Origin of the sequence: Primorskyibacter flagellatus, from assembly GCF_014638275.1 — a bacterium.
Taxonomy (GTDB): Bacteria; Pseudomonadota; Alphaproteobacteria; order Rhodobacterales; family Rhodobacteraceae; genus Pseudooceanicola; species Pseudooceanicola flagellatus_A.
In genome coordinates, this window is the sequence record NZ_BMFJ01000001.1 from 2,765,338 (window position 1) to 2,873,536 (window position 108,199).

The following is a 108,199-nucleotide window of genomic DNA, read 5'->3' on the forward strand; positions in this document are numbered from 1 at the left end:
GCGACGGGATCTGCACGTCCAGCACCAGCCAGATCAGCAGATGCCCCAGTATATAGAAGAAAGCGAGAAGCCCGATCGCCCGGCGGTATTTCAGCAGCCGGATCCCGGCGAACCGCTGCAGCGGCGTGATGCAGAGACCCGCGATGATGAGCCAGAGCGACCACTCGCCCATCTGATGCTCCATCGCCTTGACCGGATCGACGCCCAACTGACCAGTCAGGCCGGCGACAAAGATCCAGACCGGGGGAACCGCTCCTATTATATAGAGAGGCCAGGCCGGGACCTTCCGGGTCGCGTCGTTTACAGTCCGGGTGACCCGGTCCCATGGGCCGGGGGATGTGGTGGTCGCCATGGCGCTGCCCTCCGGGTCAGTAGAACTTCTTCAGGTCCATGCCCGCGTAGAGCGACGCGACCTCATCGGCGTAACCGTTGAACATTTCCGTCTCGCGCCGCGATCCGAACAGCCCCGCGCCGATCACCCGCTCGGTGGCCTGGGACCAGCGGGGGTGATTCACCTCGGGGTTCACGTTCGAATAAAAGCCGTACTCCCGCCCGTTCGCATCGGACCAGGAGGTGAAGGGTTCCTCATCCTGCACGGTGATGCGCACGATCGACTTGATCCCCTTGAAGCCGTACTTCCACGGAACGACCAGCCGCAGCGGCGCGCCGTTCTGGTTCGGCAGGTCCTTCCCGTAGAGCCCGGTGGCGAGGATGGTGAGCGGATGCATCGCCTCGTCCATCCGCAGCCCCTCACGGTAGGGCCAGTTCAGGACCGGATAGCGCAGGCCCGGCATCTCCTCCGGACGGGCAACGGTTTCGAAGGCGACGTACTTCGCGCCGGACTGCACCCCGGCGCGCTCCAGCAGGCTGGCGAGGGTGAAACCGTTCCAGGGAATGACCATCGACCAGGCCTCGACACAGCGGAGGCGGTAGATCCGCTCCTCGATCTGCGCATTCGCGATGATGTCCTCAAGCTGATAGTCGCCCGGCTTGTCGACCTTGCCGTCGATCTTCACCGTCCAGGGCTGCGTGGTCAGCGCGCCGGCGTTTTCGGCCGGGTCGGTCTTGCCGGTACCGAACTCATAGTAGTTATTGTAGTTGGTGATGTCCTCGATCGGGTTCGGCTCAAGCCCCTCGGGCGCGGCGAAAGCGGGCCCGGCAATGGACCCCAGACCCAGCCCCGCGGCCCCCGCCATGATCTGCCGGCGCGAGAGATACAGCCCCTCGTCGGTCACGTCGTGGTCCTTGAACTTGCTCTTCCAGATGCGGCTCATATCGGGGCTCCGTTTGCTGCCTTCCCTATGCAGTACGAACGGGAAGGGCAAAAAGTTACACCTTGCAGTGTGACCTCACCCGATTGGCATTGCCTGTAACATTCCCGTCAGCGGCCTGCGGGCTCAGACATGGGCCTTGGTGACGTCGCCCGCATCTACGTTTGGACGCAGTTTCGACAGCAGGACGGAATCGCCGTTCGCCTGAACCACCCGGACATGGCTGCGGCGCATCCGGCGGGGTTCGTTGACGCCGACGGAATGGGCGATGGTCTCGACCTCGTGGATCACCTGCTTGGCGTAGTTCGCCACCTTCTCGTATTTCTGTTCGACGACGAGACCGCGCTGCAGGTGTTTCTGATGCGTGGTGATCCCGGTCGGGCAGGTGTTCTTGTTGCACTTCAGCGCCTGAATGCAGCCGAGCGAGAACATGAAGCCCCGCGCCGAGGTCACGAAATCCGCCCCGGCACAGAGGGCCCAGGCCACGTCGGACGGATTCACCAGCTTGCCCGAGGCGATGATGCGGATCCGGTCGTGCAGGCCGAAACGGTCGCGCATGTCGGTGATGCGCAGCAGGGCCTCGCGCAGGGGCATGCCGACCAGATCGATCAGCGGCATAGGCGCGGCGCCGGTCCCGCCTTCGCCGCCGTCGATGGTGATGAAGTCCGGCGCATGAATCGCCCCGCGTTCGAGGATCTGCTGGAACAGGCCTTCATAGCTATCCGAGGATCCGATGACCGTCTTGAACCCGACCGGCTTGCCGGTGACGCGGCGGATATGGGCCACCTGATCAAGGAGGTCACCGAATGACCGGATCTCGGGGTGGCGGTTCGGAGAGATCGAATCCATGCCGACCGGGATCCCGCGGATGGCGGAAACCTCCGCGTTCACCTTCTCACCGGGCAGGATGCCGCCCTTGCCGGGCTTGGCGCCCTGGGCGAGCTTCAGTTCGAACATCTTCACTTCGGGGCGCGCGGCCAGCTCTTGCAGCTTGGCATCGCTCAGGTTGCCGTTCTCGTCCCGGCAGCCGTATTTCGCGGTGCCGATCTGGAAGACAATGTCGCAGCCGCCGGTCAGGTGATAGGGCGACAGCCCCCCTTCCCCGGTGTTCATCCAGATGCCCGCCTTCTTCGCGCCCCGGCTCAGCGCCTCCACCGCGGGACGAGAGATCGCGCCGTAGGACATGCCCGAGATATTGAAGATCGACGGCGCGTTGTAGGGCGTCTTGCAATAGGGCCCGATGACCAGCGGCTTGGTCACGGCGAACTGGTCGTCCAGCGGCGGAAAGGCGGAGTTCACGAAGATCGAGGTGCCGGGGATCGACAGGTTGCGCGTCGACCCGAAGGCCACCGTGTTCCCCTTGCCGGTGGAAGAATGATAGACCCAGTCCCGCTGTGCGCGGTTGAACGGCATCTCCTCCCGGTCCATGGCGAAGAAGTACTGGCGGAAGAATTCCCCCAAGGTGGAGAAGAGATAGCGGAACCGCCCGATCACCGGGTAGTTGCGGCGGATGGCGTCATTGGTCTGAAACCGGTCAAGGAAAAAGAGGACGATGGCGACCAATGCGATGGTGCCGAGCACGACCAGAAAGACCAGCGCCAGATATTCGACTGCCGTACCGACAAAACCCATCTGCATACTCCCCTGCCGCCCTGCACCGGTTACGGCGCACAATCGCAATATAGTGTGTAAGCGGCAAGACAGACCTGCTTCGGCGCCCCAGACGCAGATTTCGCCTGCCGGCGAGAGTATTTCAAAGCAAGATGAAGACAGGCTCCTTCATCTTGCCGCAAGTACTCCGGGGGGAGGCGCGGAACGCGACGGGGGGCAGCGCCCCCCTGCCCCGGTCAGAGCCCCTTGGTGAGGTCGTCGATGGCCGCGAGGCCTTTCAGCAGCTTCGTCAGCCCGTCCACCTGAACCATGTTCGGCCCGTCGGAGGGCGCGTTGTCCGGGTCCTCGTGCGTCTCGATGAAGACCGCCGCGGTGCCGACGGCCATGGCGGCGCGGGCGAGCGGTTCGACGAATTCGCGTTGGCCACCCGAGGAACTGCCCTTGCCGCCGGGAAGCTGGACGGAATGGGTTGCGTCGAAAACCACCGGATAGCCGGTCTTGGCCATGATCGGCAGGGATCGCATGTCCGACACCAGCATATTGTAGCCGAAGGACGCGCCGCGTTCGCAGAGCAGGATGTCGTCGTTGCCGGTCGAGGCGACCTTGGCGGCGACATTCTCCATGTCCCACGGCGCGAGGAACTGGCCCTTCTTGATGTTGATGACGCGCCCGGTCTCTCCGGCAGCCAGCAGCAGGTCGGTCTGGCGGGACAGGAAGGCAGGGATCTGGAGGATGTCGCAGACCTCGGCCGCCGGAGCACAGTGAGAGATTTCGTGCACGTCGGTCAGGACGGGACAGCCGAATTCGCGCTTGATGTCGCCGAGGATCTGCAACCCCTTCTCCATCCCGAGACCCCGCTTGCCGGAGAGAGAGGAGCGGTTGGCCTTGTCGTAGCTCGCTTTGAACACGAAGGGGCGGTTGGCGGCCCCGGCGGCGGCGGCGATCTTTTCGGCCAGCATGCGGGCGTGATCGAGGCTCTCCATCTGGCAGGGGCCGGCGATCAGCATATAGGGGAGCGTGTTGGAGACCTCGAAGCCTCCGACTTTCACGGATTTCATGTGATGCCCTCCTTCTTGAGCACGGATTCGATGCGGGCGACGTCTACGGGATTGTTCAGTTCCCAGAACACGCGGCCCCGGCCTTCGACCGCCACGCAGTCCACCGGCCAGCCGTTTTCGAGGAAGCGCAGCTGTTCCAGCCCTTCCGCCTTTTCCAGCGGACCTTCGGACCAGCCGGCGTAGGCGGTCAGGGCCGAGGGGCGGTAGGCGTAACAGCCGACATGATGCCAGACCTGCGGCGGGGATTCGAGCGATCCGACATGGGGCAGCACTTCCTTGGAGAAGTAGATCGCCGTGCCGTCGCCGCGCATCACCGCCGTGGTGCCGCCGACCCGGCCTTCCTTCCGGTCGGTGACGAAATTGGCGAGGGTTTCCGCGTCGGTCAGCAGCACGGGGGTGGCCATCTGCGCCTCCGGCCGGGCCTTCATATGCGCGACGAGATCGGCGACGAACCAGGCGGGGGTCAGGGGCGCGTCGCCCTGCAGGTTCACCACGATGTCGGGCTGCTCGGCCAGTTTCGCCACGCCCTCGGCGCAGCGTTCCGTGCCGTTGCGCGCGGCCGTCGACGTCATGATGACCTCTGCGCCAAAGCGTTCGGCGGCGTCGCGGATCCGGTCATCGTCGGTCAGGACGTAGACGGCGTCGATACCCTCGACCGCCATGGCGGCGTCCCAGCTGCGGCGGATCAGGCTCTTCTTCTCTCCGGTCGCGCCGGTCAGTTCGACCAGCGGTTTGCCGGGATAGCGGGAGGAAGCGTAGCGGGCGGGGATGAAGACGACGGTTTTCATGCGGTTTCCTTGGCGGGGCTCACTTCACGCCGACGCGCAGGGCGTCGTGGATATGGACCAGACCCTCCAGACGTCCCTCCTCATCCACCGCGAAAAGCGCGGAGATCCGGTTGTCGTTCATGATGCCGAGTGCGTCGACCAGCAGGATGTCGGCAGAGATGGTGCGCGGCTTCGGGTTGGCGACGTCACCCGCCTGCCGGTCGAGCAGGCCCTTGAGGTTCCGGCGAAGGTCGCCGTCGGTGATGATGCCCGATAGGCTGTCGCCCTCGGTCACCGCCACCACGCCGAAGCCCTTGGCGGACATCTCGAGCAGGGTGTCGCCCATGCCGGTGGCGGGCGCGACGACCGGCAGCGCCGTACCCGTGTGCATCACCGCGCGCACTGTCAGCAGCTGTGCGCCAAGCGTGCCGCCGGGGTGGAAGGTGTGGAAATCGGTCTGGTCGAAGCCCCGCGATTCCATCAGCGCGACGGCCAATGCGTCGCCGAGCGCCATGGTCATGGTGGTGGAGGTCGTCGGCGCCATGCCGATCGAGCAGGCCTCCGGCGCGTCGGCCAGCAGGAGCAGGTGGTCGGACTGCTGCGCCAGAGTGCTGCCCGGTTTCTTGGTGATCGCCACCAGCGGTATGTCGAACCGGCGGGTGTGGGCGATGATGTCGGCCAGTTCCTTCGTCTCTCCGGAGTTGGAAATCAGGATGCAGGCGTCATTGCGGGTGATCATGCCGAGGTCACCGTGGCTCGCCTCGCCCGGATGCACAAACTGCGCCGGGGTACCGGTTGATGCGAAGGTGGCGGCGATCTTGGCCGCGACATGGCCCGACTTGCCCATGCCCGACACGATGACCCGGCCCGGCACCTGCAACAGGGCGGCGACCACCGCGTCGAATTCCTGCGTCAGCTCCTCGGCCAGCTGCGCCAGCGCGCGGCTTTCCGAGGTCAGCACCGCGCGGGCGGTGTCCAGGGCGGAAACGGGACCAGGTTTGGAGGCGGAGACGGGCATGACAGGGCTTTCGGTATCCGGCATGGGCTGCTGATAGCGCCCTTCGCCGTCCCTGTCCAATCTCCGCGTCAGACCGCGTCGCAGTTGATGTAGCGCAGCGGGCCGGGCGTGTCGGACCCCTCGTAGTCCCTGCGGATCAGCACCATGCCCGCGTCCTGCGCGTCCAGCGACATCTGCACCGTCCAGGTCTGGCCTTCGCCGGTGAAGTTGAAAGTCCCCTCGATCCGGCTCGGACCGACGGAACTGACCGGCCCGAGCGCGGCGCGGGATTCATAGAAGGTGAGTGTATCGGCGGTGACGACCATCAGCCCCTTGCGCGGGTCGAAGTCCGGATTGCAGTCGTTTTCGGTCAGGCCCCAGTTGCCCTGCACGGCTTCGGGGATCGCATTGGCGGGCGTTTCGCCTCCGGTCAGCGGCTGGCAGGCGGCGAGCGCGAGGGCGGTCGCGGCGAGGACGGCAGGTCTGGTGGCGTGTGTCATGGGGCGGGCTCCCGTCTTCGTTCGCGATGCGGGTCAACGTTTGCATGGTAACATCGTTCCACGCCCGTATTCGCACCTTTTGGTCGCGCAGGGCTGGTCATGTGGACGTACTGGATTACCTCCTGCCCGATCGGCCCGTGAACGTCCTTTGCCGTGGCGCCGACAGATGCAAGAATGCCCGAGCCAACGCCCGTCAACCCGTTCCACACGCAGGTCCATTGTCCGTCGCCGCCCCACATCCCCGCCAGCAGGACCGCCTTCGGGCGCTGCACAGCTATGAAATCCTGGACAGCGACCGAGAGGTCGAATTCGACGAGATCGTGAAACTGGCCGCCGCCACCTGTGGCACCGCCATTTCCGTCGTCAACTTCATCGACGCCGAACGGCAGTGGTTCAAGGCCGAAACCGGCCTTGGCGTGCGTGAAACCCCGCTCGCGACCTCGATCTGTTCGCACGTCATCCTGGACTCGGATTTCGTCGAAATCCGGGACACGCTGACAGACCCGCGCATGGCCGACAACCCGCTGTGCTGCGGCGATCCCGGCCTGCGCTTCTACGCCGGGGCACTGCTGAAGACGGCCGAGGGATTGCCGCTCGGCACACTCTGTGTGCTCGACTACGAACCAAAGGTGCTGACGCCGTTGCAGCGCGACACCATCCGCGTTCTGGCCAGCCAGGTCATGGCACGGCTGGAGCTTCGGAAATCGCTGCGTCACGCCGCTGTTCTGCGTCAGGAAGTCGACCACCGGGTGAAGAATTCGCTGCAATCACTGGCCTCTCTGGTGCGCATCATGAGCCAGGCCTCGGACAACGCCGACTCGGCGCGCACGCTCACCACGGTGCAGTCACGAATCGAGGCCGTTTCCCGCATGCACGAGGTCCTGTACCGGACCGATGCCGGACCGGTGATCGATCTGGGGGACTATGCCCGCAACCTGGGGCACCAGTTCCACCTGCTCGCGCCCGAAAACGTCACGGTCAAGGTCGACTTCCCGGCCATCTCCGTCACCTCGGCCGAAGCGGTGGCGGTCGGAACGCTGATGAACGAATTCGTCGCCAACGCATTCAAGCACGCCTTTCCCGATGGCCGTGCGGGGCAGGTGCGTGTCATGGCCGACGCGCCTGCTGCCGACGGCAGCATCGTCGTGACCTGCGCGGACGACGGGGTCGGGGTCGTTTCCGATACCGCGATCGGTCAGCAGGGACTTGGGATGAAGATCGCGGAGATCCTGTCGGCGGAACTGCGCGGCACGCTCGAGACGGTGCCGGCGGAGGTCGGTCTGACCCTCCGCCTCACATTCCGCAGTGCGGTTGGACAAAGCCACCCCGCCTGATCGCGCAGGCGGCGCACCGGTTCGAATGCGCCGCCTGTGCGCAACATCAGTGCACCGTCGCCTCGTCCGGCTTGCCCCGGCCTGAGGAGCCGACTCGGTTGCCGATCAGCAGGCCGTCGCTTCCGGCGCTGACCGGGACCGTGTCGCCGTCCTTGACGTCTCCGGCCAGCAGCGCTTCGGCCAGCGGGTCCTGCAGCGCCTTCTGGATTACGCGCTTCAGCGGACGGGCGCCGAAGACCGGGTCATAGCCCTCGTCGGCCAGCCACTTCTTCGCCCCGCCGTCCAGTTCCAGCCGGATGTTGCGTCCGGCCAGCCGTTTCAGCAGCCGCGCCATCTGGATCTCCACGATGCCGCCCATGTCGGCGCGTCCCAGACGGTCGAAGACGATGATCTCGTCCAGACGGTTCAGGAATTCCGGCCGGAAATGGGCCTTCACCGCGTCCATCACGTCGCGCTTCGCGTCAGAGGCATCCGCGCCCTCGGGCAACTGGCTCAGCGCCTGCGCCCCGAGGTTGGAGGTCAGCACGATCAGCGTCTGCTTGAAGTCCACGGTGCGGCCCTGACCATCGGTCAGCACGCCGTCATCCAGCACCTGAAGCAGCACGTTGAACACATCCGGATGCGCCTTCTCGACCTCGTCGAACAGCACGACCTGGTAGGGCCGGCGCCGCACGGCTTCGGTCAGCACGCCGCCCTCGTCATAGCCGACATAGCCCGGAGGGGCGCCGATCAGACGGGCGACGGAGTGCTTCTCCATGAATTCCGACATGTCGATGCGGACCATGGCGCTGTCGTCGTCGAACAGGAACTCTGCCACGGCCTTGGTCAGTTCCGTCTTCCCGACGCCAGTGGGCCCGAGGAAGAGGAACGAGCCGAGCGGCCGGTTCTCGTCGTTCAGGCCGGCGCGGGCGCGGCGGACGGCGTTGGCCACGGCACGGACGGCCGCGTTCTGGCCGATGACGCGCTTGTGCAGCCCGTCCTCCATCGCCAGCAGCTTCTCCCGCTCGCCTTCCAGCATCTTGGTCGTCGGAATGCCGGTCCAGCGTTCTACCACCTGGGCGATCTGTTCGGGGCGCACGGCCTCCTCGACCATGACACCGTCGGCTTCCTGCTGCTCCGCTTCGCCAAGCTGCTTCTCCAGCGACGGGATGGTGGAATACTGGATCTCACCGGCGCGGGCGTAGTCGCCGTTCCGCTTGGCGATCTCCAGATCGGCACGGGCCTTGTCCAGCTGCTCCTTCACGTCGCGCGCGGTGGCCAGCTTGTCGCGTTCCGCCTGCCACTTCGCCGTCATCTCGGCAGAGCGTTCCTGCAGGTCGGCCAGCGCCTTCTCCTGCTTTTCCAGCCGCGCCTTGGAGGCATCGTCATCCTCGCGCTTCAGCGCCTCCACCTCGATCTGCATCTGCAGGATCTGCCGGTCGAGCGCATCCAGCTCCTCGGGCTTGGAATCCACCTCCATCCGCAGACGGCTGGCGGCCTCGTCCACGAGGTCGATCGCCTTGTCGGGCAGGAACCGGTCGGTGATGTAGCGGTTGGACAGCGTCGCCGCGGCCACCAGCGCGGAGTCGCTGATCCGCACCCCATGGTGCAGTTCGTACTTCTCCTTGATGCCCCGCAGAATGGAGATCGTGTCCTCCACCGTCGGTTCCTCCACCATCACGGGCTGGAAGCGGCGGGCCAGGGCGGCGTCCTTCTCGACATACTTGCGGTATTCGTCGAGCGTCGTCGCGCCGATACAGTGCAGCTCTCCGCGGGCGAGCGCCGGCTTGATCAGGTTCGCGGCATCCATCGCGCCGTCGGTCTTCCCGGCTCCGACAAGTGTGTGCATCTCGTCGATGAACAGGATGATCTCGCCGGCGGCGGTCTCGATCTCTTTCAGGATCACCTTCAGACGCTCTTCGAACTCACCACGGTACTTCGCGCCCGCGATCAGCGCGCCCATGTCGAGCGCGAGCAGCTTCTTGTTCTTAAGGCTCTCGGGCACGTCGCCGTTCACGATGCGCAGGGCCATGCCCTCTGCAATCGCGGTCTTCCCGACGCCCGGCTCCCCGATCAGAACCGGGTTGTTCTTGGTCCGGCGGGACAGCACCTGCATCGACCGGCGGATTTCGTCGTCGCGCCCGATGATCGGGTCGATCTTGCCTTCCTCGGCGGCCCTGGTCAGGTCGCGGGCGTATTTCTCAAGCGCCTCGAAGGTGTCTTCGGCATTGGCGCTATCTGCGGTCCGTCCCTTGCGCACGTCGTTGATCGCCTCGTTCAGCTTCTGCGCGGACACGCCGCCCGCCTCCAGCGCATCCTTGGCCGCCGACTTCACCAGCGCAAGCGCGGTGAGCAGCCGTTCGACCGGCACGAAGGCATCCTTAGCCTTCTCCGCCACCTTCTCGGCCTCGGAGATCACGCGCACCGTGGCATTGTCCATATAGACCTGCCCCGCGTCGCCGGTGACGGCGGGGATCTTGGCCAGCGCGGTGTCGACGGCCTCCTTCACGGCCTTCGGTTTCCCCCCCGCCTTGGCGATGAGGTTGCTGGCCAGTCCTTCGGGATCATCCAGCAGCGCCTTCAGGATGTGCTCGGGCACGAGACGCTGGTGATTTTCGCGGATCGCGATGGTCTGGGCGGCCTGGATGAAACCGCGCGACCGTTCCGTGAACTTGCTCAAGTCCATGGGTCATCTCCTTTTCATAAGCGTTCCTCTTGGCGGCACCCTCATAGGCATGCATCCGCGGAACCTTGCCCTCTATCTGGGAACCGCGCTCGGCAGGTTCAAGCCGATGTGAAGCGCCGTACCGGAACTTTTCGCCCAGATCAGGGGTTTTTCGCGCATGGCACCCCCATATGGGGGATATCGTAGCAGGAAGGAGGGTCCAATGACGACCACCCGCATCCAGAACATCACGTACAACCCCGCCACGCGGGCCTTCGAGGCGCGCGTCACCCTGCGGCACGCGGACGAGGATTACACCTATCCCTGTGCCCTGCGCGCCCCGATCGACACCGACAGCGGCATCGTCGCCCGCCGGCTGATCGAAATGGCCGAACGGCGCCACGCCCGCGACGCCTCCGAAATGCGCTCGCGCCGGCCCGCCAATCTTCTTTCGCACGTCCCGGCCGAAATCGCCTCCGCCACCGACATGCTATGGCAGCGGATGCTTGGCCACGCGGCCTGACCCGTTTCCGGTCGCCCCTGCCTGTCCCTGACGGGCGACCGGCGCCGCGCCCCTGTTCCTGGGCGTCGGCCACTGCCGGGAAGGGTCACAGCGGTCTGCCCGACGCGCTGACCCTTCCCGGCGCTCCACCTTTGTCTTGACCAACGGCCCTGCCGCGGTGACAAGGCGCGAACCCCTCGCATAACCGGGAGTCCGCCCATGACCGCCGATACAGACCGCCTGATCGTCGCGCTTGACGTGCCCGACGCCCTCTCCGGGTTGAAACTGGCTGAACAGATCGGCGACGCGGCCAGCTTCTACAAGATCGGCCTCGGCATGCTGACGGGCGGCGGTCTGGCCCTAGCGAACGAGCTCAAGCAGGAACATGGCAAACGCATCTTCCTCGACATGAAGCTGTTCGACATCGGCGCGACGGTCGAAGCGGCGGTACGCGGTATCGCGCAGTTCGACCTCGATTTCCTTACCGTGCACGGCGACCCCCATGTGGTGCGCGCCGCGAAAGAGGGCGCCGCGGGATCCGGCATGAAGATCCTCGCCGTGACGATCCTCACCTCCCTCGACCGCGGCGACCTGGACGAAAGCCTGATCCTGCCGGGAACTCCGCGCGACATCGTCATCGAACGCGCCGGCCGCGCTTTCGAGGCCGGGTCCGACGGCATCATCTGTTCCCCGCAGGAGGCCGCGGCCATACGCGACCTGCCCGAAGCCGACGGCCGCCTGATCGTGACGCCCGGCGTCCGCCCCTCCGGCGCCTCCCTCGGCGACCAGAAACGCGTGGCGACCCCGGCGGTGGCGATCAAGGACGGGGCCGATCATATTGTGGTCGGCCGTCCGGTTTGGCGGGCCGACGATCCCCGCGCGGCGGCCCTGGCAATCCAGCACGAGATCGCGAACGCCTGGCAGAGCAACGAAAGTTTCGGCTGAAGTGGCGCTGCCCCTCGGCGTGCTTCCGGCAAGATGATGCCCCGCCCCCGCTTCATCTTGCCGGAAATACTCTCGCCGGCAGGCGAAATCCGCGTCCGGGGGCGCAGTCCCGGTTTCCTTGACAGGCTGGGCGCAAGCCCCTAAACGCCCCCTCAACACCCGGAGTCTATCGTGATTCCGGTCCCCGCCGCTGCAGCGGGGATCGCCACCAGTCAGCGCGATGCGCCCACTGGTGCGCTTGTCGTTTGAACCGCTCCCGCCCACATCGGGGGCATGTCGTGGAAAAGGTCGCTGGAGGGCCGGGCATGTTTGAAAATCTATCCGAACGCCTGTCCGGCGTATTCGACCGGCTCACCAAGCAGGGCGCGCTGTCCGAAGAGGACGTGAAGACCGCCCTGCGCGAGGTGCGTGTCGCCCTGCTCGAGGCCGACGTGTCGCTGCCGGTGGCGCGGGACTTCGTCAAGGCCGTGCAGGACAAGGCGACCGGGCAGGCGGTGACGAAGTCGATCACCCCGGGCCAGCAGGTCGTCAAGATCGTGCATGACGAACTGGTGCATGTGCTGGCCGGCGATGGCGAGGCGGGGGCCCTGCGCATCGACAACCCGCCCGCGCCGATCCTGATGGTCGGCCTGCAGGGCGGCGGCAAGACCACCACCACCGCAAAGCTCGCCAAGCGGCTGAAGGAGCGGGAGGGCAAGCGGGTGCTCATGGCCTCGCTCGACGTGAACCGCCCGGCGGCGATGGAGCAGCTGCAGATCCTCGGCACCCAGATCGGCGTGGACACGCTGCCTATCGTGAAGGGCGAGGATCCGGTCACCATAGCGAAGCGCGCCAAGACGCAGGCGGCGCTAGGCGGGTATGACGTCTACATGCTCGACACTGCGGGCCGCCTGTCGATCGACGAGGAACTGATGGCGCAGGTCGCCGCGGTCCGCGATGTCGCCAACCCGCGGGAAACCCTGCTGGTCGTCGACGGCCTGACCGGGCAGGACGCCGTGCACACGGCCGAGAATTTCGACGACCGCATCGGCATCACCGGTGTCGTGCTGACCCGGATGGACGGCGACGGGCGCGGCGGCGCGGCTCTGTCCATGCGCGCGGTGACCGGCAAGCCGATCCGCTTCGTCGGCCTGGGCGAGAAGATGGACGCGCTCGAAACCTTCGAGCCGGATCGCGTGGCGGGCCGGATCCTCGGCATGGGCGACATCGTCGCGCTGGTGGAAAAGGCGCAGGCCACGATCGAGGCCGAGCAGGCCGAAAAGATGACGAAGCGGTTCCAGAAGGGCCGTTTCAACATGAACGACCTGAAGATGCAGCTCGACCAGATGCTGAAGATGGGCGGCATGGAAGGCATCATGGGCATGATGCCGGGCATGGGCAAACTGGCGGGTCAGGCGAAGGAGGCCGGGTTCGACGACCGGGTCATCAAGCGCCAGATCGCCATGATCCAGTCGATGACCAAGAAGGAACGCGCCAATCCCGACCTGCTCCAGGCCAGCCGCAAGAAGCGGATCGCGGCCGGATCGGGGATGGAGGTGTCGGACCTCAACAAGCTGCTCAAGATGCATCGGCAGATGTCGGACATGATGAAGAAGATGGGCAAGGGCGGCATGCTGAAACAGGCCATGAAGGGCATGTTCGGCAAGGGCGGCGACGTGCCCGAAGGCTTCGACCCGTCGAAGATGGACAGCCGCGCCATCGAACAGGCCGCCAAGCAGATGCAGAAATCCGGCCAGATGGGCAAGATGCCCGGCCTGCCCGGCGGTCTGCCGGGTCTGGGCGGCGGTGCGCTGCCGCCGGGCCTGTCGGGATTCGGCAAGAAGAAATGATCGTCGCGGCGCCCTCCTTCCCGGTGATCGAGACCGAGCGGCTGCGGCTGGTGTCCCCCGCGGGCCCCGATTTCGACGCGCAGGAAACCTTCCTGATGCCCGGCGCGCCGCAGTTCCTCGACCACCACCCGGACGAGGAGGCGACCTGGTGGTCCATTGCGACCATCATCGGCCACTGGCACCTGCGCGGCTACGGGCTGTTCGCCGTTCTCGACCGGCGTAGCGGAGAGGCGTACGGGCTGGTCGGTCCGTGGTTCCCGAAAGGCTGGCCGGAACCGGAACTGTCCTGGAACCTGGTGGAGGGCGCCGAAGGCATGGGCGTCGCCGAGGAAGCCGCGCGCGCGGTGCTGGCCTGGCTGTTCACGGATCGAAAGTGGCCGTCGGTGATCTCTCTGGTCGATCCGGGCAACGAGGGCTCCGTCCGGCTGGTCGAAAAGCTGGGCGCGCGGGCCGAGGGCACCTTCGCGCATGACATGGCCGGAGAGTTCCGCATCTGGCGGCATGTCCCGCGCACCATGGCGGGCAAGAAACTGATCGAGGGGCTGGCATGATTCCCGTCCTGACCACGGATCGCCTGAGGCTCTGCGCCCCCCGGATCGAGGATTTCGAACACTGGGCGGCGTTCTTCGCCTCGGAGCGTGCGATCTACGAACGCGGAATGATGTCGCGGGCCGACGCCTGGCGGATCTGGGCTTCGGATGTCGCCGGCTGGACACTGCGGGGATACGGCCCGTTCCGGGTGGAAACGCTGGCCGGAGAGTATGTGGGCGAGGTCGGACTCTACGAGCCCGACGGCTACGAGGGACCGGAGCTTGGCTGGTTCGTCATCCCCGAGGCGGAGGGCAAGGGCTTTGCCGCGGAGGCGGCGCGCGCGGTCATGACCTGGGCGCGGGGCCGCTTCGGCTGGGACCGGCTGGCCAACATCATCGACCCGCGCAACGACCGTTCGGTCGCGCTTGGCCTCCGGCTTGGCGGGGTGATCGACCCCGACGGCAAGGGAGAGGACCCGGGCGACATCGTGATCGTCCACGATCTGAAAGGGGTGGCCGCATGATCCCCGTGCTGACCAGTGACCGTCTGACCCTGCGCGGACCGGATGCGCGCGACATCGCGGCGCTCGGGGCCTTCTACGGCTCTGACCGGTCGCGGTTCGTCGGCGGGCCGAAGGACGCCGAGATGGCCTGGCGGCAGCTTGCCACCGAAATCGGACACTGGACGCTCTGCGGTTACGGGCGGTGGATGGTCGATGTGACGGAGACCGGCGAAACCGTCGGCATGGCCGGACTGTGGAACCCCGCGGGCTGGCCGGAGCCGGAGATCGGCTGGGACCTGTTCGACGGGTTCGAGGGCAAGGGCTATGCGACAGAGGCCGGGGCGATGGCCCGCAGCTACGCCTATGACGTGCTGGGCTGGGACACGGCGATCAGCCTGGTGGCCCCGGCGAACACCGGCTCTGCCCGCGTGGCCGAACGGCTTGGCGCGGTAATGGAGCGGACCTTTACCCACGTGCGTTTCGGCGAGGTCCTGATCTATCGCCACCCGGCGCCCGGCGCCCTGTCCGACGGCGGTGCGGAGGCCTACGCATGACCTTCCCGCGCGACATCCCCGTGCATACCATCCCCGTCCCCCGGCTGGAGACGGAGCGGCTGCTGCTGCGCGGACCGGAGGCGCGGGATTTCCCGGCCATCGCGGCCTATGCGATGGATGCGGAGCGGACGAAATACGTCGGCGGTCCGCGCGAGTCGGAGTTTGCGGTCTGGGGCAGTTTCATCGCCACCATCGGGCACTGGATCTGGCACGGCTACGGCTTCTGGACGCTCGAGGAGAAGGCGACCGGGCAGGCTGTGGGGCGCATCGGCATCGTGCATCACGTCGGCTGGCCGGAACCCGAACTCGGCTGGCACGTCTTTGCCGCCGGCGAGGGGCGCGGGCTGGCGCACGAGGCCGCGCTGGCCATCCGCGACCACGCCGGGCGCCAGATGGGGCTCGACCGGCTCATCAGCCAGATCCACCCCGACAACCGCCGCTCTCGCGCGCTGGCCGAACGGCTTGGCGCGGTGCAGGAGCGGGAGACAAACCTGCTTGGCGTTCCCTGCCTGATCTACCGCCACCCGAGCGTTCTGGAGGACATGGTTCCATGACGACTGAAAAGACCCTGCCCGAATTCTACTCCGACCGGCTGCATTTCCGGATCGGCGTGCTGGAAGACCTGGACGAGCTGGACGCCTTCTTCTCGTCGGATGCCTCGCGCTATGTGGGCGGGCCGCGTCCGCGCGGGGAAACCTGGGATGCGCTCTGCTCCGGCGTGGGTCACTGGCATCTCCGCGGGTTCGGGCTGTGGATCGTCACCAGCCTGGAAGACGGGAAGATGGTCGGTGTCGCAGGTCTCCAGCAGCCCGAGGGCTGGCCGGAGCCGGAACTGATCTGGGTGATCTTCAGCCAGTATTCCGGCAGCGGTTATGCAACCGAAGCGGTGCAGGCGATCCGGCCGTTCATCGCGCGGGAATTCGGCGTCACGCAGCCGATGAGCCTGATCTACCCGGAATACAAGGCAGTGGTCAGCATGGCCGAAAAACTGGGCGCGCGGCGGATCGAGGATGTGGAAATTCCCGATGGCGCCGTGCCCGCCTGGCGCTTTCCCGCCCCGACCGGGGGGACCGATGCCTGAGGCGCTCGCCCTCTTCCTGACGACGCTGTTTCCCCGCGCGGTCCCGCGCCGGGGCAAGGGGGGCGTGCGATGATCGCCCCGACCCTGTCCAACGCCACCGTCACCCTGCGCCCGCATCGGGTCGAGGATATGGAGCCCTACTGGGCTTTCTTCTGCTCTCCCCGCGCGGCGCTGATGGACCGGCCCTCCTCGCCCACGCACCTGTGGTATGGCTTCGCGTCCGAGGTCGGAAGCTGGGTCCTGCAGGGTCAGGGAGGCTGGGCGGTCGAGACGCCGGACGGGCGGCTTGCCGGTCAGATCGCGGTCAGCCAGCCGCCGCATTTCCCCGAACGGGAAATCGGGTGGTTCCTGCTGGACGGGTTCGAAGGGATGGGGCTGGCCCATGCCGCCGCCACGCTGGCACGGGACTGGGCCTTTGACGCGCTGAAGGCCGACAGTCTCGTCAGCTATATCCATCGGGACAACGCGCGGTCGATCCGCCTGGCCGAACGGCTTGGCGCGGTGCGTGACGACGCGGCGGACCGGCATGACGACACGGACGTCGTCTACCGCCACCGGAGGGTGCACTGATGCCCTACCGCATTCCCGTGATCGAAACCGAACGGCTGATCCTGCGCGGACCCGAGCCCGAGGATTACCCGAACTTCAAGCACACCTTCTCGTCCTACCGTTCACGGTTCATGGGCGGGCCGCTGAACGGCTACGAGACCTGGATGCTCTACGCCGCCGAAATCGGCCACTGGCAGATCCGGGGATACGGGATGTGGATGATCCACGACCGCGCCTCCGACCGGACGCTCGGCATGGCGGGCGGCTGGAAGCCTGCGCAATGGCCCGAGGCGGAAATCGCCTGGATCATCTGGCCGGACACGGCCGGGCGTGGCTATGCGCTCGAGGCGACCCATGCGGCGCGCGGCTATTTCTACGACCGGCTCGGCTGGCCCGGGGCGGTCAGCTACCTCGACCCGAAGAACCTCGACTCCATCCGCCTCGCCGAGCGGCTTGGCGCGCGCCCGGATCCGGAGGCCGCGACGGTGGACGGCAACGACGTCTGCTACCGCCACCCCTCTCCCCGGCAGCTGTCCAACAGCCAGCTGGCCGACGGAATCGAGCTGGAGATCCGCTCCTACCAGAACCCGCTGTTCAAGCCGAAAGGATACGCCATTGACTGACATGACCGACGATGTCGTCGCCCGCGCGGCCGAACTGCTGAAGGATCACCGCGCCAGCATCGACCGGCTGGACGCAATCCTGATCTATACCCTGGGCGAACGCTTCAAGCACACCCAGGCCGTCGGGAAACTGAAGGCGGAACATGACCTTCCGCCCTCGGACCCGACCCGTGAGTCCGCGCAGATCGCGCGGCTCGAAGAGCTTGCGATCCAGGCCGATCTCGACCCGGATTTTGCAAAGAAGTTCCTGAATTTCATCATTCAGGAAGTCATCCGGCACCACCGCCAGCACCAATCATAGGCCGGGCTGCGGCCCGCCTGACCCAAGCCATTCAAAGGAGAAAACACAATGGCCATGAAACTTCGTCTCGCCCGCGGCGGCTCCAAGAAGCGCCCCTTCTATCGCATCGTGGCCGCGGATTCCCGCATGCCCCGCGACGGCCGCTTCATCGAAAAGCTCGGGACCTACAACCCGCTGCTGCCGAAGGATTCCGAAGACCGCGTGAAGATCGACATCGACCGCTGCAAGCACTGGCTCGACCAGGGCGCACAGCCGACCGACCGGGTCGCGCGTTTCCTCGAAGCCGCCGGTGTGGTCGAGAAGAAAGAGCGTTCGAACCCCAAGAAGGGTGAGCCGGGCAAAGCCGCCAAGGACCGCGCCGAAGCCAAGGCCGCCAAGGAAGCCGCCGCTGCCGAAGCAGCTGCCGCCCCCGCCGAGGCACCGGCAGAGGAAGCCGCAGCGGAAGAAACCGCAGAGTGATGCAGGCACCGGCCCCCGCCCGTTTCGCGGGGGCCGTCCGGTGACGTCAGATGCTGTTCCGCCCTGTCCGGCTCATGATCCTGCTGGCCGTCGCCTTTGGCGCGGGCATGCTGTACGAGCGTGAGCGGCGGGCGGAGGAGTGTCTCCAGAACGCGGGTGTCCTGCGCGACATCCTGTGCGAATAGGAAACAGCATGGCCGATCAGGTCTGTGTCGGGGCAATTGCCGGGGCCTTCGGGGTCCGCGGCGAGGTGCGGCTGAAAAGCTTCTGCGCCGATCCGGAGTCGATTGCCGATTACAGCCCCCTGACCGGCGACAACGGCGTCTCCTATTCCGTCACCCTCTCCCGTCCGATTTCCAACGGCTTCGCGGCCTGGCTCGGCGGGGTGGAGACCAAGGAACAGGCGGATGCGCTCAAGGGGGTGCAGCTGTTCGCCCCGCGCGACCGCCTGCCCGTCCCCGAGGACGAGGAATATTACCACGCCGACCTGATCGGCCTGCGGGTCGTCGACACCGGCGGGACCGAGATCGGCGTGATCCGCGCGGTGCATGACCACGGCGCGGGCGACCTGCTCGAAATCATGGGGCCGGGGCTGAAAGCCACCGTGCTGCTGCCGTTCACGCGCGTCTGCGTCCCGACCGTGGACCTCGCCGGCGGCAAGGTCGTCGCGGACCCGCCCGAGGGGCTGTTCTGAATGCCCCCGGAACGTTCCCACGGCCGCAAGTCCATCCGCCCGACCCTGAAGCCGCGCGCCCTGATGGAAGAGCCGGAGGTTCTGGCCAATGTCTGGACCGCCCGCATCATCACCCTGTTTCCGCAGGCTTTTCCCGGTGTGCTTGGCGAAAGCCTGACGGGACGGGCGCTGAAGGACGGGCTCTGGCAGCTTGAAACCATCGACCTGCGGCAGTTCGGCGACGGCAAGCACCGCAACGTCGATGACACGCCTGCGGGCGGCGGCGCGGGCATGGTGCTGCGCGCCGACGTCATGGGGCAGGCCGTGCAGATGGCGATGCAGGGGGTGCGGGGCGGCTGGCCGCTCGTCTATCTCTCCCCGCGCGGGCCGCGCTTCGATCAGGCGATGGCGCGGCGGCTGGCGACGGCGGACGGCGTGACGATGATCTGCGGCCGGTTCGAAGGGCTGGACCAGCGGGTGATCGACCATTTCGGCATTCAGGAGGTCTCTCTCGGCGACTTCGTCCTGACCGGCGGCGAACTGGCCGCACAGGCGGTGATCGACGCCACGGTGCGCCTGCTGCCCGGCGTTCTGGGCAACGCGGTGTCGACCGAGGAGGAGAGCTTCTCTCACGGCCTTCTGGAACATCCGCAGTACACCCGGCCCGCGGAATGGGCCGGGCGGGCGATTCCCGATGTGCTGATGTCCGGAAACCATGGCGAGATCGCGAAGTGGCGGCAGGCCGAAGCGGAGCGGATCACCAAGGAACGGCGGCCCGATCTCTGGGCGGCCTACGAGAAGGCGAAGGGCTAGGCGGAAGGGAGGACCATCGCCCGTCCGCCGGGCGGGCGGCACCGAATGTGGTCGCCGTTTTATCCCGTCGTGGAAGCACTCAGATCGATCCGCGCGCAAACGGTGACGCATCGCCCGCCCGAGGGGGCGGACGGGCGATGGTCCGGCGGCCCTGCGGGCCTTGTTCCGGACCGGGCACCTGTTTCAGGATTGCTCCGATGCAATGTCCTGCCGGGCTGCGCGGCCCGTCTCGCGACCGCAGACCAAAAGCACCCGTCATCCCCGGACTTGATCCGAGGATCCCCCCGACCCGCAGCGCCCGCGCGCCGGACGCCCTTTCCCTCTTGATCCAAACGCGAATCCGCCTTATACGCCGCCCGTCCGGGGCCATCGGCCCGCCGGACCGTCCGCCTGTTCCCTGCCCCGGTGTCTTCGCCGGATCCGCACGGGGCGGCGGCGCAGCAAAGAAGACAGTGACCTGACCCTCCGGCGGGCGCCACGGCGGACCCGACCAGAAGACCGGAGTTCTGAGGGAACACCCACATCGCGGGAAAACCGCGGAATAGTAGGAGACCTGCGATGGACCTGATCGCACAGCTCGAGGCGGAACAGATTGCCGCCCTGGGGAAAGACATCCCCGACTTCAAGGCGGGTGACACCATCCGTGTCGGTTACAAGGTGACCGAAGGCACGCGGACCCGCGTGCAGGCCTACGAAGGCGTCTGCATCTCGCGCAAGAACGGCAGCGGCATCGCCGCCTCCTTCACCGTGCGCAAGATCTCCTTCGGTGAGGGTGTGGAACGCGTGTTCCCCCTCTACTCGACCAACATCGACAGCATCGAAGTCGTGCGCCGCGGCAAGGTCCGCCGTGCGAAGCTGTACTACCTCCGCTCGCGCCGCGGGAAATCCGCGCGGATCGCAGAGGTGTCCAACTACAAGCCCAAAGCGGGCGCGGAAGCGTAAGGATCGGCACGATGAAAAAAGACATTCACCCGGACTACCACTTCATCGACGTCAAGATGACCGACGGCACCGTGGTCAAGATGCGCTCCACCTGGGGCAAGGAAGGCGAGACGCTGTCGCTCGACATCGACCCCTCCGTGCACCCGGCCTGGACCGGCGGGTCCTCGCGCCTGCTGGACGCGGGTGGCCGTGTGTCCAAGTTCAAGAACAAGTACGCCGGCCTCGGCTTCTGAGCCAGCCGCGCCTGACGATACGGACGCCGCCCCCCGGGGCGGCGTTCTGCTTTTCCGGCGCCCCGTGGCGCCCGGGAACGCCACGGCGCTTCGCCGCGAATTGACCGCCCCGGCAATTGCTTTCGCGCGGAAGGTGTGGGAAGCAGCGGGACCAGAGCCACATGGACGGACAGATGTCGACCAGCCCGAAGCCGGATACAGCGACCCTTTCAGCGACATCCGACCGCGAGGTCGACATTGCCAACCTGATCGCCACGATCTGGCGCGGCAAGCTGATCGTCATCGGCGTCGCCCTTCTGGCGCTGATCGTGGGCTTCGTCTACGCCTATTTCATTGCGGTTCCGGTCTATACCGCGCATGCCACCATCGCGCTGGAAAGCCGGCAGGAACAGATCGTCGACATCGAAAGCGTGGTCACGGGGCTGTCCAGCGAACAGTCCTCCCTCAATACCGAGGTGGAGGTGCTGCGTTCCCGTGGCCTGATCGGTGACCTCGTCGACGACCTGAACCTGACCGAGGATCCCGAATTCAACCCGGCGCTGATCCCGCCGCCGCGGTTCTCCCTGTCCAGGCTGGTCGCGCTGATCCGCCCCGGCGACGGGGACGAGCCCGATGCAGAGGCGGTCCGCGACGACGTCGTCGACAACGTGACCGAGGTGATCTCGGCCTCCAACGTGCGCCAGACCTTCGTGTTCCGCATCTCCGTCGTGACCCGGGACCGCCGGAAGTCGGCGCAGATGGCGAACCGGCTGGCGGAGCTTTACATCGACGATCAGGTCGACGTGAAATTCCAGCGCACCGAAAAGGCGACGGAGTGGCTGAGCGACCGGGTGAGCGAACTGCGCATCCAGCTCGAGGATGCGGAAACCGCGCTCAAGTCCTTCTCCACCAGCACCGACCTGATCAGCCCCGAGGGGTTGTTCGCGATGAACCGCCAGATCAAGGAACTGCGGGACCGGCGGTCCGGGCTGGAGGAGACGCTCGCCACGTCCGAAGCCGCCGCCGCGCGGCTGGAGGCGAACAGCGGGGCGGAGTTCGAGATCCGCGCGCGCGAGGCCGAGGACACGCTGCTGGTGAACCTGCTGCCGGATGCCTCTGCCGGGGATCCGCGGGCGCAGGACCGGTTCAACGACCGTTACGAGGACCTCCGCCTGCGCGCGCAGCAGGAGGCAATCCGCGCGAAGCAGCAGCTTGCCGTGCTCGACCGGTCGATCATCGAACTGGACAAGCGCATCGAACGCCAGTCGACAGAGCTTGTCCGGCTCCAGCAATACCAGCGCGAGGCCGAGGCGAACCGGCTGATCTACGAACATTTCCTCGGCCGTCTCAAGGAGATGAGCGTGCAGGAGGGAATCCAGCAGGCCGACAGCCGGGTGCTGTCCCATGCGGTCGTGCCCTCCGGCCCCTCCGCGCCGCGCAAGACGGTCATCATGGCGATGGCGCTGGTGCTCGGCACCTTCGGCGGGGCCGGTCTGGTGCTGCTGCGCGAGGCGGCGCAGAACACGTTCCGCGCGCCCGAGGCGCTGGAGAAACTGGCCGGGATCGCGGTCATCGGGCAGATCCCGCTGATCGCATCGCGGCGCCGGAAGAACGTGCTCAAGTACTTGGCGGAAAAACCGAATTCGGCGGCGGCAGAGGCGGTGCGCAACCTCAGGACCTCTATCCTGCTGGCGGATATCGACAACCCGCCCAAGGTCATCATGTCCACCTCCTCCATCCCCGGAGAGGGCAAGACCACGCAGTCGCTCGCCATGGCGCAGAACCTCGCCGGGCTGGGAAAGAACGTGCTTCTGATCGAAGGCGACATCCGCAAGCGCGTCTTCCGTGAATATTTCGAACTGGACACCGACAAGGGGCTGATCGCCGTGCTCTCGGGCGAGGTCCCGCTCTCGCTCGCCGTGCGGCATGTGGAGGCTTTGAACTGCGACGTCCTGATCGGCGAGCAGAGCAAGGTGAACGCCGCGGACCTCTTCTCCTCCGAACGGTTCCAGGCGTTTCTGGACGACTGCCGCCAGCACTATGACTACGTCGTGGTCGACACGCCCCCGGTTCTGCCGGTGCCGGACGCGCGGGTGATCGGGCAATTCGTCGACGCCATCATGTACGCGGTCAGATGGGACCACACGACCCGGCGGCAGGTGGCAGAGGGGCTGCGGTCGCTCGCCAATGTCGGGGTGAAGGTGTCCGGGCTGGTTCTGACCCAGATCGACGGCAAGGGCATGAAGCGCTACGGCTACGGCGACTACAAGGCGTACGACAGCTACTACTCCGAATAGCAGGGGCTACAGAGACCCAGGCGCCGCTCCGCCTTCCTTCCGGGCCTGCGACGAGAGGCGGGTCATTGCGACTGATGTGCCGGCAGCCCGGTTCAGGCCATTCCAGGTTCTGAAGGGCTCCGTCGCTGGTCTGACCCGAACGACAGGCAAAGGGAGTGCACGATCGTACCGATCCGATTGGTTTGCACCGGCCGACGATCTGAACGACCGCCACATTCTGCCTGTGCCGGTTTCTCCTCCGCCTCCGGTCGGGCACTTTTGCGGCCGTCGCCACTCCGCCCGACGTGTTACGTGCCCTGAGCCTCGATCCTTTCCGCTTTTCAGTGCCCACAAGTTTCCCGTCTGTCTCAACTCCTCTTTCGTCTGTCCCGTCTCCTCTTCGTCTCACTCTTATCTTTGCAGACAATCCTTACCTTTCGCCTAACTCGTCTTCCGGCGGGCTGTCCGGCGTCGGGAAACCCTGGTCGCCATCGCCGCAGCCTGTGCACCGCGCTGCCGTTTGCGGGTCTCCCCGCCGCGCCAAACGGGGCCTGAACTCCAGCCCGACATGGCGGCCCTGAGCCGCGACGGGCGGTGCACTTGTCCTCTCGGTCTGGCCATAACTGCACCCCGAAGCACAGGCGCGATGCGGGCGGACTGCCAGGCTGCAAGCCGCAAGCAGGGGCACCGCGCGGTGGTGCAGGGATTTGGTAACCACATTGGCGGAGTGTGCCGGGACGTCACAGCCCCGGAGTCCTTCATGTCCGATCGGTCCGCCAACCTGTCGCTGCCCTTTATCCAGCCGTCGCAGGCCCAAAAACACGTCACCCATAACGAGGCGCTGGAGCGTCTGGACGCGCTGGTCCAGCTCTCCGTCCTGAGCGCGACGGAAGATGAACCGCCCGCGCAGCCCGAAGAGGGCGACCGCTATCTCCTGCCCGCCGGAGCCTCCGGCGCGTGGAGCGGGCGGGACGGTGATCTCGCCGTTCTTGCCAATGGCGCCTGGCTCTTTCTGGAACCGCAGGCAGGCTGGCTGGCCTGGGTGCGCGACCAGTCCAACGCGCTGCGCCACGACGGCACGACCTGGGTTCCCGCTCAGGGCGATCTCCAGAACCTGCCGTGGATCGGCGTCAACGCCACTGCGAATTCGACCAACCGCCTGTCCCTCTCAGCTCAGGCGAGCCTGTTCAGCCATGACGGCGCGGGTCATCGGCTCAAGGTGAACAAGGCCGGGTCCGCAAATACCGCCAGCCTGCTGTTTCAGACCGGGTTTTCCGGCCGGGCCGAGATGGGGACCATGGGCAGCGACGGATTCTCCGTCAAGGTGAGCAGCGACGGTGCGTCCTTCCAGACCGCGCTGATTGCCGACCCCGCCACGGGCACCGTGACTTTTCCCAACGGCGTCAGTGGTCTGACCGATCCCGCTTTCGGGGCCGAGGACCTTGTGACACGCGCTTACCTGACCGCCGGCCATGACCTTGTGACCAACGGGATGGACAGCCTTGGCACCGGCTACAACTACCCCTCCGCCCTGACCCGTGACCCCGCCATCACGCCGCACCTTCCCGCCGCGTTCTCTTATGCCGGGTATCACGCCGGGCCGGTCGAAATGGTCGAAACGATCGCCGTGGACCCCAACCTCTGCTACCGCCTGCAGGCCTATCTTCGTCAGGAAAGTCTGCCCGGCGACTGGTCCGCCCATGCGGAGGAGGACCGGCACGAGCAGTCCGTCGGCATCCAGTGCATTGACCCGGACGGGCTGGTGATCGAGCCGCGCCACCACGTCCGGTTTCATGACGGCGGGACCGACAGCCTGACCGTCCTTGCCGCACCGCTTTCGCCGGGCGACACGGAGATCCACCTCGCCGATGCAAGCGGCTGGAACGACAGCGACAACGACGCGGAGGCGCGGGGCGTCCTGATCTTCGGCTACATCTCGGCGGGCGGGCGACGGCACGACCATTACAGCCGCATCGTCGGGCATGACCTGTTTGCCATCGCGGGGGTGAACAAGACGACTCATGTCGTCACGCTCTCCTCCCCCCTGCCCGCGTTGCTCGGCAACCCCGGCGACGGCGGCGGCACGTGGCCCGCAGGCACGGCGATTGCCAATACCGCGCCCGGCACCGGCGCCAAGCGCAGCTTCGCGGACCGGGTTCACCTTGCCGAAACCGATCGCTGGTATCAGCTCAGCGCGCATGTCGGCGGCATCGACCTCTCCGGCACCGACGCGGCGGGGAATTTTGCGCCCGGTACGGTCGGGATCCGGGTGGTCTTCTGGCCGAATGTCAGCAACCTGCCCGGCGGCTCGGGCGGGCATCCCGACACCGGGCCCGATCACCGCGTACATATCGCCGGTGTCTCCCTCCGGGCTCAGCCCCTCGCGGTGGCAGAGCGTGTGACCGGCGGATCCGCGCTGGTTCATGTGCCCGTGCCTGATGTGGTCGGCGGGGTGGTGGCGATGGCTCCGGATACGCTGATCGTCAAGGAAATCTAGCCCTGCCGCGCGACGCTGCGTAGCGATCGGGCACCAGTCCGCCGCCCGTCGCCGCGAAAAATGACGCGTGGGAAATAGATTGTTGCTGCGTGGCACGACCTGCACTACTCTCCAAACCAGCATGCAACCTATCTTGAGGAGTACCCAATGAAGCGCATCGCAGCCCTCTCGCTCGTCGCCGCCCTGGCCGCGACCGGAGTTTCCGCAGACAACGCATCGGCCTCCAAGCCGACCGTTTCCACCCAGGCCGGCCTCGCAAGCGCCGCTCTGTCGCCGGTTGCCGTCGTGGCCGCCGTCGCCGTTCTGGCCGTGATCGTCGCAGCCGACGACAGCTCCTCGGGCACCTGATCCGAACGCCGGACTGGTCTTCGGACCGATCGAATTCAGAACAAAGGCCCCGCCCCGCAGCGGGGCCTTTGTCATTGGGTCCCCACGCGCACGGCGGCGGAAAAGCGCCCGGAGGCAACGGAGACCCTGGTTTTTCCCGACAACCGCGCTCGGGGGTTGAAACGAATTGGGGATTGACCCAAACAAGGTCGTCGCCAATTCCCAGGACCGGACATGAAATACCTTATCACTGCCCTCGCCCTTGCCCTTCTTTCGGGATGCGGTGCCGTCTACATGTCCCCGCGCGTCACCGACGGCGACGGCAAGGTCCGGATCCTCGAACTGACCCCTCAGACCGTGCTGGCCGCAAACCGCGCGAGCTACAGCCCCAAGGAACTGCCCGCAGTCTTCTTCGCCGCTGCCGGCGGGCCATCGGCCGGTCGCGGTATCGGGGCGACGCCCCCTGCCGCGCTGGAGCCGGAGCAGAGACCGGCCGCGCTGACGCTCAGGGTGCCGCCGCAGGCGCCGATGCGGCCCTATACCATCGGGATCGGCGACGTCCTCCTGATCGCGACGCGCGGAAATACCTCCACCGTCGAGGAGCTGAGCGGCCTGCTCGCCGCGCAGAACCGGCGTCAGGGCTATACCGTGCAGGACGACGGGGCGATTGCCATTCCCGAAATCGGGCGGGTCCCGGTCGCCGGCCGAACGCTGGAAGAGGCGGAAACCGCCCTGTTCCAGCGCCTTGTCGAGAACCAGATCGACCCCTCCTTCAGTGTCGAGATCGCCGAATTCAACTCCAAGCGGGTGGCCATTGGCGGCGCTGTGACGGAGGCCACTGTCGTGCCGATCACGCTGACTCCGCTGACGCTGGACCAGGCGCTTGCGGCGGCGGGGGGGATCGCGACCCGCGACCTCGACTATGCCTCCATCCGGCTGTACCGCGACGGGACGCTTTACCAGATTCCGCTGGCCGATTACCTGTCCCAGCCCAACCTGCAGAAGCTGCGGCTGATGGACGGGGACAGCGTTTTCGTGGACACGGAATTCGAACTTGAGCGCGCTCAGGCCTATTTTTCCGAACAGATCGAACTGGCAGATTACCGGCAGCGCGCGCGGTCGCAGGCGCTGGCCGAGCTTGAGGCCGAGGTGAACCTGCGCCGCGATTCGCTTCAGGAACAGCGCGACAATTTCCGCGACCGGATGGAGTTTGACGGGGTCGAGCGCGACTATGTCTACCTGACCGGCGAAGTTGCCAAGCCGAGCCGCTTTGCGCTGCCCTTCGGGCGGCAGGCGACGCTGGCAGATGCGCTGTACAGCGAGGGCGGCTTTCTGAACGAAACGGCCAATCCGGGGCAGATCTACGTTCTGCGCGACTCTGGCGATCCGGCGGATTTCGGCGCGGTCACCGCGTGGCATCTGGACGCGCGCAATGCCGCGAACCTGACGCTCGCCACCCGGATGGAGCTGCGTCCGAACGACGTTGTTTTCATCGCGGAACAGCCGGTCACGCGATGGCATCGCGTCGTAAAACAGATCATCCCGTCGCTCATCACCGGCGGCGCGACCCTGGCCACGAACTGATCCCAACCCGGTCAAGCAGCATCCTCCGCCACCGCGAAGGACAGGCGGCGGGCGATGCGAATCCAGAGGTCAGCGGTTATGTCCTCGCGGTGGAGCGTATCCTGCGACGGTGTTGGCTGCGTCAGGGTCCACCCTGGCTGGGTCCGTGAGACGCGCTGCGCAAGCGCCTGGTTTGACGGGGCGAAATGATCAGAGATCCGGCGGACTTCATCACGGGTCAACAGGCAGCCGGGTCGGTCGGGGCCATATTCCAGAGCAAAGCTCTCCTCCGCCGCGCGACTGGTGGCCGGGCTAGGCGCCGGGCCACCAGCAACAACGTGGGCGGCCCAGACAGGCAGGGGCGCGGGCGAGACATTTGCGCGCCGACCCTCGGGCCACGCGAGCGTCGTCGGATCGATGGCCGGGTCGATGGCCTGCAGGATATGACCCGGAACGCCCTGCGCGCTGGCCGTCGCACCGGCATAATCGATCAGGTGGATTCGGGACGGGTCCATGTGGCGGGACAGAGTGTCGACCATCCGGTCATAGTTGCACCAGAGGCCGTCGATCCATCCTGTTTCCAGCGCCTGCGCCACAAGATCGGCGGGGCGCGGCGGCGGAGCGGAGCGGGCAAGTTCCAGGTAGACCGACTGCAGGAACTGCCATTGCGCCCGAAGCGTGCAGATGACGCGGATGTCGTAGCCACCGAAGATCGCCGTCAGTTCTGCATAGTCAACATGGCCGCCGCGACCGCCGGCGCGGGAGAACTCCTCGCTCGACAGGACAAGGGTCCGGTCGGTGTCGCGCCATTGTCTTGCCAGCGCCTCCAGTGTGCCGCGACCGCCTAGCGGAAGCGTGTAGGCGGGGGGCAACGCGATCCAGTCGGTCAGCAGTCCGTGGTGCCCGGAGTGCCTGCCGAGTACCGGATAGATCAGCCCGCTCTGCGCAAGCCTGTCCGCGTTGTCGCGGAGCAGGTTCTGCACAAGGGTCGTGCCGGTCTTGTGGGTTCCGATGTGCAGGACGAGCCTAGCCATTGCCGATCGCTCCGGTCTGATCCGGCAGGGCAAGGTGCCGGGGGGGGGCGGTGAATTCCGCGAGCGCGTCGAGATTCAGGCGGCCGAACTGCTCCGTCGGTTCCAGCATCGCCTTTTCGGCCCATTCGTTCCAGGCATTCACGAACAGTTCCCCCCTGTAGGAGGTGGCGAGCGGCCCGTCGGCCAGCCGTCGCAGCCAATGGCGGAAAGTCGCGGGATTGGCGCCGCGGGCGATGTGGGCGCGGGCCTTCCGTCGCGCCGTGTTGTCCCATCCGGGCATGATGCCGACGATGGTGTCCGGGGGCAGGCCGGAGCGGTAGGCCGGCGACAGACTGCGACGGGCGACGGCATCATAGTCATAGATCAGCCCGGCAAATCCCGGCGCGGGCCCGTTTGCGCCAAGCGTGTTGCCGAGCGGGCCGCCGAACCTGTAGGCGGCGCCGTCGACCAGCCCATGCGGCGGCATCTCGACCCAGAAATCGAAGACGCCGGGCGGGACGGGTGAGTCGCCCGCGACGTGAAAGCAAACCGCGCCCAGTTCGACGGGGCCGATCCCGGCCTCTTTCCAGGCGCGTCGCATGCGCGCGACGTTCTGCTCCGGGGCGGGCATGTCCTCTGGGCGGTAGATGATGAAGCGGGGGCGGTGGCCATCGGGGCGCTGGTACCGTGGGTCGCGCATGTAGGGCAGGGTCGATTCGACCAATCGGCGTTCGAAGCCGGGGGAATAGTCCTGTCCGATCAGGATCTCACCGCTCAGCCCGTCCCAGTTGCGGCGCCAGCTTTCGTTGGCCCAGCAGAGATAGAAGGGGAAGTCGCTTTCCGGCGTTTCCAGAAGCCGGTCCAGGGGTTTCTCCAGCAGGCGCCTCCCGCCGAACCAGTAGTGATAGACGCAGAAGGCATCGATCCCGGCGGTCCGGGCGAGCGCGGCCTGATCCTGCATGACCTCTGGCGCGCGCAGGTCGTAATACCCGAGCGCGCCGGGACTGGCTGGCTGCAGATGGCCGGGAAAGACGGAGGTGGCCGCGGCGACGCCCCGCCATTCGGAAAAACCGGCGCCCCACCATGCATCGTTCTCGGGGATCGGATGGAACTGCGGCAGGTAGAATGCGGAGACAAAGGCGGGTGCGCGCGGGACCGGCGGCGGGCGGGAGAGGTCCTTTGCCTGGACGATGTCCTGTCCGGCGGCGCGGGCAAGGCCGCCGATCGCACGTTCCACCGCATGGGCGAGGGTGCCGTCGGTCTGTCCGTCCTCGACCTCGAACAGGTCGTCGGTCAGGCGCAGGGCGCGGATCATTCCGATCATCAAAGGTTTGGCCCAGTACATCGACCCGGCGGGGAATCGCAGATCGGCGACGAGGTCGTCGAGTTCCACGCGGCGCAGGACCGCAGCGGTCTTGTCCCGATTGGAGCCCCACCAGTCGCGGACGTCGTAGCATTGCCCGTCAGCCACCCAGAAAGCCGCGTCCGGGTCAGCGAGGAAGCGGGACAGGGGCGCGCGCACCCCGCTCTCCGGCAGGAGCCCGCGGACGAGTTGGCGCCGCCAGGCATCACCATCCTCGCGATGCGGAGATCTCTTGGTATGCAGCTTGCAGACGGCGTCGTAGCCGTCGAATACGCCAGCGTTGACGAGCTTCAGGAAAGGCAGGATGTCGCGCCCCCGATTGGCTGCGGCAAGGACATGCGCGTCGGGGAACCGGTCGCGGATCTGATCGATCAGCCAAGCCGTTTCGTCACCCCGCCAGGTCACGGTGACATAGATGTCGATCGCGATGTCGAGCCCGGCCAATCGGTCGGCAAATTCACCCCAGAGGTCCGGGTAGTAAATGTGGAGATGCAGCGCGTAGGGGTGCGTTTTTCGGGCGGGATCGATCCTCCAGTGCGTCTTTGGCACATGTGGCAGACGCGGTACGGGGCGTTTGCGCGGAGAGCGTCCCTCCGCCCGGCCAAGGGTCAGAAAGTGCCGCAGAGGAGGCATCCCGGCCCGCGCCACGTCCGGGTGGAGGTCGAGATAGGCCTGAGGATCGAACTCCGCACCCGGGCAAAGACCGGCTGCCTCCCCCCACAGGATATAGTGGCGCATGGGGAAGATGCGGAACAGGCGGTTCAGGCCGGGATTGCCGCGCCGATAGAAATCCGCGTCGAAAAGGCCGCTTCGATGCAGCAACCAGAGATAGAGGAGACCGGACGGCCCCATAAAAGCCAGGCGGGCCACCTTGCGGCAGCGCGCCAGGAAGAGTTTTGCACCTGACATTCGGGTCCTCTGACGAGTCCCTCTCCCACCACCACTCTACCCCCTGCCGGTTAACCCGCCCTGAATCCAGGTTCACAATTGCCATGTCAGATCGCGCGCGGTGCGGCGCAGCACGAGCAGGCCCACGACGAGAAGCACTCCCCCGACCGCGAGTGGGTAGAAGGGATCGAAACCGTCCGGGGCATAACCGGGATAGAGACCGATCCGCATCGCGGTCACCGCATGAACCAGCGGATTCAGCCAAATCATGTCGTCGTACGGCGCGGGCACCGCGTCCGGCAGGAATAGCACGCCGGACAGGATGAAAACCGGGCGGTTGGCGATCGCCCACAGGCGTTCCCACACAGGCCAGAATTCGAAGAGAACCGCATTGATCGCACCAAGTCCGGCACCAAGGACCGCGGCCAGCCCGACCCCGAGCAACAGCGGCCCGAGCATGGGTGCAGGGGTTCCGAAGTACATGATCATCGCGGCAAGAATCAAAGCGATGACAAGGGCATGGGTGATCGTGTTGAGAAGAAATCGCGCGACCAGCGCGTCGGTCGCCGTGACCGCCGGGTAAGCCATGAGCGGGCGCGAGAAGCGCAGCGCGACGCCAATCTTCTGGCTGAGGTCGGAGTAGCAGGCAAACGGCAGGTATCCGCTGGCGTAAAACAGCGCGAAATCCCGGCCGAGAGGCGGCGAGTCGAAAGCGAGGGAGAAGACGCCTGCCATCAGGATGACAGCGCCGAGCGGTTCGAGAATCGCCCAGAGATAACCACCGGGCGTGCGTCCGTAGCTCGTTGCGATTTCTCGCACTATCAGGGCGAAGATGGCCCGCCCTGCCCCGGTTTTCTGCATTTTGGCGTCCGACGTTAGGCCTTTCTTGATAGGTCCAGCGTAGACCTGATTGATGAAGAACATATTAGCAACACGGAAGCCGGCGCAGTCATGTCCCGCCCTGCCACTCAAGCCGCGAAGTTGCAGCGCCCCGCCCTGCCGGACGCGTTCCCGACGCTTGTCCCGCCGCCCCGCCCGGCCGACCGGCAGCCGGCCGGGCGCGCGCGGTTTCGTCTGCGGCATCTGGTGCTGACGCTGCTCTTCGCGGCGATGGTGCCGGGCCCGTTCGGGATTGCTGCCTGGTACCTTTACACGCGGGCGCAGAATCAGTTCGCGTCACGTTTCGGTTTTGTCATCCACAGCGAATCCGAGGTCGACGGCGCCGGTTTGCTGGCCGGGGTTTCTGGATTGTCGGCACTGGCGGGCTCCGGTTCCGCCGATACGGATGTGTTGGAAAGGTACCTGAGGTCGAGGGCGCTGGCCGATCTGATGGACAGCCGGTTCGACCTGCGGCAGCGATGGTCCGCGGGGGCGGACCGCGACCCGGTTTTTGCCTTCGACCCCGAAGGTACTGCAGAAGATCTGACGCGGTATTGGGGCCGGATGGTGCATGTGACCCACGACATCGGCGCCGGGCTGATGGAGGTGGAGGTTCGGAGTTTTGACGCGGAAGGCGCACAGGCGCTCGCCCGCGGCATCGAATCGGCGGGCAGTGCGCTGATCAACCGGCTCAATGCCGTCGCGCGAGAGGACAGGCTGGCACATGCGCGCAGGGAGCTGCGGCTGGCGGAAACGCGGCTTTCGACTGCGCGACAGGCTCTCATGACCTTTCGCAGCCGCAATCGCATCGTGGATCCCGCGACCGACCTCGCCGGAGAGATGGGCGTGATCGGCAGTCTGCAACAGGCGCTGGCGGAGGAACTGGTCAGCGCGGAAATGCTGACCCGCAGCGTGCGGGCCCGCGACAGAAGCGGTCCGCGCGACACACGGATCACGCAGAGCGCGATGCGGATCGACGTGATCCGCCAGAGGATCGCGGAAGAGCGGGCCAAATTCGGCGGCATGGCGGGGGGACGCGACTACGCCTTGCTGACCGGGGACTTCGAGCGCCTGTCCGTGGATGTGGAGGTCGCACAGCAGGCACATATGCTGGCGCTGGCCGCCTATGATACGGCACGGGCCTCGGCCGACCGGCAGACGCGATACCTTGCCACGTATTCCCCGCCTGCGCTGGCCGAGGCGGCGGAATACCCGAAACGCGGCCGCATCATGCTTGGACTTGGCACCGGCCTGTTGCTGGCCTGGTCGGCTGTCATGCTGATCGTTTACGGGCTTCGGGACCGCAGATGACAGGCAATGTGGTGCTGGAACATGTGGACAAGAGCTTCCGCCTGCGCGGGACGCGAACGGTGGTGGCACGGGACCTGTGCTTTGCCTTTCCAGACGGGCAGGCGATGGCGCTCCTCGGACGGAACGGAGCGGGAAAGTCGAGCCTGTTGAGGATGATAGCCGGTTCCTCGGACCCCGACAGCGGGCGGATCCTGCGGCACGGTTCGGTGTCCTGGCCCGTCGGTTTCCAAGGCTCGTTCCACCCGGACCTGACGGGGCTTGAGAACGCACGGTTCGCGGCGCGCGTTTATGGCATCGACACCGGAGAGATGTCGGATTTCGTCGAAGAATTCGCCGGGCTGGGTGCGCATTTCCGTCTGCCGGTGCGCAGCTACTCGGCGGGGATGAAGGCGCGACTGGCGTTCGCGGTCTCCATGGCCGTGCCGTTCGACACCTACCTGATCGACGAAGTGACTTCGGTCGGGGATGGCGCCTTCCGGCAACGCAGCGAGGACATGCTGCGCGCCCGGCTTGCGCGGGCGTCGGCCATTGTGGTGTCGCACTCGATGGATCTTCTGACCCGGATCTGCACGTCCGGCGCGGTGCTGGAGAACGGGCGGCTCTTTTTCTACGCCCGAGTTGCCCGCGCCATCGAACATCACCAGGCACTGATGCAGGGGCGGTTGCCGCCCTGGATGGCCTGAGTGATGGAGATCACCGTCCTGATGCCGTTGCTGGATGGCGCCCGTTTTCTTGTCCCGCAGCTGGAAAGTCTTGCAGCGCAGACACGACCACCCAACCGGCTCATCGTATCCGACGACGGCTCTACGGATGCGGGGCCGGAGATCGTGCGGGATTTTGCCCGGCGGGCCCCGTTCAGGGTGACGGTTCTGCAGGGGCCGGGTCAGGGCTATGCGGCCAATGTGCTGTCGTTGCTCACGCACGCGCCATGCGGGGCGCTTGCCTTTTGCGATCAGGACGATGTCTGGGTGACCGACCGAATCGCGCGTGGCGTGAAGGCTCTGGACGGGATCGAAGGTCCCGTGCTGCATGTTACCGAACGGCTTGTTACCCGGGCGGACCTGAGCCGGCCGCGTAACCTGCCGAGGCGCAAAGAGGCTCGAAAGGGGTTGCATAATGAGAGCCGCGGCTTGTTGGCAGAGGCCGGCACAGTGCTGCGAGGTTCGGACCGGCGGATCGCGGAGAACCTTGGACAGATGGCATTCGACGCGGCACTGGTACAGAACCTCGCCCCGGCCAATGCGACGTTGATCAATCCGGCGGCGGCGACGCTCGCCAAGGTCTGCCTGGGCCGGCTGCCTGCGCCGCCCTTTCCAGATTGGTGGCTTTTCGCGCTGGTGCTGGGGGCAGGCGGACGGGTGATATATGACGACAAACCGGGCGTGCTCTACCGGCAGCATGGGGGTAACCTTCTGGGCGCGGCCCGTGGGGCGGGCGGCGTGATCCGGCGTTTGCGTCATCTGGTCGACGGGACATATGGGCGGTGGCTGCGAAATCACGCGGATGCGCTCGCGTCGGCGGGGGACCACCTGACACCGGCGGCGCTCATCCGGCTGAACCGGTTCCGCATGAGCCTTGAGGGGATGGGTACGATGTCGCGCGATTGTTCCCGAAACGGAGTGGCTGAGCAGGTCCTGTTCCGTATTGCCCTGCGTTTGAACAGGATTTGACCGGCATTTCGAATTAATCCGGGGGTTGGGCCACCGCTCCGCCGCATTCCCGCCCCGCCGCGCGCCCCGACCGGGCGGCATTGATATCCCTAACTAATTTCGGGGGTATCATGCTGTCTCTTACGCTTCGCGCCACGCTGGCCGGCGACAATCCGATTTTCTACGGCCAGATCGGAGAGCTTTATCCGCTGGTCGATCCTTTGACCGGAACTGGCTGGCTGTTCTCGGCGGCGACGGCCACCGGCGTCGTGACGTCTTTCACCCTGCGCGAGGGCGCGGGGTTTGAAACGCCGCGCGCGGTAACTGTGGCAGGCGGGGGCAGTGTGTTCCGGATCGGCGACATGGAGGTCATCGACAGCGCCACCGGGCCGGACCTGATGATCGCCCGCATCGGAGCAGACAGTATCGCGACCTTCGACATCGGCTCGGTCGGGCAATTGTCCGGCGCGCGGACCCTGTCGCCCCCTTCGCCGATAACGGAGATGGTTGCGGTGGAGCGTGGCGGGACGACCTTCGTGATCTCCGGTGCACGCGATGGCGCCGGGCTTCAGGTGCATGAACGGAGCGTCGCGGGGACGTTAACCTTGCGTGACAGCGTTGCAGATCACGGAAAAATAGCGGTGGCCAATACCTCCGACCTGATCGAGGTCCAGAGCGGCGGGCAGCGCTACGTCGTGACCGGGTCGGTTCAAGACGACGCGATCAGTTCGTTCACGGTTGGCGCAGATGGGTCGCTGGAGATGGTCGACACGCTCGGCACGAAGGACGGTTTGTGGGTCTGGGGGCTGGACGGGTTGGCCTCGGTCCGGGCGCATGATGTGACCTATGTAGCTGTCAGCGCGACGAATTCCTCCTCTCTAACGCTGGTGCGGGTGAACGAGATGGGGGTGTTTTTCGTGGAAGATCACATAACCGACAGCCTCGACACGCGCTTCGCCAATGTGGACGCCGTGGCGGGATTTGCCGTCGGCGACCGGGGGTTTCTGGTGGCCGGGGGTGCGGATGACGGGCTGAGCCTGTTCGAGATCATGCCGGATCACGCGCTTTTTTCCCACGAGGGTCTGGTGCAGCAGTCGGGCGGCGCGCTTGAGGACATTGCCGCGCTCGGCATCGCGCATTTCGCCGGAGAGGTGCAGATCATCGCCGCCGGAACACCGGGGCTGACGCTGGCGACCCTGCCGACCCAGACCATCGCAGCGCCCCGCATGGGGAGTGCCGCGTCCGAGGACCTGTCCGGCGGCAACGGTGCGGATCTGATCTGGGGCGGGGCCGGGAACGACACCGTGTCGGGCGGCGCGGGAAACGACATTCTCGCCGGGGGTGCGGGCGCGGACCGGCTGACCGGCGGCGCGGGGGCGGATGTCTTTGTCTTCTCGGACGATGCGCCGCAGGACGTGGTGACGGATTTCGAGCTGGGCACCGACCGGATCGACCTCAGCCGATGGGGCCGGATTTATGACGTCAGTTCACTGTTGGTGCAGGAAAAGCCTGACGGGGCAGAGCTTTACTTCCGCGGCCTGTCGCTTCGGCTGATTACCGATGACGGCCAGAGACTGCAGGCCGAGGACCTGACGAACGACAGTTTTCTTTTCTGAGCAGTCAAGGGAATCTCAACCTTTTGCCGTCATTCTGGACAGGCTTTCCAATGGGGGTTGGGGACATGACCGGCGTGGTATTGCGCAACCTTGGCGGACCGCTCGGGTTCGGCGAATCGGCCCTGTCGCGGGGCGACGACATAGTGCAGGAAGTTGACGCCAGCGGCCTTTTCGCGGGCGGGCTGCGAGTGTTCGGCACGCTCTATTCCGGCGCGCAGATCCGGGTGGCAACCAACGGGATGATTGTCTTCGGGCAGGACTTCGGCGCGCTGCCATCGGTCGACAATGCCTCGGCCATGGTGGACGCGATTGCGCCCTTCTGGTCGGACGTGGACACGCGGCTGGATGGCGAGGGCGCGGAAAGCGGGCAGGTCTGGGTCGATCTCGATACCGGAGCACATGCGCTGACCGTGACCTGGCAGGATGTCGGGAGCTACCGCCGACAGGCGGAAGTAACCAACCTGTTCCAGCTGCGCCTGACCGACCGCGGCGCAGGCGATTTCGATATCCGTTTCACCTATGAACGGATCGGCTGGACGCAGGGCACGGCAGAAGGTGACACCGGGGCGCGTGCGATGCTGCTTGGCACACGGCTTCCGGACCCGGTCGTCATCGGTGGCGCCATTGGCAGCCTGCATGAGCGGATCGGGAACACCGGTCAGGTCGGCGTCTGGGAGTTCGCGATGCGGGGCGGCACCGTGAACGGCGCTGAGACAGTGAGCGGGCAGGCTCTGGCCGGGACCGGGGAGGCGGAGGTGCTGACCGGTGGCGTCGCGGATGACCTGATGCGGGGCGGCGGTGGCAATGATGTGCTGCGCGGGAATCGCGGCGGGGACTGGCTTTACGGCGGGGACGGGGCGGATACGCTGAACGCGGCCTCGGGCGATGACATTATCGTCGGCGGCGAGACGGAGGCGGATCTGCGCGATGTGATCTATGGCGGCGATGGCCGTGACCGGATCGACGCGGGCCATGGCAACGACCAGATTTACGGCGGTCCAGGCGATGACACGATCGAAGGCGGATTCGGTGTGGACGAGGTTATCGGTCAGGGGGGAAACGATCAGCTGTCCGGCGGGGCCTGGTCGGACCTGATCTACGGCGGCGACGGGGCGGATTTCCTGAACGGCGGGTTCGGGTTCGACCGGCTCAATGGCGGGGCGGGCGCGGACAGGTTCTTTCACCTCGGCATTCCAGACCACGGGTCGGACTGGGTGCAGGACTATTCGGCGGTCGAAGGCGACGTGCTGGTCTGGGGTGGCGGGGCGACGCATCCGGCGAATTTCCAGGTTAACCTCGCCGATACCGCCGGCGCCGGGGCCGCGGGGGTGGCAGAGGCGTTCGTCATCTACCGGCCAACCGGGCAGATCATCTGGGCACTTGTCGACGGCGATGCGCAGGCGCAGATCAACCTGATGATCCAAGGGCAGAGCTATGATCTAATCTGAAAGTCAGGAGATGAACCGGCAGGTGCCAGTCGCGACATAGGCCGCGGTCAGGCGACCGGTGAAGACGGCACCGGTGTCGATGGAGATTCGGGTATCGCCAACCACCGGTTCGGCCATGACCGTGTGACCGTGCACAACCGTCTGGCCGTCGGATCGCGGGCGGCGCAGGAAGGCGGGGTGGCCATTAACCAGAACCTTTGCGCTTTGTGTGTCGGGGGAAAGTTCCGGGTCCATTGCGGCGTGCACGCAGTGGACATTTCCTGTGGTCCAGACCGGCGGCAGGGCGCGCAGCCAACCGAGCATGCCCGGTCCAAGCGCCGTTTCCAGCGCGTCGGCAGTGTCGAGAGCGTCTTCGGCGTCGAGCCGCTTGCCCTCAACCTCGATCCCGAAGCTGGCCAGCGTTTCCACGCCACCAAAAGACAGCCACCGCGCGCCCTTGCCCGCCGGGTCGTCGATGAAGTCGAGCATCATCTGTTCATGGTTGCCCATAAGCGCGACGTGGGTGTCCGGTGCGGATCCAGTCAGGGTGTGGATACGGGACAGAACGCCGGCGCTGTCGGGGCCGCGGTCGATTGCGTCGCCGATAAAGACGACCGGCACATCGGGGCCGAATTCGCCGCGCAATTTCGCCAGCAGCGGGTCGAGCAGATCAAGCCGTCCGTGGATGTCGCCGATGGCGCAGAAGGGGCGGTCGGGATGCAGGACCGTGTCGACCGTAGGGTCCGGGGCGGTGTGGAGATGGGGGCCAGGCTCGGGCTTCGTGAAGATTTGCTTCAGTCTTTTCAGAACCATGCCCGTGCCCCCCTCAGCTTGCGTGTTCGACCGCCTGGCGGATGCTGTCGATCACCGCATGCAGCTTGTCCTGATCCTCGGATTCGCCCATCACGCGGATGAGCGGTTCAGTGCCTGACTTGCGGATGAGCAGCCGGCCGGAGGGGCCAAGCGCCTTTTCCCCGTCGGCAATCGCCTGCTGCACCGCGTCAACGGCCAGCGGTTCGGAGCCGGTGCGGAAGCGCACGTTGTGCAGGACCTGCGGGATCGGCGTGAAGACACAGGCAAGATCGCTGGCAGTGCGCCCGGTTTCCACCATCGCGGCCAGGACCTGGAGCGCGGCGACAAGACCGTCTCCGGTCGTGGCGAAATCGGTCATGACGATGTGACCGGACTGCTCTCCGCCGAGGTTGAACTGGCCCTCGCGCATGCGTTCGACGACGTATCGGTCGCCGACTTTGGTGCGCTCCATCGTAATGCCAATACCGTAAAGGAAACGTTCCAGGCCCAGATTCGACATGACGGTGGTGACAAGCGTGTCGCCCTGCAGCCGCCCCTGCTCCTTCCAGCGCGAGGCGATGAGCCCCATGATCTGGTCGCCATCGACGATTTCTCCGTCCTGGTCGATCAGGATCAACCGGTCCGCGTCCCCGTCGAGGCAGAGTCCGATATCCGCACGGGTCTCGCGCACCTTAGCGGCGGCTACAGCGGGATGGGTGGATCCGCATTTGTCGTTGATATTCAGTCCGTTAGGGGTCGTTCCGACGGGGATCACGTCGGCACCCAGTTCCCACAGGATCGCCGGGCCGACACGGTGCGCAGCACCGTTGGCGCAGTCCACCACGATGCGCAGCCCGTCGAGGCGCAGGTGCCGCGGAAAGGTTGTCTTAACATATTCCACGTATCGTGAGCCGGAATCATCAATCCGCTTGGCTCGGCCAATGCGCTGCGGGTGCGCGGGGGCCACGCCTTCGGACATGAGGCGTTCGATTTCGGTCTCTGCCTCGTCGGACAGCTTGTGTCCGTCGGGTCCGAAAAACTTGATGCCATTATCCTCGGCCGGGTTGTGGCTTGCAGAGATCATGACGCCGACGTCGGCCCGCATCGACCGGGTCAGGAAGCCGACTCCGGGGGTCGGCACGGGACCAAGGAGGAAGACATTCATGCCGGTGGAGGTGAACCCGGCAGTCAGCGCGTTTTCCAGCATGTAGCCGGAGAGACGGGTGTCCTTGCCGATGACCACGCGATGTTCCTGCTGGTCGCGGCGGAAATAGCGGCCGGCAGCGGCGGCCAGTTGCAGCGCGACCTCGGCAGTCATCGGGTAGGTGTTGGTACGCCCGCGGACCCCGTCGGTCCCGAAGAGAGAACGGGTCATGACTTCCTCCGACCACCTAGGCTTCGTAACGCCTTGTGTTACGACGGGGCGGGCGACAAGTCCAGAAAGCCGCAGCGTCGGCTGTTGCCCCTGGGCGACCCTGAGCGGCTGCACCGGGGCCGGGACAGAAACCGCGTTGCCCGCGCCTTCCCAAGCCTTTAGGTTCGCCGCAACGAGGCGGAGGACCTACCCCGGTGCCAGGCAAGATTTCCACTTTGTCGCTGAGCGTGGCGACGCTGGCCGTGCTGCTGCCCGCGCCAATCGGTGCGCAGGACGGTCGGGATTTCGGGGCCCGAAGCAGCACCTACAACCAATACGGCGCGCCCGGCCTGCTGGACATGCCGAGCGCGGAGACCGCGGACGACGCAGAGCTGGCGACGACGTTGAGCTATTCCGCCGCCGCACGCCGTGTCACGATGAGCTTTCAGATCACGCCGCGCCTGTCGGCAAGCTTCCGATACGGTCAGATTCCGCGATATCTGGCCTCAGGTGCGGCGTCCTACGACCGGTCCTTCGACCTGCGTTACCGGCTGATCGACGAGGGGGCCTACCGCCCGGCGGTTGTCGTCGGTTTCCAGGACCTTGCGGGAACCGGGCTGTATTCCGGCGAATATGTCGTTGCGACCAAACATGTCTCTTCGCGCCTGGCGTTTACTGCCGGGATCGGCTGGGGCCGGCTCGGCTCCTACAACGGGTTCAGAAATCCGCTTGGCAGGATCGACGGCCGGTTCTACACGCGGCCCGCGGCGGGTACCGCAACCGGGGGGACCTTCCGGTCGGGGCAGTGGTTCCGCGGGGATGCGGCCTTTTTTGGCGGGGTCACCTACCGCGCGACGGACCGGCTGACGCTGAAAGCGGAGTATTCCTCGGACGCTTACGCGGCGGAGACGACACCGGCACGCAACCTGCTGGACCGGAAATCGTCGCTCAACGTCGGGCTCAGCTACCGGGCGGCGCCGGGCGTCGACGTTCAACTGGCCTACATGTACGGCGACATGATCGCGGCGGGGGTCACGTTCTACACCAATCCGCGCAAGACATCCGTTCCCGGGGGCAGCGGCCCGGCACCGGTCCCGGTCAAGCCGCGCGACATGAAGTCGGCGCAGGCATTGGGCTGGACCACGAACGACGTGCTGAAAACCAAGCTGCGCGACGGGGTAGCGGCGGCGATGGCGGCGGATGGAATCCAGGTCGAAGGGTTGAGGCTGGAGGACCGGGTCGCCACGATCTACATCCGGAACGAGCGTTATATTGCACGGGCCGAAGCGATCGGGCGCACGGCGCGCGTGCTTACCCAGGTGGCCCCGGCGTCCATCGACAGCTTCCGGATTGTGCCGATGGTTCAGGGGGTTCCGGCCTCTGTCGTGACCCTGCAGCGCCGCGATCTGGAGCAGCTGGAGCATGATCCAGACGGTGCATGGCGCATGTTTGCCCGCGCCGACATCGCCGACCGGCTCACCGGACCGGCGGCAGAGGATCGCGTGCCGGACCAGACCCCGCGCCTGACGTGGTCGCTTGGCCCCTACGTGAAGGCCAGTTATTTCGATCCGGCCGAACCGGTGCGACTGGACGCTGGCCTGCGACTGCGGGGCAAGGCGCATCTGGGACAGGGGTTCGTCCTGTCGGCCGAGGTCGATCAGCGGGTTGCCGGAAACCGCGGCGATTCCAATCGCTTCGATCCTTCGGCCCTGCCGCGTGTCCGATCCGATGCGAACCTGTACGCCAAGGCCGACACGACACTGAACCACCTGACGCTGGCCTCCTACTTCCGGCCCGGAGAGAACCTGTATGGCCGGGTGACCGCCGGGTATCTCGAGCCGATGTTCGCGGGCGTTTCGGCGGAGCTGCTGTGGAAGCCGGTGGACAGCCGGTTCGCCCTTGGTGTCGAGGCGAACTATGTGCAGCAGCGTGACTTTGACCAGAAGCTGGGGCTTCGAAGCTACCGGGTCGCGACGGGGCATGTCTCGGCCTATTACGATTTTGGCAACGGGTTTCACGGTCAGGCGGATGTCGGTCGCTATCTCGCCGGGGACTGGGGCGGCACGGTGTCGCTGGACCGCGAATTTGCGAACGGCTGGCGGATCGGAGCCTATGCGACGTTCACCGATGTGTCCTTCTCGGATTTCGGCGAAGGCTCGTTCGACAAAGGCATCCGCTTCTCGATCCCGCTGGATCACTTCCTCGGGCGTCCGACCGGACGGACCCAGGATGTGGTGTTGCAACCGTTGTCGCGGGACGGCGGGGCGCGGCTGAAGGTCGACGGGCGGATCTATGACCAGATTCGTGACTACCATGAACCTGAACTCAAGAAATCCTGGGGGAGGTTCTGGCGGTGAGCAGTGCAAGATGGCTGATCGCACTTGCGTTGGCAGCTTTGGTCGGGGCCTGCGGGAACGACACGGCGCAACCGGGTGTGGGCAAGGCGGTTGTTGCGTCGCTGAAGGGCCGGCTGGCGGGGGGCGAAGAAGCGCCGCGTCCGAGTGCGGCACAATTGCGCGCCGCTATCACACCGGAATTTCGCGCGCAGTCGGGGAACAAGCCTCTGCTGATCGTGACGTCTCAACGGGTGCCGGTATCGTCGATCCTGACGATGTTTGCGGAGAACGACGGAGTGCGCACCTATCTGTCTCCCGACCAGATCAGTTTCTCAGTTCGGGACGGGATTCTGGTGGCGACCCGTGGGCTTGGAGACGACCTTATGAGCGCGGACGTGTCCGATGTGCTGCCCCGGATCCGGGCCGGTTCCGGGCGCGCAGTGCGAGTCCATCGCTATCTCGACGGGGAAAACCAACTGATCCTCGCCAGCTTCGTTTGTGATTACGGTCGTGGTTCCGGGGGCGTGGTCGAGGAAAGCTGTCAGGGGGAGGACCGCAGTTTTGTCAACCGGTACAACCTTGGCGGCGGGGGGCAGATCGTTACGTCGGACCAATGGGTTGGCGTCGGCCAGGGCAGCTTTCGGATTGAAGATCTGAACTGACTGCGCAATTTTCTGAATTGGACGCAGGAGTTACAAGGCAGCTCCCACGCATAGTTTAACATTAAACTATTGGACGTCGTCACAGCTTCACTTGCAAAATATCGAATTATCCAGCATTCTGGATATATGGACAAGAATCACGCTCTCACCGCTTTGGCCGCCTTGGGTCAGGACACCCGGCTCGATGTATTCCGCCTGCTGGTCAAGGCCGGAACGAATGGCATGCTTGCCGGAGAAATCGCCGATACGCTCAAGGTCAGGCAGAATACGATGTCGGCAAACCTGTCGATCCTTCTGAATGCCGGTCTGGTTCGGAACGCCCGTGAAGGCCGGGCAATCCGGTACTTTGCCGATATGGACCGGATGCGGGGTCTCCTGTCCTTTCTGTTGGAAGATTGCTGCGGCGGGCGGCCCGAACTGTGCCAGCCCGCCCTCGCCGACCTTGCCTGCGCATGCTGAGGAGACGATCGTGACCTGCCCTTACAACGTCCTGTTCCTGTGCACCGGAAACTCCGCCCGGTCCATCATCGCCGAAGCGGTCCTGAACAGGGAAGGCATGGGCCGCTTCCGCGGATTCTCGGCCGGTTCGAAACCGAAGGGAGACGTGCATGCCTATACGCTCGATCTCTTGGCGCGGTTAAACCATGACACACGCGCCGCTCGGTCCAAGAGCTGGGATGAGTTCGCCGGGCCGGGGGCGCCGCAAATGGACTTTGTCTTCACGGTCTGCGACCAGGCGGCAGCGGAGGAGTGCCCGTTCTGGCCGGGACAACCGATGACGGCCCACTGGGGGCTTCCGGACCCCGCAGCGGCGACCGGAACCGAGGCCGAGGTTCGCCTTGCCTTCAGTGAAACCTATCGCATGCTGCGCAACCGCATCTCGATATTCGTGAATTTGCCGTTCGGTTCATTGGACCAACTGTCGCTGCAGGACCGATTGGACGGCATCGGTCGTCCGAAGGCCGACGTTGACAAGGGGCGCGAACCGGCATGATCTTCGACCCGTCGCGCCGACTTTTTGCCGAAGGTCTGGGTACGCTGCTGCTGGTCTGCACGGTGGTTGGATCCGGCATTATGGCGGACACGCTGTCCGCCGATGATGCCGTATCTCTTCTCGGAAACACAATTCCGACCGGCGCGATCCTGGTCGTATTGATCACGCTGCTCGGGCCAATTTCGGGAGCGCATTTCAATCCTGTAGTGACGCTGGTTTTTGCGTTGCGACGTGAGATCTCTGTGACTCTCGGGCTCGCCTATATCGCGGTTCAGGTCGCGGGAGGCATTCTCGGCAGCCTGCTCGCCCACGCGATGTTTGATCTTCCGGTCGTTCAGGTCTCGCAGAAACTTCGCAGCGGCCAGGGGCAGTGGCTGGCAGAGATCGTGGCGACCTTCGGGCTGGTTGCCACTATTCTGATCGCCCTGCGCGTGAAAGATGAAGCTATTCCCGTTCTCGTCGGTCTTTATATCACGGCGGCCTACTGGTTCACGGCATCCACCAGTTTCGCGAATCCCGCGGTCGCGATTGCCCGAGGATTTTCCGACACTTTCGCAGGTATTCGCCCGCTTGATGTCCCGGCCTTCATTGCGGCGGAGGTCATTGGAGCGGCTATCGCACTGGCTGTAACCGGGTGGCTGCTCCGGCCGAAGTCCGACGGCGAGCCTGAACAGGCGGAGTAGCACCATGACCGTTGTAATCCACCATAACCCAGACTGCGGTACGTCACGGAACGTGCTTGATATTATCGCGAGTTCTGGCGAATCCCCGGTAGTGATCGAATACCTGGTCGAAGGGTGGACGCGTCCGCAATTGCAGGCCTTGTTCGCCGCGGCCGGGCTGACACCACGCAGCGCCCTACGGACGACGAAGTCACCGGCCGAAGCGCTTGGGCTGACTGACCCGTCTGTCCCTGACGACGTGGTCCTTGGAGCGATGCTGGTCCATCCTGTTCTCGTCAACCGGCCTATCGTCTGTTCCCCAAAAGGCGTGCGATTGTGCCGCCCGTCTGAGGTCGTGCTCGATCTGCTGGATCGGATGCCGGCAGGCCCACTGTACAAGGAAGACGGGGAAATGATCCTAGATTCCGACGGTCGCCGCGTCAGGTGACGGGTACAACTGGGCGGCCGTGGATTTCGTTCCTTGGATGTCATCTCACCACGAACTCCGCATGCAAGGCACCCGCGGCCTTAATGCTCTTGAGAATGTCGATCATGTCGCGCGGTGATACGCCGAGCGCGTTCAAGCCTGCTATGACGGTGGAGAGGTTCGGGCCACCGGGCACTTCGGCGAGACCTGGGCCCGGCTCCTCATCGATTTGCGCGCGTGTACGCGGGACAACTACGGTTTCGCCTTCGGCGAAGGGGTTGGGTTGGACCACAAGAGGAGCTTCCTCGATCCGGAGGGTCAGATTTCCCTGGGACACGGCGACGCGACTGATGCGAACATCGTCGCCCATCACGATTGTACCGGAACGCTGGTCGACCACGACCCTCGCCCGACGCTCCGGCTGAACCGCGATGTTTTCCACACGACCGATGGCATGGGCGGGCGACGGCATGCGCGTGGCCGGGATGTTGAGCAATACAGTTCCCGCATCCAGCATGCGCGCGACATTGCGCCCGAAATTGCGGTTGATGGCGCTTTCGATCTTGCCCGCTGTAGTGAAATCCGGCGTGCGCAGAGCGAGCCGCATTCTGTCCAGGTTATTAAATTCGAAATCGATTTCCCGTTCGACACGCGCGCCGGAAGGGATGACGCCCGCCGTTGGTACACCTTCGGTGACAGAGGCGGCGTCGCCTTCGACGGAAGCGCCCCCGGCGATGATCGTCCCTTGGGCCACAGCATAGATTTGACCATCGGCTGCATTCAGCGGAGTCATTATCAAGGTACCGCCAAGCAGGCTCTTGGCATCGCCGATCGCCGAAATCGTGACATCGATCTGGCTGCCAGCGCGGGCAAAAGCGGGAAGTTCTGCCGTTACAAAGACCGCTGCGGCGTTCTTGGGACGGAATTGTTCACCAGTTACGTTCACGCCTAATCGTTCCAGAATGTTGGACATGATCTCTTCGGTAAACGGCGCATTCCGGATCCCGTCGCCCGTCCCGTTCAACCCGACCACCAGACCGTAGCCAACAAGATCGTTGCCACGCACGCCGTCAAATTCGACCAGGTCCTTGATCCGAATCGGGTTTGCCATGGCGCCAAAGGTCGGGACGATCAGGAGTAGCAGGGAGAGGATGATGCGCCAAATCATCTGAGGTAATCCGTCAGCGTGAGCCGCGACAGGCGCGCCGTGACGGTGTAGAGGCTTTCCAGTTGGAATTGCACGTCTTCCAGACGGGTCACTGTTTCGTAGGGATCGACGGCGAGGAGTTCGGTACGGGCGATCTGGAAAGAAGAGCGCTCAGCGGAAATACGTGCTCCGCTTTCCTCGATCCGGGACTGCGCATAGCCGAGGTCAGCGCGGATTCGGGTCAGCCCGGACTGGTCAAATGTCAGACCCTTACCCGCCTCCAACAGCAGGTCCTTCTGGAGATCGTTCGGCAGGGCGAGCGCAGGGTCCGTCGCCAATGCGGCCATAGCTGCGTGGCGCAGCAGCGTGCGGATGGCGGGATCGTCTCCTCTCAGGTCGAGCGTAACCTTTTCGCCGGCGCCCAGTGCAAATGGCGGGAGAGAGACGGCGGACCCCTGGTAGGCGTCCGTGTCAAAGGATCCTCCGTCCGCGAACCAGGCGTCCAGTCTGGCCTCGATGCCAATTAGGGTCGTTTCGCCGGCCAACTCTGTGCGGAGCGCCATCAGGATGTCATCAGCACTGGCCATCGGGCGGTTATCTGTGGCGACACCGGAGAAGAGAAACCGTCCGGCCACGCTGGTGTTCAGCTTGTCGAGCATGATCTGGAGGTCGCCACCGGCACGAGCGGAAACGGATTCAGCCACCTGAGCCAGATTGCTTCCTGCGGTGGAGATCAGGGCCGCACCGAGGTCACCTGCGACCGTCTGGAAGCCTTCGAGCGCGTCCTGCATCGACCGGGTGAGTGTGTTCGCCTCACTCGTCGCGGTCTCGTAGCCGTCCAGAAGCGTCAGGTTGCGGTCTATGTCGGCGAGATATGAGTAACTGCCGGAAAGATGTCGGGAGACGTCGGACGCCCGACCTGTCGACAATTCCTCGATCAGGGTCGCCATCTTTGCCTTGAGGTCACCATTCTGACGGCGGAGCAGGTGGGACTGGGCGAGATCACCGATGGAGTTCAACGTCATGATTCAAAGTCCGATCAGGGTTTTCATCAGATCGTCCATCACCTGGACGACGCGGGCGTTGGCGGCATAGGCCTGTTCGATCAGCATCAGGCGCTGCATTTCCTGATCCGTGTCGACTCCCTCTGCCAGGTACCTCTCCTTCAGCTCCGACTGGCGCGTGCTGTCAAAAGCAGCGCCCTGCTCGGAGAGCAGCCGTTCCGTCCCGGTCAGGGAAAGGATCGTGGTTGCGAGGGCGGAGGCGGTGATGCCCGAGGTGCCCAAGGCGGGGTCGGAGGGCACACGGCGTTCGTTCAGGACGTCGATCATTTCCATCAGCAGCGTGGAATCTCCTGGCGGTCCGGCGGTGGTGGCGCCAAGCCCGTCGCGAAGTCTCCACGTGGCACCGCCCTGCGCCGGGTCGACGAGGGCGCTGACCGCGATCCGTGCGGCGAGACCAACTTCGTCTGCAGGGTCAAAGGCGTTGCCGCTGTCTGTGAAGAGACCGGCGGCACCTGCAGTTCGTGTGACGTCGAGACCGGACTGCTGGAACCGGTCAATCAGGTCCCGTGCGGCCATGTCGATGCGGGTCTGAAGTTCCACCGCGAGGTCGTCGCGGATGCGGAACCGGGCGGCGAGCGCGCCGCTGGCGAGCGTCGCGTTGCTGCCATCAGTGGCGATAGAGTCGCCGTTGATAGTCAGGCCGGACAGGAACCCGTCGCCGATCGTCTGATGCGGAGTGATGATGCCGGTCGCGGTGAAGCCTAATTCTGCGGCGCGCCCGTCGAGGAGGAAGTGGCCGCCCTGGGACATGAGTGCCACAGCGCCGCCGTCCCGGGTGATTTCGCGAACCGGAATGAGGGTCGAGATTTCGTCGATGACCTTCTTGCGGTGATCGACGAGGCTGGCGGTCTCCCCCCCGGTGTGGGTGGCGCGGGTGATCGCGGTGTTCAAATCCTCGGCCTGACCGAGCAGTTCGTTCAGGCGTTTGACGGAGGCGTCGATTTCCGCATCGGCCTGTTCGCGTAGACTTTGCAGACCGTTGGATGTGTAACCGAACCGTTCCGCAAGCCCCTTGGCGGCCGAAAGGAGCTGGGACAGGCGCTCCGGCAGGTCCGGTCGGCTGGCAACGGCGATGAGAGCGGTTTCGAACTTCGCGATCTGGGCGGCGAGAGAGTCCTCATCCTCCGGCGTGCCGAGGATGTCTTCGGCGCGCGTGCGGAATTCCAGCACGGCACCGGAGTATTCCTGATCCGCCCCGGCCTCGCGCATGTCGTGCAGGATCAGGGGGCTTTCGTGGCGGGTCGTGCCCACCACCCGGACACCCCCGGCCCGCGACGCCAGTTCGACGTCGCGGCGCCCGTAATCCTCGTTCAGGGCGTTCGACACGTTGGAGGACACCACTGAAGCTGCGCGTGAGGCGGCGTTCAGGCCCGAGAGGGCGTTGGACAGGGCGCTGGAGATGCTCATGCGGCTTCCTTTCCGCGGTCTGGGTTACGGGCCGCCGACCGCCGGGGTCAGCGCTTGATGTTCGTAGTTTCCTGAAGGATTTCGTCGACGGTCTGGAAGACCTTGGCATTGGTCGAATAGGCGCGCTGCGTGCGGATCATGTCCGTCAGTTCGGCGGCCACGTCGGTTGCCGATTCCTCGCGTGCGAAGGCGACGATGTCGCCGGTGGGACCGTCGCCTGCATCCCAGAGGAAGAAGGCGCCGCTTTCGGGAGACGGCTTGTAGGTCTGGTAGTCCATCGCGATCATGCCGTTGGTGTTGGGCATGTCGGCGAGCGGGATCTGGTAGATCGTGCGCCGGACCCCGGTGTCGAAATAGGCGTGGACGAAGCCGTTTGCATCGACCTCGACCTCCGTCATGTTGCCGACGGCGGACCCGTCCTTGCTGATCGAGAGCGGCGCGAAGACATCGGAGAGCTGGCTCAGCCCGCCGGTACCGCCGATGAGGCCAAGGTCGACCTCCATCGGGCCGCCGAGCACGTTGACTATGATCTTGCCTGTTGCCGCGTCATAGGCCCCGCCGGTCGTGTCGGTGACGCTGGCCAGCGTGCCACCGCCCACCCGGGCGTCGGTGAAGGTGAGGGTGTATTCGCCGATTACCGCGCCGCCCTGGGCGCTGTCGGTGATGACCATGGTCCATTCGTTGGACGCGCCGGTGGCGGGAACCGTCGGCACGAACTGGACCGTCACGCTTTCCGATTTGCCGAGGTTGTCGAAATATTCCACCGACAGCTGTTGCGCGGTACCGGGTTTCCCGGCCTCCGTCTCTGTTGCGGGGAGGTTGACGCCAAGGGTCATCGCCGTGGTCGGTTCGCCCTGGAAGAGGTTCGGGTTGATCTGCACCGGCGCCAGCCCGTCTGCCGTGTCGCGCGGGACCAGCGGGATGTTGCCCCCTTCGTCGGCGGGCCAGCCAAGCAGCACTAGGCCCGATTCCGTGCGGAGATAGCCGTTCTCGTCCGCCCGGAAGGACCCCGTGGTCGTGAGCATCATATCGTTGAAACTGCCGCCCGTCGCTTCGACCTGATAGGCGGGCGCGACGGGGATCATGCCGCGACCGCGCACCGCGAGATCCGTCGCGTTCGAGGTCGTGACCAGAGGGCCGCGTTCGTCGATCATGCGGATCGTCGTCGCGCGGACGCCGCCTGCGGTGTAGGTGCCGGCGTTCTCACCGATCACCAGCGAATGAAAATCCGCCTCCGCCCGTTTGTAACCATAGGTCGAGGAGTTCGCGATATTGTCCGCAATCGTCCCGAGCCGGGTCGCATTGGTCTGAAGTCCCGCGACACCCGCGTTGAGAGAGGAGGAAATGGTCATGACTACGCCTTTCTGCTGCACCGACACATCGTCGGCACAGATCTAGGCGCACTCGGATTAACACCGGCCTAACAGCTAAAATCGCAGGTAATTTGGCTCCGGCAGCGTCACGTCCTGTCGCGGACGAGGATCAGTTCGATCCGGTTGTTGCGCGGCGCCATCGGGTTGCGGGCCGCCGGTTCCCGGTCGGCGTGGCCGGTCACGCGGATCACGCGTCCCGCGGCCATTCCGCTGTCATCCAGCAACTTGCGGGCCGCATCCGCACGGGCCGAGGACAGGCCCCAGACCGGGTTGGTGGCCACGACAACGGGGCGTGAAGCGACATGCGCCTCCACCGCGACCGGGTTGGACACGATCGCAGTGACACGCACCAGCATCGCCGCAATTGCCTTGAGCAGGGGCGTCGGGCGGTCCGAATCATCCTGGAACAGGGGGGCGCCGGGGCGGTCGAAGATTTCGATCACCAGCCCTTCGTCGGTCACGCGCGTGATGATGTGCTTCGTCATCTCCGGCGCCACCTCGCTTTCGCCGGTCAGGCCGCGCAGCATCTCCTCGACCTTCTCCTGCTGCTCCTGCGCGCCCGTGCCGCCCTGCCCCCGAGACCGGCGTTCGTCAGAGGCTTGCAGGGCCGTGGCCCCGATGCCGTTGCGGGCAAGGGTTTGCTCCGTGAAGACGGACTCGCCCCCGAATGCACCCTCACCGCCGCCGGAGATGCGATTGACCGGAATCGTCGGACTGAAGAAGTCGGCGATGCCCTTGCGCTGCTTTTCCGTGGTCGCGTTCAGCAGCCACATCAGCAGGAAGAAGGCCATCATCGCCGTGACGAAATCGGCATAGGCCACCTTCCAGGCGCCGCCGTGGTGGCCGCCGCCGGCGACCACCTTCTTGCGCTTGATAATGATCGGCGCAGCATTTGCCTGCGTGCTCATCCACTCACCTCCGTCTCACCCGGGGGCAGGGATAGGCGGCGGGCGTTAGCGCGTCGTTAAATATCGGATTTAAGCCAATGTCCTGTCCTTAAATGGTTTTTCAAATCCGATACACCTTTGCCGCGGTATCATGGAAAAGTTTCGCCTTCTCCTCCGCGCTGGCACCCGAGGCGATCCGCTTGAAGGCGTTCCAGACCACCGGGTAGGCCACCGCGCCCTTGTCCACTGGGAAATTGCTTTCGAACATGCAACGGTCGGCGCCGAAGAGTTCGATGGCGGTTTCGATATAAGGCCGCCAGAGCCGCGCGCATTCGCCGGAGGACGGCGGCAGCGGTTCCTTGTGGAGGTCGAAGCCGTTGATGTCCATGGCAAGCCCGCCCAGCTTCATGTGGGCATTGGGGCATTTGGCCAGGTCGGTGACATAGCCCTTCCATTCGGCAAAGACCTCGTCTCCGCGGCCGCGGTAGGGCCCGATGCCGAGCGGTCCGCCAAGGTGGTCGAGCACCATGGTCGTGTCGGGAAAGGCGCGGGCGAGATCGGTGAAGTCGGGGATCTGGGGGTGGTAGAGCCAGCCGTCATAGCTCAGCCCCGCGGGGGCGAGATGAGCGAAGCCGGCGCGGAACTCCTCCGTGTAGAGCATTCGGAGCGGTGAATTCGGCACCGCGCCGGAGAACCGGTCGCCACCCGAGGCGCTGTAGTGACGGACACCGCGCAGCCGGCCCTTTGCGGCCTCTGCATGGGCGTCGAGCACCGGCTGCACCGCCGCGCCAAGTCGCAGGTCGGCATGGGCAACGATACCCGCACAGGCGGCGATGTCGGGGCGCAGGGCGGCGGCCTCCTCGGCGATGCCGACGACGAAATCGGTTTCCCCGACGGGCTTCATCTCTTCGGGGCCGTCGGTACGGTAACCGTAACGGCACTGGATGAAGACAGAGGCGCGGACATTGTGGCCGGACGTCAGGTCCGCCAGCAATTCCTTGGTATAATAGGGACCGAGGCGGTCCCACAGATGGTGATGCGGGTCGATGATCGGCAGGTCGGGATCGAGGATCTCCTCAGTCAGCTTGCCGAGCCATTCGAGATTCGTGTGGATATGCGTGGTCTTTTCGTAGGTCATGGTGTCCTCCCTCCGGGCGACAGTAACGGATTGTCCGCCGGGTGGAACGGTATTCCTTTTTGCGGAAATCGACGGGGCGGGTATGGGAACTCACGGTTCCTTAAGGGTTGTGGCGTAGGCATGGCGGCATGACGATGAACCTGACACCTCCGGCGGTCGGCGCCACGAGCCTCGGGCCACCCGATGCGAAACGGACCGTGGACCTCGGTCTGCTGGCGCTGACGCTTCCGGTCTGGCTGCCGCTGCTGGTGCTGACCTTTGCGGTTGCGCTGCTGCAGGGCGCGCGGCCGCTGCATGCGCAGTGGCGGGTCGGGCGGAACGGGCGGATGTTCCTTTTGTGGAAGATTCGCACCATGGTGCCGGACGCGGAACTGCGGCTGACGGGGCTGCTGGCGTCGGATCCGGCACTGGCGCGGCAATGGGACCGGCACGCCAAGCTGGACCGCGATCCGCGCACCACCCGCCTGGGCCGGGTTCTGCGTCGTTACCGGCTGGACGAGCTGCCGCAGGTCTGGAACGTGCTGCGCGGAGACATGAGCCTCGTCGGCCCGCGCCCAGTCCCCCTGACGGAATTCCAGTGCCGCTATGCGGGAACGGATGCGGCGGATTATCTGGCGCTGCGGCCGGGACTGAGCGGGATGTGGCAGGTGTCGGGGACCCCGGGGTCCGACTATGCGGAACGGCTGGCGCTGGACCGGCACTATGCGGCGAGGCGAGGTCCGGGCACGGACCTGTGGATTCTCTGGCGCACGATCGGGGTCGTTCTGGCCGGGCGCGGGCAGTGACGGGGCGGTGCAGCACCGGCTTTCCTGGATAAACAGTTGCCGCCGCAGAGACGAAGCGGGTCAGCGGGTGGCAGTTTCGTACCAGGCGATGATGGCGTCACGCTCCGCCGGTTCGATGAAACTCAGGTTCGCAGGGGGCATCGCGTGGCCCAGACCGGCCTGAAGGTAGATCGCGCGCGCCTGACGGGCGATCTGCGACTCCGTCTCGAGCCGCACGCCCTTGGGCGGCCAGTGCAACCCCTCCCAGGCCGGTTCGGCGGCGTGACACATGGAACAGCGGCCAAGCACGATGTCATGCACGCGGTCGAACCCCTCTGCCTGCGCGAACCGCAGGGCGGCACCGGAGGCCTCCTCGGGTTCGTCGGCGCGGAACATCGGCGCGGTGGAGAGCCACATGACCAGGATGAACAGCAGGGCGGTGGCGAGCCAGGTCCAGGTCGGATTGCCCTTCCGGGCGTGGATCGTGTTGAAATAATGCCGGATCGTCACGCCCATAAGAAAGACGAGCGATGCGATGATCCAGTTGTATTCGCTCGCGAAGGCCAGCGGATAGTGGTTGGACAGCATCATGAAGATGACCGGCAGTGTCAGGTAGTTGTTGTGGGTCGACCGCTGCTTGGCGATCTTGCCGTATTTCGCATCCGGCACCCGCCCCGCGACAAGGTCCGCGACAACGATCCGCTGGTTCGGCATGATGATGAGGAAGACGTTCGCGCTCATCACCGTCGCGGTAAAAGCGCCGAGGTGCAGCAGCGCGGCGCGGCCCGAAAAGACATGGGTGTAGAAGTAGGCCATCCCGACAAGAATGACGTAGAGCGCCAGCATCAGGCGGGTGTTGTCCCCTCCGAACCGCGACTTGCACAGGAAATCGTAGACCACCCATCCAAAGGCGAGCGAGGCCAGCGAAATCAGGACCGCAACCGGGCCGGAGATGTCGGCGACGGCAGGGTCCACCAGGTAGAACTCAGCCCCGAGATAGTAGACGAGGCAGAGCAACGCGAAGCCCGACAGCCAGGTCGCGTAGCTTTCCCATTTGAACCAGACAAGATCGTCAGGCATCCGTTCGGGCGCGACGAGGTATTTCTGGATGTGGTAAAAGCCGCCGCCATGCACCTGCCATTCCTCGCCATCCGCTCCGGAGGCGAGGTTGCGGTCCCGGTGCAGCCCCAGGTCCAGCGCGATGAAATAGAAGGAGGATCCGATCCAGGCGATCGCCGTGATGACGTGGACCCACCTGACCGCGAACTCCAGCCAGGCGCCCATGGCGGCAAAATCGTACATCTCTGTTCTCCTGTCCCGGTTCCGCAACTATATCCGGGTGCCCGCGATGGTCCATCGCGCCCGGCAAACCCTTGCACGGGCGCGATCCGGCCCCATCTACATTGCTGAACAATTGCACAAAAACGGAGATAGGGATGGGCCTGCGACGGCAGCTGGATGAATTTTTCTCGGGGGACGCTGCCGGAGGGGTCTTTCTGATCCTGTCCGCCGCTGCGGCGATGATGATCGCCAACTCCTCGCTCTCGAACGCATACAACGGCGTGCTCGAGATGAACCTGTCGATCCTGCTGAACGACGAAGGCCTGTCCAAGCCGTTGATATTGTGGATCAACGACGGTCTCATGGCGGTGTTTTTCCTGCTGGTCGGGCTTGAGTTGAAGCGCGAGCTGCTGGAAGGCAAGCTGAAGAACCCGCGCGACGTGATCCTGCCGGGCCTCGCCGCGGTCGGCGGCATGGCGGTTCCGGCGGTGATCTATACGGCGCTGAACTGGGGCAACCCCGCTACGATCACGGGCTGGGCCATTCCCGCGGCCACCGACATCGCCTTCGCGCTCGGGATTCTCGCTCTCGTCGGAAGCCGGGTTCCTTCGTCTCTCAAGATTTTCCTGCTGACGCTCGCGATCCTCGACGACATGGGTGCGATCATCATCATCGCGCTATTCTATACGGCGGACCTGAAAGTCGACTATCTGATGCTGGCCGCCATCCCGCTCGCCGTGATGGTGTTCCTGAACCACCGGGGCGTGCACCGGATCGCGCCCATCCTCCTGCTTGGCGCGGTGATGTGGGTCTTCGTGCTGAAGTCCGGCGTGCACGCAACGCTCGCCGGCGTGGTCACCGCCTTTTTCATCCCGCTCAAGGACCGCTATGGCAAGAGCCCCCTGCACGCACTGGAGGACGGGCTTTCGCCGTATGTCTTCTACATGATCGTGCCGGTGTTCGCCTTTGCAAACGCGGGCGTCGTGCTGCACGGCCTCGGAACGGAGGAGCTGTTTGCCAGCCTCACCATCGGCATCGCGGCGGGGCTGTTCTTCGGCAAGATCGGCGGCGTGCTCGGTGTCACCTGGCTGATGGTCAGGATGGGCTGGGCGCGGCTGCCGAATGGCGCGACCTGGATGCACATGCTCGGCGTCTCGGCGCTGGCGGGTATCGGGTTTACCATGTCGCTGTTCATCGGCACGCTGAGCTTCCCGGATGCGACCCAGATGAACGAGGTCCGGCTCGGGGTTCTGGGCGGGTCGGCCATTGCGGCGGTGTTCGGTTACCTTGTGCTGCGCATGGCCCCCTCGGCAGAGGTCGGGGTCCGGAAGGCAGCCAGCACGGACACGCCGATCACGCCGGGCTCCACGACAACGGCAGGCCAGACCGGCGCCTGAGGGCGCCGGCGCTGCGGAAGGCGGTCCGGGATCAGATCGCCTTCTTGCGGCTTTCGTCGATATAGATCTCGCGCAGGCGCAGGGCGATGCGCCCCGGTTTGCCCTCGCCGACGGTCTCTCCGTCGATCTTCACCACCGGCTGTACGAAAGTCGTGGCAGACGTGATGAAGGCCTCGTCGGCCTCCTGCGCCTCCGCGATGGTGAAGCCGCGCTCCTCGACCTCCATCTGCGCCTCCTTCGCCAGCCGCAGGACGGCGGCGCGGGTGATGCCGTGCAGGATGTCGTTGGAGAGCTGGCGGGTGATGATCTTGCCGCCCTTCACGATGTAGGCGTTGTTCGAGGTGCCTTCGGTCACCACACCGTCCTCCACCATCCAGGCGTCATCCGCGCCCGCCTTCTTGGCCATCATCTTGCCCATTGAGGGATAGAGCAGCTGGACCGTCTTGATGTCGCGCCGCGCCCATCTCAGGTCGTCGATGGAGATCACGCTGATCCCGGTCGTGGCAGCGGGCGCATTGGCAAGGTTCTTCGACTGGGTGAACAGAACCAGCGAAGACGGCACCTCCGCCGGATCGGGGAAGGCGAAGTCGCGGTCCACGGGCGCGCCGCGGGTGATCTGCAGATAGATGCCGCCTTCGGTCAGATCGTTCAGGCGCACCAGTTCGCGGTGAATTTCCAGCAGTTCGTCGATCGTGACGGGGGAGGCCATGTCGAGCTCTGTCAGCGACCGCTCCAGGCGCTTTGCGTGGCCGTCGAAGTCCACCAGCTTGCCGTCCAGCACGGAGGTCACTTCGTAAACCCCGTCCGCCATCAGGAAACCGCGGTCGAAGACCGAGATCTTCGCTTCGGCTTCAGGGACATAGTCGCCGTTCACATAGACGGTGCGGGTCATCTCTTTCTCCTCGTCAGCCCCAGAGCGCCGGCTCGGGCGGGTGGACGCCGCGGTCGTCGAACCGCAGCGGCGTGTCGCGGTCTTGGGCCAGCAGCAGCGGGCCGTCAAGGTCCGTCACCATCGCGCCCTGCGCCACCAGAACGGCGGGGGCCATGGCGAGCGATGAACCCACCATGCAGCCGACCATAATGCGATAACCCTCGGCCAGTGCGGCCTCGCGCAGGGCCAATGCCTCCGTCAGGCCGCCGGTCTTGTCGAGCTTGATGTTCACCACGTCGTACTTGCCCTTCAGCGCGGGAAGGGAGGCGCGGTCATGGCAGCTTTCGTCGGCACAGACCGGCACGGGGCGGGTCATTCCGATCAGCGCCTCATCCTCTCCGGCGGGCAGGGGCTGTTCGACCAGTGCCACGCCGAGCCGGACGAGATGCGGGGCGAGGTCGGAGTAGACCTCCGCCGACCAGCCTTCGTTTGCATCCACGATGATCTTCGCATCCGGGGCGCCGCGCCGCACGGCCTCCAGCCGGGGCATGTCGTCGGGCGTTCCCAGCTTGATCTTCAGCATCGGGCGATGTGCATGTTTGCGCGCGGCCGCCTCCATCTGCGCGGGTTCGGCGAGGGACAGGGTGAAGGCTGTGATCTCGGGTCCCGGCGCGGTCAGCCCGGCGAGGTCCCAGGCGCGCAGGCCCTGTGTCTTGCACTCCAGATCCCAGAGCGCGCAGTCCACCGCGTTGCGGGCGGCCCCGGCAGGCAGCAAATCCTGCAGCGCCGCTCGGTCCAGCGGAAGGCGCAGACCCTCGATCTCCCGCGTCACCGACTCCAGCGTTTCACCGTATCGCGCGTAGGGGACGCATTCGCCGCGCCCGGTCACGCCGCTCTCGGTCACCGAAACCGTCAGCACCTTGGCCTCCGTCCGGCTGCCGCGGCTGATCGTAAAGACCTCTGCCAGCGGGAATGTGTCCGCCGTCACCCTGATGTCCAAGCGTCCACCCCTTCATCTTGCGAGAAATACTCCCGCCGGAGGCATCCCGAAGGGGCCACCGGCGGCTTGATCGGGATCAGCCTAGCCGAGCGCCACCAGAGCATCCACCAGCTTGCCCGCGCCAAAGCGGTAGGGGTCGGTGGCGGGCAGGCCCATGCGGGATTCGAGCTCGGCCAGGTAGGCCTTTGCCTCGTCCTCGCCCATGTGCTGGGTGTTGACCGATATTCCGACGACCTCGCAGGCCGGGTTCGCCACGCGGGCCAGCGGCAGTGCCGTGTCGCGCAGTTGTTCCAGCGTCGGCAGCTTGTAACCGGGCAGACCGCGCATGTGGTCGCGGGTCGGTTCGTGGCAGAGGATCAGCGCATCCGGCTGACCGCCGTGCACCAGCGCAAGGGTCACGCCGGAGTAGGAGACGTGGAACAGCGACCCCTGTCCTTCGATCATGTCCCAGTGGTCGGGATCGTTGTCGGGGGTCAGCCATTCGATCGACCCGGCCATGAAGTCGGCGATCACGGCGTCCAGCGGAACGCCGTTGCCGGTGATCAGGATGCCGGTCTGCCCGGTCGCGCGGAAAGAGGACTTGAGGCCGCGTTCCTTCATCTCACGGTCCACGCAGAGCGCGGTGTACATCTTGCCGATGGAGCAGTCGGTGCCGACAGCCAGCATCCGCTTGCCGGTCCGCTTCTCTCCGTTTGCGATCGGGTATTTGACGGATGGCACGCGCACGTCATGCAGGGTGCGGCCCGTCGCCTCGGCCACGGCTTTCAGGTCGGGCTCGTCGCGCAGCAGGTTGTGCAGACCGGAGGCGAGGTCGAAGCCTTCCTCGAGCGCCTCGACCAGCACCTTTTTCCAGGCGGCCGAAATCACGCCGCCGCGGTTGGCGACACCGATCACCAGCGTCTTGGCACCGGCGGCCTTGGCTTCCGCCAGCGTCATGTCCGGCAGTTTCATATCGGCCTTGCAGCCTTCCATCCGGAACTGGCCGACGGCGTTGTCGGGGCGCCAGTCACGGATGCCCTGGGCCACCTTCGCGGCCAGCATGTCGGGGGCATCGCCTAGAAACAGCAGGTAGGGGGTCTCGATCATGGGGGGCAGCTCCTTCACTTTCGGCGATCCTGCGCGATTCCCGGCGGGATTGCTTTGCAATTCCACGCCGAAACCGGCGCATCGAGGGATATTCTTCGGTGAATGCGTCGCAGGACAGGACAGTCTTGCGTCACGATCCTTTCCGACCGCCGATCCTGCAATTGTGGCAGGCCCTTGCTGCAGCGCAATATCCGGTTGCGGAAATCTCTGTAATTTAATAACCCTGAGCCGAGATAATACGCAATTTCCTTGCTTTAGGAGCCCCATATGTCCTTCCGCATCCAGCCGACGCCCCCTGCCCGCCCGAACCGCTGCCAGCTGTTCGGCCCGGGGTCCAACACCAAGCTGCCGCCCAAGATGGCGGCCTCGGCGGCGGATGTGATCAACTTGGATCTCGAGGACGCGGTTGCACCCGACGACAAGCCGCAGGCGCGCAAGCTGATCATCGAGGCGATCGGCGACATCGACTGGGGTAACAAGACGCTGTCGGTGCGGATCAACGGGCTGGACACGCCTTACTGGTATCGCGACGTTGTCGATCTGGTCGAGCAGGCCGGCGAACGGCTGGACATGATCATGATCCCCAAGGTCGGCTGCGCGGCGGACATCTATGCTGTGGATGCGCTGATTTCGTCCATCGAGGCGGCGAAGGGGCGCAAGAAGCGCCTCGCGCTTGAGGTCATCATCGAATCCGCCGCCGGCATTGCGCATGTGGAGGAGATCGCGGCGGCCTCTCCGCGCCTTCAGGCCATGAGCCTTGGCGCGGCGGATTTCGCGGCCTCCATGGGGATGCAGACGACCGGGATCGGCGGCACGCAGGAGGATTACTACATGCTGCGGGAGGGACAGAAATACTGGTCCGATCCCTGGCACTGGGCGCAGACCGCCATTGTCGCGGCCTGCCGGACGCACGGGCTGCTGCCGGTGGACGGGCCGTTTGGCGATTTCTCGGACCCCGAGGGATTCAAGGCGCAGGCGCTGCGGTCTGCCACCCTTGGCATGGTCGGGAAATGGGCGATCCATCCCAACCAGATCGCGCTCGCGAACGAGGTCTTCACCCCGCCCGAGGCCAAGGTCACCGAAGCGAAGGAGATCCTTGCCGCGATGGAAGAGGCGCAGAAATCCGGCGCCGGTGCCGTGGTCTACAAGGGCCGCCTGGTCGACATCGCGTCGATCAAGCAGGCCGAGGTGATCGTGAAACAGGCGGAGATGATCGCGAAATCTGCCTGAACGCGGCCGCAGGGTCACGCGGATATGACCCCGCGGCGGGCCGGACACCACGTCCGGCCCCTTGGCATGGCCGGGGGACGGGCTAAAACAGGGGGGCTGCATTCCAAGAGGACCCCGATGCGCCTGACCCTTGCCCTGATCGCCTGCACCGCCGCCCTGCCCTTCGCGGCCCCCGCCCATGCGGAGGTGGTGGAGAACGACGTCATCAAGGTGTTCGAGGGCCAATGGGTTCAGTCCAAAGACCCGACCCAGAACGGGTTGCTGATGTACCTGACCCAGGAACGGTCCTCCGTCGGCGAGTATTTCTCGATCCGCTGCGAGGACGCGGTGCCGTCGGTCCGCATTGCCTATCCCAAGCGGCGGTCCGGCAAGGACATCGGTCTGACGGTGGATGGCAGCCAGCAGCGGGTGGCCGCCCGGTTCACCGGAAAGACCAAGGACGTCAGCTTTTCCAAGGGCAACCTCTTCGGCTACGCGCTTGAGTTCCCGGACGCAGCCAGCCGCGACGCCTTTCTCGCGTCGCTGCGCGGCGGCACCATGCTGGTGGTCGAAGGCCAGACCCTGCCGGTCGACCTGAAAGGGGCGGGGCAGGCGGTTGCAGAACAGGCGGCCTACTGCGGCTGATCAGGCCCGTTCGTCCTTGGGCGAGGCCATGACGACGTAGGACGTGATGGAACTCACCTGCGGGACGGTCCCCAGAACCTCCGTATGGAAGGCCTTGTAGGCGGTGAGGTCCGCCGCCTCGATCCGCAGGATGTATTCCCACGCGCCGGTGATGTTGTGGCATTCCCGCACTTCCGGAGATCGGGAGATCGCGCGTTCAAACGCCTCCTGCGCGGCCTTGGTGTGAGTGTTCAGGCCGACCGTGACGTAGGCCGTGAAACCGATCCCGGTCTTGATCGGGTCGAGAACGGCGCGATACCCCTTGATGACGCCGCTGCGTTCCAGCTCCTGCACCCGCCGCAGGCAGGCGGAGGGCGAGAGGCCGACGCGGGCTGCCAGATCGAGGTTGGAGATGCGGCCATCCCTCGTCAGTTCGCGCAATATCTTTCGGTTCATGTCGTCCATGAGTGCATTATGTTGCACGCAGACACTCTGATCCAGAACTTTATGCAACCCGCTGCACCCCTGTCCGGCCTAGTCTGCCGGCAAAAGGATGGTGGTGATGAGTTTCGATCTGATGCTGGCCCTCGGGGCCTTCTGCCTGGTGTCCACGATCACGCCGGGGCCCAACAACATGATGGTGATGGCCTCGGGTGCCAATTTCGGTTACCTGCGCACACTTCCGCATATGGTCGGCATTGCCTTCGGCATGCTGGTGATGACGCTGCTGGTCGGTGCGGGACTGATCCGGGTGTTCGACCTCTTCCCGCCCGCGCATACGATCCTGACCGTGGCCAGCGTCGCCTACCTGCTTTATCTCGCGTGGAAGATCGCCCATTCCGCAGCGCCCAAGGGGCGAAAAAGTACGTCCGGCAAGCCGCTGAACGTCCTGCAGGCGGCACTGTTCCAGTGGGTCAATCCGAAGGCCTGGAGCATGGCGCTGACTGCCATCACCGTCTACGCGGCGGACCGGAGCTTCTGGGCGATCGCGGTGGTCGGGCTGACCTTCTTCGCGGTCTGCATCCCCTCCGTCTCGGTCTGGACGGTGCTGGGACAGCAGATGCGGCGGTTCCTGACGAATCCGAAGCGGCTCAGGGCGTTCAACTGGACCATGGCAGCGCTATTGGTGGCGTCGCTCTATCCGGTGCTCTACCACTAGCGCATGGCGCTGACCCTGCTGCACACGGCCGCCGTTCACGTGGCCACCTTTGACGCCCTGCGCGACCGGATCGCGCCGGGTTCGGAGCTTCGGCACGTGGTCCGGCCAGACTGGCTGGACAGGGCACGGGCCGACGGAGCCGAGGCGGTGCGGGACGATCTTCGGGCGGTCCTTGCGGACGGCGGCCGGGTCCTGTGCACCTGCACCACGCTCGGCCCGCTGGCGGCAGAGCTGGGCGCGCTCCGCGTCGATGCGCCGATGATGCGGGCTGCGGCGCGCTCTGCCGGGCCGGTGGTCATGGCCTATGCGCTGGAGAGTACCGTGGCGCCAAGCCGCGATCTGTTCGTCGCGGAAGGCGGCGATGTCGCGCGCCTGAAGATGCTGGACCTGACCCGGTTCTGGCCGTTGTTCGTGGCGGGCGAGACGGGGGCCTTTCACGCTGCGGTAGCGGGGGCGGTGCGGGATCACGCGCCGCCTGCGGGCAGCGTCGTCGTGCTGGCCCAAGTGTCGATGGCCGGGGCGGCGGACCACCTGCGCGACCTCGCCGTCCCGGTCCTGTCGTCGCCCGAGACGGCGCTAAAGGTCGCACTGGGGGCCGCGTTCTAATACGGGGATCAGGCCTGCGGCAGGTTGGCGTAGGTGTTGGTCATCGCGGTTTCCCCGGCCACCCCGGTCATGTCACCTCACGGCCCGGCAAATCTTGCGGAGTTGCAATGCCGCGCCCCCGTAGGCATATAGCCACCACGTTTGGAGGACACCCCATGGCGGACACAGCGTCGAGCGCACCGGCAAGCTACCTGGACTTCGAAAAAGCCCTGTCCGAGATCGAGGGCAAGGCGCGCGAACTGCGCACCATGGCCCGGCAGAGCGAGGGCATGGACGTGGAATCCGAGGCCGCGGCTCTGGACGCCAAGGCCAAGACGATGCTGCGGGATCTGTACAAGTCGCTGACGCCATGGCGGAAGTGCCAGGTCGCGCGGCATCCGGACCGGCCGCATTGCAAGGACTACATCGACGCGCTGTTTTCCGAGTACACCCCGCTGGCCGGGGACCGGAACTTTGCCGACGACCATGCGGTCATGGGCGGGCTGGCGCGGTTCGTGGACCGCCCCGTAATGGTGATCGGCCACGAGAAGGGCAATGACACCAAGTCGCGGATCGAACGCAACTTTGGGATGGCCCGGCCCGAAGGTTACCGCAAGGCGATCCGGCTGATGGAGATGGCGGACAAGTTCAACCTGCCCGTCATCACGCTGGTCGACACCCCCGGCGCCTATCCCGGCAAGGGCGCGGAAGAACGCGGCCAGTCCGAAGCAATCGCCCGCTCGACCGAAAAGTGCCTGCAGCTTGGCGTGCCGCTGGTCTCGGTTGTGATCGGCGAAGGCGGATCGGGCGGGGCCGTGGCCTTTGCCACCGCGAACCGCGTGGCGATGCTGGAGCATTCGGTCTATTCGGTGATCTCTCCGGAAGGCTGCGCGTCGATCCTGTGGAAGGACGCGGAAAAGATGCGCGAGGCGGCAGAGGCGCTGCGCCTGACCGCGCAGGACCTCAAAGAGCTGAACGTGATCGACCGCATCGTGGCGGAACCGCTTGGCGGGGCGCACCGCGACCCCAAGACCGCGATCGACGGGGTGCGGGCGGCCGTGGGGCAGATGCTCAAGGACATGAACGGCCTGTCGCGCGAAAAGCTGATCCGCGACCGCCGCAGCAAGTTCCTTGACATGGGCTCGCGCGGGCTGGCGGCCTGATCCGGCGCAAACCGGCGCAGCGACCCGTCCCATTTTAAGCGGCCTTGACGTTTTGCTGCGCTGCATCATCTTGCACGGCGGACGAACGAAAGTACGGACATGAAACAGAATCGTCGCAGCTTTGCGGTGATCGGACTGGGCAATTTCGGCGGCACTGTCGCGATGGAACTGGCCCGCTACGACAAGTATGTCATCGGCATCGACCAGTCCGAAAAGGTCGTGTCGAACTTTGCCGAACACCTGTCACAGGCGCTGATCCTCGACAGCCGCGATGAAAACGCCCTGCGCGAGGCCGGGGTCGGGGAATGCGATGCGGCGCTGATCTCCATGGGCGAGGATCTGGAAAGCTCTGTCCTGACCGCGATGAACCTCAAGATGATCGGGGTGGAAACGGTCTGGGCCAAGGCGATCAGCCGCGCGCATCACCGGATCCTGTCGAAGCTGGGCGTCGACCGCGTCTTTCACCCGGAGGAGGAGATCGGCCGCCATGCCGCAGCCGTTCTGAACAACCCCTTCGTGCGGGACTATGTCAGCCTCGGAAACGGCAGCCACGTGTTCTATTTCCAGGCGCCCGAGGAAATGGACGGCCGCGCCAAGTCCGACATCCGGATGTTCGAGTCCCACGAGGTCCGCTGCCTTGGCGTCATGCGCGGGACGGAATTCCTGTGCGACGCAGCCGGGGACTGCGTTCTTGCCAAGGGTGACCGGCTGATCCTGCTTGCCACGCGGGCCAACTTCGGCGCCTTTGCCGACACGATCTGACATGGCCCTCACCCGCCTGCTCCGCGCCCTGCCCCGGCTTGCCCGCATGCCGGCGCCCGAGATGCTGGCGCTGTCCTATGGCGGTTTCATCCTGCTTGGCACGCTGCTGCTGAAGCTGCCGGTGTCGGTGACCCGGCCGATCACGTGGATGGATGCCTTTTTCACCTCGACCTCTGCCGTGACGGTGACGGGGCTTGCCGTGCTGGATACGGGGTCTGACTTCACCCTGTTCGGGCAGGCGGTGATCCTCTGCCTGATCCAGTTCGGCGGGCTGGGGCTGATGACCTTCGCCGTGCTGCTGCTGACCGCGCTTGGCGTGTCGGTCGGGCTGCCGCAACAGGTGGTACTGCGGGAAGAGCTGGGGCAATCGTCGCTGAAGGGCCTGCGCCGTCTGGCAATGCTGGTCTTCCGCATCGCCATCGTCTGCGAACTGGCCGGGGTGGCGCTGCTGGCGATCCCCTTCATCCGGGATCTCGGGGTCGCGCAGGGGCTGTGGTCGGCGGTGTTCCATTCGGTTTCGGCCTTCAACAACGCGGGATTCGGGCTCTGGCCGGACAGCCTGGTGCGTTATGTCGGGGACCCGCTGGTGATCCTGCCGATTTCGGCCCTGTTCATCGTCGGCGGCATCGGCTTCATCGTGATCGGGGACATCTGGCGCGAACGTCGCTGGCGCACCCTTTCACTGCATTCCAAGCTCATGCTGGTCGGCACGCTTGGCCTGATCCTCTGGGGCTGGCTGACCATCGCGGCGCTGGAATGGACCAACCCCGCAACGCTTGGCCCGCTGAGTGTCGAGGGCAAGGTGCTTGGCGCCTTCTTCCAGGGGGTCAGCCCGCGCACGGCCGGGTTCAATTCCGTCGACATCGCGGGGCTGCACGATGCGTCTGTCCTCGTCGTGATCCTGTTGATGCTGGTCGGGGGCGGGTCGACCTCCACCGCCGGGGGGATCAAGGTGACCTCCTTCTTCGTTCTGCTGCTGACCGTGACCGCGTTCTTCAAGCGCCGCACGACGCTCCACATCTACGGCCGCTCGATAGGGTTCGAGTCGGTGTTCCGCGTGATGGCACTGACCGCGACCTCTCTGCTGATCGTGCTGACGGGGATCTTCATCGTCTCGATCTCCCATGACGGAGAGATCTTCGACCTGATCTTCGAGGTCGCATCGGCCTTCGGCACGGTTGGTCTGACGCGCGGATCGACGGCGGAACTGGACACGACCGGTCGGCTGGTCATCATCCTCATCATGTTCATCGGGCGGGTCGGGCCGCTGACGCTCGGCTTCCTGCTGGCGACGCGGGTGGTGCCGAGGGTGCGCTACCCGGAGGGTCAGGTGTTCCTGGGCTGACGGGTCGGCACGTCGGGAATGGTCCGGACGAAGCTGTCCCTTTCGCGCATCCCGGCAAACCAATTTGCGAGCGCGGGGTGATCTGCCAATGCCTTTGCTGCCGGGGGATACATCGTGAAATACGCAATCATCGGCGCGAGGTGCAGGTCGGCGCGGGTGAGCGTTCCGTTCAGAACCGCGCCCTCTTGCGCGATGCCTTCCAGCGCCGTGAGGACGGGAAGGCTCTTCTCCATTCCCCGCGCAATCAGGGCCGTATCGGGTGCGCCTTCGGCAAAGACGGCGGGGGCAAAGACCTCCCTCACCATCGGCCAGTAGGCATAGCTGTCCACGATGCCAATCACCTGTTCCGCACGGGCGCGCGGCAATGCGGCCTCCGGCGTCCAGCTGTCGCCGGGGAAACCGTCGAGAAAGGCGGTGATGGCGCGGACCTCGTAGATCCGCAGTTCGCCGTCTTCGATAAGCGGGACGCGGCCAAAGGGATGGGGGTTGGCGCTTGCGGGATCGAAGGGGTTCACCTCGGTCCAGTCGTAGCCCAGCCCCCGTTCGGCCAGCGCCATCCGCACGATCCATGTGTAGACGCTGTAGCGGTAGCCGTAGACCCGGATCACGCCGCCAGCATCCGCAGCCCCTGAGTCACGTCAGACCGCACCGCCAGCCGCAGCCCCGGTTCGTCCCCCGCCTTCAGCGCGGCGATGATCAGCCGGTGGAAATGCGGCGATTCCTTCCGGTGCAGCCGCCCGTAGAGCTTGCGCATCGTCGGGCCGAGTTGCAGCCACACGGTTTCCGCCATGGCCAGCATCGCCGGAGCCTGGGCGCGCAGGTAGAGCGTGCGATGGAATTCCAGATTGGTGCGGATGTAGCCGACGGCATCGTGCCGCTCCACCACCTCGGAAATCGTGGCGTTGATGGTCTGGAGCCGGTCGATCAGCGCGATATGGGCGCGCGGCAGGGCGCGGGAGGCGAGTTCGACCTCGAGCAGGGCGCGCAGGGCGGCCAGCTCCTCGATCCGGTCATTGGTGATCTCGGGCGTGGAGACCCGGCCGGAGGAGGACATGGTCAGCGCCCCCTCGGCCACCAGCCGGCGGATCGCTTCGCGCGCGGGGGTCATGGAGACGCCGAACTGCTTGCCGATGCCGCGCAGGGTCATCGATTCGCCGGGCGGGATCTCTCCGTGCATGATGCGGGTTCTGAGACCGCGGTAGACGCGTTCGTGGGCGGCGGGCGACGGGTCGGGGCGGGTCTGGAGCAGCATGAGAGATTTGTGATCACAGCCGCGTTCGCCGTCAACGGTTTTCGTCAGTCCGCGTCAAAGCGATAGCGATGTAGGGCGGGGCCGTCGGTGCGCAGCCAGCGTCTCTGTGCGGCGTAGGGGCCGTGGATCTTCTCCACCACGGACCAGAACCGGTCGGAATGGTTCATCTCGGCCAGATGCGCGACCTCGTGGGCGGCGACGTAGTCGAGCACCGCATCGGGGGCAAGGATCAGCCGCCAGGAGTAGGACAGCGCGCCCTGCGCCGAACAGGATCCCCATCTCGACCGCGTGTCGCGCAGGGTCAGGCGGGTGTAGCGGCGGCCAAGCCGGGCAGCGTAGCGGTCCGATGCCTCGGCCAGCCGGTCCCGCGCCAGCGCCTTGAGATAGCCGGACACCCGCGCCGCCGTCCGCGCCGGATCGCCGGGGACGACCAGCGCGTCCCCCTCGATCCGAACCGCCCGACCTGCGCCCGGTAGGACCGTCAGCGGCTGACCGCGCACCGGCAGTACCGCCCCCGCCGCGATGACCTCTGCCCCGCCGTGGCGGACCGCGTTGCGGCGCAGCCAGTCGGCCTTTTCCGCGGCAAAGGCCAGCCCGGCCTTTTCCGACACGCCCGACGGCAGCGTCAGCGTCACCCGCCCGTCCAGCGCCGAAACCCGCAGCGAAATGCGCCGCGCCCGGCCCGACCGTTTCAGGTTGATTTCCACCGGGGGGTTGCCCGGCAGCACATGCTGTCCCATATCTGCCCCGATCCGTTCCGAGCCCCGTGCCGGAAAGCCTTTGACACCCTCTGCCGCTTATGGCAGGGGACGCGGATTGTCGGCAAGAGTGACATCTGAAAAGGAACAACCATGCCCAAGGAAGAATGGGGTACGAAGCGCCTTTGCCCCACCACAGGCAAGCGGTTCTACGACCTGAACAAGACTCCGATCGTCAGCCCCTATACCGGCGAGATCGTCGAGTTCGACGAGTCCAAGAACCGCATGATCGCGGCGGATGCGGAAGATGCGTCCAACAAGAAAAAAGCCATGGACGAGTCCGATGACGAAGTCGTTCTGGACGATGACGATGTGGATGTCGAACTGGATGACGATCTGCTGGACGAAGAGGACGATGACGACAACGTCTCGCTCGACGATCTGGCCGACGTGGCCGGCGACGACGAAGACTGACCGGGGGCCGGCACCGGGACGACAGGGGGTCGGATTTTTCGCTTGATCCCCTCCGGGCCTTCCCCTATTCAGCGCCGCACGGGTCTTCGGGCGCGTGCATTTCGGGGCCTTAGCTCAGCTGGGAGAGCGCTTGCATGGCATGCAAGAGGTCAGGGGTTCGATCCCCCTAGGCTCCACCAACTTTCCGCCGGAAAGTCTTCCCCTTCAGCATCTGATCAGACCGCCACGCGCATCGCGTCGCCTGCGGGGCCGCGCCGTTTTCCGGACTAACCGCCGTAGATGACGTAGATCTTCCGCGTCTGCTCCAGGATCTCCCAGGTGCCGGTCCATCCGCGCTCAAGCAGGAGCGAGTCGCCGGTGCCGAGATCCTCGGTGCTGCCGTCCGTGCGGGTCATGCGGATGCGCCCGGCGAGGAAGTAGCAGAACTCCGTCGACTTGCTGCGGTCGGCCGTGAAGCGGCCGGGGGTGCATTCCCAGATCCCGATCGACACCTTGCCGTCGGGCGACGTCCACAGCGGGGTCGAGGCTTCCTGCTGACCATCGGCCAGGGCGGTCGGCTTGTCGGCAAATTCGCCAAGATCCAGCCCGGCCAGCGCCAGCGTCACTGAGATGTCGATCATGTCATATCCTTCCCTTTCGGTTGGTCCGGTCCAGATTTGGCGCAGAAGCTCCGCGCCCGCCAGTGCGGAAGACGATTGGTCCTGCGGGTTCGCCTGCAATGGACCCGGGGCGGCTGTCCGGGGGGTGCTGCCGGGCGGGTCGCTTCGGCGGATTGGGGTCGCCTCGTCCCGGCTTTGGCGCTATGGCAGGCGGATGACCGACCCACTCGACCTGTTTTTCGCCTGCGCCCCCGGGCTTGAGGACACGCTTCGCGAGGAGGCCGTCGCACTAGGCTTTGAAGGGCCCCGTGCGGTGCCGGGCGGTGTGGAAGCGACGGGTGGCTGGCCCGAGGTCTGGCGGGCCAATCTGGAACTGCGCGGCGCGACGCGGGTGCTGGCGCGGATCGGCGGGTTCCGGGCGATGCATCTGGCGCAGCTGGACAAGCGGTCGCGGAAATTCGACTGGGCGGCAGTGCTGCGCCCGGACGTGCCGGTCAGCGTGGAGGCGACCTGCCTGAAGTCGAAGATCTATCACGACCGGGCGGCGGCGCAGCGGGTCGAGCGCGCGCTGTCGGAAACGCTCGGCATCAGCATCGCGAAATCCGCGCCGGTGCGGCTGATGGTGCGGATCGAGGACGACCTCGTCACCTTTTCCGTCGATACCTCGGGCGAGTCGCTGCACAAGCGCGGGCACAAGGCCGCCGTCGGCAAGGCCCCGATGCGCGAAACGCTGGCCTCCCTGTTCCTGCGCCGCTGCGGTTACGACGGGACAGTGCCGGTGGTGGATCCGATGTGCGGCTCCGGCACCTTCGTGATCGAGGCGGCGGAGATCGCAGCCGGCCTGCAGCCCGGCCGGTCGCGCGGCTTTGCCTTTGAACATCTCGCCACCCATGACCCGGACGCCGTGGCGACGCTGCGGCGGGAGGGTACGGCAGGCAGCACCCCGCTGTTCTTCGGATCGGACCGGGACGCCGGTGCCATCACGAACAGCACGGCCAATGCGGAACGCGCAGGTGTCGCGGGCATGACATACTTCCGGCAGGCCTCTGTCAGCGACCTGACGCCGCCCGACACCGCGCCTGGGCTGGTCATCGTGAACCCGCCCTACGGTGGTCGGATCGGCAACAGAAAGCTGCTGTTCGCGCTCTACGGTACACTTGGAGAGGTGCTGAAGTCCCGCTTTTCCGGCTGGCGGGTCGGGATCATCACCGATGACGGCGGGCTTGCCAAGGCGACCGGTCTGCCCTTTCTGCCGGGCGATCCCCCGGTCGATCACGGCGGGCTGAAGGTCAAGCTGCACCGGACCGCGCCGCTGCCCTGAGCGCCACTCTTTGGTTTTGTAAATATCCCCGCCGGAGGCCCGCGCCGCAGGCGCGCCCTAGAGGTTCGACGGCGGCAGCAGCTTACCGGGGTTCATGATCCCGTTCGGATCCAGCGCGCGCTTGATCGCCCGCATCGCCGAGAGGGCCGCCGGATCCTTGCGCCGTGCCATGGAGCCGAGCTTGATCGTGCCGATCCCGTGTTCCGCGCTGAACGACCCGCCGAGGTCGATGACGATGTCCTCGATCGCCTCGACGATGGCGTCCTTTCCGGCCTCGGTCGTGGTCACCGGCCAGACCGTGTAGTGCACGTTGCCGTCACCGAGGTGGGCCACGACGGAGGTGGTGGCTCCCGGGTCGACGCGTTGCAGGGTCGCGTCGGCGCGCGTCAGGAAGGTTTCGACGAGGTCGAGCGGGACCGCGACGTCGTTGGTCACGCGCACCGGTTGCAGCCCGGCGATTTCGGAGGCGGCCTCGCGTCGGGCCCACATTTCCCTGCGCTGCGCCTCTGTGCGGGCGACCACGGCGTCGTCGATCAGGCCGTTCTCGAGATAGCGCCCCAGCAGGTCCTCGAGATAGCTGACGACCGGGATCGCTCCATCGTCTCCGGGAATGCAGTCGCGGGGGGCAAGCGCGCCGATCTCGATCAGGATGTTGACGGGGTGGCGATCCTCGAACGGCAGGCGGTGCGAGGGGCTGAGCTGGAGGTAATTGCCGACGTAGCTGTCCGGCATGTACTCGAAAGCCTCGACCAGCCCGCCGGTCGCCTTCTGCACCTCGTTCAGCAAGGGCAGCGCGTCGGACATGGATTTCATCCCGACCATGGCGGTGGCGTAGGCGCCGGGCTTCGGCATCAGCTTGAGCGTTGCGGCAGTGATGACGCCAAGCGTCCCTTCGGAGCCGATCAGCAGGTGGCGCAGGTCGTAGCCGGAGTTGTTCTTGTGCAGCCCGCTCATCAGGTCGACGATTTCCCCGGTCGGCAGCACGGCCTCGATCCCGAGCACAAGATCGCGGGTATTGCCGTAGCGCAGGACGTTCGACCCGCCCGCGTTGGTGCCGAGGAACCCGCCGACCCGCGCCGATCCACGCGCACCGAAGGTCAGCGGGAAGACTAGGTCGTGGGCCTCTGCCGCGTCATGGATGTCGGACAGGATCGCACCGGCCTCCACCTCCGCCACGCGGGCCTCGGGGCGGATCGCGCGGATGGCGTTCATGCGGTCGAAGGAGAGGATCAGCGCGCCTTCTCCCACCCCGCCGCCGGTCAGCCCGGTGCGTCCGCCGACTGGCAGCACCGGAAGGCGCAGCTCGTTGGCGAGCCGGACAAGGTCCGAGACCTCCTGCGTCGAGGCAGGCCGCGCAACGGCCAGCGGCACCGCCCGCCGCATCCCGGAGATGTCCACTGAATAGGGCGCGAGGTCCGGCCCGGTCAGCACGTTCTTCGCGCCGACGATATCCGCAATTCTGTCGATCATCCCTCACCCTCCAGGCCAGGGCGGATGATGCGGCGGGAGCGGGCGGGAGGCAAGGGCACGACAGCGCCGCACACCGGGGGTTTTCCCGCTTGACCTGCCGGATGCCTTGCCCTAAACGGCCCCGGTCTGGCGGAGTAGCTCAGTTGGTTAGAGCAGCGGAATCATAATCCGCGTGTCGGGGGTTCAAGTCCCTCCTCCGCTACCATCACACCCCATCTCCAAAAATGTCCGCTCCGCTGATCCGGCCGTCTGGCCTGTCAGGCGAATTCCGTCGCCAGCGAGTCGATCAGAAGGCGGATGCGGCGGATGTGCCCTCGGCCCGCCGGATAGACGACCTGCAACCCGATCGGCGGCGTTTCGTAGTCCGTCAGCAGGCGGACCAGGCGCCCGTCCGCCAGTTCCTCGGCAATATCCCATTCGGATTTGCGGGCGATGCCGTGTCCGGCGACGCACCAGGCGCGGACGGCTTCCCCGTCGTTGGCGGTCCTGTTGCCGCGAACGGCAATCCTGCGCTGGCGCGAGTCGATGACGAAGGGCCAGAAGCGGTCGGTGTTGGGCCCGAAACGCATCATCAGGCAATTGTGTCGGGCGAGGTCGTCGGGATGCTCCGGCATCCCGTGGCGATCGAGGTAGGCGGGTGCGGCACAGACGTGGCGGGCGCAGTCCGCCAGCCGCCGGACCATCAGGGAACTGTCCTGCAGGTCGCCATACCGAACCGCCAGGTCGTATCCCTGCGCCATCAGATCCACGTAGCCGTCGCTGAGGTGAAGATCGATTTCGACCTCGGGGTGATCCTGCTGAAAGTCGTCCAGCACGCGGGCGATCCGGTTTCTGCCCAAGTCGGAAGGTGCCGACAGGCGGATCGGACCGGCGATCCGTTCGGTGCCGAGCCGGATGCGGGCGTCCAGTTCCTCTGCCTCGGCCAGCAGGTGCTGTGCGCCGTCCGCCAGCGCGCGCCCCTCTTCCGTCAGGCTGAAGGAGCGGGTGGTGCGGAGCAGCAATCGCGCACCGTAGTGTGCCTCAAGCGCGGCCAGCCGTTCAGAGACAGTGGCAGGCGACAGACCCAGGTCCCGCGCGGCCGCCGCCATGGACCCGCGGTCGAGAATGGTCAGGAATAGCCGCAGTTGATCGAGAAGCATTGTTCGCCCACGCCGAAGGATATCTTCGGATCAGGCCCCATTATCGGCAGGATTGGCAAGAGCTACCTTCCTCGAAACAAGCGGAGACTTTTGCCATGGCATTCACGGATCAGACCCTTTCGGTGGTCATCGGCGGCACCTCGGGCATCGGGCTTGCGGTGGCGCAGCGGCTCGCCGCCCGGCCGGGGCGGGTTGTCACCGCCAGCCGCGCGACCGGGCTGGACGTTGCGGATGCGCGGGCCGTCGCAGCCTGGATGGCTGGCCTCGGGCCGATGGATCACGTGGTCTTCACGGCCGGATCGCAGGCACCCGGCGGACCGCTCGCGGCGCTCGACCTTTCGCAGGCCCGCGCGGCATTCGACGTCAAATTCTGGGGCGCCGTCGCGGTGGCGCAGGCTGCGGCCGGGCTGATCCGTCCGGGCGGCACGCTGACGCTGACCTCGGGATTCCTGTCGCGGCGGGCGACGCCGGGAACCCTCGTCAAGACGGCGATGAACGCGGCCTTGGAAGCTACGGCCAGGGTGCTGGCCCGGGAATTCGCCCCGATCCGCGTCAATGTCGTCAGCCCGGCCTGACCGATACGGAGGCCTATGCCGGCATGGCCCCCGACGCCCGGCGGTCCATGATCGAGAGCGCGGCGGCGCGTTTGCCCGCCGGGCGGGTCGCGCAGGCCGCCGACATCGCCTCCGGATACCTTTTTGCCATCGACACTCCCTCCGTCACCGGCACCGTCATCGACATCGACGGCGGCGCGCTGATTTCCTGAACCTCCCTGAAAGGACCCTGCAATGCCCGATACAACCATCGACACCACCACCATGAAGGCCGTCGGCCTGACCCGATACCTGCCGGTCGACGATCCTGAGGCCTTCCTCGACCTCGACCTGCCGCGTCCCGTACCGCAGGGGCACGATATCCTCGTCGAGGTGCGCGCCGTGGCCGTGAACCCCGTCGATACAAAGGTCCGGCGGCAGGACGGCGCAGTGCCCAATCCGCCGCGCATCCTTGGCTTCGACGCCTCGGGCATCGTGGCGGAGGTCGGGCCTGAGGTGACGCTTTTCGCACCCGGGGACGAGGTCTACTACGCCGGTGACATCACCCGACCCGGGTCGAACCAGCAGTTTCATCCGGTCGACGAACGCATCGTGGGCCGCAAGCCTGCCACGCTGACCCATGCAGAGGCCGCCGCCCTGCCGCTGACCACGATCACCGCCTACGAGGCGATGTTCGACCGGCTTGGCATTGATCGGGACGGCGGCAACGGCGGCGAAAGCATCCTGATGTTCGGCGGGGCGGGCGGAGTCGGCTCCATCGCGATCCAGCTGGCCAAACGCGCGGGGCTGACGGTGATCGCGACGGCATCGCGCCCGGAAACCATCGCCTGGGCGAAGGAACTGGGCGCCGATCACACCGTCAGCCACCGCGGCGACGTGGTGGCACAGGTCCGCGCGCTCGGCTTCCATCACCTCGACCATGTCGCCATCTTCAACGACATGCGCCATTGGGATGCTGCGGTGGAGCTGATCCGGCCGCAGGGCGGAATCGTCACGATCGACGACACGCATCTGCCAATGCCCATGGGCGCGATGAAGACCAAGGCCGCGAGCCTGCACTGGGAGTTCATGTTCGCCCGGCCCATGCATCAGACCCCGGACATGATCGAACAACACCGGCTGCTGTCCTTCGTCGCGGACGAGATCGACGCGGGACATCTTCGCACCACCGTCAGCGAGGTGCTGAATCCGATCAACGCGGCCAACATGCGCAAAGCGCACGCGATGATCGAAGCGGGTACCGCCAAGGGAAAGATCGTCCTGGAGGGCTTTTGAGACCTCCGTTACCGGCCCCGTACTACGGGGCCGGATAACCCGGATTGGTCAGAAGGTTTCGAACCACTTAATCGTTCTGCCAATGAGAATGATTGCCCCTCTTATATTCATTATAACTGAACTCTCTGCTCTGCTATGATTCCGGACATCGCCAACAGGAGGACCCGGCATGGCACCAGCAGACCTGACAACCGGCACGGGTACCCCTGCCCGTCTCGAGACCCGTTTCACGCGTAAATTCGGGCTGGATACACCGATCATGGGGGCACCCATGGATCCAGCCTCGGGCTCTGCGCTGGCACAGGCGGTCAGCGATGCGGGCGGGCTAGGCATGGTCGGCGGCGGCTATGGCGACCGGGTCTGGCTGGAAGAACAGCTTTCGGGCGTCAAGCAGGGCACGACCGGCACCGGCTTCATCACCTGGTCGATGGCGAAACAGCCGGAACTGCTGACCATTGCCCTGTCGCGCCGTCCGAAGGCGCTGATGCTGTCCTTCGCCGACCCGATGCCCTTTGCGCAGGAAATCCATGACGCCGGCGTGCCGATGATCTGCCAGACGCAGCGGCTGGAGCATGTCAAACGCGCGGTCGAGGCCGGCGCGACGGTGGTTGTCGCCCAGGGCGAAGAGGCGGGCGGGCACGGTATCATCGGCCGCTCCACCCTCGGGTTCGTGCCCGCAGCGGCAGACTGGCTGGCAGCCAACAGCCCCGAGACCATCCTTCTGGCGGCGGGCGGCATCGCTGACGGTCGCGGGCTGGCGGCGGCGCTGATGCTCGGCGCCGACGGCGTGCTGGTCGGCACCCGGTTCTGGGCGACTCAGGAGGCGCTGATCCATCCCGGGGCGAAACAGCGGGTCCTTACCGCGACCGGCGACGAGACCGTGCGCACGACGGTTTACGACATCGTCCGCGGCAAGGACTGGCCGCAGCCCTACAACGGGCGGCTCATGTCCAACCCATTCATCGAGACCTGGCACGGTCGCGAGGACGCGCTGAAGGACGAACTGCCGGAGCGTGTGGCCGCCTACGAGGCTGCCAGTGCCGACGGGGACTTCGACATCGCCAACGTCACCGTCGGCGAGGCGATCGGCATCATCCGCGACATTCCCCCGGCGGCAGAGGTCGTGGACCGGATGACGAAGGAGGCGCTGCATCTGCTGGGCGGCGGCTGGTCCACCCTCTGAGGTCCGGGTTGACGTGCGTCGGTGCGCGACGCCATTCCCTGTTGAAGAACGCAAATCGACGCTACGCGATCAACCAGAGAAGGATCGGCCATGGAACTCAGGACCCTTCGCACCTTTCTCATGGTTGCGGATGTCGGCACGGTGGTGGAGGCGGCGCAGCGGCTGCATTGCGTGCAGTCGAACGTCACCACCCGGATCAAGTCGCTGGAAGACGAACTGGGCGTGTCCCTGTTCCTCCGCTCCCGAAACGGCATGACCCTCACCGCGGCGGGGCAGGTTCTGCTGGCGCATGCCCGTAACGTCGTCCGGGCGGAGCGCGATGCCAAGATGGCGATGACCGGCCTTTCGCGCACCGGCGGGCTGGTGCGCGTCGGGTCGATGGAATCGACCATTGCCACCCGCCTCCCGCCCTGCATCGCAGCGTTTCAGGCGATCCGGCCGGATGCGGAGATCGAACTCACCGCCGCGCCGACGGAGGACCTGATCGCGCTGCTGATCTCCGGCCGGGTCGATGTCGCGCTGATCGGCGGGGATTTCGCGCACCCCGATCTGGTGTCGGAGCCGGTGTTTCAGGAAGAGATGGTGCTGCTCACGCACCGGTCGGTGAGGACCGAGGCGCAGGCGCGGGAGAAGCGCCTGATCGTCTTCCGGTCGGGCTGTTCCTATCGCGCCTTTTCCGAGAGCTGGCTGAAGGCAAACGGGCTTGCCCCGAATGCGGTGATGGAGATGGGGACGCTTGACGGCATCCTCGGCTGCGTCGCGACCGGGGTCGGAGTCACGCTCCTGCCGCGCAGCGTGGCGGAAACCAGCCTGCACAGGGCGAATGTCACCATCCACGACCTCATGGGGCCGGAGCGGTTCATCGACACCTGTCTGATCCACCGGACAGGGCTGGAACAAGACGGCATCATCGGCGATTTCCGCGCTGCGCTGAAGAATGTCGCGCCATTGCAGCGGGCAGGATAGCGCCGTCGCGGGGCGCGGTTCCACCGGTACGAGGTCATGGTTAACCGAATCTTAGGGTCCTTGGCGGAAGTCTGAGCCCGTCCTGGTGGGCGGGGCGGGGCACGGCAGGAGCCGCCATGCCGATCATCTCAGACCTGTTGCCGCTGCGGGGCCGTTCCGCGGGCACGGGAAACCACCTCCCGTCATCCGGCGCCGGCGCGGACCGGATCAGAACCGATACGTTGCGCGGCATCGCCTGCATCGGTGTCGTTCTGTTCCATGTCGCAGGCAACACGGAGACCGCCGGACTGCGCCTGTCGGACGATCACTGGCTGCGACTGTTCAATGCCGTCTTTGCCGATATCCGGATGCCGCTCTTCGCCTTTCTGTCCGGCTATGTCTTCCTGTCCGTGACCCGGAGGACCGGACAAGAGCCGCCCTGGAGCGCGCTTCGCACCAAGGCCCGGCGTCTGCTGCTGCCCATGGCCTGCGTCGGGTCGCTGTTCTGGATGATGCAGGGCGGCGGCGGACCGGGCTGGCCGGGGCTTCTGGTATTGCCCCACGCACATTTCTGGTTCCTTCAGGCGATCTTCCTCGTGATGTCTGCGCTGCTTCTCACCGGCTTTCTGTCCGGAGGGCGGCATGTGCCGGCGGCGCTGGCACTTGGCGCAGTCTGCGCGCTGGCGTGGTGCGGGGTGCTGCCGCGACCCGAGGTGAACGTCTTTTCGGTGATCGAGGCGACCTATCTCGGGCTGTTCTTCTGCACCGGTTTCCTCTGCGCCGCGCGGCCGGAGCCTTTCACGGGCCGCGCCGGCGGGCACATCGCCGGGGCGGTTGCGCTGTCGGCTGCCGTTCTTGCGGGCGCTGGCCTGACCTTTTTGCCGGAGATCGTGCCCGGCGCGGTCCTGCGGCCGGTGCGGCTGATGATCGGGCTGTCCGGAGTGCTGGGGCTGCTTGCGCTCGGGCTTCGCAGTCCGCTGGCGGCCAAGCTGGGGCGCCATGCCTATGCGGTGTTCCTGTTTCACGTCTTCTTCACCGCCGGCACGCGCGAGACGATTCAGGCGGTCATGCCGGGCATTCCGGCAGAGGCGATCATACTGCCGGGACTGGTCGCCGGGCTGGCGGGGCCGGTGCTGCTGGAGAAAGGCCTGCTCAGGGTTCCGGTCCTGAGGATGATGATGCTTGGCATCCGGCCGGTGAGTCCGCGAACCGGTACGCGCGGATGGGTTCCCGCCGCCGCCCCGCGACCGGAGGGCGCGCTGGCGTTCAGGAGCGATAGGGGGTGATGGTGTCCGCCGAGAGCGCGTAACCGATCTCCGCCAGCTGGGTCGAGGTGGAGGCCGTTCCGAACATGCCGGTGACGGTCACCGCCTCGAACATGCCGGAATTTTTGTACGGCGTGCCGGTCGTCACGAAAACCAGCTGGTTCGCCGGGGGCGGCGGAACATGGACGCAGGCGCCGACGTAAGGCACGAGGATGAATGCCGTCAGGCCGGTACCCCGGTAGTCGATCGGAACGACAAAGCCCGACAGCCTGACGGTCCGGCCGTTCCAGTCGGTGCGCATGCCGGTCGACACCGGCTGCCGTGCGGCAAGGCTGCTTTCGTCATGCGGAACGAGCGCCGAAAGGTCCGCGGGCAGGGAACGGTCGTCTTTCGGGAGCAGGTCCCGCCATTTCAGGTCGACCACGGTTTCGGCGGCACCGCGCCCGGCAACTCCGGCAGCCGCCAGGGCCAGGAGGACCGTGCGGCGGGTCGGAGCGGTCATTTCCACTCGTAGACCTCGATTTTCTCGACGGCGATCTGATAGCCGACCTCGGCGATCTGCGTGGACATGGCTTTGGCCGACAGGCGGCCCGAGACCCAGACCGGATCCCACAGGGATTCGCTTGGCCATGGCGTTTGCGTGGTCACGAAGACCAGCTGGTTCGGCGGCGGCGGCGGGGTGTGGATGCACGCGCCCACGTAGGGCACCAGCATGAAGGTCGTGACTCCGTCCGCGCTCACGTCGAAGGGGATGATGTAGCCGGGCAGCTTCACACCCTTGCCGTCGAGCGCGGTGTTCACCTTGCTGGCGTTGGTGTCGAACTGCGGTACCCAGGTGTCGTTGACCGCATCGATCTGGCCGGGGCCGATGATCTCTCCGTAGGGCACGCCCTCGGGGATGAGGTCTTCCCAGGTGATTTCCCGGAACGATCCGGCCATGGCGCGGCCCGGCAGCAGCGTGGCGGCGGCGAGGGCCATGAACGCGCGTCTGTTCGGTGTCGTCGTCATATCCTCACCATCATGCCATCGGCCAGCGACAGGCGGTAGGCCCTGAGGCCGGGAAGAAGGCTTGCCACCGCCGCCGCGACGATCACGGTTGCGAGAACGGCCGCCTCTCGCGCGGTCGGCGGATCGACGGGCAGCCAGAGGCCGAAGGCGCTGTCGACCAGCGGCTGCGCGACCACCAGCCCGGCATAGAGCAGGGCGACACCCAGCACCGCACCGAGGGCGGCCATCAGTGCGGCTTCCAGCACCAGCAGGCCGAGGATGGTCGCGGGCCGTGCACCCATGGCCCGCCAGATCGCCATCTCCCGCCTCCGTTCGTTGAGGGAGGAGAAGATCATCGCCATCATGCCCAGTAGCGCCGTCACCACGACCATGGCCGAGACCCCGATCAGCGCGGTTTCCGCCACACCGACGATCTGCCAGAGCTCCTGCAGCGCAACGCCGGGCAGGATCGCCAGCAGCGGCTCCTCAGGGTGGTCGTTGATCGCGCGTTGCAGGCCGAAGACCTGAAGACGCGACTTGACCCCGATCAGCGCCGCCGTCACCGCCTTGGGCGTCAGGTCCATCTGGCGGATACGGTCAACCGGAGTCGTCTGGCCGGGGACCTGCGCGCCGGAGCGCCAGTCGACATGGATCGCCTCGATCGCCTCGAGCGAGACGATCACCGTCCGGTCCACCGGCGTCCCGGTCCGCGCGACGATCCCGGCCACGCGGAAGGGCTGGTCCGCGTGGTCGGTAAAGGACGCGAGGCCATGGGACACCACGATCGGGTCGCCCACTGCGTAGCCAAGCGCCGCCGCGACCTCTGCCCCGATCACCGCATCGTAGAGGTCGGTCAGCCCCTTGCCTTCCGCGACCTCCAGCGACCGACCGCCGCGAAACCTGTAGTGGTCGAAAAAGCCGGGGGTCGTGCCCATGACCCGGAACTGGCGGTGACTGTCGCCGAGGGAGATCGGGACGATCCAGTCGACCTCGGGCCGGGCAGCGATGTCCTGATAGCTTTCCCACGTGACATTGTTCGTGGCATTGCCGATCCGGAACACGGAATAGAGCAGCAACTGCACCGACCCCGACCGCGCCCCGACGATCAGGTCGGTGCCCGAGATCGTGTCGGCAAAGCTGGCGCGGGCCCCGGTGCGCGCCTTCTCCACCCCCAGGAAAAGGGCGACGGACAGGGCGATCGCTAGCACCGTCATCCCGACGGTCAGCGCCCGCGCCATGAGCGAACCAAGGGCCAGCCGGAGAATCACGCCGCCGCCCTTCCGGTCCGCGCGATGTCCGACAGGTGCACCACCCGGTCGAACCGCGCGCCGAGCCGTTCGTCATGGCTGACCATCAGCAGGGACGACCCCGTGGCCGCGATCCGGTCGAAAAGCAGGCCGAGGAAGGCATCCTGAGTCGCCGCATCCAGCGCGGAGGTCGGTTCGTCCGCGACGATCAGCGGCGGCTGGCCGATCAGGGCGCGGGCCACGGCGACGCGCTGCTGCTGACCGACCGAGAGGCGCCCGGCGGTGGCGGCGGTGATCCCCTCGGGCAGGCCGAGAGCCCTGCACAGGGATGCGGCCTCGTCCGGCGTGGCCCGCTTGCGTCGGTCCGGGGCAAAGCGGAGCGGCAGCAGGATATTGTCCGACACGCTGGCATAGGGCAGCAGGTTGAACTGCTGGAAGATCACCCCGATCCGTTCGGCGCGAAACCGGTCCCGTGCCCCGGCGCGCAGGACCGACAGGTCGGTGCCGCCTACAGTCACCCGCCCCGTGTCGGCGGTGACGATGCCGCAGATCAGCGACAGCAGTGTCGACTTGCCGGACCCGCTTTCGCCCAGAAGCAGAACCGAAGCGCCCGGCTCCAACCGGAACTCCGGCACCGACAGCCCGAACGACGAGCGGCCCGGCCAGCGGAACCGCACGTCTTTCAGGGTCAGTGCCGGGTCCGCCATCGTCACTCCAGCGTCAGCTTGCGGGAGTCGCGGGTCAGTTCCGCCTGCCCTGCGCCGGATTCGGTGACGAACTGCGCCTCGATCTCCTCCGCGCTGGCGAACTGGTCGAAGAAGGGGAAGGTGATGGCGGTCAGGGCGTCCCCATCCTCGCAGGCAAAGGCATAGCTGACGTGGAATTCGCTGTGCTGCGCCCCCTCATCGTGATCGTCATCGTGAACTTCTGCGGCATGATCCTCGTGGTCCTCGTCCTCCGCGTGGTCGTGGTCGCCCTCCATATGGTCGTCCGCATCGTCGTGATCGTGTTCGCCGTCGTGCAGATGCGCCAGGACTTCGGTCAGGCGGCACCCGGCGGCTTCGGGCAGGGTCACGATGTTCTCGGGCACCAGCAGCGCGCGGATGGCGGCCTCGACCGCATCCTTGTCTCCGGCAGATTCCGCCGCGTATTCAAAGCCGACGATGTCCATGCCCGGCGACAGGAGGTTGATCTTCACCGTCCCGTGTTCGACCGCGATCTCGGCTTTTGACACGCCGTGGACATGCGCCTCCATCTCCCGCGTGGTCTGGGCAATGGCCGGTGTGCCGAGACAGAGGGCGGCGAGGCTCATCAGGATCGGTTTCATGGCAGGTCCTTTCGGTTACGATTGATGGATAACTGTTCGGGTCATTGCAACGCCGCTGCGATGTCGCGGGGCGTCACGTCCGCGTCAACCGGCGCGGGTCCGAGAGACAGGACATGGTCGGCGGTCCGCGACACCAGCGCCGGGTCATGGCTCACCAGCATGACCGCGCAGCCCTCGGTTTCCGAGGTGTCGCAGAGAAGAGCGATCACCTGTTTCTGCGTGATCGGGTCGAGGCGCGAGGTCGGTTCATCCGCGAAGATGAACTTCGGCCGGACCAGCAGCAGCCTCAGCAGGGCGAGCCGCTGGAGCTCTCCTCCCGAAACGGCGGCGGGCCGGCGGGACAGCAGCACAGGCGCCAGACCGAGCCGCGGCAGAAGCGCGCCGATCCGGTCCTGACCCTGCCCGTGACGGCGGGCGACATCGGCGAGGGTGCGCCCGAGGGCCCGGTGACGCGGGAAGGCGGCAACCGGATCCTGGTAGAGCTTCTGGAATGCGGTCCGCGGCAGGGCAGGCGCGGGTTCGACCCGGCCCGCGGCGGCGGGGACAAGGCCCAGCATCACATCGCCGAGGGTCGACTTTCCGCAGCCGGAGGGGCCGGTCACGCCCATGATCCGGCCTTCGCCAAGATCGAAGGAGAGACCGGTGAACAGGCGCGCACCGCCCCGCTCTGCCGCGAGCCCGGTGGCGGTCAGCACCGTCGCGCCCCCGGTCACCGGTTTGCGCGCGGGCCAGTTGTCGGGATCCGCGGCGATCAGGTCGCGGGTGTAAGGCTGGACGGGCGCAGCCATGACCGTGGCGGTCGGGCCGGTTTCGACCACCTGTCCGTCGCGCAGGACGATCAGGCGGCCACCGATCCGCCGCGCGAGGGCGAGGTCGTGGGTGATGACCAACAGCCCGCCGCCCCGTGACAGTTCGGCCAGCAGCAGGTCCGCCACCCCGTCGCGCCGCGCGGCGTCCAGCCCCTTGGTCGGTTCGTCCGCGATCACGATGCGCGCGCCGCCAGCCCGCGCCGCCGCGATGGCGACGCGCTGCGCCATTCCGCCCGAGAGTTCATGCGGATAGCGCTGTCCGGCCCCGGTCAGGTCGAGCCGCCGGAAGTCATCCGCCGTCCTGTCCCGCGCCTCCGCCGCGCCCGGGCCGCGCACCAGCCGGTGCGCCTCGCTCACCTGCCGGTCCGCCCGCATCAGCGGGTCGAGCGACAGCCAGGGCTCCTGCGGCAGCACCGCGATGTCGCGCCCCCAGAGCATGCGGAACCCTTCAGGCCGCGCCGCGTCCAGAAGCCGGTCGCCAATGGCGACGCGTCCCCGTGCCGAGAGTTCCCCCGGCAGCGTGCCCATGAGCGCCTGGGCCAGCAGGGATTTGCCCGACCCGGTTTCGCCGAGGATGACCAGGGGCTCTCCGGAATCGAGATACAGGGAGACCGGGTGCAGGATCCGGGTGGCTCCGTCCGCCACGGTGATGTCTTCGGCTTTCAGCAGGGTCATGGCGTGCGGCTCCCGGCGGACAGGGTGAGGCCCAGAAGCAGGGCGAAGGTGGCGATGACGGGTGAGAGCAGGGCCAGCGGCGCCTCCCGCCAGTAGGGCAGAAGTTCGACCATCATCAGGCCCAGTTCGGGCGTCGGCGCCCGCATCCCCACATGCACGAACCCCAGTGCCGCGATGGCCATGATCGCCGTTGCCGTACCGAAGGCGGCGGTGGTCAGCATCATAAGCGCGATTTCCGGCCAGATGTGGGTGCGGAAGACGTAGGCCGGCCCAAAACCGAGCAGGCGGGATGCCTGAACGGCCGGAGAGGCCAGCGTGTCACGTGTCGCCGCGCGGGTCAGGCGGAAGAACTCGACCCAGAGCACCAGCGACAGCCCGGCCCAGAAGCCGAGCGCGGTGCCCGGCACGATGCCCAGCACGATCAGCACCAGCAGCAGCCCCGGCAGGGCCAGCAGCGCATCGGCCAGCGTCACCAGAACCCGGTCCGTCCAGCCGCCCCGCGCCGCCGCCAAGGTGCCGAGGATCAGCCCCGCCAGCCCGGCGGTCAGCACAGCGGCGAGCGCAATGGCGGGCGAGAGGCGCAGCGCGTGTGCCAGCCGGTGAAAGATCGACCTGCCGAGGTGATCGTAGCCAAGCGGCGCGCCGGCCTCGGGTCCCGCCAGCGCCTTGAGCAGCGATTGCGCAAAGGGGTCTCCCGGTACGGCGAGCGGGCCGAGAAGGGCAAAGGCCAGAACGGCGGCCACCAGCAGCGTGCCTGTCCATCGGACGGCATGGTCAGTGGCGCGGGGGATCATCACGGCGTCGGTCATGCGGCTCTCCTCGGGTCGATGCGCGCCGTGACAAGGTCGATGACGGCGTTGATGAGCACGAAGCTCAGCCCGAGGAACAGCGCCGTTCCCTGCACCATCGGCACGTCGCGGGAAAAGATCGCGTGGACCAGCGCATGGCCGATGCCGGGCCAGCCAAACACCGCCTCGACCACCACGACGCCTTCGACCAGCGTCACGAACTGCAGGCCCAGATAGGTCAGCAGGGGGACGGAGACGTTGCGCAGGCCGTGGCGCAGCAGGGTCTGGCGTGGGCTCAGCCCCTTCCACCGGGCAAAGCTGTAGAAGGGCATCGCGCCGATCCGCGCCATGGCGTCACGCGCGATCCGTGCGTTGACGGCGGCCAGACCAAGCGCCAGGGCCAGCGCGGGCAGGATGAAGTGCCGTGCTTCGCCGTGCCCGGCGGCGGGTAGCAGGCGGAACTGCACCGACAGTACCAGGATGAGGATCAGCGCCATCAGGAACTGCGGCACCGCCTTCAGCCCGGTCGAGACCACCAGCAGCACCCGGTCCAGTGCGCCCCCCGGTCTCAGCCCCGCGATGATGCCGAGCGGCGGGCCGATGAGCAGCGACAAGAGCACCGCCACCGCTGCCAGCGCCAGCGAGGCGCCAAGCTGGTGCCCGATTTCCGCGATCACCGGCTGGCCGGTAACCAGCGAGGTGCCGAAATCCAGCCGAAGCAGGTCGCCCAGCCACGTCAGGAAGGCGGGCAGCGCCGGGCCGCCCAGCCCCAGTTCGTCGCGCACCGCATCGGCGGCGGCACTGTCCACGTTGTCGTATCCGTAGCGCCCCGCGGCGATGCGATAGGCTGCATCGCCGGGGAGGGATCGCATCATCGCAAAGGTCGCGGCCCCGATCAGGACCGCCACCATCAAGGCCTGTATGCCCCGCGTCACCAGCGTCTTCATTGCGCCAGCTTCAGGTCCGGGAGCCCGAAGGTCCGTTCCCACGGGTCGATCACCGTTCCTTCGACACCCTTGGCCACGGCCAGCGTCTGGCGATACCAGGCAATCGGGATGATCGGCAGTTCGGTCTGCAGGATCGCGGCGATCCGGGCGCGCTCCTCATCGCCACCGTCACCGCGCCCGACACTGCGGGCAAGTTCGACGATCTCGTCATTCTGCCAGCCCATGGCGCCCCAGTCGCCGGTCGGCGCGTAGTCCGACAAGACGGTACCCACGGGGTCCGGGATCAGGCCGAAGTTCCGCGCGATCAGCCCGAGGTCCAGCGATCCGTCGGCATGGCGCGAGGTGATTTCCGACGAATTGGTGGTGTCGATCGTCAGCTCGACCCCGATGGCGCGGAATTGCTGTTCCAGTACGGCGGCGACCAACGGCAGTTCGGGGCGGTCGGGATAGGTTGTCAGGGTCAGGGCAAGGCGTTCGCCCTCGCGGGTCAGGATACCGTCACTGCCTGCGGTCCACCCCAGACCGGAGAGCAGCGCCTTCGCGGCCTCCGAATCGTAGGCCAGCGGCGTGAGGCTATCGTCATGCCAGTCCCCGACCGAGGGCGGGAAGAGCTGCGTCGCGCCTTCGGGATAGCGCAGCACATCCCTGGCGATGCCCTCGCGGTCGATGGCGAGGGACAGCGCCTGACGCGCCTCGGGGGCCGACAGGGCGGGATGGCCGGCGTTCACCTTGATCATCAGGGTGCGTGGAATCGCGACGGAATGCACGGTTGCTGCGTCGGACATGCCAAGTCGCGCGACAGAGGCCGGATCGAGTCCGAAGACAAAATCCGCCTCGCCGGATTCAGCCATCAGGGCGCGGGTTTCCACGCGGCTGACCGCGGCATAGCTGACCTTCGGCACGTTCGGCGCGGTACCCCAGTAGTCTGCGAATGCCACTGCCTTCAGGCTCAGCGGCGGGGCGAGGTCGGTGATCCGATACGGCCCCGTGCCGATGACCTCGACCCCTGCACCGTCAGCGGCATAGGCAGCGGGTGCGAGGATCTGCGCGCTGTAGTGGGCGAGGTAGGCCGGCAGCGCGGCGAAGGGTTCGGAGAGGGTGATCACCACCGTCTCGTCTCCGGGTTCGACGCCGGTGACCGGGGTCTTGGCCAATGGACCCGGCTTGGCCCGCGCGATGTTAAGCGCATTGGCGATGGCCTCTGCCGTCATGGCCGTGCCGTCGTGGAAGGTCACACCGTTACGTACCGCGAAGGTCCAGGCCAACCCGTCGCCCGAAGTGGACCACTCCGTCGCGAGTCCGGGGATGATCGCGCCCTGCGGATCGGCATTGGTCAGGGTCTCTGCCACGCCCATGCGGGTGAAGATGTAGCCGGAGGTCGAGGGCTCTGCCGACTGGATTTCGAACTGTGCGATCACGTCCAGCGTATCATCGGCGAATAAGGGCGGCGCGGCGGCGATCAGGGTTGCGGCAGCGAGGGCGAGGATGGGTCTCATGTCATGGTATCCTGTTGATCGTTAATGAAAGGGCGGCTCATGGCGGCAAGCGAGAGCCGATCGCGGGCAAGGGTCTTGCGTTCGGCCCTGTCGAGCCGGTCGAGGATGTCATCGGGGCTGGTCCCGTCGGCCCGGGCCCTGGCCCAGATGCGGCGGCAGGAAGCCGGCGACCAGGGCAGCGCGGCCTGAGCCATCCAGACACGCAGCGGGCGCGGCAGGGCGTCGTAGGCCCGCATGGGATCCGCCCGGCGGCGCCGGCGCAGCGTGGTCGAAAGGTTGCCGGTCATGCCCGTGCCTCCGGAGCCCGCGCGGTCACGCGCTGTCCCTTCGCCAGGACGGGAAGGGATCGGGAAGGTCGGGCAGCGCGTCGGGTCCGATCGCCAGGTGCTCTGGCACCAGTGCGGCGTCCAGCCGGGCCTTCAGGGACGGCCAGTCGATGCCGGCACCGATAAAGACGATCTCCTGCCGCCGGTCGCCCCAGGGGTCCCGCCAGTGCTGCGCCATGTAGGCGCGCGCGCTGTCGTGGTCCGGTCGACGGTCAGCCGGAACGGCGGCCCACCATTGCCCGAGAGGGGCCACGGACGACAGCGCCCCGGCGAGCGAAAATTCGGCCACCCAGTCCGGGCGGGTGGCAATCCAGAAATGCCCCTTGGCGCGGATGACACCCGGCAGGTCACCGTTCAGAACCGCCATTACCTGTGAGGGGTCGAAGGGTCGGCGGGCACGATAGACGTAGGAGGTCACGCCATATTCCTCCGTCTCCGGCACGTGGTCGGCAAAGCCGTAAAGCTCCTTGGCCCACGTCGGATGATCATGCGCCTTTGCAAAATCGAAGAGGCCGGTATCGAGGATCGTCTCCGCTGCGACCTCCGAACGGTCGGTTTCGATGATCCGGGCGTCGGCGTTCAGGCTGCGGATGATCTTGCGCGCGGCGTCCACCTTCCGGGGCCCGGCGTCGGTGACCTTGTTCAGGATCACGACGTCCGCAAACTCGATCTGGTCGGTCAGCAGATGGACCAGCGTGCGTTCGTCTTCCGCCCCCATGGTCTCGCCCCGGTCGCGCAGGAAATCGTGGCTGGCGTAGTCGTTCAGCAGGTTCACCGCGTCGACCACCGTCACCATGGTGTCGAGCCGGGCGACATCGGACAGGCTGTCTCCGGCCTCGTCCCGGAAGTCGAAGGTCGCCGCGACGGGCAGAGGTTCGGAGATCCCCGTGGATTCGATCAGCAGGTAGTCGAACCGCCTCTCCGCAGCCAGCCTGCGCACCTCGTTCAGCAGGTCGTCGCGAAGGGTGCAGCAGATGCAGCCGTTCGACATTTCGACCAGCGTTTCGTCGGTGCGCGACAGTTCGGTGTCGGCCCGGACCAGATCGGCATCGATATTCACCTCGGACATGTCATTGACGATCACTGCCACGCGACGCCCATCCCGGTTGTTCAAAACGCGGTTCAGAAGGGTCGTCTTTCCGGCACCGAGGAAACCGGACAGGACAGTGACGGGAAGGCGGGTGTCGGCGGTGGCGGTCATGCGGGCTCCGGCCCCGGACGCGGGGGCGCCGGGCTGTTGCTGGTCGTTGGACGGGCGATCCAGCGCGCCCGTGCAAAGGGAGGGCGCCGGATTTCTCGATATGTTATAACGTATCTATTTGTTATCTTGTAACACATCCGCTGTTCAAGCCCGAAAATCGGCGGCGGGGCACGGGAGCCGCAACTCACGGATCCGGCGGGAGAATTGGATCGGCGGACCCGCTGCCAGACCATCAATCAGCGCTGAACCTTTCACCCCGCAACCCACGTCATGCGGCGCGCGGCGTTGCTTTGACTTGACAGTGATTTTGACCGGACGGCTAATTCCGACATCGAAGCCGGAGGAACCGGCCCGGGTCGCGGCTACCCTGCGATCCAGCAACAGAGAGGTCCGTACAATGTATCAACGCCGTCTTCTGGCCAGCACTGCGCTCTGCGCGCTGATGCTGGGCGCCACGCCCGTGGCGACTTTCGCCGAAACCCCGCCCGACACGCTTGTCCAGGCCTGGTCCATCGACGACATCATCTCGCTCGACCCGGCGGAAATCTTCGAATTCACCGCCTCCGAGATCGCCGGCAACACCTACGAGACGCTGATCACCTACGATCCGAAGAACGTCTCGGACGTGTTCGGCAAGGCGGCTGACAGCTGGACGGTGTCCGAAGACGGGATGACGATCTCCTTCACAATGAAGGCAGACCGCACCTTCGCTTCCGGCAACCCGATCACGGCCGAAGACGCGGTGTTTTCGCTGGTCCGCGCGGTCAAGCTGAACAAGTCTCCCGCCTTCATCATCGGCCAGCTCGGCATCACGCCCGAGAATGCCGACGAGATGATCGTGCAGACCGGCGACATGACCTTCGACTTCAAGATGGACAAGGCCTATTCGCCGTCACTGGCGCTCTACTGCCTGACCGCGACCGTGGCTTCCGTCGTCGACAAGAAACTGGCGATGGAGCACGAAGCGAATGGCGACTTCGGCTATGAATGGCTGAAGACGAACTATGCCGGCTCCGGCCCCTTCATCATCAAGGACTGGCGCCCGAACGAAGCGGTGATCCTTGAGCGGAACGAGAACTATTCGGGCGAAGCCGCGCCGATGGCCCGCGTCATCTACCGCCACATCCCCGAAACCTCCTCGCAGCGCCTGCTGCTGGCCAAGGGCGACATCGACATCGCCCGCAACCTGACAGCCGAGGACATCGCCGCGCTCAAGGACGACGCCAATATCAAGATCGAGAGTGGCGTGAAGGGCTCCCTCTATTATCTCGGGATGAGCCAGAAGAACGAATACCTGTCCAAGCCGCAGGTCCGGCAGGCTATGAAGTACCTTGTCGATTACGACGCGATCGCCAACACGATCATGTCCGGCAAGGTCAAGGTGCACCAGGCCTTCCTGCCCGAGGGTTTCCTTGGCGCCTATAACGAGAACCCCTTCACGCTCGACATCGAGAAGGCCAAGGCGCTGCTGGCCGAGGCCGGGCTGGCCGACGGGTTCACCGTTACCATGGACACCCGCAACACGCCGGAAATCACCGCGATGGCGCAGGCCATGCAGCAGACGATGGCGCAGGCGGGCATCACGCTGGAAATCATTCCGGGTGACGGCAAGCAGACGCTGACCAAGTACCGCGCCCGCAGCCACGACATCTACATCGGTCGCTGGGGCCCGGACTTCCAGGATCCGCACACCAACTCCTCCACCTTCGCCTACAACCCCGACAACTCCGACGAGGCGACCTCCAAGCCGCTGGCCTGGCGCAACGCCTGGGACATTCCGGAACTGACCGCCTCCACCGATGCGGCGATGCTGGAATCCGATCCCGACAAGCGGGCTGAGATGTACATCGCGGACCAGAAGAAGGTCATGGAGGAAGGCCCCTTCGTCATCTATGCGCAGGAGATCGAGGTGCTGGGCGAACGCGCCAACGTCAACGGCGTCATCGTCGGGCCGTCGTTCAACGACAACAACTTCTCGAAAGTGACGAAATAACGTGACCACACGTACGAACAGAGGGCGCCGCGGCGCCCTCTGGATTCGCAAGGCCGCCTCGGTGACGGGGACGGTCGCGGTGACATTCCTCGGCCTGCTGATCGTAACCTTCCTGATCGGCCGCGTCGTGCCCGTGGACCCGGTCCTGTCGGTGGTCGGAGACCGCGCGACACAGGCGCAGTACGACGCCGCCTACCGCGCCCTCGGCCTCGACAAGCCGCTGGTCGAGCAGTTCTGGATCTGGCTGCTGAAGGTCTTCCAAGGCGATTTCGGCAATTCCTTCCTGACCACCCGCCCCATAGCGGTGGACATCGCCCGGGTCTTTCCGGCGACGCTGGAACTCGCGACCGTGTCGATCGTCATCGGCACGGTCATCGGTATTCCCATGGGGGTCTGGGCCGCGGTCAACCAGGGCCGCTGGATCGACCACGTGGTGCGGGTCGTCGGGCTCATCGGTTATTCCGCGCCGGTCTTCTGGCTGGGCCTCATGGGTCTGCTGCTGCTTTACTTCAAACTCGATCTCGTGTCTGGCCCGGGTCGGGTCGACATCACCTATGAATACGACTTCACGCCGAAAACCGGCCTGTTCCTGATCGACACCGCGATGCAGGGGGCCTGGGGGGCGTTCGGCAACGTGGTCTCACACATAATCCTGCCCGCCTCGCTTCTGGGGTATCTGTCGCTCGCCTACATCTCGCGCATGACGCGCAGTTTCATGCTGAACGAACTGAGCCAGGAATACATCACCACCGCCCGCGTGAAAGGCGTGCCCGAGTGGCGGATCATCTGGGTGCAGGCGATGCGCAATGCCGCGGTGCCGCTGGTGACGGTGATCGCGTTGTCCTACGCCAACCTGCTGGAAGGGTCGGTGCTGACGGAAACCGTTTTTGCCTGGCCGGGTCTTGGGCTTTACCTGACCAACTCCCTGCAGAACGCCGACATGAACGCGGTGCTTGGCGGGACGCTGGTGATCGGCGCGATCTTCGTCGGGCTGAACATGGTGTCGGACCTTCTCTACACCCTCCTCGATGCACGGACCCGCAAGCGATGACGACGCGCGAATGGCTGCTTTCCGACAACCCGGTCTCGCGTCGTCAGGCGCGGCTTGGGCAGAGCTATCGGACCTGGCTCGACTTCCGCCGCAACGGGCTGGCGATGTTCGGCCTTGCCATTGTCCTGGTGCTGGTTCTGGTCGCGATCTTCGCGCCCTGGCTTGCCCCGCACGATCCGCTGATCGGCGACCTGCGCACGACGCGCCTGCTGCCGCCGCTGAGCGAAGGCCACCTGCTTGGCACCGACGATCAGGGGCGCGACATCCTCTCGCGCCTGATCTGGGGGTCGCGCATCACGCTTGCGGTCGTCGCGCTGGTGGTGGTCATCGCCACCCCTGTCGGGCTGCTGGTCGGAACGACCGCAGGTTATTTCGGAGGCTGGGTTGACACGGTTCTGATGCGCTTCACCGACGTGGTGCTGGCCTTCCCCAAGCTGATCCTCGCGCTGGCCTTCGTCGCCGCGCTTGGTCCGGGGATCGAGAATGCGATCATCGCGATTTCCATCACCGCCTGGCCGCCCTATGCCCGTCTCGCACGGGCGGAGACGCTGACGATCCGCAATTCGGACTTTATCGCCGCGACCAAGCTGCAGGGCGCGCGGCCGGCACGGATCATCTGGAAACATGTCGTGCCGCTCTGCATGTCCTCGGTCATCATCCGGGTGACGCTGGACATGGCGGGGATCATCCTGACCGCCGCCGGTCTTGGGTTCCTTGGCCTCGGCGCGCAGCCGCCGCAGCCGGAGTGGGGCGCGATGATTGCGGGCGGGCGCAACTTCCTTGTCGATCAATGGTGGGTCGCAACCATGCCGGGGCTGGCGATCTTCATCGTCTCGCTCGGCTTCAACCTGCTCGGCGACGGGCTGCGCGACGTGCTGGACCCCCGGAGACGCACATGAGCCTGCTCGAGGTCGAGAATCTTCGTGTGACCTTCCCGACACGGCATGGCCCGTCGGAGGTGGTGCGCGGTGTCAGCTTCACCCTGGGCCGCGAACGGCTTGGCATCGTGGGGGAATCTGGGTCGGGCAAGTCGCAGACCGGCCGCGCGCTGCTCGGGCTGACCCCGCCGCCGGGGAAGGCCACCGCCGACCGGCTCAGCTTTGACGGCAGCGACCTGCGGGGCCTCAGCGCACGGGAATGGCGCAGCCTGCGCGGGCAGCGGATGTCGATGGTGATGCAGGACCCGAAGTTCTCGCTCAACCCCGTGATGCCCGTCGGCAAACAGCTGATGGAGGCGCTGCGCACCCACGGCACGCCCCGCGCGCAGGCGAAACGCGCCTCTCTCGACATGCTGGAGGCGGTGCAGATCCGCGACCCGGAGCGCGTGTTCCGCGCCTATCCGCACGAGCTTTCGGGCGGCATGGGGCAGCGTGCGATGATTGCGATGATGCTGGTGTCTGAGCCCGACCTGCTGATCGCGGACGAGCCGACCTCCGCGCTCGACGTGACGATCCAGATCGAGGTGCTGCGCATCCTCGACCGGCTGGTGACGGACCGCGGCATGGGTCTTATCTTCATTTCCCACGATCTGCGGCTGGTCAGTTCCTTCTGCGACCGGGTGCTGGTGATGTATGCGGGGCGTGTGGTGGAGGAACTGCGCGCGTCCGAGCTTCACGCCGCGCAGCACCCCTATACGCGCGGTCTGCTCAACTGCCTTCCGCAGATCGACGGAGACCGGCGCCCCCTGCCCACCCTCGACCGCGACGCGGCCTGGGCGGAGTAGGCGATGCTGGACGTTCGAGACCTTGAAGTGACATTCACCTCCGGCGCGGACGAGGTCCGTGCGGTCCGGGGCGTGTCCCTTACTGTGCAGAAGGGTGAAAGCTACGGCATCGTGGGGGAGTCCGGTTCGGGCAAATCCACCGTCCTGCGCGCCATCTGCGGACTGGCTCCGACCAGCGCCGGCCACATCCTGCTGGACGGAAAAGAGCTGGCCACACCGCGCCGGCCGGATTTCTACCGCCGAGTGCAGATGGTATTCCAGGATCCCTATGCCTCGCTCCACCCGCGCCATACGGTGGACGCCGTGCTGTCCGAACCGCTGGCGATCCACCGCTTCGACCGCCGCGACGAACGCATTGCAGAGGCGCTGAGCGCCGTCGGACTTGGCCAGGGGTTCCGCTTCCGTTATCCGCACCAGCTGTCCGGCGGGCAGCGCCAGCGCGTCGCGGTGGCCCGCGCGCTGATCCTCGAACCGCAGATCCTGTTGCTGGACGAACCGACCTCCGCGCTGGATGCGTCGATCCAGGCAGAGGTTCTGAACCTGCTCGACCGGCTTCGCGCGGAACGGGGGCTGACCTATGTGATGGTCTCCCACGACCTCGCCGTGATCTCGCACATGTGCGAACGGCTGATGGTGATGGAACACGGCCTCGCGGTCGAGGAACTGACCCGCGACGACCTGCGCCAGCGCCGCGCCGGGACCCCCTACACGCAGCGCCTGCTGAAAGCTTCCGCCGGCTACACAAGAGAAGCCACATGACCATTCCCGTCTTCGACGGCCATAATGACTTCCTCCTCCGACTGCTCCGCGACCCTGCCAACCGCGACCGCACCTGGCTGACCGATACCGGCGAGGGTCACCTCGACCTCCCTCGGATCCGGGCGGGCGGCTTTGCGGGCGGCTTCTTTGCCGTCTACCTGCCCTCGCCCGAAACCGAAGACGCACCCGACCTTGCCGTGGCCAAGGAGAATCCGCCCTACCGCCTGCCGCTTCCCGACGAAATCCCCTATGCCGAGGCGCTGCCGGTCGCCTTGGCCATGGTCGGCCACCTGAAATGGATGGAGCGGCAGGGCGGCCTGCGCATCGTCCGGTCCGTCGCCGATATCCGCGCCTGCATGGATGAGGGGGTTGTCGCCGCGATCCTGCACTTCGAGGGGGCGGAGGCGATATCCGAAGACCTCGACAGCCTGCATGTCTGGCACGGCATGGGCCTTCGCTCCCTCGGCCCGGTCTGGTCGCGCCCGACCCGTTTCGGGCATGGTGTACCCTTCGCCTTCCCGGCCACGCCCGACACCGGCGAAGGACTGACCGATGCGGGCAAACGGCTGGTTGCGGAATGCAATGCGTTGCGGATTCTGGTCGACCTCAGCCACCTGAACGAGAAGGGGTTCGACGATGTTGCCCGCCTTTCCGACGCGCCGCTTGTCGCGACCCATTCGAACGCGCATGCCCTCACACCCTCATCGCGCAACCTGACCGACCGCCAGCTTGCCTTGATCCGCGACACCGACGGCATGGTCGGCCTGAACTACGCCGTCGGCTTCCTGCGGGAGGACGGACGCCCCGAAGCGTTCGGGGGGTTCGAACCGGTGATGCGCCACCTCGACCATCTGCTAGACCGCCTCGGCGACACCCGCGTCGGCCTCGGCTCCGACTTCGACGGGGCGACGATCCCCGCCGATCTGGCGGACGCGGCGGGATTGCCGCGCTTGATCGATGCGATGCGGGCGCATGGTTATGACGAGCCCCTGATCGCGAGGCTCGCGCATGGCAACTGGCTGCGCGTGCTGGAGAAGACCTGGGGACAGTGATCCGGTGGCCTGAGTTGTCATTCGGAGGTGCGCAGATGACGACAATCGGCATCTCTGGCCGCGCATCGGGACCCTGAGGGGAAATCGGGTCGGAGTACACACCTTTCGGCCAGTGACCGATCATATTCCCTGCAGATACGCCGCCACGGAGTCCTGCTCTGCCGACCGGCTCTGCATCTGCTCCAACGCGCGGCGAACCCGGCGCCGCGCGAGGCGGGACCGAACCTGCCTGGCCTCGAGCGTACGGGGGTAAACGGCGACGCGGTCGCCCTCTCCGGCAAGGTCGAATTCCCTGACCGCCGCCACGATATGCGAGGCCTGGTTCGTCGCGGCGACAGAGATCAGCTTCAACGTCGCTGGCGATGTCTCCGGGTCAATGTTCCCGCAAGCGCTCCGATCGACGATGTCGCGAAAGCTGCCGATATCCACGTATCCCCCACTGGGCAAAGGCCCCTGACCCGTCATCTCCGTGGGACGTTCAAGTTCTTCACGGCGGAGTTCCCTGCGATCGACCACGCTGGATACGCTCGGCCCCTCTTCGGTTTCGATGCAGGCGAGCACGTCGAGCAGATAGGCGGGCTGCGCGCCCATGTTGGAAATCAGGCACCGCGCATCCAGATCGTCGCCGCCGCCACGGTTGATAAGCATGCTCGACCTCCGCTGTTCGCGGAAGCCGCGCAGCAGGACGTGCAGGTAGACCAGCCAGACAAACGTGGTTGTCAGGCTGGCCCCGATCTGGACGAGTTCGGAGTTCTGGCGGACGAACTCTAACATCGGGTTACGCCCCTACGCTGCCCGGTCCCAGAACCGCAACGCAGCGCATTCCTTGAAAAAGGCCGCGGGCTTGATGTCGCGGACGTAGAACATGCCGCCGTCGAACTCTTCCGGCAGGCCCGCTTTCTGCAGGAAAGGCGCGGCCTCGTCGGTAAGCAGCATGAACTTCCTGTGCGCGAAGGCGTCGGCCACCCAGGTCTTCGCCGCATGCATTCCGGCGAACTTCTGCGCCCCCTCTTCGGAGATCAGCATCGCCACGGCGTCGAACAGGACGGAGGGACCGCCGTCGATCTTCTCGTCCGCCTCGACAGAGGAGCCGTCGGACAGCGTTACCTTGCCGACGCGGGGGCCGACCAGCGCGACGATCACCCCCGCCTTCTCCGCCTCTTTCTGCAGGGATTGCAACAGCTTGGCATCAGCTCCGTCGCTGATCAGCACGCCCAGTTTCCGCCCGGCGAAACTGTCCGGTCCGTTCTTCAGGATAGACAGCGCGTCCGATGTCACCAGTCCGTCAACCCGTTCCCGCGCGGCCTTGGCAGGCACTGGGATGTCCATTCCCAGCCCCTCGGCCACCGCCTGCGCAAGATCGTCGTCGATGTTGGGCAGATGTGACAGCAGCCGTTCGCGGATCGCGTTGGTTTCGACCTTGCTCAGTTCGAAGACAAGTGCTTCGGCGATATGCGTCTGCTCCACCTCGGTCTGGCTCAGGTAGAACTGGCGGGCCTGGCTGTAGTGATCGGCGAACAGCTCTGACCGAACCCGATCCTTCACGCCGTCCGCTTCCGTCTGGACGGATTGGAAACCGTGCTCCGGCGCCTCTCTCGGGCCGCCCTGTTCGCCGCCCCATGAGTTCGGCTCATAATTCGCGCGGCCCTTGGGATTGTGCATCGCCATATGACCGTCCTGCTGGAAATGGTGGAACGGGCATTTCGGCGCGTTGATCGGGATATGGGTGAAGTTCGGCCCGCCCAGACGCTTGATCTGCGTATCGAGGTAGGAAAAGTTGCGCCCCTGCAGCAGCGGGTCGTTGGTGAAGTCGATACCCGGCACCACGTTCTGTGTGCAGAAGGCGACCTGCTCCGTCTCGGCGAAGAAGTTGTCGACCACGCGGTCCAGAACCATCCTGCCGATGATACGGACGGGCACGTCCTCCTCCGGGATCAGCTTGGTCGCGTCGAGGATGTCGAAGGGGAAGCTGTCGGCGAATTCGTCGTCAAAGACCTGAACGCCAAGCTCCCACTCCGGGTAGTCACCGCTCTGGATCGCGTCCCAGAGATCGCGGCGGTGGAAGTCGGGATCCGCCCCGTTGATCTTGAGCGCCTCGTCCCAGGTCACGGACTGCAGGCCCTGTTTCGGCTTCCAGTGGAATTTCACGTAGGATGATTTGCCCTCCGCGTTCACGAAGCGGAAGGTGTGCACCCCGAACCCTTCCATGAACCGGAAGGACCGCGGGATCGCCCGGTCGGACATGGCCCACATGATCATGTGCATCGCCTCGGGCATCAGCGAGACGAAGTCCCAGAAGTTGTCATGCGCCGTCTGCGCCTGCGGGAAGCCGCGGTCGGGTTCGGCCTTGGCGGCGTGGATCAGGTCGGGGAACTTCATCGCGTCCTGGATGAAGAAAACGGGGATGTTGTTGCCGACGAGGTCCCAGTTGCCTTCTTGCGTGTAGAACTTCACCGCGAAGCCCCGCACGTCGCGGGCGAGGTCGGCCGAGCCCTTGTTGCCCGCCACGGTCGAGAAGCGACAGAACACCGGCGTCTTCTCGCCCTTGCGCTGGAACAGGTCCGCCCGCGTCAGATCCGGGATCGGATCGAGCGTTTCGAAATAGCCATGCGCGGCATAGCCCCGGGCGTGCACCACGCGTTCCGGGATGCGCTCGTGATCGAAGTGGAACATCTTCTCGCGGAAGTGGAAGTCTTCCATCAGCGCCGGTCCGCGTGCGCCCTGCCGCAGGGTATTCTGGTCGTCCGACACCGGCACACCCTGCGCCGTGGTCATCACCGCCACGTCGCCACCGGCGGTCTGGTGGGTCTCACCACCCTCTCCAATACGCATCTGCGGTTCGCCCGCCGTGGCTTGGGCGGCCTTCGCGGGGGTCTTCGATCTGGTCTTGGCCTTAGCCATGGTGGTGCTCCTTTCAGGGTCTGTTCATTCGGCCGCCAGGGGCAGAACACCGCCCCGTGCGGACCGTTCGGCGGGTAGTTCGATCGGCGGGAAATCGACTTCGCAGGCCGGGCTGTCCCGTTCGGCGATGCAGAGCCGGTACAGGTCTTCGTAGCGGTCGATCATCGTGGGAAGCGCGAAGCGGGCCACCGCCAGATCGCGAACGGCGCGCCGGTCCATCCGGGCGGCACGCAGGGCCGCCGCCGCCAGCGCCATCACGTCGCCGCCTTCCACGATGACGCCGCCATTGCCGACGACCTCGGATACCGCCCCCGCGTCGAAGGCCGCCACCGGGACCCCGCAGGACATCGCCTCTGCCGCGGCGAGACCGAAGGGTTCGTTCCAGCGCGGCGTGAACAGGCAGACCGACGCGCGTGAAACCCGATGCGCCAGAACGTCCGGGTCGAGGTTTCCACAATAGGCGATCGTCGGGCCAAGGTAGGGCTTCACGACCTGGTCGAAGTAATCCTGATGCTCGACGGGACCGAAGATCCTGAGCGGCAATCCGGCGAAACGCGCCGCCTGTACGGCCTCCCCCGTGCCCTTGGTCGGTGTGATTCGGCCGAACCAGACAGCCGTGCCATCGCCCTTGCCATGATAGGCCCAACGATCGGTATCGATCCCGTTGTAGACGACATGCGCCGGAAGATCGGGGGCGCCGTCCGCCCAGACCTTCATCTGCGCCTCCGAACAGACCGTGAAGCGGTTCCAGCCGGCGCCCGAGGCATGCACGGCGCGACGCAGCGCGTCGAAGGGCGGCACGTGCAGGGACGTCAGCATCGGCACCCGGTCCCGCCGTGCCATGCGGGGCGGATAGCGGTGCAGTGAGTTGTTGTGCACCACATCGAACCCGCCCTGACGCAGTGCGGGCAGGATCGCCGCAAACGCCGCGTCGAGATGGGCGTTCATTTCATCGGTTCCGTGAAAGCGATGCCAGGGGAAATCACGGTCGTAGTGCTGTGCCACGACCGGATGCAGCCGGACACCTTCCGGCGGCTGGCTGTCGCCGGACGCGAACAGGGTGACGTCGTGACCCCGCTGCACGAGTGCGGCGGCAAGCGCGTGAGAATGTGCCTCCATCCCGCCCATGAACGGGGTGGCAATGGGATGCCGGATATGGGCGACGATGGCGATGCGCATAAGGCTCCCCCGCCCGGCAACCGTATCGGTGCGGGCTGTTTCCAGCGGTTTGTGTCTGACGATGCGTTGCGTTGTTCTGTTTAGGGAACCAATCGGGGGCGCTGTCGGTTCCAATATTATAAAACTAAATACCGCGTTAGTTTTACCGACCATTCGCCCCTATCGAAAAGGCACCGCTGTGAAGCAAGCTAAACTGCGCCCCGCACGTGGCAAGGGCGGCATCGCGCATGCCGCCGTCCCCTCTGCCAGACCGCGCGGTTTCACGCCGCCGCGCGTGGCGATCGTCGGGACAGGGCCAACGGCGATTTATGCCCTCAAGCACCTGCTGGAGTCGGGTGCGCCAATGGACATTCACCTGTTCGAGCGCGAGCGCGAGATCGGCACCGGGATGCCCTACCGGGAGGGCGCGAACCTGCCTCAGATGCTGTCCAACATCGGCAGCCGGGAAGTCCCGCCCGTCGTCGAAACGCTTGAGGGCTTCCTCCGCTCCTGCGACGCCGCCACCCGTCGCGAGTTCGGCATCGAGGATTACGAGATCGGGCCCGAGACGTTCTATCCCCGGCTCGTCCTCGGCCGCTACTTCATGGCGCAGATCGCCGCCATGATCGCCCGTGCCCGGGGCGGCGGTCATGGCGTGGAGGTGCATGCCCGTCATGTCGTGACCGACATCGTCCCGGCACCGGATGGCGTGGTGGTGCAGTTCGAAACGCCGCATGCGGCGGACGCGGCAACCTTCGATCACGTCATCATCGCGACCGGTCACCATTGGTCCGCCCGAACCGACGGGTCGGGTGTGCTGTTGCACGCGCCATGGCCGGCGGAACGCCTGCGCCGGTTTGCCGGCGCGCATGTCGGCATCATCGGCAGTTCCCTTACCGCCATCGACACGGCCATCGCGCTGGCAAGCTTCCACGGCAGGTTCGAGGAGGCAGAGGGTGTCAGATGGCTGCCGAACAGCACAGACAGCCCTTTCCGCATGGCAATGCTGTCGCGCCGTGGGTTGCTGCCGGATGCGGACTGGTTCTATCCGCTGCCGCTCCCCGAACTGCCTAGGTTCAATCCCCCGGCGGTGGAGGGGCTTGGGCAGCCGGGCCTGCTGTCCCCAGCACAGAACCTTCTGGCCAGGGACCTGCACCAGCTGGATCCGGCTTACGCCGCACTCACGAGGCCGGAGAAGATCGAGGGCTACGCCGACAGGCACTTTGCCGACCGGCTGACGAAAGGCAGCTGGACCGCCGCGAAGGCCGGGCTGGAGGAGGCGGTGGCCGACCGCGACGCCCGCAGGACGGCGGCCTGGCGCATGGCCCTGCTGGCCGCGCATCTGGTCTACGAAACCATCCTGCCGCAGTTCACGGAGCAGGAGCGGGAGTTGTTCGACAGGGAGTTGCGGCCCGTTTTTTCCGATGTCTATGCGTCTGTCCCGCACCGCTCCATCCGCAGGATGCTGGCCCTGCACGATGCCGGCGTGCTGGAGTTGCACAGGCTGGGTGAAACCTACACGATCCTGCCCGACGGACTGGGCGCGCGGATCTCGGGCCGGTCGGGTGAGCACAGGTTCGACCATCTGATCGACGCGAGGGGGCAGAGCGCGGCGACCCTGGACGACCTCGGTTTTCCGACCCTGTCACAGCGCGGCCGGTTCGATCCGGAGACGCTGCGCGTCGCCTGCGATCTTTGTCCGGCATCCACCATCGCCTGCGTCGCGATCCCGGTGGTCCTGCGGCACAATCCCTTCGTACAGGGGCTTGAGAATGTCGAGGCGCTCGGCCGGCGCGCGGCGGACAATGTCCTCGCCTCACTCGGGGCACCGAAAGCGGCCTAACCGGACTGCGGCGACAGGCGGTAGGACTGCGACCACCGACGCAGACCGTCCTCCGTCGCCTCCGGCCTGTGCGGCAGACGGCCCATGAGGGCCCGGGCGGCGTCATCCCCGGCAAACACCTCGACCAGACCGCGCGGAAGCCGGAGATCGGGATCGGGATGGCTGTAGAACAGCGCGAAGGGCGCGGTGTTCAGCTGTGCGATCAGCGTGGACAGCTGCGGAAGAACGGCCCCCCGCCAGTCGGCGTCACCCGGGCCGATCACGCGCCGCAACAGCAGCAGCCCCCGCCCGTTGCTGACAGTCTGCGTGGTCGACAGCACGAAGGACACCGAGAGCGTCAGAACGACCATGCCGTTCACCGCGCAGACCACACCAAGCAAAGCGAAACCGGGGGAAGAGGCCTCTGTCTTGCCGCCCCCCACGGTCGACAGCAGATGACCGGCGTGGGACACCGCGCCCAGCACACCCGCGTCGGCGCCGGATTTGGTCATCACCACGGCCCCTTCAAAACCGGCAAAGATCAGGCCCCACCCGATACCGATCCCGGCGACCCACCAGAGCGCCACCGCGCTCATCACCAGCGGACCTACCGCGATATGGCGTAGCGGCCCGTCGGGCAGCAGCCGGAAGACCGCAAAGACGCCACGCGCGATACGAAAGGACACGAAACGCGACGGCGTCCCGCCGATCGTCGTGAAGAGGAAGTCGGCGCAGACGTAAACCGTCAGCGCCGCGCCGGAGAGCAGAAGCAACATCGCGTCAGTCTACACCAGCGGCAATCATTCCGCAGCCGGCAGCAGAAACACGCTCTGCGCCTCCTCGACCTGGGCGACGCGGGCCGCGCCGGTCGCCTTGACGGGGGTCTGGTCAAGCTTGTCGATCACACGGCGGGTACTGGCGTAGGGCATGTCCTCCATCTGCGAACACAGCGCGAAATCCGCCTCGTCCGGCTCCCGCAGGATACGGATCCCGTTCCTGGCGTTCTCGATCAGCCCCAGAAGACGGAAGGCGTAGAGCCAGTGCTCCATCGTGCGGTGGCCCCATTTCGTCGCGAACAGCTCCGCGTTGCGGACGACGGAGGCGACCTGATGGATCGGCGGCATACAGTGCGGATGGTACTGGTGGTAGACCTTGGCGCCCTTGATCCAGAAGATCGGAATGCCCCGGTCATCCAGCGTCCGGCCAAAGTCGGTGTCCTCTCCGCCGTAGCCGACGTACCGTTCGTCGAAACCGCCCGAGGCGGTCCAGCTGTCCCGGTCGATGGCGAAGCTGAGCGACCAGAAGCATCGGTAGTCCCTGCACCGCGCGATCCCCTCTGCAGGCGGCCCCTGCCGGTCGGAGTGCCGGACGGACAGCCGTTCGAAGCGCGCGTAGTCCAGTCCGTCCTCGGTGGCCTTGCCCGGGAGATACCCGACCTCTCCCATCAGCAGCCCCGGCTGGCGTGCCGTGTGCGAGAGGTAGTCGTAGATCAGGTTCGGATGCGGAATGCAGTCGACGTCCACGAAGACCAGCAAGTCTCCGGTCGCGGTATCGGCCACCGCGTTGCGCGCGGCGGCGAGCGGCAGTTCGGGTCCCGTGACGAAGATCTGGCGGACCGGAAAATCGGTGTCGGGAAGGCCGTCGTAGGCCGCGTCCTGCATCACCCCGATGACAAGCTCATCCGGGCGCACGGTCTGCGCCTGGAACCCGGCCACGACGTTTCTCAGATGCTCGGCCCGACCGGCGGCAATCGTGAGGGCGGAGATGCGGGTCATGCGTCAATTCCTTCTTTCTGGTGTCCGGGGTGATGGGCGTGCGGCACGAGGGACCGAAGCCACAGGGCCGCCTTCGCAGCGGCGTCTTCGTCGATCAGGGCCGGCTGTCGACCCGGCTGGTGCCGGTCCACTGCCGCCCGGATGGCCTTCCGCCAGGCCGCGGCGCTGGACGGCATATGCGTGAGATGCAGCGCGACTCCGGCACGTGACAGGGCCAGTGCCTTTTCGACCTGTTCGTCGAAGTAGCGCCATTCGGGGACGACGATCCACGGGCGGTCGTTATTCAGGACTTCCGCACAGGTGGTGTTCCCGGTCGACGACACGACGACATCGGCGGCCGCGATATGGTCCGCCACCGTTTCGACCCAGCCCTTGTGGATCAGATTGGCGCCCTCGGTCCCATGCCAGTCGGTCTGCATCGCGCCGACGGTGATCCAGGTCCAGTCCGGCAACGCCCGCGCCGCGATCCCGAAGGGTGCGCTCGTCCAGCCGTTGCCACCGCCGCCTGAGAGCACGAGCGCGACCCGCCGGTCCTCTGCCATGCCGAGACGCCTGCGGGCGTCTGCTTTGACCGGCGCCTTGGCACGCAGCCCCAGTCCTCCGGCGAAATGCGTCTTGCGTCGCATCGCCTCTGTCCAGTCCGGTTGTGCCAAAGCGGCGGAGAAAGGGGCCAGCAAGCCGACGGCGCCGTCATAGGCCGCCCGGTGCCCCGGGTCGCCCCGGTCGCCGTGCTGGAGCACCTTGACGTGCGGGACGGAACAGATGCGGCAGAGCTGCGCAATCTCGGCGCTGACGTCGCATATCATGAGATCGGGATCCGCCGTGTCGAACCAAGCCGCGATAGTGGCCATGGCACGGCGTATCCCCGGCCAGCCGAGCGGCGCGCAATGGACGGTGTCGGGGCTGTCGACGGTGTCGAGCCCGGTGCGCTCCTGTCCCGACCGTTCGAAAAGGGAGGGGATCTTCACGACCCGGACGTTTTCGCGCAGGGGCGGGAAGATGTCATCGCGTGCGCAGAAGATCACGACCTCCTGCGCGAGGGGCAGCGCATTGACTAGGCTGGCACATCGCTCCGCGTGGCCCCTGCCCTGATGGTGCACGAAATAGCCGATTGGTCCGGCGGCAGCTGGGAAATCACGCATGACGCAGGGCCAATCTGTCAGCCGGGCCGTAAATGGCCGCAAGCCCGTCCAGTACCCCGGCCGCATAGCTGTGGCGGCTTTGGAAGGCTTTGCCGCGCAGCAGCTCGGCGATGCCGTCGCGGGCGTTCGCGGGCAGGATGGCCGCGCCGCAGGCGGAGAGCATGTCGAGATCGTTGCCGCTGTCACCGGCTGCGATGCAATCGGCCAGGGTGAGGTCCAGCCGATGCGCCTCGTACCCGATCGCGGCCGCCTTGCCTGCGTTGACCGGCAGAACGTCGATCAGAGAGCCGTGCGAATGTACGACCCGCGCGGGCACTCCGTTATCTGCCAGCACCTGCGTCGCGCGGGCGGCATCGGCGGGGCTGCCGTAATAGCTGACTTTCCAGCGCCGCTGATCGTGCAGGGGCTGAGCCGTGATACCCAGACCGGCCATGAGGTGCACGACCTCTTCCCGCTGCCAACCATCGCTGATGGTCGCGGCGTAGCCACGGCACAGGCGATAGTCGCCCCAGCCGTCGCACCGCCAGATTTCACTTCCGACAGAGGTCACAAGGATATCCGGACAAGGCAGGGACCAGGCGGCGATCACCCGGCGGGCCTCGGATATCGAGCGGCCCGTAGCGACCAGAATGCAGGTATCGTCACGCCGGGCCGACCATTTGGCAAAAGCGGCGGCAGCCTTCCGGTCGCCCGTCAGCGTACCGTCCACGTCGCAGGCGAGGATGCGCGATGCGCGCCGGGGCGCCTTCGCGCGCCGTTCCGTGATCCCGCGACAGACGGCCAGGCTTTCGCGCGCCCAACCGTGCCACTGATACAGGCGGCACGCCCTGTCGCGGGCCTCCCTGCATCTCCGCTCCCGCTCCGGATCACCCAGCATGTCAAGCAGCCGGTCGGCCAGTTCGCCCGCGTCTTCCGGATCAACAAGAGCGCCATATCCGATGTCCCCGATGATCGATGACGGCCCGCCGCTTCTTGTCGCCACCACGGGAACGCCAGCCTGCGCGGCTTCGACCACCGTCAGACCGAAGGGTTCGTGCAGCGCGGGATTGGCGAAGACCCCGTCGACGGCGGCCAGATCGTAGAGCGATCTGACCTCGGTCGCGGTATGCCGCCGGGGCAGCGCGACCCGCCCCCAGAGATCGTGCCGGTCAATCAGCCGGATTAGGTCCTGATGTACCGCCACCTGCTCTTCCGGACCTTCGCCCACGGAAGTCCTGAGACCCGCAAGGATCACGAGGTTTGCCGCTTCCCTCAGCCGCGCATTCATACCGAAGGCGCGGACAAGCGCAGCGAGGTTCTTCTTCCTCACCGGGCGCGCGACGGCGAAAACGATCGGCTTTTCGGGCTGGCGCAGGAACGGCGCGATCAGCCGTCTTCCGTGGTCCGTGCCCTGCGATGCCCCGAAAGTCACACCCGGCGAAATCCGGTGAACCCGCCCCGCCGCGTCCGGATCATAGGCCATGATCTGGCGCTCGGCCTCATCCCGCGACGACACGATGATGGCATGGGCCGTCCGTATCGCGGCCAGTTCGTCCGACACGCGCTGCGACGCGAGATCGCAGTCCACTTTTTCGCGGGCCAGGGAGTGCGGCGTGTAGATCCATGGGATCGCGAACCGCTCGAATGCGGCGCGGGCGACTGTCGCCGCGTCGGAGAAATGGGCGTGGATGACGTCGGGCCGGTGCTCCAGCCGGTCCAGCAAGGCACAGAACGCAGCGGTGATCGCCGGCAGTTCCGCGTTCAGATCTTCCTTCGCCAGATAACAGTCCCGCCGGGTCCTGAGACGCAGGATCCGCACCTTGGGGCCGACGTATTCTTCATCGGCGGCATACTCGGGCCCGAGGCCGGGATCGGAGAAGGCCCGCGTGACGATATCAACCTGCGTGACGTCCGGACGCTCTGCCTGCGCCATCGCCGCGCCGAGCACATAGGCAATGTGGCCACCCGTATCCTCGGTAAGACCATAGTCGACGGGCGGCGCCTTGAGGCATCCCCCAAGCGCGATGTGCAGGATACGCATTTTCTGTCCTTTGGAAGATTGAAGTCTTCGAGGCCGGATGCATCTCCGACAGAAGGGGAACCAGCGCTTCGCCCACTTGTTCCGAAATTTATTATACTAATCTGATGTTGATTTCGAAGTCCGGCGCGCCAAGACAAGCGGATGACACGTTACCTTTTCATCGGCGGCCTTCACCGGTCGGGAACCAGCCTTCTGGCGCGCCTTGTCGCCCGTCATCCTGATATCTCCGCGATTACAGGGTCTCCGGCCCCGGAGAACGAGGGCTGTTTTCTGCAGGGTGCCATCCCGCACACGGCCGTGCATGGCCGGCCGATGCATTTCGCGACCGATCCGGACCAGCACCATGTCGAGGGAAGCCGATACGACAGCCTGGACGTGCGTGCGCGGATAGAAGCCGACTGGAATGCATGGTTCGATCCCTCACGGCCATGGCGGCTGGAGAAGTCGCCGGTCAACCTGACGCGGATGCGGCTGTACCAGCAGCTTTTCCCGATGGCGCAGTTCGTCGTTATCGTCCGCCACCCCGAGATGGTTGCAGCCGCGGTCGCGAAATGGGTGGAGGCAACGCCCGCCGCGCTGGTCGATCACTGGCTTGCGGCCCACCGCAGGGTTCTGGATGATTTGCCGTACCTGCACGCGGTCTGTGTCATCCGCTACGAAGACCTGTGCCGCGATCCGTCCCGGACGGTTGCGGGGATACATCGGTTCATGGACCTGGCCCCTAACGATACAGCAAGGGACGAGGCGATCCGGAACGGTAACGCGGACTATCCGCGACCGTCCGGTCTGGATGAGACACTGACCGACTGGGGTTATGGCCCCTGCGGGCGGGTCGCACCCTGGGAACCGTTTGTCCGCCACCCCCTGCGGTCGGTACGGGAGCGTACGATGCGCGCGCTGACAGATCAGTAGCCGTCAAGCGGCAGGCGCATGTCGATGGTCAGCCAGCCGTCTTCGAACCGCCGTTCCTTCTCTGCGCGCAGTTGCATGGCGGAGGCCTGGATGAGGCGCGATCCGAACCCCTTTTCGGCATCGATGTCGTAGTCCGGAACCAGTTCGCGCCAGAGGATCCTGACGCCGCCGTCATAGGGAACCCATTCGACATTGATGGTACCGTCGGAATGCCTGAGCGCGCCGTACTTCGCCGAATTGGTCACCCATTCGTGGAAGATCAGGACGAGGGACGTGATCGCCTTGGCGGGGATGAGGACTTCGACGCCGGACATCACGATGGTCTGCAAGCTGCGCGCCGGGGCAAGGATTTCGTTCAGCAGCGCCTCAAGCGGAATGGGGCGCGACACGTCGGTCCGCAGCATGAGCGAATGCGCGCGGTCGAGCGCGGTCACCCGGTCACGCAGGTTGGAGACAACCTCGTCCTTGTCCGTACTCTCGCGCGCCGCGCTGGAGATCATGGCGGCCACCAGCGCAAAGAGGTTCTTGATCCGGTGGTTTATCTCGGAAAGATGCAGTTCCCGCTCGGCCAGAAGCTTCTGTTCGGAGGTGACGTCGAAGCTGACACCGATGACCTTGCTGCCATCTGGACCCTTGCTGAGCTTGGCCACGCCCCGCAGCCACCGTTCTCTTCCTGACGGCAGGTTGAGCCGGAAGGTCTGGTCGTATTCGTCGCCGTTGGTGGTCAGGGTGTCCAGAGCCTTGAAGACACGCTCCCTGTCGGCTTCGACAATGCGTTCGACAATGACGGACTGGGCGGTTGCATCGCTGTCGGACAGTTCGAACAGGTCGCGACACACGGGGTCGAGCCGGAGGCTGCCGTCGTCAACGGTCATCTCCCATCGTCCGATTCCGGCAAAGCCGAAGGCACTGTCCAGTCCGGTATCGTCTGTGGGCATTGGGGTATTATCCGGTCCTGCAACATGTCGAGCCTAGGCCGAAGAAACACCTTCGGCAAGCGTCGCAATGTTAACTTTCATGACCTCATGTCAACCGCTCAAGTGAGCTTGAGCGGTCCCTGGCCGTACAGGTATGCGGGATCAAAGGCGCCCAGTTCCTTCAGCGCCTGTTTGTCCAGGACCGTGACCTGACCGCGGGAAATATCGACCACGCCCGTCTCGCGAAGTTTCTTCACAACGCGGTTCATGTGAATGCTGGTCGTGCCGCAGGCATCGGCCAGTTCCTGTTGCGTCAGGGGCAGAGAAAACCCGTTCTCTCCCGCCAGATCGACGAAGTCGAGGCGCTGCCAGAGCTCCGCGACAAGGTGCGCGAGGCGACCGTCGGCGCTCAGATGCTCCAGTTTCATGATCCATTCGCGGTGCATGGCGGCATCCAGCAGGGTCGAATACCAGAGCATCCGCGCGAGGGTCGGCTCTTTCTCCAGCACTTTCTGGATCCGGTCGTGCGGAACATATCCGATCTGCACGGACCCGATCGACACGACGTCATGGTCCAGCCGCTTCAGCGCAAACGCGTGCAGGTCCACGAAATCGCCCGGCACGTGCAGGGCGACGATATGGCGCTTGCCGTCCTCGTAGATGACGCGGGCAACGGTTCCTTCGATCAGGATCGTGCTCTGATCGACGACATCGCCGCGCCTCAGGATCGTATGCGGTGCCGTGAACCGTTCGACCGTACCGACCAGACCCTCCAGAAGAGTCCTTTCACGCTTCGACAGCGCGTCCCGGGAACGACCCTGCAGGAACCGCCGCGTGTAGGGACAAGAATCGTCCGTCATCAATTACCTTCTGTCCCGGGGACACACTGCTGATGTCGACCACTAACATAAGTTAAGTTCGGTGCCATCTTCAACTATGGCTATACGTTCACAACCGCGTGGCGGGACGCATCGTTCCTGAGTTTTGCAACCTGAGTTCACGGCTGGTGAACCAAACAACTTCCGCCCAGATCGACCCGGCCAAGACTGCGGATGGCAGATTGCTTTGCTTGCAGGCGGGAGGGGGCTGAACAGGACATCGCTGGAGTGGAGGATACTTGAGCGGCGTCCCTCAATTCCTGTCGTGGGAGAAGCCGCAGCCGCTAATCTGGGCGGACAGTCCCTGACCAACCTACCCCAAGGCGTGCATCACGAATGTCCGGCGGGACCAAAGCAACCTAAGCGACCTGACCCAATGCCGCCCCGGACGACCTCGCTTCCTTCTTCTCCCCCAGCATCAGCATGGCCGGGGTCACGATCAGTGTCAGGATGGTCGCAAACATGAGTCCGCCCGCGATAGCCGAGCTGAGTTCGATCCACATCTGGTTCGAAGGTGCGCCGTAGACGATCTCGCGCCGGAAGAAATCGACGCTGACGCCAATGACCATCGGCGCGAGACCAAGCGCGGTTGTGCCCGAAGTCAGGATTACTGGCCGCAGACGTTGCGCGCCGGTGCGCAGCGCAGCTTCCAGTGGAGACATGCCGGTTTTCTTCAGATCGTTGTAGGTGTCGATCAGAACGATATTGTTGTTCACCACGATCCCGGCCAATGCGATCACACCGATGCCGCCCATGACCACGCCGAAGGGTCGCCCTGTCAGCATCAGCCCCAGCAACACGCCCGCGATGGAAAAGACGATTGCGACCATGATCGTGAAGGCCTGATAGAAGCTGTTGAACTGGATCAGCAGCACGGTGCGCGCTACCTTGAAGTGCGACTCCTATTAGAAACCAATGGGTTATCTAATCAGGAGATCGTGCCATGGGGACCTCTTATACGCATCTGAGCTTGACGGAACGTCGGAAAATCGAGGATTGGTGGCACGCGAATGTCCCTGTCCGGGTGATCCTCCCCCACTGAAGTGGTCCGACGTTATGTTTAGGAAAACGGAGGATCAGAATGGCTACGAAGCGGCACAAGCCGGAAGAGATTGTCACAAA

Annotated in this window: 108 protein-coding genes, 2 tRNA genes and 1 pseudogene (1 of these 111 cut by a window edge); 60 read left to right on the forward strand and 51 right to left on the reverse strand. The window is 65.8% G+C overall.

The window, feature by feature from the left end; translation table 11 throughout:
• The 7 genes from msrQ to IEV87_RS13715 form a co-directional block, all read right to left on the reverse strand.
• Positions 1 to 352 carry the 5' portion of a protein-methionine-sulfoxide reductase heme-binding subunit MsrQ gene (gene msrQ / locus IEV87_RS13685; protein ID WP_188478206.1) on the reverse strand. Its footprint begins 290 nt before the window's first position, so the window shows 352 of its 642 coding nt (coding positions 1-352); it begins with the start codon at positions 350 to 352; its stop codon lies off the left edge, out of view.
• A gap of 16 nt (positions 353 to 368) precedes the next feature.
• Positions 369 to 1,274: a protein-methionine-sulfoxide reductase catalytic subunit MsrP gene (gene msrP, locus IEV87_RS13690; protein ID WP_188478207.1), complete on the reverse strand. Its 906-nt coding sequence runs from the start codon at positions 1,272 to 1,274 to the stop codon at positions 369 to 371.
• 123 nt (positions 1,275 to 1,397) lie between these two features.
• Positions 1,398 to 2,903, reverse strand: a complete 1,506-nt coding sequence (locus IEV87_RS13695; RefSeq protein ID WP_188478208.1) for an FMN-binding glutamate synthase family protein — start codon at positions 2,901 to 2,903, stop codon at positions 1,398 to 1,400.
• Between the two features lie 215 nt (positions 2,904 to 3,118).
• Positions 3,119 to 3,940, reverse strand: coding sequence for a 3-deoxy-8-phosphooctulonate synthase (gene kdsA, locus IEV87_RS13700; protein ID WP_188478209.1), 822 nt, complete (start codon positions 3,938 to 3,940; stop codon positions 3,119 to 3,121).
• A complete protein-coding gene (locus IEV87_RS13705) occupies positions 3,937 to 4,728 on the reverse strand; it encodes a 3-deoxy-manno-octulosonate cytidylyltransferase (protein WP_188478210.1) in 792 nt (263 codons plus the stop codon). Before IEV87_RS13705 ends, kdsA begins: the two co-directional genes overlap by 4 nt.
• A gap of 19 nt (positions 4,729 to 4,747) precedes the next feature.
• Positions 4,748 to 5,725, reverse strand: coding sequence for a KpsF/GutQ family sugar-phosphate isomerase (locus tag IEV87_RS13710; RefSeq protein ID WP_229737639.1), 978 nt, complete (start codon positions 5,723 to 5,725; stop codon positions 4,748 to 4,750).
• A 68-nt stretch (positions 5,726 to 5,793) separates the two neighbouring features.
• Positions 5,794 to 6,204, reverse strand: coding sequence for a hypothetical protein (locus IEV87_RS13715; RefSeq protein WP_188478212.1), 411 nt, complete (start codon positions 6,202 to 6,204; stop codon positions 5,794 to 5,796).
• A gap of 218 nt (positions 6,205 to 6,422) precedes the next feature.
• On the opposite strand from IEV87_RS13715, the gene IEV87_RS13720 reads away from it, so the two are divergent.
• A complete protein-coding gene (locus IEV87_RS13720) occupies positions 6,423 to 7,538 on the forward strand; it encodes a histidine kinase dimerization/phosphoacceptor domain -containing protein (RefSeq protein WP_229737574.1) in 1,116 nt (371 codons plus the stop codon).
• A gap of 46 nt (positions 7,539 to 7,584) precedes the next feature.
• Here the strand turns inward: IEV87_RS13720 and clpB are convergent, their stop codons facing one another.
• Positions 7,585 to 10,203 (reverse strand): ATP-dependent chaperone ClpB, encoded by a 2,619-nt coding sequence (gene clpB, locus IEV87_RS13725; protein WP_188478214.1) that lies wholly within the window; start codon positions 10,201 to 10,203, stop codon positions 7,585 to 7,587.
• A 202-nt stretch (positions 10,204 to 10,405) separates the two neighbouring features.
• Between clpB and IEV87_RS13730 the strand changes: the two genes are divergently transcribed.
• The 21 genes from IEV87_RS13730 to IEV87_RS13825 all read left to right on the forward strand — a co-directional run bounded on the left by IEV87_RS13730 (position 10,406) and on the right by IEV87_RS13825 (position 27,382).
• Positions 10,406 to 10,705, forward strand: a complete 300-nt coding sequence (locus tag IEV87_RS13730) for a hypothetical protein (protein ID WP_188478215.1) — start codon at positions 10,406 to 10,408, stop codon at positions 10,703 to 10,705.
• 198 nt (positions 10,706 to 10,903) lie between these two features.
• Positions 10,904 to 11,629 carry an orotidine-5'-phosphate decarboxylase gene (pyrF, locus tag IEV87_RS13735; protein ID WP_188478216.1) on the forward strand — a complete coding sequence of 242 codons (726 nt, stop codon included), beginning with the start codon at positions 10,904 to 10,906 and terminating at the stop codon, positions 11,627 to 11,629.
• Positions 11,630 to 11,934: 305 nt separating this feature from the next.
• The gene (gene ffh, locus IEV87_RS13740) at positions 11,935 to 13,458 is read left to right on the forward strand and encodes a signal recognition particle protein (protein ID WP_188478217.1); all 1,524 of its coding nucleotides are present in this window, start codon (positions 11,935 to 11,937) and stop codon (positions 13,456 to 13,458) included.
• Entirely contained in the window at positions 13,455 to 14,009 is a 555-nt protein-coding gene (locus tag IEV87_RS13745; protein ID WP_188478218.1) for a GNAT family N-acetyltransferase, read from the forward strand. Before ffh ends, IEV87_RS13745 begins: the two co-directional genes overlap by 4 nt.
• Complete coding sequence (locus IEV87_RS13750; protein ID WP_188478219.1) at positions 14,006 to 14,512, forward strand: GNAT family N-acetyltransferase; 507 nt, start codon at positions 14,006 to 14,008, stop codon at positions 14,510 to 14,512. The genes IEV87_RS13745 and IEV87_RS13750 overlap by 4 nt, the downstream gene beginning before the upstream one ends.
• Entirely contained in the window at positions 14,509 to 15,045 is a 537-nt protein-coding gene (locus IEV87_RS13755; protein WP_188478220.1) for a GNAT family N-acetyltransferase, read from the forward strand. The genes IEV87_RS13750 and IEV87_RS13755 overlap by 4 nt, the downstream gene beginning before the upstream one ends.
• On the forward strand, positions 15,042 to 15,599 hold the full coding sequence (locus IEV87_RS13760) for a GNAT family N-acetyltransferase (RefSeq protein WP_188478221.1): 558 nt from the start codon (positions 15,042 to 15,044) through the stop codon (positions 15,597 to 15,599). Before IEV87_RS13755 ends, IEV87_RS13760 begins: the two co-directional genes overlap by 4 nt.
• Entirely contained in the window at positions 15,596 to 16,126 is a 531-nt protein-coding gene (locus tag IEV87_RS13765) for a GNAT family N-acetyltransferase (protein WP_188478222.1), read from the forward strand. The genes IEV87_RS13760 and IEV87_RS13765 overlap by 4 nt, the downstream gene beginning before the upstream one ends.
• Before the next feature lie 69 nt (positions 16,127 to 16,195).
• Positions 16,196 to 16,696 carry a GNAT family N-acetyltransferase gene (locus tag IEV87_RS13770; protein ID WP_188478223.1) on the forward strand — a complete coding sequence of 167 codons (501 nt, stop codon included), beginning with the start codon at positions 16,196 to 16,198 and terminating at the stop codon, positions 16,694 to 16,696.
• Positions 16,696 to 17,298: a GNAT family N-acetyltransferase gene (locus tag IEV87_RS13775; RefSeq protein WP_188478224.1), complete on the forward strand. Its 603-nt coding sequence runs from the start codon at positions 16,696 to 16,698 to the stop codon at positions 17,296 to 17,298. The genes IEV87_RS13770 and IEV87_RS13775 overlap by 1 nt, the downstream gene beginning before the upstream one ends.
• A 1-nt stretch (position 17,299) precedes the next feature.
• Positions 17,300 to 17,599, forward strand: coding sequence for a chorismate mutase (locus IEV87_RS13780; protein WP_188478451.1), 300 nt, complete (start codon positions 17,300 to 17,302; stop codon positions 17,597 to 17,599).
• Positions 17,600 to 17,647: 48 nt separating this feature from the next.
• Positions 17,648 to 18,058: a 30S ribosomal protein S16 gene (gene rpsP, locus IEV87_RS13785; protein WP_188478225.1), complete on the forward strand. Its 411-nt coding sequence runs from the start codon at positions 17,648 to 17,650 to the stop codon at positions 18,056 to 18,058.
• A gap of 50 nt (positions 18,059 to 18,108) precedes the next feature.
• A complete protein-coding gene (locus tag IEV87_RS22990) occupies positions 18,109 to 18,243 on the forward strand; it encodes a hypothetical protein (RefSeq protein ID WP_269902647.1) in 135 nt (44 codons plus the stop codon).
• 8 nt (positions 18,244 to 18,251) lie between these two features.
• A complete protein-coding gene (rimM, locus tag IEV87_RS13790) occupies positions 18,252 to 18,752 on the forward strand; it encodes a ribosome maturation factor RimM (RefSeq protein WP_188478226.1) in 501 nt (166 codons plus the stop codon).
• The gene (trmD, locus tag IEV87_RS13795) at positions 18,753 to 19,544 is read left to right on the forward strand and encodes a tRNA (guanosine(37)-N1)-methyltransferase TrmD (RefSeq protein ID WP_188478227.1); all 792 of its coding nucleotides are present in this window, start codon (positions 18,753 to 18,755) and stop codon (positions 19,542 to 19,544) included.
• 558 nt (positions 19,545 to 20,102) lie between these two features.
• Complete coding sequence (gene rplS, locus IEV87_RS13800) at positions 20,103 to 20,486, forward strand: 50S ribosomal protein L19 (RefSeq protein ID WP_188478228.1); 384 nt, start codon at positions 20,103 to 20,105, stop codon at positions 20,484 to 20,486.
• 11 nt (positions 20,487 to 20,497) lie between these two features.
• On the forward strand, positions 20,498 to 20,719 hold the full coding sequence (rpmE, locus tag IEV87_RS13805) for a 50S ribosomal protein L31 (RefSeq protein ID WP_188478229.1): 222 nt from the start codon (positions 20,498 to 20,500) through the stop codon (positions 20,717 to 20,719).
• Between the two features lie 161 nt (positions 20,720 to 20,880).
• Positions 20,881 to 22,995, forward strand: coding sequence for a GumC family protein (locus tag IEV87_RS13810; protein WP_229737575.1), 2,115 nt, complete (start codon positions 20,881 to 20,883; stop codon positions 22,993 to 22,995).
• A 739-nt stretch (positions 22,996 to 23,734) separates the two neighbouring features.
• The gene (locus tag IEV87_RS13815; protein ID WP_188478230.1) at positions 23,735 to 25,471 is read left to right on the forward strand and encodes a DUF2793 domain-containing protein; all 1,737 of its coding nucleotides are present in this window, start codon (positions 23,735 to 23,737) and stop codon (positions 25,469 to 25,471) included.
• A gap of 147 nt (positions 25,472 to 25,618) precedes the next feature.
• Entirely contained in the window at positions 25,619 to 25,819 is a 201-nt protein-coding gene (locus IEV87_RS13820; protein WP_188478231.1) for a hypothetical protein, read from the forward strand.
• 213 nt (positions 25,820 to 26,032) lie between these two features.
• On the forward strand, positions 26,033 to 27,382 hold the full coding sequence (locus tag IEV87_RS13825) for a polysaccharide biosynthesis/export family protein (RefSeq protein ID WP_188478232.1): 1,350 nt from the start codon (positions 26,033 to 26,035) through the stop codon (positions 27,380 to 27,382).
• An 11-nt stretch (positions 27,383 to 27,393) separates the two neighbouring features.
• Here the strand turns inward: IEV87_RS13825 and IEV87_RS13830 are convergent, their stop codons facing one another.
• From IEV87_RS13830 to IEV87_RS13840, 3 genes are all read right to left on the reverse strand, one after another.
• Positions 27,394 to 28,395 (reverse strand): hypothetical protein, encoded by a 1,002-nt coding sequence (locus IEV87_RS13830; RefSeq protein ID WP_188478233.1) that lies wholly within the window; start codon positions 28,393 to 28,395, stop codon positions 27,394 to 27,396.
• Positions 28,388 to 30,646 carry a glycoside hydrolase family 99-like domain-containing protein gene (locus IEV87_RS13835; RefSeq protein WP_229737576.1) on the reverse strand — a complete coding sequence of 753 codons (2,259 nt, stop codon included), beginning with the start codon at positions 30,644 to 30,646 and terminating at the stop codon, positions 28,388 to 28,390. The genes IEV87_RS13830 and IEV87_RS13835 overlap by 8 nt, the downstream gene beginning before the upstream one ends.
• A gap of 72 nt (positions 30,647 to 30,718) precedes the next feature.
• Entirely contained in the window at positions 30,719 to 31,486 is a 768-nt protein-coding gene (locus IEV87_RS13840) for an ABC transporter permease (RefSeq protein WP_188478234.1), read from the reverse strand.
• A gap of 90 nt (positions 31,487 to 31,576) precedes the next feature.
• On the opposite strand from IEV87_RS13840, the gene IEV87_RS13845 reads away from it, so the two are divergent.
• The 5 genes from IEV87_RS13845 to IEV87_RS13865 all read left to right on the forward strand — a co-directional run bounded on the left by IEV87_RS13845 (position 31,577) and on the right by IEV87_RS13865 (position 37,528).
• Positions 31,577 to 32,815 carry a sugar transporter gene (locus tag IEV87_RS13845; RefSeq protein ID WP_188478235.1) on the forward strand — a complete coding sequence of 413 codons (1,239 nt, stop codon included), beginning with the start codon at positions 31,577 to 31,579 and terminating at the stop codon, positions 32,813 to 32,815.
• Entirely contained in the window at positions 32,812 to 33,498 is a 687-nt protein-coding gene (locus IEV87_RS13850; protein ID WP_188478236.1) for an ABC transporter ATP-binding protein, read from the forward strand. The genes IEV87_RS13845 and IEV87_RS13850 overlap by 4 nt, the downstream gene beginning before the upstream one ends.
• 3 nt (positions 33,499 to 33,501) lie before the next feature.
• On the forward strand, positions 33,502 to 34,485 hold the full coding sequence (locus IEV87_RS13855) for a glycosyltransferase (protein ID WP_188478237.1): 984 nt from the start codon (positions 33,502 to 33,504) through the stop codon (positions 34,483 to 34,485).
• A 110-nt stretch (positions 34,486 to 34,595) separates the two neighbouring features.
• Positions 34,596 to 36,080 (forward strand): calcium-binding protein, encoded by a 1,485-nt coding sequence (locus IEV87_RS22995; RefSeq protein WP_269902648.1) that lies wholly within the window; start codon positions 34,596 to 34,598, stop codon positions 36,078 to 36,080.
• A 65-nt stretch (positions 36,081 to 36,145) separates the two neighbouring features.
• Positions 36,146 to 37,528 carry a nidogen-like domain-containing protein gene (locus IEV87_RS13865; RefSeq protein ID WP_188478238.1) on the forward strand — a complete coding sequence of 461 codons (1,383 nt, stop codon included), beginning with the start codon at positions 36,146 to 36,148 and terminating at the stop codon, positions 37,526 to 37,528.
• A 3-nt stretch (positions 37,529 to 37,531) separates the two neighbouring features.
• Here the strand turns inward: IEV87_RS13865 and IEV87_RS13870 are convergent, their stop codons facing one another.
• Together IEV87_RS13870 and glmM are read right to left on the reverse strand one after the other, a co-directional pair.
• Positions 37,532 to 38,320 (reverse strand): metallophosphoesterase, encoded by a 789-nt coding sequence (locus IEV87_RS13870; protein WP_188478239.1) that lies wholly within the window; start codon positions 38,318 to 38,320, stop codon positions 37,532 to 37,534.
• A 13-nt stretch (positions 38,321 to 38,333) separates the two neighbouring features.
• Positions 38,334 to 39,674, reverse strand: a complete 1,341-nt coding sequence (glmM, locus tag IEV87_RS13875; protein WP_188478240.1) for a phosphoglucosamine mutase — start codon at positions 39,672 to 39,674, stop codon at positions 38,334 to 38,336.
• 194 nt (positions 39,675 to 39,868) lie between these two features.
• Between glmM and IEV87_RS13880 the strand changes: the two genes are divergently transcribed.
• The 6 genes from IEV87_RS13880 (at position 39,869) to IEV87_RS13905 (ending at position 44,755) form a co-directional block, all read left to right on the forward strand.
• Positions 39,869 to 42,010: a YjbH domain-containing protein gene (locus IEV87_RS13880; RefSeq protein WP_229737577.1), complete on the forward strand. Its 2,142-nt coding sequence runs from the start codon at positions 39,869 to 39,871 to the stop codon at positions 42,008 to 42,010.
• Positions 42,007 to 42,651: a YjbF family lipoprotein gene (locus IEV87_RS13885; protein ID WP_188478241.1), complete on the forward strand. Its 645-nt coding sequence runs from the start codon at positions 42,007 to 42,009 to the stop codon at positions 42,649 to 42,651. The genes IEV87_RS13880 and IEV87_RS13885 overlap by 4 nt, the downstream gene beginning before the upstream one ends.
• Positions 42,652 to 42,777: 126 nt before the next feature.
• The gene (locus tag IEV87_RS13890) at positions 42,778 to 43,110 is read left to right on the forward strand and encodes an ArsR/SmtB family transcription factor (RefSeq protein ID WP_188478456.1); all 333 of its coding nucleotides are present in this window, start codon (positions 42,778 to 42,780) and stop codon (positions 43,108 to 43,110) included.
• Positions 43,111 to 43,120: 10 nt separating this feature from the next.
• Positions 43,121 to 43,645 carry an arsenate reductase ArsC gene (locus tag IEV87_RS13895; protein ID WP_229737578.1) on the forward strand — a complete coding sequence of 175 codons (525 nt, stop codon included), beginning with the start codon at positions 43,121 to 43,123 and terminating at the stop codon, positions 43,643 to 43,645.
• Positions 43,642 to 44,328 (forward strand): aquaporin, encoded by a 687-nt coding sequence (locus IEV87_RS13900; protein WP_188478242.1) that lies wholly within the window; start codon positions 43,642 to 43,644, stop codon positions 44,326 to 44,328. The genes IEV87_RS13895 and IEV87_RS13900 overlap by 4 nt, the downstream gene beginning before the upstream one ends.
• A 4-nt stretch (positions 44,329 to 44,332) precedes the next feature.
• The gene (locus tag IEV87_RS13905; protein WP_188478243.1) at positions 44,333 to 44,755 is read left to right on the forward strand and encodes an arsenate reductase family protein; all 423 of its coding nucleotides are present in this window, start codon (positions 44,333 to 44,335) and stop codon (positions 44,753 to 44,755) included.
• Positions 44,756 to 44,795: 40 nt separating this feature from the next.
• Here IEV87_RS13905 and IEV87_RS13910 read toward each other — a convergent pair whose 3' ends face one another.
• The 6 genes from IEV87_RS13910 to IEV87_RS13935 all read right to left on the reverse strand — a co-directional run bounded on the left by IEV87_RS13910 (position 44,796) and on the right by IEV87_RS13935 (position 51,750).
• Positions 44,796 to 45,902 carry a flagellar basal body P-ring protein FlgI gene (locus IEV87_RS13910; RefSeq protein ID WP_188478244.1) on the reverse strand — a complete coding sequence of 369 codons (1,107 nt, stop codon included), beginning with the start codon at positions 45,900 to 45,902 and terminating at the stop codon, positions 44,796 to 44,798.
• On the reverse strand, positions 45,899 to 46,906 hold the full coding sequence (locus IEV87_RS13915) for a flagellin (protein ID WP_188478245.1): 1,008 nt from the start codon (positions 46,904 to 46,906) through the stop codon (positions 45,899 to 45,901). Before IEV87_RS13915 ends, IEV87_RS13910 begins: the two co-directional genes overlap by 4 nt.
• 3 nt (positions 46,907 to 46,909) lie before the next feature.
• Positions 46,910 to 48,352 carry a flagellar hook-associated protein FlgK gene (gene flgK, locus IEV87_RS13920; RefSeq protein WP_188478246.1) on the reverse strand — a complete coding sequence of 481 codons (1,443 nt, stop codon included), beginning with the start codon at positions 48,350 to 48,352 and terminating at the stop codon, positions 46,910 to 46,912.
• 47 nt (positions 48,353 to 48,399) lie between these two features.
• On the reverse strand, positions 48,400 to 49,704 hold the full coding sequence (locus IEV87_RS13925; RefSeq protein ID WP_188478247.1) for a flagellar hook protein FlgE: 1,305 nt from the start codon (positions 49,702 to 49,704) through the stop codon (positions 48,400 to 48,402).
• Between the two features lie 107 nt (positions 49,705 to 49,811).
• The gene (locus tag IEV87_RS13930) at positions 49,812 to 50,633 is read right to left on the reverse strand and encodes a flagellar motor protein MotB (RefSeq protein ID WP_188478248.1); all 822 of its coding nucleotides are present in this window, start codon (positions 50,631 to 50,633) and stop codon (positions 49,812 to 49,814) included.
• Positions 50,634 to 50,733: 100 nt separating this feature from the next.
• Positions 50,734 to 51,750, reverse strand: coding sequence for an amidohydrolase family protein (locus IEV87_RS13935; protein WP_188478249.1), 1,017 nt, complete (start codon positions 51,748 to 51,750; stop codon positions 50,734 to 50,736).
• Between the two features lie 128 nt (positions 51,751 to 51,878).
• Here IEV87_RS13935 and IEV87_RS13940 point away from each other — a divergent pair, with 128 nt between their 5' ends.
• Entirely contained in the window at positions 51,879 to 52,535 is a 657-nt protein-coding gene (locus IEV87_RS13940; RefSeq protein ID WP_229737579.1) for a sugar transferase, read from the forward strand.
• 60 nt (positions 52,536 to 52,595) lie between these two features.
• Here IEV87_RS13940 and IEV87_RS13945 read toward each other — a convergent pair whose 3' ends face one another.
• Positions 52,596 to 53,816, reverse strand: coding sequence for a urate hydroxylase PuuD (locus IEV87_RS13945; protein ID WP_188478250.1), 1,221 nt, complete (start codon positions 53,814 to 53,816; stop codon positions 52,596 to 52,598).
• A gap of 134 nt (positions 53,817 to 53,950) precedes the next feature.
• Here IEV87_RS13945 and nhaA point away from each other — a divergent pair, with 134 nt between their 5' ends.
• On the forward strand, positions 53,951 to 55,192 hold the full coding sequence (gene nhaA / locus IEV87_RS13950) for a Na+/H+ antiporter NhaA (protein ID WP_188478251.1): 1,242 nt from the start codon (positions 53,951 to 53,953) through the stop codon (positions 55,190 to 55,192).
• 31 nt (positions 55,193 to 55,223) lie between these two features.
• Here nhaA and IEV87_RS13955 read toward each other — a convergent pair whose 3' ends face one another.
• The 3 genes from IEV87_RS13955 to dgcN all read right to left on the reverse strand — a co-directional run bounded on the left by IEV87_RS13955 (position 55,224) and on the right by dgcN (position 58,149).
• A complete protein-coding gene (locus IEV87_RS13955; RefSeq protein WP_188478252.1) occupies positions 55,224 to 56,084 on the reverse strand; it encodes a D-amino-acid transaminase in 861 nt (286 codons plus the stop codon).
• 13 nt (positions 56,085 to 56,097) lie between these two features.
• Entirely contained in the window at positions 56,098 to 57,063 is a 966-nt protein-coding gene (dgcA, locus tag IEV87_RS13960) for an N-acetyl-D-Glu racemase DgcA (protein WP_188478253.1), read from the reverse strand.
• An 81-nt stretch (positions 57,064 to 57,144) separates the two neighbouring features.
• The gene (gene dgcN / locus IEV87_RS13965) at positions 57,145 to 58,149 is read right to left on the reverse strand and encodes an N-acetyltransferase DgcN (RefSeq protein ID WP_188478254.1); all 1,005 of its coding nucleotides are present in this window, start codon (positions 58,147 to 58,149) and stop codon (positions 57,145 to 57,147) included.
• A gap of 267 nt (positions 58,150 to 58,416) precedes the next feature.
• Here dgcN and IEV87_RS13970 point away from each other — a divergent pair, with 267 nt between their 5' ends.
• On the forward strand, positions 58,417 to 59,379 hold the full coding sequence (locus IEV87_RS13970) for an L-malyl-CoA/beta-methylmalyl-CoA lyase (RefSeq protein WP_188478255.1): 963 nt from the start codon (positions 58,417 to 58,419) through the stop codon (positions 59,377 to 59,379).
• 117 nt (positions 59,380 to 59,496) lie between these two features.
• The gene (locus IEV87_RS13975; RefSeq protein ID WP_188478256.1) at positions 59,497 to 60,003 is read left to right on the forward strand and encodes a hypothetical protein; all 507 of its coding nucleotides are present in this window, start codon (positions 59,497 to 59,499) and stop codon (positions 60,001 to 60,003) included.
• Here IEV87_RS13975 and IEV87_RS13980 read toward each other — a convergent pair whose 3' ends face one another.
• Entirely contained in the window at positions 60,004 to 60,447 is a 444-nt protein-coding gene (locus IEV87_RS13980) for an Lrp/AsnC family transcriptional regulator (RefSeq protein WP_188478459.1), read from the reverse strand.
• 97 nt (positions 60,448 to 60,544) lie between these two features.
• On the opposite strand from IEV87_RS13980, the gene IEV87_RS13985 reads away from it, so the two are divergent.
• The 5 genes from IEV87_RS13985 to IEV87_RS14005 all read left to right on the forward strand — a co-directional run bounded on the left by IEV87_RS13985 (position 60,545) and on the right by IEV87_RS14005 (position 64,996).
• Positions 60,545 to 61,141, forward strand: a complete 597-nt coding sequence (locus IEV87_RS13985; RefSeq protein WP_188478257.1) for a LysE family translocator — start codon at positions 60,545 to 60,547, stop codon at positions 61,139 to 61,141.
• Between the two features lie 3 nt (positions 61,142 to 61,144).
• Entirely contained in the window at positions 61,145 to 61,747 is a 603-nt protein-coding gene (locus IEV87_RS13990) for a hypothetical protein (protein ID WP_188478258.1), read from the forward strand.
• 155 nt (positions 61,748 to 61,902) lie between these two features.
• The gene (locus IEV87_RS13995; protein WP_188478259.1) at positions 61,903 to 62,889 is read left to right on the forward strand and encodes an acetyl-CoA carboxylase carboxyltransferase subunit alpha; all 987 of its coding nucleotides are present in this window, start codon (positions 61,903 to 61,905) and stop codon (positions 62,887 to 62,889) included.
• Positions 62,890 to 62,988: 99 nt separating this feature from the next.
• On the forward strand, positions 62,989 to 63,651 hold the full coding sequence (locus IEV87_RS14000; protein ID WP_188478260.1) for a potassium channel family protein: 663 nt from the start codon (positions 62,989 to 62,991) through the stop codon (positions 63,649 to 63,651).
• Between the two features lies 1 nt (position 63,652).
• Positions 63,653 to 64,996 (forward strand): TrkH family potassium uptake protein, encoded by a 1,344-nt coding sequence (locus IEV87_RS14005; protein ID WP_229737581.1) that lies wholly within the window; start codon positions 63,653 to 63,655, stop codon positions 64,994 to 64,996.
• Here the strand turns inward: IEV87_RS14005 and IEV87_RS14010 are convergent.
• The 3 genes from IEV87_RS14010 to IEV87_RS14020 are packed head-to-tail and all read right to left on the reverse strand — an operon-like array spanning position 64,978 to position 66,988.
• Complete coding sequence (locus IEV87_RS14010) at positions 64,978 to 65,604, reverse strand: glutathione S-transferase family protein (protein ID WP_229737582.1); 627 nt, start codon at positions 65,602 to 65,604, stop codon at positions 64,978 to 64,980. The genes IEV87_RS14005 and IEV87_RS14010 overlap by 19 nt on opposite strands.
• Entirely contained in the window at positions 65,601 to 66,248 is a 648-nt protein-coding gene (locus tag IEV87_RS14015; protein ID WP_188478261.1) for a GntR family transcriptional regulator, read from the reverse strand. Before IEV87_RS14015 ends, IEV87_RS14010 begins: the two co-directional genes overlap by 4 nt.
• Positions 66,249 to 66,292: 44 nt before the next feature.
• Positions 66,293 to 66,988, reverse strand: a complete 696-nt coding sequence (locus tag IEV87_RS14020) for a M48 family metallopeptidase (protein WP_188478262.1) — start codon at positions 66,986 to 66,988, stop codon at positions 66,293 to 66,295.
• A gap of 111 nt (positions 66,989 to 67,099) precedes the next feature.
• Between IEV87_RS14020 and IEV87_RS14025 the strand changes: the two genes are divergently transcribed.
• A complete protein-coding gene (locus IEV87_RS14025) occupies positions 67,100 to 67,420 on the forward strand; it encodes a TIGR02300 family protein (protein ID WP_188478263.1) in 321 nt (106 codons plus the stop codon).
• A 103-nt stretch (positions 67,421 to 67,523) separates the two neighbouring features.
• Positions 67,524 to 67,599: transfer RNA gene (locus IEV87_RS14030), tRNA-Ala, on the forward strand.
• An 87-nt stretch (positions 67,600 to 67,686) separates the two neighbouring features.
• Here IEV87_RS14030 and IEV87_RS14035 read toward each other — a convergent pair.
• Positions 67,687 to 68,040, reverse strand: coding sequence for a cupin domain-containing protein (locus tag IEV87_RS14035; RefSeq protein WP_188478264.1), 354 nt, complete (start codon positions 68,038 to 68,040; stop codon positions 67,687 to 67,689).
• Positions 68,041 to 68,233: 193 nt separating this feature from the next.
• On the opposite strand from IEV87_RS14035, the gene IEV87_RS14040 reads away from it, so the two are divergent.
• On the forward strand, positions 68,234 to 69,340 hold the full coding sequence (locus IEV87_RS14040; protein WP_188478265.1) for a THUMP domain-containing class I SAM-dependent RNA methyltransferase: 1,107 nt from the start codon (positions 68,234 to 68,236) through the stop codon (positions 69,338 to 69,340).
• A gap of 57 nt (positions 69,341 to 69,397) precedes the next feature.
• Here the strand turns inward: IEV87_RS14040 and IEV87_RS14045 are convergent, their stop codons facing one another.
• Positions 69,398 to 70,810, reverse strand: coding sequence for an FAD-binding oxidoreductase (locus tag IEV87_RS14045; RefSeq protein ID WP_188478266.1), 1,413 nt, complete (start codon positions 70,808 to 70,810; stop codon positions 69,398 to 69,400).
• 128 nt (positions 70,811 to 70,938) lie between these two features.
• On the opposite strand from IEV87_RS14045, the gene IEV87_RS14050 reads away from it, so the two are divergent.
• Positions 70,939 to 71,015 (forward strand) — tRNA-Met (locus tag IEV87_RS14050).
• 52 nt (positions 71,016 to 71,067) lie between these two features.
• On the opposite strand, the gene IEV87_RS14055 is transcribed toward IEV87_RS14050, so the two are convergent.
• Positions 71,068 to 71,949, reverse strand: a complete 882-nt coding sequence (locus tag IEV87_RS14055) for a LysR family transcriptional regulator (RefSeq protein WP_188478267.1) — start codon at positions 71,947 to 71,949, stop codon at positions 71,068 to 71,070.
• Between the two features lie 95 nt (positions 71,950 to 72,044).
• Here IEV87_RS14055 and IEV87_RS14060 point away from each other — a divergent pair, with 95 nt between their 5' ends.
• From IEV87_RS14060 to IEV87_RS14080, 6 genes are all read left to right on the forward strand, one after another.
• Positions 72,045 to 72,524, forward strand: a complete 480-nt coding sequence (locus tag IEV87_RS14060; RefSeq protein WP_229737584.1) for an SDR family oxidoreductase — start codon at positions 72,045 to 72,047, stop codon at positions 72,522 to 72,524.
• A gap of 23 nt (positions 72,525 to 72,547) precedes the next feature.
• Positions 72,548 to 72,715 carry a hypothetical protein gene (locus IEV87_RS22890; protein ID WP_229737585.1) on the forward strand — a complete coding sequence of 56 codons (168 nt, stop codon included), beginning with the start codon at positions 72,548 to 72,550 and terminating at the stop codon, positions 72,713 to 72,715.
• Positions 72,716 to 72,767: 52 nt separating this feature from the next.
• The gene (locus IEV87_RS14065) at positions 72,768 to 73,778 is read left to right on the forward strand and encodes a zinc-binding alcohol dehydrogenase family protein (protein ID WP_188478461.1); all 1,011 of its coding nucleotides are present in this window, start codon (positions 72,768 to 72,770) and stop codon (positions 73,776 to 73,778) included.
• Positions 73,779 to 73,947: 169 nt separating this feature from the next.
• The gene (locus IEV87_RS14070; protein ID WP_188478268.1) at positions 73,948 to 74,961 is read left to right on the forward strand and encodes an NAD(P)H-dependent flavin oxidoreductase; all 1,014 of its coding nucleotides are present in this window, start codon (positions 73,948 to 73,950) and stop codon (positions 74,959 to 74,961) included.
• A gap of 90 nt (positions 74,962 to 75,051) precedes the next feature.
• The gene (locus IEV87_RS14075) at positions 75,052 to 75,927 is read left to right on the forward strand and encodes a LysR family transcriptional regulator (RefSeq protein ID WP_188478269.1); all 876 of its coding nucleotides are present in this window, start codon (positions 75,052 to 75,054) and stop codon (positions 75,925 to 75,927) included.
• A gap of 116 nt (positions 75,928 to 76,043) precedes the next feature.
• Positions 76,044 to 77,192 carry an acyltransferase family protein gene (locus IEV87_RS14080; protein ID WP_188478270.1) on the forward strand — a complete coding sequence of 383 codons (1,149 nt, stop codon included), beginning with the start codon at positions 76,044 to 76,046 and terminating at the stop codon, positions 77,190 to 77,192.
• Here the strand turns inward: IEV87_RS14080 and IEV87_RS14085 are convergent.
• Genes IEV87_RS14085 through IEV87_RS14135 form a run of 11 tightly spaced genes read right to left on the reverse strand, consistent with a single transcriptional unit; the run spans position 77,173 to position 86,974 of the window.
• Entirely contained in the window at positions 77,173 to 77,673 is a 501-nt protein-coding gene (locus IEV87_RS14085) for a DUF3299 domain-containing protein (protein ID WP_188478271.1), read from the reverse strand. The two genes, IEV87_RS14080 and IEV87_RS14085, sit on opposite strands and share 20 nt — an antisense overlap.
• Positions 77,670 to 78,179 (reverse strand): DUF3299 domain-containing protein, encoded by a 510-nt coding sequence (locus IEV87_RS14090; RefSeq protein ID WP_229737586.1) that lies wholly within the window; start codon positions 78,177 to 78,179, stop codon positions 77,670 to 77,672. Before IEV87_RS14090 ends, IEV87_RS14085 begins: the two co-directional genes overlap by 4 nt.
• On the reverse strand, positions 78,176 to 79,426 hold the full coding sequence (locus tag IEV87_RS14095; RefSeq protein ID WP_188478272.1) for an ABC transporter permease: 1,251 nt from the start codon (positions 79,424 to 79,426) through the stop codon (positions 78,176 to 78,178). Before IEV87_RS14095 ends, IEV87_RS14090 begins: the two co-directional genes overlap by 4 nt.
• Positions 79,423 to 80,112, reverse strand: a complete 690-nt coding sequence (locus IEV87_RS14100; RefSeq protein ID WP_188478273.1) for an ABC transporter ATP-binding protein — start codon at positions 80,110 to 80,112, stop codon at positions 79,423 to 79,425. Before IEV87_RS14100 ends, IEV87_RS14095 begins: the two co-directional genes overlap by 4 nt.
• 2 nt (positions 80,113 to 80,114) lie before the next feature.
• Positions 80,115 to 80,732 carry a zinc uptake protein ZrgA gene (zrgA, locus tag IEV87_RS14105; protein ID WP_188478274.1) on the reverse strand — a complete coding sequence of 206 codons (618 nt, stop codon included), beginning with the start codon at positions 80,730 to 80,732 and terminating at the stop codon, positions 80,115 to 80,117.
• A gap of 41 nt (positions 80,733 to 80,773) precedes the next feature.
• On the reverse strand, positions 80,774 to 82,216 hold the full coding sequence (locus IEV87_RS14110) for an ABC transporter ATP-binding protein (RefSeq protein ID WP_188478275.1): 1,443 nt from the start codon (positions 82,214 to 82,216) through the stop codon (positions 80,774 to 80,776).
• On the reverse strand, positions 82,213 to 83,025 hold the full coding sequence (locus IEV87_RS14115; protein ID WP_229737587.1) for an ABC transporter permease: 813 nt from the start codon (positions 83,023 to 83,025) through the stop codon (positions 82,213 to 82,215). The genes IEV87_RS14110 and IEV87_RS14115 overlap by 4 nt, the downstream gene beginning before the upstream one ends.
• Positions 83,022 to 83,951 carry an ABC transporter permease gene (locus IEV87_RS14120; protein ID WP_188478276.1) on the reverse strand — a complete coding sequence of 310 codons (930 nt, stop codon included), beginning with the start codon at positions 83,949 to 83,951 and terminating at the stop codon, positions 83,022 to 83,024. Before IEV87_RS14120 ends, IEV87_RS14115 begins: the two co-directional genes overlap by 4 nt.
• Positions 83,948 to 85,447: an ABC transporter substrate-binding protein gene (locus IEV87_RS14125; protein ID WP_188478277.1), complete on the reverse strand. Its 1,500-nt coding sequence runs from the start codon at positions 85,445 to 85,447 to the stop codon at positions 83,948 to 83,950. Before IEV87_RS14125 ends, IEV87_RS14120 begins: the two co-directional genes overlap by 4 nt.
• Positions 85,444 to 85,734: a DUF6525 family protein gene (locus tag IEV87_RS14130; RefSeq protein WP_188478278.1), complete on the reverse strand. Its 291-nt coding sequence runs from the start codon at positions 85,732 to 85,734 to the stop codon at positions 85,444 to 85,446. The genes IEV87_RS14125 and IEV87_RS14130 overlap by 4 nt, the downstream gene beginning before the upstream one ends.
• Positions 85,735 to 85,759: 25 nt before the next feature.
• Positions 85,760 to 86,974 (reverse strand): GTP-binding protein, encoded by a 1,215-nt coding sequence (locus tag IEV87_RS14135; protein WP_188478279.1) that lies wholly within the window; start codon positions 86,972 to 86,974, stop codon positions 85,760 to 85,762.
• A 397-nt stretch (positions 86,975 to 87,371) separates the two neighbouring features.
• Between IEV87_RS14135 and IEV87_RS14140 the strand changes: the two genes are divergently transcribed.
• From IEV87_RS14140 to IEV87_RS14165, 6 genes are read left to right on the forward strand one after another with little or no spacing between them, the layout of a single operon-like run.
• Positions 87,372 to 88,967, forward strand: a complete 1,596-nt coding sequence (locus IEV87_RS14140) for an ABC transporter substrate-binding protein (protein WP_188478280.1) — start codon at positions 87,372 to 87,374, stop codon at positions 88,965 to 88,967.
• A 1-nt stretch (position 88,968) separates the two neighbouring features.
• The gene (locus IEV87_RS14145; RefSeq protein WP_373284045.1) at positions 88,969 to 90,018 is read left to right on the forward strand and encodes an ABC transporter permease; all 1,050 of its coding nucleotides are present in this window, start codon (positions 88,969 to 88,971) and stop codon (positions 90,016 to 90,018) included.
• On the forward strand, positions 90,015 to 90,917 hold the full coding sequence (locus IEV87_RS14150; RefSeq protein ID WP_188478281.1) for an ABC transporter permease: 903 nt from the start codon (positions 90,015 to 90,017) through the stop codon (positions 90,915 to 90,917). The genes IEV87_RS14145 and IEV87_RS14150 overlap by 4 nt, the downstream gene beginning before the upstream one ends.
• Positions 90,914 to 91,741, forward strand: a complete 828-nt coding sequence (locus IEV87_RS14155; RefSeq protein ID WP_188478282.1) for an ABC transporter ATP-binding protein — start codon at positions 90,914 to 90,916, stop codon at positions 91,739 to 91,741. The genes IEV87_RS14150 and IEV87_RS14155 overlap by 4 nt, the downstream gene beginning before the upstream one ends.
• Before the next feature lie 3 nt (positions 91,742 to 91,744).
• Complete coding sequence (locus tag IEV87_RS14160) at positions 91,745 to 92,500, forward strand: ABC transporter ATP-binding protein (protein ID WP_188478283.1); 756 nt, start codon at positions 91,745 to 91,747, stop codon at positions 92,498 to 92,500.
• Complete coding sequence (locus tag IEV87_RS14165) at positions 92,497 to 93,552, forward strand: dipeptidase (RefSeq protein WP_188478284.1); 1,056 nt, start codon at positions 92,497 to 92,499, stop codon at positions 93,550 to 93,552. Before IEV87_RS14160 ends, IEV87_RS14165 begins: the two co-directional genes overlap by 4 nt.
• 120 nt (positions 93,553 to 93,672) lie before the next feature.
• On the opposite strand, the gene IEV87_RS14170 is transcribed toward IEV87_RS14165, so the two are convergent.
• From IEV87_RS14170 to IEV87_RS14180, 3 genes are all read right to left on the reverse strand, one after another.
• A complete protein-coding gene (locus tag IEV87_RS14170) occupies positions 93,673 to 94,326 on the reverse strand; it encodes a hypothetical protein (protein WP_188478285.1) in 654 nt (217 codons plus the stop codon).
• A 12-nt stretch (positions 94,327 to 94,338) separates the two neighbouring features.
• On the reverse strand, positions 94,339 to 96,384 hold the full coding sequence (locus IEV87_RS14175) for a catalase (protein WP_373284058.1): 2,046 nt from the start codon (positions 96,382 to 96,384) through the stop codon (positions 94,339 to 94,341).
• Positions 96,385 to 96,477: 93 nt separating this feature from the next.
• A complete protein-coding gene (locus IEV87_RS14180; protein WP_188478287.1) occupies positions 96,478 to 97,632 on the reverse strand; it encodes a glycosyltransferase in 1,155 nt (384 codons plus the stop codon).
• Positions 97,633 to 97,810: 178 nt separating this feature from the next.
• Between IEV87_RS14180 and IEV87_RS14185 the strand changes: the two genes are divergently transcribed.
• On the forward strand, positions 97,811 to 99,454 hold the full coding sequence (locus tag IEV87_RS14185) for an FAD/NAD(P)-binding protein (protein ID WP_188478288.1): 1,644 nt from the start codon (positions 97,811 to 97,813) through the stop codon (positions 99,452 to 99,454).
• Here the strand turns inward: IEV87_RS14185 and IEV87_RS14190 are convergent.
• From IEV87_RS14190 to IEV87_RS14205, 4 genes are read right to left on the reverse strand one after another with little or no spacing between them, the layout of a single operon-like run.
• Positions 99,451 to 100,209, reverse strand: coding sequence for a hypothetical protein (locus tag IEV87_RS14190; protein ID WP_188478289.1), 759 nt, complete (start codon positions 100,207 to 100,209; stop codon positions 99,451 to 99,453). The genes IEV87_RS14185 and IEV87_RS14190 overlap by 4 nt on opposite strands.
• A 24-nt stretch (positions 100,210 to 100,233) precedes the next feature.
• Entirely contained in the window at positions 100,234 to 101,208 is a 975-nt protein-coding gene (locus tag IEV87_RS14195) for a glycosyltransferase family 2 protein (RefSeq protein ID WP_188478290.1), read from the reverse strand.
• Positions 101,205 to 102,350 (reverse strand): glycosyltransferase, encoded by a 1,146-nt coding sequence (locus IEV87_RS14200; protein WP_188478291.1) that lies wholly within the window; start codon positions 102,348 to 102,350, stop codon positions 101,205 to 101,207. The genes IEV87_RS14195 and IEV87_RS14200 overlap by 4 nt, the downstream gene beginning before the upstream one ends.
• Positions 102,343 to 104,370, reverse strand: a complete 2,028-nt coding sequence (locus IEV87_RS14205; RefSeq protein ID WP_188478292.1) for an HAD-IIB family hydrolase — start codon at positions 104,368 to 104,370, stop codon at positions 102,343 to 102,345. The genes IEV87_RS14200 and IEV87_RS14205 overlap by 8 nt, the downstream gene beginning before the upstream one ends.
• Before the next feature lie 141 nt (positions 104,371 to 104,511).
• Here IEV87_RS14205 and IEV87_RS14210 point away from each other — a divergent pair, with 141 nt between their 5' ends.
• Positions 104,512 to 105,282, forward strand: coding sequence for a sulfotransferase family protein (locus IEV87_RS14210; protein ID WP_188478293.1), 771 nt, complete (start codon positions 104,512 to 104,514; stop codon positions 105,280 to 105,282).
• On the opposite strand, the gene IEV87_RS14215 is transcribed toward IEV87_RS14210, so the two are convergent.
• From IEV87_RS14215 to IEV87_RS14225, 3 genes and pseudogenes are all read right to left on the reverse strand, one after another.
• Positions 105,276 to 106,220, reverse strand: a complete 945-nt coding sequence (locus tag IEV87_RS14215) for a sensor histidine kinase (RefSeq protein ID WP_188478294.1) — start codon at positions 106,218 to 106,220, stop codon at positions 105,276 to 105,278. The genes IEV87_RS14210 and IEV87_RS14215 overlap by 7 nt on opposite strands.
• 98 nt (positions 106,221 to 106,318) lie before the next feature.
• On the reverse strand, positions 106,319 to 107,059 hold the full coding sequence (locus tag IEV87_RS14220; protein ID WP_188478295.1) for a Crp/Fnr family transcriptional regulator: 741 nt from the start codon (positions 107,057 to 107,059) through the stop codon (positions 106,319 to 106,321).
• Between the two features lie 377 nt (positions 107,060 to 107,436).
• Positions 107,437 to 107,952, reverse strand: a pseudogene (locus IEV87_RS14225) (efflux RND transporter permease subunit); the annotation flags it as partial.
• Positions 107,953 to 108,199 lie beyond the last annotated feature (247 nt).

Coding starts and splice junctions, on each gene's coding strand:
- msrP (WP_188478207.1), bottom strand. CDS start 1,274: ATGAGCCGCATCTGGAAGAGCAAGTTCAAGGACCACGACGTGACCGAC.
- IEV87_RS13695 (WP_188478208.1), bottom strand. CDS start 2,903: ATGGGTTTTGTCGGTACGGCAGTCGAATATCTGGCGCTGGTCTTTCTG.
- kdsA (WP_188478209.1), bottom strand. CDS start 3,940: ATGAAATCCGTGAAAGTCGGAGGCTTCGAGGTCTCCAACACGCTCCCC.
- IEV87_RS13705 (WP_188478210.1), bottom strand. CDS start 4,728: ATGAAAACCGTCGTCTTCATCCCCGCCCGCTACGCTTCCTCCCGCTAT.
- IEV87_RS13710 (WP_229737639.1), bottom strand. CDS start 5,725: ATGCCCGTCTCCGCCTCCAAACCTGGTCCCGTTTCCGCCCTGGACACC.
- IEV87_RS13715 (WP_188478212.1), bottom strand. CDS start 6,204: ATGACACACGCCACCAGACCTGCCGTCCTCGCCGCGACCGCCCTCGCG.
- clpB (WP_188478214.1), bottom strand. CDS start 10,203: ATGGACTTGAGCAAGTTCACGGAACGGTCGCGCGGTTTCATCCAGGCC.
- IEV87_RS13730 (WP_188478215.1), top strand. CDS start 10,406: ATGACGACCACCCGCATCCAGAACATCACGTACAACCCCGCCACGCGG.
- pyrF (WP_188478216.1), top strand. CDS start 10,904: ATGACCGCCGATACAGACCGCCTGATCGTCGCGCTTGACGTGCCCGAC.
- ffh (WP_188478217.1), top strand. CDS start 11,935: ATGTTTGAAAATCTATCCGAACGCCTGTCCGGCGTATTCGACCGGCTC.
- IEV87_RS13745 (WP_188478218.1), top strand. CDS start 13,455: ATGATCGTCGCGGCGCCCTCCTTCCCGGTGATCGAGACCGAGCGGCTG.
- IEV87_RS13750 (WP_188478219.1), top strand. CDS start 14,006: ATGATTCCCGTCCTGACCACGGATCGCCTGAGGCTCTGCGCCCCCCGG.
- IEV87_RS13755 (WP_188478220.1), top strand. CDS start 14,509: ATGATCCCCGTGCTGACCAGTGACCGTCTGACCCTGCGCGGACCGGAT.
- IEV87_RS13760 (WP_188478221.1), top strand. CDS start 15,042: ATGACCTTCCCGCGCGACATCCCCGTGCATACCATCCCCGTCCCCCGG.
- IEV87_RS13765 (WP_188478222.1), top strand. CDS start 15,596: ATGACGACTGAAAAGACCCTGCCCGAATTCTACTCCGACCGGCTGCAT.
- IEV87_RS13770 (WP_188478223.1), top strand. CDS start 16,196: ATGATCGCCCCGACCCTGTCCAACGCCACCGTCACCCTGCGCCCGCAT.
- IEV87_RS13775 (WP_188478224.1), top strand. CDS start 16,696: ATGCCCTACCGCATTCCCGTGATCGAAACCGAACGGCTGATCCTGCGC.
- IEV87_RS13780 (WP_188478451.1), top strand. CDS start 17,300: ATGACCGACGATGTCGTCGCCCGCGCGGCCGAACTGCTGAAGGATCAC.
- rpsP (WP_188478225.1), top strand. CDS start 17,648: ATGGCCATGAAACTTCGTCTCGCCCGCGGCGGCTCCAAGAAGCGCCCC.
- IEV87_RS22990 (WP_269902647.1), top strand. CDS start 18,109: ATGCTGTTCCGCCCTGTCCGGCTCATGATCCTGCTGGCCGTCGCCTTT.
- rimM (WP_188478226.1), top strand. CDS start 18,252: ATGGCCGATCAGGTCTGTGTCGGGGCAATTGCCGGGGCCTTCGGGGTC.
- trmD (WP_188478227.1), top strand. CDS start 18,753: ATGCCCCCGGAACGTTCCCACGGCCGCAAGTCCATCCGCCCGACCCTG.
- rplS (WP_188478228.1), top strand. CDS start 20,103: ATGGACCTGATCGCACAGCTCGAGGCGGAACAGATTGCCGCCCTGGGG.
- rpmE (WP_188478229.1), top strand. CDS start 20,498: ATGAAAAAAGACATTCACCCGGACTACCACTTCATCGACGTCAAGATG.
- IEV87_RS13810 (WP_229737575.1), top strand. CDS start 20,881: ATGGACGGACAGATGTCGACCAGCCCGAAGCCGGATACAGCGACCCTT.
- IEV87_RS13815 (WP_188478230.1), top strand. CDS start 23,735: ATGTCCGATCGGTCCGCCAACCTGTCGCTGCCCTTTATCCAGCCGTCG.
- IEV87_RS13820 (WP_188478231.1), top strand. CDS start 25,619: ATGAAGCGCATCGCAGCCCTCTCGCTCGTCGCCGCCCTGGCCGCGACC.
- IEV87_RS13825 (WP_188478232.1), top strand. CDS start 26,033: ATGAAATACCTTATCACTGCCCTCGCCCTTGCCCTTCTTTCGGGATGC.
- IEV87_RS13830 (WP_188478233.1), bottom strand. CDS start 28,395: ATGGCTAGGCTCGTCCTGCACATCGGAACCCACAAGACCGGCACGACC.
- IEV87_RS13835 (WP_229737576.1), bottom strand. CDS start 30,646: ATGTCAGGTGCAAAACTCTTCCTGGCGCGCTGCCGCAAGGTGGCCCGC.
- IEV87_RS13840 (WP_188478234.1), bottom strand. CDS start 31,486: ATGCAGAAAACCGGGGCAGGGCGGGCCATCTTCGCCCTGATAGTGCGA.
- IEV87_RS13845 (WP_188478235.1), top strand. CDS start 31,577: ATGTCCCGCCCTGCCACTCAAGCCGCGAAGTTGCAGCGCCCCGCCCTG.
- IEV87_RS13850 (WP_188478236.1), top strand. CDS start 32,812: ATGACAGGCAATGTGGTGCTGGAACATGTGGACAAGAGCTTCCGCCTG.
- IEV87_RS13855 (WP_188478237.1), top strand. CDS start 33,502: ATGGAGATCACCGTCCTGATGCCGTTGCTGGATGGCGCCCGTTTTCTT.
- IEV87_RS22995 (WP_269902648.1), top strand. CDS start 34,596: ATGCTGTCTCTTACGCTTCGCGCCACGCTGGCCGGCGACAATCCGATT.
- IEV87_RS13865 (WP_188478238.1), top strand. CDS start 36,146: ATGACCGGCGTGGTATTGCGCAACCTTGGCGGACCGCTCGGGTTCGGC.
- IEV87_RS13870 (WP_188478239.1), bottom strand. CDS start 38,320: ATGGTTCTGAAAAGACTGAAGCAAATCTTCACGAAGCCCGAGCCTGGC.
- glmM (WP_188478240.1), bottom strand. CDS start 39,674: ATGACCCGTTCTCTCTTCGGGACCGACGGGGTCCGCGGGCGTACCAAC.
- IEV87_RS13890 (WP_188478456.1), top strand. CDS start 42,778: ATGGACAAGAATCACGCTCTCACCGCTTTGGCCGCCTTGGGTCAGGAC.
- IEV87_RS13900 (WP_188478242.1), top strand. CDS start 43,642: ATGATCTTCGACCCGTCGCGCCGACTTTTTGCCGAAGGTCTGGGTACG.
- IEV87_RS13905 (WP_188478243.1), top strand. CDS start 44,333: ATGACCGTTGTAATCCACCATAACCCAGACTGCGGTACGTCACGGAAC.
- IEV87_RS13910 (WP_188478244.1), bottom strand. CDS start 45,902: ATGATTTGGCGCATCATCCTCTCCCTGCTACTCCTGATCGTCCCGACC.
- IEV87_RS13915 (WP_188478245.1), bottom strand. CDS start 46,906: ATGACGTTGAACTCCATCGGTGATCTCGCCCAGTCCCACCTGCTCCGC.
- flgK (WP_188478246.1), bottom strand. CDS start 48,352: ATGAGCATCTCCAGCGCCCTGTCCAACGCCCTCTCGGGCCTGAACGCC.
- IEV87_RS13925 (WP_188478247.1), bottom strand. CDS start 49,704: ATGACCATTTCCTCCTCTCTCAACGCGGGTGTCGCGGGACTTCAGACC.
- IEV87_RS13930 (WP_188478248.1), bottom strand. CDS start 50,633: ATGAGCACGCAGGCAAATGCTGCGCCGATCATTATCAAGCGCAAGAAG.
- IEV87_RS13935 (WP_188478249.1), bottom strand. CDS start 51,750: ATGACCTACGAAAAGACCACGCATATCCACACGAATCTCGAATGGCTC.
- IEV87_RS13940 (WP_229737579.1), top strand. CDS start 51,879: ATGACGATGAACCTGACACCTCCGGCGGTCGGCGCCACGAGCCTCGGG.
- IEV87_RS13945 (WP_188478250.1), bottom strand. CDS start 53,816: ATGTACGATTTTGCCGCCATGGGCGCCTGGCTGGAGTTCGCGGTCAGG.
- nhaA (WP_188478251.1), top strand. CDS start 53,951: ATGGGCCTGCGACGGCAGCTGGATGAATTTTTCTCGGGGGACGCTGCC.
- IEV87_RS13955 (WP_188478252.1), bottom strand. CDS start 56,084: ATGACCCGCACCGTCTATGTGAACGGCGACTATGTCCCTGAAGCCGAA.
- dgcN (WP_188478254.1), bottom strand. CDS start 58,149: ATGATCGAGACCCCCTACCTGCTGTTTCTAGGCGATGCCCCCGACATG.
- IEV87_RS13970 (WP_188478255.1), top strand. CDS start 58,417: ATGTCCTTCCGCATCCAGCCGACGCCCCCTGCCCGCCCGAACCGCTGC.
- IEV87_RS13975 (WP_188478256.1), top strand. CDS start 59,497: ATGCGCCTGACCCTTGCCCTGATCGCCTGCACCGCCGCCCTGCCCTTC.
- IEV87_RS13980 (WP_188478459.1), bottom strand. CDS start 60,447: ATGGACGACATGAACCGAAAGATATTGCGCGAACTGACGAGGGATGGC.
- IEV87_RS13985 (WP_188478257.1), top strand. CDS start 60,545: ATGAGTTTCGATCTGATGCTGGCCCTCGGGGCCTTCTGCCTGGTGTCC.
- IEV87_RS13990 (WP_188478258.1), top strand. CDS start 61,145: ATGGCGCTGACCCTGCTGCACACGGCCGCCGTTCACGTGGCCACCTTT.
- IEV87_RS13995 (WP_188478259.1), top strand. CDS start 61,903: ATGGCGGACACAGCGTCGAGCGCACCGGCAAGCTACCTGGACTTCGAA.
- IEV87_RS14000 (WP_188478260.1), top strand. CDS start 62,989: ATGAAACAGAATCGTCGCAGCTTTGCGGTGATCGGACTGGGCAATTTC.
- IEV87_RS14005 (WP_229737581.1), top strand. CDS start 63,653: ATGGCCCTCACCCGCCTGCTCCGCGCCCTGCCCCGGCTTGCCCGCATG.
- IEV87_RS14015 (WP_188478261.1), bottom strand. CDS start 66,248: ATGCTGCTCCAGACCCGCCCCGACCCGTCGCCCGCCGCCCACGAACGC.
- IEV87_RS14020 (WP_188478262.1), bottom strand. CDS start 66,988: ATGGGACAGCATGTGCTGCCGGGCAACCCCCCGGTGGAAATCAACCTG.
- IEV87_RS14025 (WP_188478263.1), top strand. CDS start 67,100: ATGCCCAAGGAAGAATGGGGTACGAAGCGCCTTTGCCCCACCACAGGC.
- IEV87_RS14035 (WP_188478264.1), bottom strand. CDS start 68,040: ATGATCGACATCTCAGTGACGCTGGCGCTGGCCGGGCTGGATCTTGGC.
- IEV87_RS14040 (WP_188478265.1), top strand. CDS start 68,234: ATGACCGACCCACTCGACCTGTTTTTCGCCTGCGCCCCCGGGCTTGAG.
- IEV87_RS14045 (WP_188478266.1), bottom strand. CDS start 70,810: ATGATCGACAGAATTGCGGATATCGTCGGCGCGAAGAACGTGCTGACC.
- IEV87_RS14055 (WP_188478267.1), bottom strand. CDS start 71,949: ATGCTTCTCGATCAACTGCGGCTATTCCTGACCATTCTCGACCGCGGG.
- IEV87_RS14060 (WP_229737584.1), top strand. CDS start 72,045: ATGGCATTCACGGATCAGACCCTTTCGGTGGTCATCGGCGGCACCTCG.
- IEV87_RS22890 (WP_229737585.1), top strand. CDS start 72,548: ATGGCCCCCGACGCCCGGCGGTCCATGATCGAGAGCGCGGCGGCGCGT.
- IEV87_RS14065 (WP_188478461.1), top strand. CDS start 72,768: ATGAAGGCCGTCGGCCTGACCCGATACCTGCCGGTCGACGATCCTGAG.
- IEV87_RS14070 (WP_188478268.1), top strand. CDS start 73,948: ATGGCACCAGCAGACCTGACAACCGGCACGGGTACCCCTGCCCGTCTC.
- IEV87_RS14075 (WP_188478269.1), top strand. CDS start 75,052: ATGGAACTCAGGACCCTTCGCACCTTTCTCATGGTTGCGGATGTCGGC.
- IEV87_RS14080 (WP_188478270.1), top strand. CDS start 76,044: ATGCCGATCATCTCAGACCTGTTGCCGCTGCGGGGCCGTTCCGCGGGC.
- IEV87_RS14085 (WP_188478271.1), bottom strand. CDS start 77,673: ATGACCGCTCCGACCCGCCGCACGGTCCTCCTGGCCCTGGCGGCTGCC.
- IEV87_RS14090 (WP_229737586.1), bottom strand. CDS start 78,179: ATGACGACGACACCGAACAGACGCGCGTTCATGGCCCTCGCCGCCGCC.
- IEV87_RS14100 (WP_188478273.1), bottom strand. CDS start 80,112: ATGGCGGACCCGGCACTGACCCTGAAAGACGTGCGGTTCCGCTGGCCG.
- zrgA (WP_188478274.1), bottom strand. CDS start 80,732: ATGAAACCGATCCTGATGAGCCTCGCCGCCCTCTGTCTCGGCACACCG.
- IEV87_RS14110 (WP_188478275.1), bottom strand. CDS start 82,216: ATGACCCTGCTGAAAGCCGAAGACATCACCGTGGCGGACGGAGCCACC.
- IEV87_RS14115 (WP_229737587.1), bottom strand. CDS start 83,025: ATGACCGACGCCGTGATGATCCCCCGCGCCACTGACCATGCCGTCCGA.
- IEV87_RS14120 (WP_188478276.1), bottom strand. CDS start 83,951: ATGAAGACGCTGGTGACGCGGGGCATACAGGCCTTGATGGTGGCGGTC.
- IEV87_RS14125 (WP_188478277.1), bottom strand. CDS start 85,447: ATGAGACCCATCCTCGCCCTCGCTGCCGCAACCCTGATCGCCGCCGCG.
- IEV87_RS14130 (WP_188478278.1), bottom strand. CDS start 85,734: ATGACCGGCAACCTTTCGACCACGCTGCGCCGGCGCCGCCGGGCGGAT.
- IEV87_RS14135 (WP_188478279.1), bottom strand. CDS start 86,974: ATGACCGCCACCGCCGACACCCGCCTTCCCGTCACTGTCCTGTCCGGT.
- IEV87_RS14140 (WP_188478280.1), top strand. CDS start 87,372: ATGTATCAACGCCGTCTTCTGGCCAGCACTGCGCTCTGCGCGCTGATG.
- IEV87_RS14150 (WP_188478281.1), top strand. CDS start 90,015: ATGACGACGCGCGAATGGCTGCTTTCCGACAACCCGGTCTCGCGTCGT.
- IEV87_RS14155 (WP_188478282.1), top strand. CDS start 90,914: ATGAGCCTGCTCGAGGTCGAGAATCTTCGTGTGACCTTCCCGACACGG.
- IEV87_RS14160 (WP_188478283.1), top strand. CDS start 91,745: ATGCTGGACGTTCGAGACCTTGAAGTGACATTCACCTCCGGCGCGGAC.
- IEV87_RS14165 (WP_188478284.1), top strand. CDS start 92,497: ATGACCATTCCCGTCTTCGACGGCCATAATGACTTCCTCCTCCGACTG.
- IEV87_RS14170 (WP_188478285.1), bottom strand. CDS start 94,326: ATGTTAGAGTTCGTCCGCCAGAACTCCGAACTCGTCCAGATCGGGGCC.
- IEV87_RS14175 (WP_373284058.1), bottom strand. CDS start 96,384: ATGCGTATTGGAGAGGGTGGTGAGACCCACCAGACCGCCGGTGGCGAC.
- IEV87_RS14180 (WP_188478287.1), bottom strand. CDS start 97,632: ATGCGCATCGCCATCGTCGCCCATATCCGGCATCCCATTGCCACCCCG.
- IEV87_RS14190 (WP_188478289.1), bottom strand. CDS start 100,209: ATGTTGCTTCTGCTCTCCGGCGCGGCGCTGACGGTTTACGTCTGCGCC.
- IEV87_RS14195 (WP_188478290.1), bottom strand. CDS start 101,208: ATGACCCGCATCTCCGCCCTCACGATTGCCGCCGGTCGGGCCGAGCAT.
- IEV87_RS14200 (WP_188478291.1), bottom strand. CDS start 102,350: ATGCGTGATTTCCCAGCTGCCGCCGGACCAATCGGCTATTTCGTGCAC.
- IEV87_RS14205 (WP_188478292.1), bottom strand. CDS start 104,370: ATGCGTATCCTGCACATCGCGCTTGGGGGATGCCTCAAGGCGCCGCCC.
- IEV87_RS14210 (WP_188478293.1), top strand. CDS start 104,512: ATGACACGTTACCTTTTCATCGGCGGCCTTCACCGGTCGGGAACCAGC.
- IEV87_RS14215 (WP_188478294.1), bottom strand. CDS start 106,220: ATGCCCACAGACGATACCGGACTGGACAGTGCCTTCGGCTTTGCCGGA.
- IEV87_RS14220 (WP_188478295.1), bottom strand. CDS start 107,059: ATGACGGACGATTCTTGTCCCTACACGCGGCGGTTCCTGCAGGGTCGT.